The organism is Sphingobium sp. TomMM15 (assembly GCF_055397045.1).
In genome coordinates, this window is the sequence record NZ_AP027314.1 from 440,445 (window position 1) to 555,787 (window position 115,343).

At 62.3% G+C, this 115,343-nt stretch carries 100 protein-coding genes and 1 other RNA gene (2 of these 101 cut by a window edge); 72 read left to right on the forward strand and 29 right to left on the reverse strand.

What is annotated here, in order from left to right:
* The 10 genes from metZ to ACZ51H_RS02430 form a co-directional block, all read left to right on the forward strand.
* Window positions 1-432, forward strand: the 3' end of a protein-coding gene (gene metZ, locus ACZ51H_RS02385; RefSeq protein WP_464802325.1) for an O-succinylhomoserine sulfhydrylase. The gene continues 777 nt to the left of window position 1, outside the view; 432 of the gene's 1,209 nt are visible here — the last part of the coding sequence; its start codon lies beyond the left edge, outside the window; it ends in the stop codon at window positions 430-432.
* Window positions 433-465: 33 nt separating this feature from the next.
* A complete protein-coding gene (gene apaG / locus ACZ51H_RS02390; protein WP_449471576.1) occupies window positions 466-864 on the forward strand; it encodes a Co2+/Mg2+ efflux protein ApaG in 399 nt (132 codons plus the stop codon).
* Window positions 861-1,652, forward strand: coding sequence for a LysR family transcriptional regulator (locus ACZ51H_RS02395; protein WP_464802326.1), 792 nt, complete (start codon window positions 861-863; stop codon window positions 1,650-1,652). The genes apaG and ACZ51H_RS02395 overlap by 4 nt, the downstream gene beginning before the upstream one ends.
* 65 nt (window positions 1,653-1,717) lie before the next feature.
* Entirely contained in the window at window positions 1,718-2,281 is a 564-nt protein-coding gene (locus tag ACZ51H_RS02400) for a tetratricopeptide repeat protein (protein WP_464802327.1), read from the forward strand.
* Window positions 2,282-2,997: 716 nt separating this feature from the next.
* Window positions 2,998-9,693, forward strand: a complete 6,696-nt coding sequence (locus ACZ51H_RS02405; protein WP_464802328.1) for a beta strand repeat-containing protein — start codon at window positions 2,998-3,000, stop codon at window positions 9,691-9,693.
* 59 nt (window positions 9,694-9,752) lie between these two features.
* Complete coding sequence (locus ACZ51H_RS02410; RefSeq protein WP_464802329.1) at window positions 9,753-10,448, forward strand: OmpA family protein; 696 nt, start codon at window positions 9,753-9,755, stop codon at window positions 10,446-10,448.
* A gap of 13 nt (window positions 10,449-10,461) precedes the next feature.
* A complete protein-coding gene (locus ACZ51H_RS02415) occupies window positions 10,462-11,856 on the forward strand; it encodes a TolC family protein (RefSeq protein WP_460987715.1) in 1,395 nt (464 codons plus the stop codon).
* Window positions 11,857-11,909: 53 nt separating this feature from the next.
* A complete protein-coding gene (locus ACZ51H_RS02420; protein WP_464802330.1) occupies window positions 11,910-14,069 on the forward strand; it encodes a type I secretion system permease/ATPase in 2,160 nt (719 codons plus the stop codon).
* Window positions 14,070-14,107: 38 nt separating this feature from the next.
* Entirely contained in the window at window positions 14,108-15,085 is a 978-nt protein-coding gene (locus ACZ51H_RS02425; protein WP_464802331.1) for a cell wall hydrolase, read from the forward strand.
* The gene (locus ACZ51H_RS02430) at window positions 15,082-16,356 is read left to right on the forward strand and encodes an HlyD family type I secretion periplasmic adaptor subunit (protein WP_196225756.1); all 1,275 of its coding nucleotides are present in this window, start codon (window positions 15,082-15,084) and stop codon (window positions 16,354-16,356) included. The genes ACZ51H_RS02425 and ACZ51H_RS02430 overlap by 4 nt, the downstream gene beginning before the upstream one ends.
* A 9-nt stretch (window positions 16,357-16,365) precedes the next feature.
* On the opposite strand, the gene ACZ51H_RS02435 is transcribed toward ACZ51H_RS02430, so the two are convergent.
* The 3 genes from ACZ51H_RS02435 to ACZ51H_RS02445 form a co-directional block, all read right to left on the reverse strand.
* Window positions 16,366-17,394 (reverse strand): transglutaminase-like cysteine peptidase, encoded by a 1,029-nt coding sequence (locus tag ACZ51H_RS02435; RefSeq protein ID WP_464802332.1) that lies wholly within the window; start codon window positions 17,392-17,394, stop codon window positions 16,366-16,368.
* Window positions 17,395-17,509: 115 nt separating this feature from the next.
* Window positions 17,510-19,483 (reverse strand): DNA topoisomerase IV subunit B, encoded by a 1,974-nt coding sequence (gene parE, locus ACZ51H_RS02440; RefSeq protein WP_464794522.1) that lies wholly within the window; start codon window positions 19,481-19,483, stop codon window positions 17,510-17,512.
* 103 nt (window positions 19,484-19,586) lie between these two features.
* Window positions 19,587-20,261: a GcrA family cell cycle regulator gene (locus tag ACZ51H_RS02445; protein WP_464802333.1), complete on the reverse strand. Its 675-nt coding sequence runs from the start codon at window positions 20,259-20,261 to the stop codon at window positions 19,587-19,589.
* A gap of 115 nt (window positions 20,262-20,376) precedes the next feature.
* On the opposite strand from ACZ51H_RS02445, the gene ACZ51H_RS02450 reads away from it, so the two are divergent.
* Complete coding sequence (locus tag ACZ51H_RS02450; RefSeq protein WP_464772065.1) at window positions 20,377-21,225, forward strand: ABC transporter permease; 849 nt, start codon at window positions 20,377-20,379, stop codon at window positions 21,223-21,225.
* A gap of 146 nt (window positions 21,226-21,371) precedes the next feature.
* Here the strand turns inward: ACZ51H_RS02450 and ACZ51H_RS02455 are convergent, their stop codons facing one another.
* Window positions 21,372-22,688 carry a UDP-glucose dehydrogenase family protein gene (locus tag ACZ51H_RS02455; protein WP_464802334.1) on the reverse strand — a complete coding sequence of 439 codons (1,317 nt, stop codon included), beginning with the start codon at window positions 22,686-22,688 and terminating at the stop codon, window positions 21,372-21,374.
* A gap of 160 nt (window positions 22,689-22,848) precedes the next feature.
* Between ACZ51H_RS02455 and wecB the strand changes: the two genes are divergently transcribed.
* The 4 genes from wecB to ACZ51H_RS02475 all read left to right on the forward strand — a co-directional run bounded on the left by wecB (window position 22,849) and on the right by ACZ51H_RS02475 (window position 28,370).
* Window positions 22,849-23,994: a non-hydrolyzing UDP-N-acetylglucosamine 2-epimerase gene (gene wecB / locus ACZ51H_RS02460; RefSeq protein ID WP_464802335.1), complete on the forward strand. Its 1,146-nt coding sequence runs from the start codon at window positions 22,849-22,851 to the stop codon at window positions 23,992-23,994.
* A gap of 136 nt (window positions 23,995-24,130) precedes the next feature.
* Entirely contained in the window at window positions 24,131-25,426 is a 1,296-nt protein-coding gene (gene wecC, locus ACZ51H_RS02465) for a UDP-N-acetyl-D-mannosamine dehydrogenase (RefSeq protein WP_464802336.1), read from the forward strand.
* Between the two features lie 122 nt (window positions 25,427-25,548).
* Complete coding sequence (locus ACZ51H_RS02470; RefSeq protein WP_464802337.1) at window positions 25,549-26,259, forward strand: polysaccharide biosynthesis/export family protein; 711 nt, start codon at window positions 25,549-25,551, stop codon at window positions 26,257-26,259.
* Entirely contained in the window at window positions 26,259-28,370 is a 2,112-nt protein-coding gene (locus tag ACZ51H_RS02475; RefSeq protein ID WP_464802338.1) for a GumC family protein, read from the forward strand. The genes ACZ51H_RS02470 and ACZ51H_RS02475 overlap by 1 nt, the downstream gene beginning before the upstream one ends.
* A 135-nt stretch (window positions 28,371-28,505) precedes the next feature.
* Here the strand turns inward: ACZ51H_RS02475 and ACZ51H_RS02480 are convergent, their stop codons facing one another.
* Window positions 28,506-31,178 (reverse strand): coiled-coil domain-containing protein, encoded by a 2,673-nt coding sequence (locus ACZ51H_RS02480; RefSeq protein WP_464802339.1) that lies wholly within the window; start codon window positions 31,176-31,178, stop codon window positions 28,506-28,508.
* 79 nt (window positions 31,179-31,257) lie between these two features.
* Here ACZ51H_RS02480 and ACZ51H_RS02485 point away from each other — a divergent pair, with 79 nt between their 5' ends.
* The 4 genes from ACZ51H_RS02485 to ACZ51H_RS02500 all read left to right on the forward strand — a co-directional run bounded on the left by ACZ51H_RS02485 (window position 31,258) and on the right by ACZ51H_RS02500 (window position 35,324).
* Window positions 31,258-31,560: an Hpt domain-containing protein gene (locus tag ACZ51H_RS02485; protein ID WP_449471605.1), complete on the forward strand. Its 303-nt coding sequence runs from the start codon at window positions 31,258-31,260 to the stop codon at window positions 31,558-31,560.
* A 78-nt stretch (window positions 31,561-31,638) separates the two neighbouring features.
* Window positions 31,639-32,805 carry a hypothetical protein gene (locus ACZ51H_RS02490; protein WP_464794532.1) on the forward strand — a complete coding sequence of 389 codons (1,167 nt, stop codon included), beginning with the start codon at window positions 31,639-31,641 and terminating at the stop codon, window positions 32,803-32,805.
* A gap of 45 nt (window positions 32,806-32,850) precedes the next feature.
* The gene (locus ACZ51H_RS02495) at window positions 32,851-33,942 is read left to right on the forward strand and encodes a DUF2336 domain-containing protein (RefSeq protein WP_464802340.1); all 1,092 of its coding nucleotides are present in this window, start codon (window positions 32,851-32,853) and stop codon (window positions 33,940-33,942) included.
* Window positions 33,942-35,324 carry a sensor histidine kinase gene (locus tag ACZ51H_RS02500; RefSeq protein WP_464794534.1) on the forward strand — a complete coding sequence of 461 codons (1,383 nt, stop codon included), beginning with the start codon at window positions 33,942-33,944 and terminating at the stop codon, window positions 35,322-35,324. Before ACZ51H_RS02495 ends, ACZ51H_RS02500 begins: the two co-directional genes overlap by 1 nt.
* Before the next feature lie 53 nt (window positions 35,325-35,377).
* Here the strand turns inward: ACZ51H_RS02500 and ACZ51H_RS02505 are convergent, their stop codons facing one another.
* Both ACZ51H_RS02505 and gltX read right to left on the reverse strand, forming a co-directional pair.
* Window positions 35,378-36,664 carry a citrate synthase gene (locus ACZ51H_RS02505; RefSeq protein WP_449471612.1) on the reverse strand — a complete coding sequence of 429 codons (1,287 nt, stop codon included), beginning with the start codon at window positions 36,662-36,664 and terminating at the stop codon, window positions 35,378-35,380.
* A gap of 10 nt (window positions 36,665-36,674) precedes the next feature.
* Window positions 36,675-38,138, reverse strand: a complete 1,464-nt coding sequence (gltX, locus tag ACZ51H_RS02510; protein WP_464802341.1) for a glutamate--tRNA ligase — start codon at window positions 38,136-38,138, stop codon at window positions 36,675-36,677.
* A gap of 36 nt (window positions 38,139-38,174) precedes the next feature.
* Between gltX and ACZ51H_RS02515 the strand changes: the two genes are divergently transcribed.
* The gene (locus ACZ51H_RS02515; RefSeq protein ID WP_464802342.1) at window positions 38,175-40,349 is read left to right on the forward strand and encodes a ComEC/Rec2 family competence protein; all 2,175 of its coding nucleotides are present in this window, start codon (window positions 38,175-38,177) and stop codon (window positions 40,347-40,349) included.
* Here ACZ51H_RS02515 and lexA read toward each other — a convergent pair.
* The gene (gene lexA, locus ACZ51H_RS02520) at window positions 40,310-40,981 is read right to left on the reverse strand and encodes a transcriptional repressor LexA (RefSeq protein ID WP_460987733.1); all 672 of its coding nucleotides are present in this window, start codon (window positions 40,979-40,981) and stop codon (window positions 40,310-40,312) included. The two genes, ACZ51H_RS02515 and lexA, sit on opposite strands and share 40 nt — an antisense overlap.
* A gap of 152 nt (window positions 40,982-41,133) precedes the next feature.
* Between lexA and ACZ51H_RS02525 the strand changes: the two genes are divergently transcribed.
* Window positions 41,134-41,286 (forward strand): hypothetical protein, encoded by a 153-nt coding sequence (locus tag ACZ51H_RS02525; RefSeq protein ID WP_196225777.1) that lies wholly within the window; start codon window positions 41,134-41,136, stop codon window positions 41,284-41,286.
* 54 nt (window positions 41,287-41,340) lie between these two features.
* Here the strand turns inward: ACZ51H_RS02525 and ACZ51H_RS02530 are convergent, their stop codons facing one another.
* From ACZ51H_RS02530 to ACZ51H_RS02550, 5 genes are all read right to left on the reverse strand, one after another.
* On the reverse strand, window positions 41,341-42,519 hold the full coding sequence (locus tag ACZ51H_RS02530) for a molybdopterin molybdotransferase MoeA (RefSeq protein ID WP_464802343.1): 1,179 nt from the start codon (window positions 42,517-42,519) through the stop codon (window positions 41,341-41,343).
* Window positions 42,516-42,986 (reverse strand): cyclic pyranopterin monophosphate synthase MoaC, encoded by a 471-nt coding sequence (gene moaC, locus ACZ51H_RS02535; RefSeq protein ID WP_460987735.1) that lies wholly within the window; start codon window positions 42,984-42,986, stop codon window positions 42,516-42,518. Before moaC ends, ACZ51H_RS02530 begins: the two co-directional genes overlap by 4 nt.
* Window positions 42,983-43,774, reverse strand: coding sequence for an indole-3-glycerol phosphate synthase TrpC (gene trpC / locus ACZ51H_RS02540; protein ID WP_464802344.1), 792 nt, complete (start codon window positions 43,772-43,774; stop codon window positions 42,983-42,985). Before trpC ends, moaC begins: the two co-directional genes overlap by 4 nt.
* A complete protein-coding gene (gene trpD / locus ACZ51H_RS02545; protein ID WP_464802831.1) occupies window positions 43,771-44,763 on the reverse strand; it encodes an anthranilate phosphoribosyltransferase in 993 nt (330 codons plus the stop codon). The genes trpC and trpD overlap by 4 nt, the downstream gene beginning before the upstream one ends.
* A gap of 114 nt (window positions 44,764-44,877) precedes the next feature.
* Complete coding sequence (locus ACZ51H_RS02550; RefSeq protein WP_464802345.1) at window positions 44,878-45,468, reverse strand: anthranilate synthase component II; 591 nt, start codon at window positions 45,466-45,468, stop codon at window positions 44,878-44,880.
* 118 nt (window positions 45,469-45,586) lie between these two features.
* Between ACZ51H_RS02550 and ACZ51H_RS02555 the strand changes: the two genes are divergently transcribed.
* The 7 genes from ACZ51H_RS02555 (at window position 45,587) to ACZ51H_RS02585 (ending at window position 53,817) form a co-directional block, all read left to right on the forward strand.
* Complete coding sequence (locus ACZ51H_RS02555; protein WP_464791903.1) at window positions 45,587-45,988, forward strand: DUF6766 family protein; 402 nt, start codon at window positions 45,587-45,589, stop codon at window positions 45,986-45,988.
* 67 nt (window positions 45,989-46,055) lie between these two features.
* Window positions 46,056-46,568, forward strand: coding sequence for a hemerythrin domain-containing protein (locus ACZ51H_RS02560; RefSeq protein ID WP_464802346.1), 513 nt, complete (start codon window positions 46,056-46,058; stop codon window positions 46,566-46,568).
* 5 nt (window positions 46,569-46,573) lie between these two features.
* Window positions 46,574-46,918, forward strand: a transfer-messenger RNA (tmRNA) gene (gene ssrA, locus ACZ51H_RS02565).
* A 306-nt stretch (window positions 46,919-47,224) separates the two neighbouring features.
* Window positions 47,225-47,608 carry a tetratricopeptide repeat protein gene (locus ACZ51H_RS02570; protein WP_464802347.1) on the forward strand — a complete coding sequence of 128 codons (384 nt, stop codon included), beginning with the start codon at window positions 47,225-47,227 and terminating at the stop codon, window positions 47,606-47,608.
* Between the two features lie 270 nt (window positions 47,609-47,878).
* Window positions 47,879-49,471 carry a hypothetical protein gene (locus ACZ51H_RS02575; protein WP_464802348.1) on the forward strand — a complete coding sequence of 531 codons (1,593 nt, stop codon included), beginning with the start codon at window positions 47,879-47,881 and terminating at the stop codon, window positions 49,469-49,471.
* 90 nt (window positions 49,472-49,561) lie between these two features.
* Complete coding sequence (locus ACZ51H_RS02580; RefSeq protein WP_464802349.1) at window positions 49,562-52,240, forward strand: TonB-dependent receptor domain-containing protein; 2,679 nt, start codon at window positions 49,562-49,564, stop codon at window positions 52,238-52,240.
* A gap of 122 nt (window positions 52,241-52,362) precedes the next feature.
* Window positions 52,363-53,817 (forward strand): CYTH and CHAD domain-containing protein, encoded by a 1,455-nt coding sequence (locus ACZ51H_RS02585; protein ID WP_464802350.1) that lies wholly within the window; start codon window positions 52,363-52,365, stop codon window positions 53,815-53,817.
* A gap of 3 nt (window positions 53,818-53,820) precedes the next feature.
* Here the strand turns inward: ACZ51H_RS02585 and ACZ51H_RS02590 are convergent, their stop codons facing one another.
* Window positions 53,821-54,468: a prolyl hydroxylase family protein gene (locus ACZ51H_RS02590; protein WP_464802351.1), complete on the reverse strand. Its 648-nt coding sequence runs from the start codon at window positions 54,466-54,468 to the stop codon at window positions 53,821-53,823.
* 168 nt (window positions 54,469-54,636) lie between these two features.
* Here ACZ51H_RS02590 and ACZ51H_RS02595 point away from each other — a divergent pair, with 168 nt between their 5' ends.
* The 13 genes from ACZ51H_RS02595 to ACZ51H_RS02655 all read left to right on the forward strand — a co-directional run bounded on the left by ACZ51H_RS02595 (window position 54,637) and on the right by ACZ51H_RS02655 (window position 66,692).
* Window positions 54,637-55,461 (forward strand): type II secretion system protein N, encoded by an 825-nt coding sequence (locus ACZ51H_RS02595; protein ID WP_464802352.1) that lies wholly within the window; start codon window positions 54,637-54,639, stop codon window positions 55,459-55,461.
* Window positions 55,458-57,641, forward strand: coding sequence for a type II secretion system secretin GspD (gene gspD / locus ACZ51H_RS02600; RefSeq protein ID WP_464772083.1), 2,184 nt, complete (start codon window positions 55,458-55,460; stop codon window positions 57,639-57,641). Before ACZ51H_RS02595 ends, gspD begins: the two co-directional genes overlap by 4 nt.
* 52 nt (window positions 57,642-57,693) lie before the next feature.
* Window positions 57,694-59,232, forward strand: a complete 1,539-nt coding sequence (gene gspE / locus ACZ51H_RS02605; protein WP_464772084.1) for a type II secretion system ATPase GspE — start codon at window positions 57,694-57,696, stop codon at window positions 59,230-59,232.
* Window positions 59,225-60,442, forward strand: coding sequence for a type II secretion system inner membrane protein GspF (gene gspF, locus ACZ51H_RS02610; RefSeq protein WP_464802353.1), 1,218 nt, complete (start codon window positions 59,225-59,227; stop codon window positions 60,440-60,442). Before gspE ends, gspF begins: the two co-directional genes overlap by 8 nt.
* A 9-nt stretch (window positions 60,443-60,451) precedes the next feature.
* Window positions 60,452-60,991 (forward strand): type II secretion system major pseudopilin GspG, encoded by a 540-nt coding sequence (gene gspG, locus ACZ51H_RS02615; protein WP_464802354.1) that lies wholly within the window; start codon window positions 60,452-60,454, stop codon window positions 60,989-60,991.
* Window positions 60,992-61,109: 118 nt separating this feature from the next.
* Entirely contained in the window at window positions 61,110-61,517 is a 408-nt protein-coding gene (locus ACZ51H_RS02620; RefSeq protein WP_464802832.1) for a GspH/FimT family pseudopilin, read from the forward strand.
* A gap of 91 nt (window positions 61,518-61,608) precedes the next feature.
* Window positions 61,609-61,935 (forward strand): type II secretion system minor pseudopilin GspI, encoded by a 327-nt coding sequence (gene gspI / locus ACZ51H_RS02625; protein ID WP_464802833.1) that lies wholly within the window; start codon window positions 61,609-61,611, stop codon window positions 61,933-61,935.
* A complete protein-coding gene (gspJ, locus tag ACZ51H_RS02630) occupies window positions 61,932-62,657 on the forward strand; it encodes a type II secretion system minor pseudopilin GspJ (RefSeq protein WP_464802355.1) in 726 nt (241 codons plus the stop codon). Before gspI ends, gspJ begins: the two co-directional genes overlap by 4 nt.
* The gene (gene gspK, locus ACZ51H_RS02635) at window positions 62,650-63,639 is read left to right on the forward strand and encodes a type II secretion system minor pseudopilin GspK (protein WP_464802356.1); all 990 of its coding nucleotides are present in this window, start codon (window positions 62,650-62,652) and stop codon (window positions 63,637-63,639) included. Before gspJ ends, gspK begins: the two co-directional genes overlap by 8 nt.
* Entirely contained in the window at window positions 63,636-64,745 is a 1,110-nt protein-coding gene (gene gspL / locus ACZ51H_RS02640; protein ID WP_460987750.1) for a type II secretion system protein GspL, read from the forward strand. The genes gspK and gspL overlap by 4 nt, the downstream gene beginning before the upstream one ends.
* Window positions 64,742-65,227, forward strand: a complete 486-nt coding sequence (gene gspM / locus ACZ51H_RS02645; RefSeq protein WP_460987751.1) for a type II secretion system protein GspM — start codon at window positions 64,742-64,744, stop codon at window positions 65,225-65,227. Before gspL ends, gspM begins: the two co-directional genes overlap by 4 nt.
* On the forward strand, window positions 65,224-65,946 hold the full coding sequence (gene gspN, locus ACZ51H_RS02650; RefSeq protein WP_449471713.1) for a type II secretion system protein N: 723 nt from the start codon (window positions 65,224-65,226) through the stop codon (window positions 65,944-65,946). The genes gspM and gspN overlap by 4 nt, the downstream gene beginning before the upstream one ends.
* Entirely contained in the window at window positions 65,943-66,692 is a 750-nt protein-coding gene (locus ACZ51H_RS02655; protein WP_464802357.1) for a prepilin peptidase, read from the forward strand. Before gspN ends, ACZ51H_RS02655 begins: the two co-directional genes overlap by 4 nt.
* A 12-nt stretch (window positions 66,693-66,704) precedes the next feature.
* Here ACZ51H_RS02655 and ACZ51H_RS02660 read toward each other — a convergent pair whose 3' ends face one another.
* The 7 genes from ACZ51H_RS02660 to ACZ51H_RS02690 all read right to left on the reverse strand — a co-directional run bounded on the left by ACZ51H_RS02660 (window position 66,705) and on the right by ACZ51H_RS02690 (window position 75,540).
* Complete coding sequence (locus tag ACZ51H_RS02660) at window positions 66,705-67,139, reverse strand: energy transducer TonB (protein WP_464802358.1); 435 nt, start codon at window positions 67,137-67,139, stop codon at window positions 66,705-66,707.
* Window positions 67,140-67,498: 359 nt separating this feature from the next.
* Complete coding sequence (locus ACZ51H_RS02665; protein ID WP_449471718.1) at window positions 67,499-67,789, reverse strand: hypothetical protein; 291 nt, start codon at window positions 67,787-67,789, stop codon at window positions 67,499-67,501.
* Between the two features lie 396 nt (window positions 67,790-68,185).
* Window positions 68,186-69,439, reverse strand: a complete 1,254-nt coding sequence (locus ACZ51H_RS02670) for a cytochrome b/b6 domain-containing protein (RefSeq protein WP_464802359.1) — start codon at window positions 69,437-69,439, stop codon at window positions 68,186-68,188.
* Window positions 69,440-69,511: 72 nt separating this feature from the next.
* On the reverse strand, window positions 69,512-70,846 hold the full coding sequence (locus ACZ51H_RS02675; protein WP_464802360.1) for an MFS transporter: 1,335 nt from the start codon (window positions 70,844-70,846) through the stop codon (window positions 69,512-69,514).
* Between the two features lie 47 nt (window positions 70,847-70,893).
* Entirely contained in the window at window positions 70,894-73,044 is a 2,151-nt protein-coding gene (locus tag ACZ51H_RS02680) for an acetate--CoA ligase family protein (RefSeq protein WP_464802361.1), read from the reverse strand.
* 69 nt (window positions 73,045-73,113) lie between these two features.
* On the reverse strand, window positions 73,114-73,974 hold the full coding sequence (locus ACZ51H_RS02685) for a p-hydroxycinnamoyl CoA hydratase/lyase (protein ID WP_464802362.1): 861 nt from the start codon (window positions 73,972-73,974) through the stop codon (window positions 73,114-73,116).
* Between the two features lie 114 nt (window positions 73,975-74,088).
* Entirely contained in the window at window positions 74,089-75,540 is a 1,452-nt protein-coding gene (locus ACZ51H_RS02690; protein ID WP_464802363.1) for an aldehyde dehydrogenase, read from the reverse strand.
* Between the two features lie 74 nt (window positions 75,541-75,614).
* Here ACZ51H_RS02690 and ACZ51H_RS02695 point away from each other — a divergent pair, with 74 nt between their 5' ends.
* The 4 genes from ACZ51H_RS02695 to ACZ51H_RS02710 all read left to right on the forward strand — a co-directional run bounded on the left by ACZ51H_RS02695 (window position 75,615) and on the right by ACZ51H_RS02710 (window position 80,891).
* Window positions 75,615-76,094 carry a MarR family winged helix-turn-helix transcriptional regulator gene (locus ACZ51H_RS02695; protein ID WP_449471726.1) on the forward strand — a complete coding sequence of 160 codons (480 nt, stop codon included), beginning with the start codon at window positions 75,615-75,617 and terminating at the stop codon, window positions 76,092-76,094.
* 83 nt (window positions 76,095-76,177) lie between these two features.
* Window positions 76,178-77,326 carry a helix-turn-helix transcriptional regulator gene (locus tag ACZ51H_RS02700; RefSeq protein WP_464802364.1) on the forward strand — a complete coding sequence of 383 codons (1,149 nt, stop codon included), beginning with the start codon at window positions 76,178-76,180 and terminating at the stop codon, window positions 77,324-77,326.
* A 136-nt stretch (window positions 77,327-77,462) separates the two neighbouring features.
* On the forward strand, window positions 77,463-78,686 hold the full coding sequence (locus ACZ51H_RS02705) for a serine hydrolase domain-containing protein (protein WP_464802365.1): 1,224 nt from the start codon (window positions 77,463-77,465) through the stop codon (window positions 78,684-78,686).
* A gap of 33 nt (window positions 78,687-78,719) precedes the next feature.
* Window positions 78,720-80,891 (forward strand): TonB-dependent receptor, encoded by a 2,172-nt coding sequence (locus ACZ51H_RS02710; RefSeq protein ID WP_464802366.1) that lies wholly within the window; start codon window positions 78,720-78,722, stop codon window positions 80,889-80,891.
* A gap of 222 nt (window positions 80,892-81,113) precedes the next feature.
* Here ACZ51H_RS02710 and pabB read toward each other — a convergent pair whose 3' ends face one another.
* Complete coding sequence (gene pabB / locus ACZ51H_RS02715; protein ID WP_464802367.1) at window positions 81,114-82,322, reverse strand: aminodeoxychorismate synthase component I; 1,209 nt, start codon at window positions 82,320-82,322, stop codon at window positions 81,114-81,116.
* 310 nt (window positions 82,323-82,632) lie between these two features.
* Between pabB and ACZ51H_RS02720 the strand changes: the two genes are divergently transcribed.
* The 6 genes from ACZ51H_RS02720 (at window position 82,633) to ACZ51H_RS02745 (ending at window position 89,024) form a co-directional block, all read left to right on the forward strand.
* Window positions 82,633-83,565: an AraC family transcriptional regulator gene (locus ACZ51H_RS02720; RefSeq protein WP_464802368.1), complete on the forward strand. Its 933-nt coding sequence runs from the start codon at window positions 82,633-82,635 to the stop codon at window positions 83,563-83,565.
* A gap of 82 nt (window positions 83,566-83,647) precedes the next feature.
* Entirely contained in the window at window positions 83,648-84,406 is a 759-nt protein-coding gene (locus ACZ51H_RS02725) for an SDR family NAD(P)-dependent oxidoreductase (RefSeq protein ID WP_464802369.1), read from the forward strand.
* Window positions 84,407-84,559: 153 nt separating this feature from the next.
* Window positions 84,560-87,157, forward strand: coding sequence for a TonB-dependent receptor (locus ACZ51H_RS02730; RefSeq protein ID WP_464802370.1), 2,598 nt, complete (start codon window positions 84,560-84,562; stop codon window positions 87,155-87,157).
* 35 nt (window positions 87,158-87,192) lie between these two features.
* Window positions 87,193-87,729, forward strand: coding sequence for a 2,4'-dihydroxyacetophenone dioxygenase family protein (locus tag ACZ51H_RS02735; RefSeq protein ID WP_449471741.1), 537 nt, complete (start codon window positions 87,193-87,195; stop codon window positions 87,727-87,729).
* A gap of 103 nt (window positions 87,730-87,832) precedes the next feature.
* Complete coding sequence (locus ACZ51H_RS02740; protein WP_449471742.1) at window positions 87,833-88,237, forward strand: nuclear transport factor 2 family protein; 405 nt, start codon at window positions 87,833-87,835, stop codon at window positions 88,235-88,237.
* 37 nt (window positions 88,238-88,274) lie between these two features.
* A complete protein-coding gene (locus ACZ51H_RS02745) occupies window positions 88,275-89,024 on the forward strand; it encodes an IclR family transcriptional regulator (protein WP_449471744.1) in 750 nt (249 codons plus the stop codon).
* A 190-nt stretch (window positions 89,025-89,214) separates the two neighbouring features.
* Here the strand turns inward: ACZ51H_RS02745 and desA are convergent, their stop codons facing one another.
* Window positions 89,215-90,609, reverse strand: coding sequence for a syringate O-demethylase (gene desA / locus ACZ51H_RS02750; protein ID WP_449471745.1), 1,395 nt, complete (start codon window positions 90,607-90,609; stop codon window positions 89,215-89,217).
* On the reverse strand, window positions 90,606-91,340 hold the full coding sequence (locus ACZ51H_RS02755; protein ID WP_464772105.1) for an alpha/beta fold hydrolase: 735 nt from the start codon (window positions 91,338-91,340) through the stop codon (window positions 90,606-90,608). Before ACZ51H_RS02755 ends, desA begins: the two co-directional genes overlap by 4 nt.
* A 134-nt stretch (window positions 91,341-91,474) precedes the next feature.
* Between ACZ51H_RS02755 and ACZ51H_RS02760 the strand changes: the two genes are divergently transcribed.
* Genes ACZ51H_RS02760 through ACZ51H_RS02775 form a run of 4 tightly spaced genes read left to right on the forward strand, consistent with a single transcriptional unit; the run spans window position 91,475 to window position 94,459 of the window.
* Window positions 91,475-92,353 carry a methylenetetrahydrofolate reductase gene (locus ACZ51H_RS02760; protein WP_464802371.1) on the forward strand — a complete coding sequence of 293 codons (879 nt, stop codon included), beginning with the start codon at window positions 91,475-91,477 and terminating at the stop codon, window positions 92,351-92,353.
* Between the two features lie 25 nt (window positions 92,354-92,378).
* Window positions 92,379-93,239: a formyltetrahydrofolate deformylase gene (purU, locus tag ACZ51H_RS02765; RefSeq protein ID WP_464802372.1), complete on the forward strand. Its 861-nt coding sequence runs from the start codon at window positions 92,379-92,381 to the stop codon at window positions 93,237-93,239.
* Window positions 93,208-94,113 carry a bifunctional 5,10-methylenetetrahydrofolate dehydrogenase/5,10-methenyltetrahydrofolate cyclohydrolase gene (locus ACZ51H_RS02770; RefSeq protein WP_460987769.1) on the forward strand — a complete coding sequence of 302 codons (906 nt, stop codon included), beginning with the start codon at window positions 93,208-93,210 and terminating at the stop codon, window positions 94,111-94,113. The genes purU and ACZ51H_RS02770 overlap by 32 nt, the downstream gene beginning before the upstream one ends.
* The gene (locus ACZ51H_RS02775; RefSeq protein WP_464802373.1) at window positions 94,106-94,459 is read left to right on the forward strand and encodes a dihydroneopterin aldolase; all 354 of its coding nucleotides are present in this window, start codon (window positions 94,106-94,108) and stop codon (window positions 94,457-94,459) included. Before ACZ51H_RS02770 ends, ACZ51H_RS02775 begins: the two co-directional genes overlap by 8 nt.
* A gap of 175 nt (window positions 94,460-94,634) precedes the next feature.
* On the opposite strand, the gene ACZ51H_RS02780 is transcribed toward ACZ51H_RS02775, so the two are convergent.
* Together ACZ51H_RS02780 and ACZ51H_RS02785 are read right to left on the reverse strand one after the other, a co-directional pair.
* Window positions 94,635-96,248, reverse strand: coding sequence for a GNAT family N-acetyltransferase (locus ACZ51H_RS02780; protein WP_464789081.1), 1,614 nt, complete (start codon window positions 96,246-96,248; stop codon window positions 94,635-94,637).
* Between the two features lie 85 nt (window positions 96,249-96,333).
* Window positions 96,334-97,554 (reverse strand): NADP-dependent isocitrate dehydrogenase, encoded by a 1,221-nt coding sequence (locus tag ACZ51H_RS02785; RefSeq protein WP_464802374.1) that lies wholly within the window; start codon window positions 97,552-97,554, stop codon window positions 96,334-96,336.
* A gap of 165 nt (window positions 97,555-97,719) precedes the next feature.
* Here ACZ51H_RS02785 and ACZ51H_RS02790 point away from each other — a divergent pair, with 165 nt between their 5' ends.
* Together ACZ51H_RS02790 and ACZ51H_RS02795 are read left to right on the forward strand one after the other, a co-directional pair.
* Entirely contained in the window at window positions 97,720-98,454 is a 735-nt protein-coding gene (locus ACZ51H_RS02790; RefSeq protein WP_464802375.1) for a phosphatidylserine decarboxylase, read from the forward strand.
* Window positions 98,451-99,230, forward strand: a complete 780-nt coding sequence (locus tag ACZ51H_RS02795) for a CDP-alcohol phosphatidyltransferase family protein (RefSeq protein WP_464802376.1) — start codon at window positions 98,451-98,453, stop codon at window positions 99,228-99,230. The genes ACZ51H_RS02790 and ACZ51H_RS02795 overlap by 4 nt, the downstream gene beginning before the upstream one ends.
* 8 nt (window positions 99,231-99,238) lie before the next feature.
* Here the strand turns inward: ACZ51H_RS02795 and ACZ51H_RS02800 are convergent, their stop codons facing one another.
* Window positions 99,239-99,466 carry a hypothetical protein gene (locus tag ACZ51H_RS02800; RefSeq protein ID WP_464802377.1) on the reverse strand — a complete coding sequence of 76 codons (228 nt, stop codon included), beginning with the start codon at window positions 99,464-99,466 and terminating at the stop codon, window positions 99,239-99,241.
* Between the two features lie 245 nt (window positions 99,467-99,711).
* Between ACZ51H_RS02800 and rpsB the strand changes: the two genes are divergently transcribed.
* The 12 genes from rpsB to rpmE all read left to right on the forward strand — a co-directional run bounded on the left by rpsB (window position 99,712) and on the right by rpmE (window position 111,067).
* The gene (rpsB, locus tag ACZ51H_RS02805) at window positions 99,712-100,470 is read left to right on the forward strand and encodes a 30S ribosomal protein S2 (RefSeq protein WP_464802378.1); all 759 of its coding nucleotides are present in this window, start codon (window positions 99,712-99,714) and stop codon (window positions 100,468-100,470) included.
* A 116-nt stretch (window positions 100,471-100,586) separates the two neighbouring features.
* Entirely contained in the window at window positions 100,587-101,513 is a 927-nt protein-coding gene (tsf, locus tag ACZ51H_RS02810) for a translation elongation factor Ts (RefSeq protein WP_464794579.1), read from the forward strand.
* Window positions 101,514-101,673: 160 nt separating this feature from the next.
* Window positions 101,674-102,399 (forward strand): UMP kinase, encoded by a 726-nt coding sequence (gene pyrH / locus ACZ51H_RS02815; RefSeq protein ID WP_196224070.1) that lies wholly within the window; start codon window positions 101,674-101,676, stop codon window positions 102,397-102,399.
* A 6-nt stretch (window positions 102,400-102,405) separates the two neighbouring features.
* Window positions 102,406-102,963: a ribosome recycling factor gene (gene frr / locus ACZ51H_RS02820; RefSeq protein ID WP_464802379.1), complete on the forward strand. Its 558-nt coding sequence runs from the start codon at window positions 102,406-102,408 to the stop codon at window positions 102,961-102,963.
* Between the two features lie 43 nt (window positions 102,964-103,006).
* Entirely contained in the window at window positions 103,007-103,750 is a 744-nt protein-coding gene (locus ACZ51H_RS02825; protein ID WP_464802380.1) for an isoprenyl transferase, read from the forward strand.
* 3 nt (window positions 103,751-103,753) lie between these two features.
* On the forward strand, window positions 103,754-104,524 hold the full coding sequence (locus ACZ51H_RS02830; protein ID WP_464802381.1) for a phosphatidate cytidylyltransferase: 771 nt from the start codon (window positions 103,754-103,756) through the stop codon (window positions 104,522-104,524).
* Window positions 104,521-105,681, forward strand: a complete 1,161-nt coding sequence (locus ACZ51H_RS02835) for a 1-deoxy-D-xylulose-5-phosphate reductoisomerase (protein ID WP_464802382.1) — start codon at window positions 104,521-104,523, stop codon at window positions 105,679-105,681. The genes ACZ51H_RS02830 and ACZ51H_RS02835 overlap by 4 nt, the downstream gene beginning before the upstream one ends.
* On the forward strand, window positions 105,678-106,811 hold the full coding sequence (gene rseP, locus ACZ51H_RS02840; RefSeq protein ID WP_464802383.1) for an RIP metalloprotease RseP: 1,134 nt from the start codon (window positions 105,678-105,680) through the stop codon (window positions 106,809-106,811). The genes ACZ51H_RS02835 and rseP overlap by 4 nt, the downstream gene beginning before the upstream one ends.
* 93 nt (window positions 106,812-106,904) lie before the next feature.
* Window positions 106,905-109,583 carry an outer membrane protein assembly factor BamA gene (bamA, locus tag ACZ51H_RS02845; protein WP_464802834.1) on the forward strand — a complete coding sequence of 893 codons (2,679 nt, stop codon included), beginning with the start codon at window positions 106,905-106,907 and terminating at the stop codon, window positions 109,581-109,583.
* Window positions 109,583-110,245 (forward strand): OmpH/Skp family outer membrane protein, encoded by a 663-nt coding sequence (locus ACZ51H_RS02850; protein WP_464802384.1) that lies wholly within the window; start codon window positions 109,583-109,585, stop codon window positions 110,243-110,245. The genes bamA and ACZ51H_RS02850 overlap by 1 nt, the downstream gene beginning before the upstream one ends.
* Before the next feature lie 8 nt (window positions 110,246-110,253).
* The gene (gene fabZ, locus ACZ51H_RS02855; protein WP_464779853.1) at window positions 110,254-110,736 is read left to right on the forward strand and encodes a 3-hydroxyacyl-ACP dehydratase FabZ; all 483 of its coding nucleotides are present in this window, start codon (window positions 110,254-110,256) and stop codon (window positions 110,734-110,736) included.
* A 106-nt stretch (window positions 110,737-110,842) separates the two neighbouring features.
* A complete protein-coding gene (gene rpmE / locus ACZ51H_RS02860) occupies window positions 110,843-111,067 on the forward strand; it encodes a 50S ribosomal protein L31 (protein WP_066861944.1) in 225 nt (74 codons plus the stop codon).
* A gap of 195 nt (window positions 111,068-111,262) precedes the next feature.
* Here rpmE and aroB read toward each other — a convergent pair whose 3' ends face one another.
* Both aroB and ACZ51H_RS02870 read right to left on the reverse strand, forming a co-directional pair.
* A complete protein-coding gene (gene aroB / locus ACZ51H_RS02865) occupies window positions 111,263-112,372 on the reverse strand; it encodes a 3-dehydroquinate synthase (RefSeq protein ID WP_464802385.1) in 1,110 nt (369 codons plus the stop codon).
* Complete coding sequence (locus tag ACZ51H_RS02870) at window positions 112,363-112,911, reverse strand: shikimate kinase (RefSeq protein ID WP_464792426.1); 549 nt, start codon at window positions 112,909-112,911, stop codon at window positions 112,363-112,365. The genes aroB and ACZ51H_RS02870 overlap by 10 nt, the downstream gene beginning before the upstream one ends.
* Window positions 112,912-112,993: 82 nt before the next feature.
* On the opposite strand from ACZ51H_RS02870, the gene ACZ51H_RS02875 reads away from it, so the two are divergent.
* The 3 genes in view from ACZ51H_RS02875 to ACZ51H_RS02885 are tightly spaced (at most 4 nt apart) and all read left to right on the forward strand, a layout consistent with a single transcriptional unit that may run on beyond the window.
* Complete coding sequence (locus ACZ51H_RS02875; protein ID WP_464802386.1) at window positions 112,994-113,182, forward strand: hypothetical protein; 189 nt, start codon at window positions 112,994-112,996, stop codon at window positions 113,180-113,182.
* Between the two features lie 4 nt (window positions 113,183-113,186).
* Window positions 113,187-114,998 carry a hypothetical protein gene (locus tag ACZ51H_RS02880; RefSeq protein WP_464802387.1) on the forward strand — a complete coding sequence of 604 codons (1,812 nt, stop codon included), beginning with the start codon at window positions 113,187-113,189 and terminating at the stop codon, window positions 114,996-114,998.
* Window positions 114,999-115,002: 4 nt separating this feature from the next.
* Window positions 115,003-115,343, forward strand: partial view of a tyrosine recombinase gene (locus ACZ51H_RS02885; protein ID WP_464802388.1) — the beginning only. It continues 577 nt past the right edge of the window; only the first 341 of its 918 coding nucleotides appear in the window; it begins with the start codon at window positions 115,003-115,005; its stop codon lies beyond the right edge, outside the window.

A 115,343-nucleotide genomic window follows, 5' to 3' on the forward strand; every position in this document is an offset into this window, starting at 1 on the left:
GTGCTGAAGGGGTTGGAGACGCTGGACCTGCGCATCCGCCGCCAGAGCGAGAACGCCCTTAAGGTAGCGAAGTTTCTGGAGGGCCGGGTGGCGAAGGTCCTTTATCCGGGGCTGGAAAGCCATCCGCAATATGCTCTGGCGGCAAAGCAGATGGAGATGGCAGGACCTATCTTCTCGCTCTATGTCGGTGGCGGACGGAAAGAGGCCCATGGCCTGCTTAACGGGCTGGAGCTGGTCGATATCAGCAATAATATCGGGGACTCCCGGTCGCTGATGACCCATCCCGCTTCGACGACGCATTTCGGCATGGCCGAAGAGGCGCGGCTGGAAGTGGGCATCACCGAGGACATGCTGCGGCTGAATGTCGGCCTTGAAGATGCGGATGATGTGATCGAGGATCTTGATCGCGCTCTGAAGGCGATAGGCCGTTGACGAAAGCAGGGGGAAAGGCGCATTTCTTTTAACGTGAACGCGCTCTTTCCCTTTCATGCGACCACACGTGATATCAACGTGCATGTTGCCGTTACGTTCCTGCCGGAACAGTCAGAGCCTGACCGGGGGCGCTGGTTTTGGGCCTACCATATCCGTATCGAAAATAGCGGGGATCAGCCCGTGCAATTGCTGACGCGCCATTGGGTGATCACCGACGGGCGTGGCGTACAGCATCGGGTGGATGGCGATGGCGTCGTGGGCGAGCAGCCGGTGGTGCAACCGGGGAAAAGCTATGACTATGTTTCGGGTTGCCCCCTCAACACGCCGACGGGGTCGATGCGCGGGCATTATCATATGATCGGCGCCAGCGGGGAGACGTTCGACATCGCTATCCCTCATTTCGCGCTCGTAGCTCCGGCGATTGCCGAATGAAGCGTACGCATTTGCCGTTGAACGGTCTGCGCGTGCTGGATGCGGCTGCGCGGCATTTGTCATTCACCCGGGCGGCCGATGAACTGGCGGTGACCCCGGCAGCCGTGGGTCAGCAGATCCGGGCGCTGGAGGACTTGCTGGGCGTTGTCCTGTTCCGCCGGACGCCGAAAGGTCTGGAACTGACTCCGGAAACCGAAGCGGGCCTTGAAGCCTTGCGCGCGGGCTTTCTGGAGTTTGAAGAAGCGGTGCGAGCGATGCAGGCGGGACAATCCAGTTCTTCGCTGACCATTGCCGCCCCACGCGATGTCACGGCGAAGTGGCTACAACCGAGGCTGGCCAGCTATGCGGCGAACCAGCCCGACCTCAGATTCGCGTTGGTAGCGGCGGACGAGACGCTGGATTTCACGGAGGCTAATCTGGACCTCGCATTGCGGCTGGCCGACGGGCCAGGCGAACATGAAGGGGTGAAGCTGGGCGAGGCGAGTTTCGTTACGATCGAAGCGGCTGGGGGAAGTCCGGCGCATCGCGTCGATTGGCCGGGCTGTCCCACGGCAAGCGAACCGGCGGCGATCCGGGTTGCTGACGCCGGGCTCGCCATCGAAGCCGCGATCAACGGCTTTGGACGAGCAACCGTGCCGCTGCTGCTCGCACAGGCCGATATCGAGGCGGGTAGGGTGCGGCAAGTGGGGGAGCCGGAGGCGTCTACGCTGGCCTATTGGTTGATCGCGCCGCTGCCTCAATGGCGGCAGAAGAAGGTGAAGGCGCTGATCGAGGCGCTTCTCTCCTGAACCGAGGCTTTCGCTTCCGGCCTTTTGCTGGGGCGAGGCCGTCGTGCGCATCGAGGAGTAGGAGGATGACCTTTCGCGGCTTCAACCATAGCGGGCGAGCATGTGCGCTGCTGCTGCTTTGCCTGGCGCCTCCCGCATGGGGGCAAGCACCCTATGTTGCCGATGTTACCGAGGCGCGAGAGAAGCAATGGCGATCATTGGTGGCGGAAGCGCAGACCGCTTACACAGGCGGACGACTGTCTGAAGGCACAGAAGCTGCGCGCAAGGCGTTGGCGCTGGCCGATGAATTGTTCGGACCTGATGATCCGCGCACGCTGATTTCCGCAAATGATCTGGCTCTGTTGCTGGAGGGGATGGGCAGTCATCGCGAGGCCGAACAATTGCTCCGCCGCGTATTCGACAGCTATTTGCGCACGCGGGGCGAAGATGACCCCAATTGCCAGATGGCGCTGGAAAACCTGATCGATTTCTATCTGGCGCGCAAACGGATGGACGCAGCTGGGCCGTTGGTGGGCTATGCATTGGATCTCTTTCGCCGGACAACAGGCACCGCCAGCGAGCGCACGCAGCGTATGGAAAAAATAGCGGCGCAAATGCCCAAGCCCGATCCAGTTATTCCGGTGAACTGACAATCGCGTTTCCGCCTCCATTCGCCGACTATATCGATGATTATAGCCCTTAGGGTGAATTGCTAAACCATCCGCCGCTGCTATCCCCACTCCACCATCGGACGGCGACGTTCATTTCCCCCCAAATGTCTGGTCAGTGCGTGCATTGGCATGAGTTGGGGGAGTGGGCGTTGGCACCGGACATAATTCCGTTGGGTCGCAAAAATGAGCGGGCGGCTGGCCGAAGGGCTGGCCGTCCGCTTATCGTTTCAGAGACGTTCGTGGTTACCAGGAGACCCGACAGTAGCTCCATAGCTTCAGCGATGCTTTCCGAGTCGTTGCCGGGCAGCACTCCGATCATTAGCCTGCATTAAATGCAGGGTATAAGACCAATGATATACTGTATGTGAAATGCCTATATCTCTAGTAATAGAGCATGGGTTATTTTTCGGCCGCTATCGTATTTAAATGGTTAACAAAAGTTGATTTTTGGTGACTCTATTTATCCCCGCCTAATATGATCGCTCATCGGGTCAGAACTATAAGACGATAGCATTAATCCGGGGCGGGGAGGGCCAATAAGGCCTTGCCAACGGAAGATCGCAGACAATGGGCAATAGCTGATCCGCTAATGCCATGAGTCGATGAAGATGGAATTTCTCGATGCATGCGCGTTGAGGAAGCGGTCTTCTGCGCACTTCTTTGAACCGTCCCATGACGACAGGTGGGATGGAAAGATGGATTTCGAGCGCGAATGGAATGTCGATGCCGCCGCTGACCGTCAGCAAGCGCATGACCCGGTGTTGGATGCACTCGCTGCTCGGGTGAAGGGGCACCATATCCAGCCAGGCACAATGCGCACGGTGGCCGCTGGCCCCGACGGCGTTGTCGTCCTTCCTGCCGGAACTGACATCAATCAAATAGAGGTCGATGGCCGCAACCTGGTCGTCACGTTGCCGGACGGCACTCAGATGGTGATCCTGGATGGCGCGGTCGTAATGCCGCACATCGTTGTCGGCGACGTAGAAATCCCTTCGGTCAACCTTGCGGCGCTGTTGATCGGCGAGGAACCGCAGCCCGCTGCTGGTCCGGCTCGCAGTTCTGGCGGCAATTTCCTGGCAGCCGAGGGCGACGTGGGAAATCCTCACGGCCTGGGCGATCTGCTCCCACCGACCGAATTGGCCTTTACGCAGCCCGAAGAGCGGGAAATCCTCCCCATCGCGCCGGATGAAGATCATGTGCCTGAACTGGAGGTTCCCACCTCCGGCCCTGGCACTGTCGTGGACGAGTCCGGCCTGGGAACGGTAAACCGTCCTGGCGGATCTCCTGGTTCGAACGAACCGGCCCCGGTCGAGACGACAGCCGGCACCATCACCTATGTCGCGGTCGATACACCCGCGACGATCAGCATCAACAGCCAGGTCGTCACTGGACCGGGGCAAACGATCACCGGCGCCCACGGCACGCTGACGATCACCAGTGTTGCTCCAGGTACGATCGAATACAGCTATACATTAGCCGACAATACTTCGGGCGATACCGTGACCGATAATTTCACGGTAACGGTTACCGATGCTGACGGGGACAGCGTCACCAAGGCGCTGGTGGTCAACGTCATCGACGATGTGCCTACCGCGCACGATGACCTGGCTCACCAGGGTACAGAGGGTGCGCCGGTCGTCATCAACGCCTTTACCAATGATGTGTTCGGCGCAGATGGGGTCGATATCGACAATAATCCCGCCGTGCGCGTGACGATTGTCAGCGGTCCAGCAGAAGGAGCGGTGGCGTACGACCCCGCGACCGGGCTGTTCACCTTCACTCCGGCGGCTGGGCAGGAAGGCACGGCAACCTTTGTCTACCAGATTCAGGATGGCGATGGCGATACCTCACAGGCGACAGTCACTGTCACCCTGGAGCCCGATTCTACGCCGACCGTTGAGGTTCAGGCTGGATCGGACACGCTGGTCGATGAGTCTGCGCTCAACCCCAATGGTTCCAATGCTGAATCCACGGCGGAGACCGCCGCTGGGACGCTGATCGTCACGACCGGAAACGACACGGTCGGCTCGCTGGTCATCAATAATGTTGATGTGACCAATGGCGGGACCGTCCAGGGCAGCTTCGGCACCCTGACCATCACCGGATCCCCGGCGTCGGGATACAGCTATAGCTATACGTTGGAAACGGCCACGTCGGGCGACAATACGAAGGATAGCTTCGCCGTCACCGTCACCGATAGCGATGGAGACACCGCAGGCACGACGCTGACTATCGACATCGTGGATGACCAGCCACAGGCCATTGATGATGTCGGTAATGTTGTCGTCGAAGACGGCGCCACCAACAGCCTGTCTGGCAATGTGCTGACCAACGACGTGTCTGGCGCGGACACGCCCAAGAGCTTTGTCGCCTGGGGTGCGGACGCAGCGGTGGTGGCGCAGCTCAACAGCTACGGCACGCTGGTGCAGAACAGCGATGGCAGCTGGAGCTATGTTCTGGACAACAGCCGGGCGGCGACACAGGCGCTGGGCAGCGGGTTCAGCCAGGACTTCACGCTCCATTACACGATGCAGGATGCCGATGGCGACCAGTCGCCCGCGACCCTGACGATCACGGTGAAGGGCGCGGACGACAGCGCGACCGTGGTGACGGCCTCGCTGAACGGCCCTGACGCGACCGTCTATGAGGCGGGCCTGCCGAGCGGCACGGCGCATGACGGTAGCCATGTGACCAGCGGCAGCTTCACGGTGTCTGCGACCGACGGGATCGCGAGCATCACGGTGGGGGGCACGAGCTTCACCCTAGCGCAGATGCAGGCGTTCGCCGCGACCAATGGCGTTGTGAACACGGGCGAGGGGACGCTGCTGCTGACCGGCTACAATGCCGGGACGGGGGCTGTGAGCTACAGCTACACGCTGCTCGCGACGATCGACAATGACAGCAAGACGGGCGCGACCCTCACCGAGTTTGACGACAGCGTCACGGTGAGCGTGACCGGCATCAGCGGCACCAGCGGCAGCGACACGCTGATCGTGCGGATCGTCGATGATGCGCCGCATGCGGTCAATGATGCGGGCGGCACGCTGACCGAGGATGTGGCGGGGAGCCTGTCTGGCAATGTGCTGACCAACGATGTGTCTGGCGCGGACACGCCCAAGAGCTTTGTTGCCTGGGGCGCGGACGCAGCGGTGGTGGCGCAGCTCAACAGCTACGGCACGCTGGTGCAGAACAGCGATGGCAGCTGGAGCTATGTGCTGGATAACAGCCGGGCGGCGACGCAGGCGCTGGGCAGCGGGTTCAGCCAGGACTTCACGCTCCATTATACGATGCAGGACGCGGACGGCGACCAGTCGCCCGCGACCCTGACGATCACGGTGAAGGGCGCGGACGACAGCGCGACCGTGGTGACGGCCTCGCTGAACGGCCCTGACGCGACCGTCTATGAGGCGGGCCTGCCGAGCGGCACGGCGCATGACGGTAGCCATGTGACCAGCGGCAGCTTCACGGTGTCTGCGACCGACGGGATCGCGAGCATCACGGTGGGGGGCACGAGCTTCACCCTGGCGCAGATGCAGGCGTTCGGCACGACCAATGGCGTTGTGAACACGGGCGAGGGGACGCTGCTGCTGACCGGCTACAATGCCGGGACGGGGGCTGTGAGCTACAGCTACACGCTGCTCGCGACGATCGACAATGACAGCAAGACGGGCGCGACCCTCACCGAGTTTGACGACAGCGTCACGGTGAGCGTGACCGGCATCAGCGGCACCAGCGGCAGCGACACGCTGATCGTGCGGATCGTCGATGATGCGCCGCATGCGGTCAATGATGCGGGCGGCACGCTGACCGAGGATGTGGCGGGGAGCCTGTCTGGCAATGTGCTGACCAACGATGTGTCTGGCGCGGACACGCCCAAGAGCTTTGTTGCCTGGGGCGCGGACGCAGCGGTGGTGGCGCAGCTCAACAGCTACGGCACGCTGGTGCAGAACAGCGATGGCAGCTGGAGCTATGTGCTGGATAACAGCCGGGCGGCGACGCAGGCGCTGGGCAGCGGGTTCAGCAAGGACTTCACGCTCCATTATACGATGCAGGATGCCGATGGCGACCAGTCGCCCGCGACCCTGACGATCACGGTGAAGGGCGCGGACGACAGCGCGACCGTGGTGACGGCCTCGCTGAACGGCCCTGACGCGACCGTCTATGAGGCGGGCCTGCCGAGCGGCACGGCGCATGACGGCAGCCATGTGACCAGCGGCAGCTTCACGGTGTCTGCGACCGACGGGATCGCGAGCATCACGGTGGGGGGCACGAGCTTCACCCTGGCGCAGATGCAGGCGTTCGGCACGACCAATGGCGTTGTGAACACGGGCGAGGGGACGCTGCTGCTGACCGGCTATAATGCGGCGACCGGAGCGGTAAGCTACAGCTACACGCTGCTGGCGACGATCGACAATGACAGCAAGACGGGCGCGACCCTCACCGAATATGACGACAGCGTCACGGTGAGCGTGACCGGCATCAGCGGCACCAGCGGCAGCGATACGCTGGTCGTGCGGATCGTCGATGACGCGCCGCATGCGGTCAATGATGCGGACAGCGTGACGGAGGGTCTTGGCAACAAAGCGGACGGCAATGTGTTCACCGGGGTTGGCGGCACGGATGCTAACTCGACCGATGGCACGGCGGACACGATCGGCGCGGATGGCGCGGCGCCTGGCGGCGCGGTCACGGGGGCTCGGGTCGGCACGGAAGCCGGAGGCGGTGCGCTGACGGGGGTGAGCGCTGCGGGTACGACGATAAGTGGCACCTATGGCGATCTGCTGATCAAGTCGGATGGCAGCTATACCTATACGCTCAATACCGCGTCGATCCCGGCGGGCGTGACGAGCGAGACCTTCACCTACCAGATCAAGGATGGGGATGGCGACACAGACCTGGCCCAGCTGGTGATCAGCTTGAACCAGGATGGCCGCGTGCCCGATGTGACGGGCGACACGAGCACGGTCTATGAGGATGGCCTGGCCGACGGTTTGCAGCATGGCGCGGCCAGCGAGACCGATACGACTGGCCAGTTCACGGTCAATGCCAATGGCGAGAGCTACACGCTGACGCTCGATGGCGATCTCAACCCAGCGCAGGCGATCACGGCGGTGGGGCAGCAGGTGTTCACGAGCAAGGGCGTGCTGACGATCACCTCGATCTCGGCGCCAGATGTGAACGGCGTCGTGACCTATGGCTACAGCTATACGCTGGATCATGCGTTGACGCACAGCGGTCAGGGCGAGATCAACCCGCTGACCGACACGATCAGCATGACGGTGACCGACGCCACTGGCGACAGCGATGCGACGCCTGGATCCATCGTCGTCTCTATCGTGGATGATGTTCCGACATTGTCTTCCGTTACCGATTTGTCGGTGGCGAATTCCATTCACACCTACAGCGGGAATGACGTCAGCTTCACCTATGGTGCCGATCAGGCGGGCAGCATCACGCTCACCCACCTGACTGACATAGCGGGCATCGTTTACACGGGCGACGGCACCGGAACGTTGACGGCCAGCGTGAACGGCAATCCCTATTTCACGGTATCCGTTGATCAGGCGACAGGCGATTATACGGTGGACGTGCTGACTACACGACCAGTGGTCGATACGCCGCTCAGCTTTAGCAATATTGCGCCTGGCAATTACACGACGGTTACCCTGCCCGGCGGGCAGGTGTTCGACGGCGTTTCTTACGGTAGCGCAACGACGACCGCCCAAGCCTTCACCAACGATGGGTCGACGATCAATCCGTCGGGCAACGGTTTTGGCGTGGCGAACAACCTCATCAATGACAATGAAGGCTTCCTGTTCAGTAATCACGACTCTTCGTCCCTGAGCTTCGACGTTAATTTCCAGCCGAACACATCGACGGTGACGGTGAGCTGGGCGACCTATGCGGGCGGCACGCCGACAGCTGGTGCGTTGCCACTTCAAACCGGGACTTTCCTCGTCACGAAGGATGCTGACGGGATCACCCATGTCGATATCGATCCGACACTCGATTTCGATCACATGGTTGTCCGCTTCGATTACAGCGAGAGCGGCAATCCAGCGGCGCGCGTTGAAAATTTCAGCGTAACGCAGCAGGTCATTCCTGACGATCAGGTGCTGCAGTTCGCAGTCACGGTGAAGGACGCAGATGGCGACATTGTCACCAGCACGACACCCACCACCACGATTGATGTTACGTTCCAAGGCGGAGCGCCGGTTCCGCCGGTCGCGATAGATCTGGACGGCGACGGTCTGGAATTTGTCGATCGTTCGCTGGGTGTCACCCACGATTATGGCAGCGGCACGGTCAGCACGGCCTGGGTCTCGTCCGACGACGGCCTGCTCGCTCATGCGATCGGCGGTTCTTACGACATCGTCTTTGCGGACGATGCACCGGGGGCGAAGAGCGATCTGGAGGGTCTGCGCCTTGCATATGACGGTAATGGCGATGGTGTGTTCGACGCCCATGATGCCGCCTATTCCGAATTCGGCGTCTGGCAGGATTTGAACAGCAACGGTGTGGTCGATGGCGGCGAGTTCAAGTCGCTGGCCGACATGGGCATCGCATCGATCAAGCTGACCTCTGATGGCCAGAGCTATCAGGCGGCGGGCGGCGACGTGACAGTGCTGGGGGAAGCGACCTTCACCCGTACTGACGGCACGACGGGCACTGTCGGTGACGTGGTGTTCGCCACCTCCAAGGATGTCGATCTCGCCAAGACGGAAAGCACCACCAGCGGCTTCAACCAGGCGCTGATAGCGGCGAGCCTGGTGGCGGTGGCCGGTGCTGTCGAGACGTTGGAGCAGGCGCCTGCCCCGGTCGTCGCTCAGGCCGAGACGACGGTGGATACCGCACCGACGGCTACAACCAGCACGGCGTCTGAGCCTGCCAACGAAGGCGACGCAAGCACGTCGGTGTCGAGCGAAAGCCAGGATAGCCATGTTGCGGATCAGCCGGTCGAGCAGACGAGCCACAGCGGCAGCGACGATGCGGCCCCAGATCATTCGAGGCTTTCGGGCGGCGATGATGCACCGGTTCATGCCGCCAATGATGATGGCCAAGCGCAGCCCGCGCTGGACGATCATCAGGGTTTGCTCGCCCAGGCGGTTAATCTCCCGGTCTTCGACGGCAATGCGGCGGCGCTCGTTGCGGCGCATGACGCGGCTCCGAATGCTCAAGCAGCACAGGTGGTAGCCGAAGCTTTGGGCCATGCGGGGACGCCAAACATCGATGCGCTGCTGGCCGCGTTGCCGGGGGGCGAGCATGCGCCAGTGCTGCTCAATTCTGTTGCGGGCGACGCTGCCGATGCAGGCCATCTGATGGCGATGGCGGCCAGTGTCTTCGATGCGGCGATGGTCGCGCATGAAGCGATGGCGGTCGCTCACGGGTGATCGCCATGGTTCGGATTTCTCGCGGGAATATTTGGGGGAGAATGATTATGCGGAACAGGTTGAGAAGCATCGCTTCCTTCGGCCTAGCGGCGGGGATGATGTCGACGGGGGCCTTGGCGGCACCCGCTTCGCCCCTCATGCAGATGGGCAATTCGGAGCTCAAAGGCGCGCTCAAGAGCCGTTATGACACGGCGGTTGCAGCGGCGGGCGACGCAAGCTTACGGGCAGCGCAGGACAGCCGCTGGACCTGGGCCGTGGAGGCCAAGAACCAGTGCGGCATCGCGCTGGGCTTCATGAAATCCGGCACTAAGGATGCGGACAGCATCAATAAGTGCGACGACTTTGTGGCACGCCTTTCGGCGCCGCCACCGCCGCCGGTGCCGACCGCAGCTTCAGCCCCACCCGCGCTGGACTGCACGGCACCGGCGGTGTCCATCTTCTTCGACTGGAACATGGACACGCCGCTGCCCGAGGGCGCGGCGACGATCAACCAGATCACGCAATCGGCCGCCCAGTGCGGTTGGACGCGGTTCGGCGTCACCGGCTACACCGATACGTCGGGCGGCAAGGGCTATAATGACGGCCTGTCGCTGCGCCGGGCGCAGAATGTCGCCGGGCTGATGAGCCAGGGTGGCATCGCGATGGACGCGATGACCGTCAGCGGGCTGGGCGAGACCCAGCTGAAAATCGAAACTGCCGACAATGTGCGCGAACCGATGAACCGTCGGGTCGAAGTCACTGCCAGCACCAATTGAGGGGAGCGCAATCATGACAATCCTGCGCAAGACATGCGGCAGCCTGATGGCGCTGTGCGCCGCGACCATGGCAACGACCGGTTGGGCACAGACCACGGATCTGAAGAGCGCCATTGCGGCCGCGATCGACAGTCATCCGGAAATCAACCAGGCGATCCAGAACAAGGAAGCGATCGAGTTCGAACGCGAACAGGCGAAAGGGCTGTATCTGCCCCGGGTCAGCGTGGAAGGATCGGCTGGCATTCGTCGGTTGGAGAATAACACGCGCCGGACGCTTGGCCTTGGCGACCAGACGCTCTACCCGCTGGAAGCAAGTGTGCTGGCCGAAGAAACGCTGTTCGATTCGGGCTATCGCGGCGCTGAAAAACGGCGTCAGGCCGCGCGGATCGACGGAGCTGCGCTGCGCGTGGGCGAACGGTCACAGTTCGTCGCGCTGAACGTCACGCGGCAGTATCTGGATTATATGCTGCAACAGCGGGTCGTCGCGGCGGCTGAGGACAATATCGCTTTCCATCGCAAGCTGCTCGGCGATCTGGGCGAGGGCGTGTCGAAGGGATCGATCAGCATCGCCGACCAGCAGCAGGCCGAAGAGCGGCTGCAATCCGCGCTGGTCCGCAAGAGCGAAGCTGAGCAGGACCTGACCAACGCAGCGATCAGCTTTCGCACGCTGACCGGTCTTTCGATCGATCAGGTGTCGATGCCCGATGCGGTGACGAGCGCCGTGCCGCCGACGCTGGACGAAGCGATTGCGGGCGCGCGCGCCAACAATCCGCTCATCCGGGAAGCTGAGGCTGACATCCAGGCTGCCCATGCAGTCGTCGACGAGGCGGAGTCCGAGCTTGGACCCAAGGTTGTGCTGGAAGGGCGCGGCCGCATCGGCGAGGATGTGGACGGCTTCCGTGGCAGCACCAATGATGTGCAGGGGCGTGTCGTCCTGCGCTGGCAGCTGTTCGATGGCGGTATCAACCGGGCGAAGGTCCAGGAAATGACCCGCCGGGCCAGCGAGGCGCGCTTCCGGCTCAGCCAGCGTCAGCGCGAGGCGGAAGATGATGTCCGTACTGCCTGGAACCGTTGGGATACCGAAAAGAAGCGGCTGAACGACTTGTCGCGTCAGGGCACGGTGTCTGATTCCCTGCTGGTGTCCTATCGCGAGCAATTCAACGTCGGACGCCGTTCGCTGCTCGACGTGCTGGATACGCAGAATACCCGCTTCAATACGCAGGTGCGGACGGAAACCGCCCGCTTCTCTGAAATCTTCTCGCAATATCAGATCTTGGCGGCGACCAATCAGTTGCTCGACACTCTGGGGATAGCCCAGCCTTCGGGCGCCAATCCCTATGCGCGCAAGAAATATGATGTCCCGGATCTGCCGCCCGCCGAATTGCAGCGGCGGCGCTATCCGGGCTGAGTTTCCATCTTTGGGGTCACCCCGGCTTCGGCCGGGGTGGCGCGGGGTAAACAATGTTGGAACGAAGCACATTAAGTCTGGCCGAATGGCTGGACCATCAGAGTTCGCCCGGTGACGAGCTGACCGAATGCATCGCCCATGTGGCGCGGCATTTCGATCGATCGCCGGGAATCGTGGCTCTACGGGCGGGTCTTGCCGTTGATGAATCCGGGCGTTTGCCCTTTCATCAGGCGGAATCCGCGCTGGATCAGATCGGCCTGCTGAGCGACCATGTCCGCGGGCGGCTGGACAAATGGCGGCCCGCCAACCTGCCAGCCATCCTGCCGCTAAGGGGCGAGCGTTTTCTACTCCTGCTGGACATCAAGCAGGGCGATGCGCTGGTTCAATTGCCGCATGCGAGCGAACCGGTTTGGGCGCGGCTTTCCGACCTGGAATCCTATTTTACCGGCGAAGCGCTGGCGGTCATGGCCGACCACGGCCGCGAACGGGCCGAGGAAAGGCCGTGGGACGAGCGGGCGCGGCAGCATTGGTTCTGGCGCGAAGTCTGGCGGGCGCGTGGCTCCTTTGGCTATGTCATGCTGGCGGCGGGGATCATCAACCTTCTCGCCTTCGCCTTGCCGCTGTTCACGATGAACGTCTATGACCGGATCATTCCGAACAAGGCGGCTTCCAGCCTGTGGGTATTGGGCGCGGGCGTGATGCTGGCCTTTGGGCTGGATTTTGCTTTGCGGCTCGCCCGGGCGCGGCTGGTTGACGAGGCTGGCCGGGAAATTGACGAACGGCTGTCGCAGCGGTTGTTCGAAAAAGTGATGAACGTGCCGCTCGCCAGCCGTGCGGGCAGCACTGGGGCGCTGGCACGGCGCGTTTCGGAATTCGAAAGCGTCCGCGAATTTTTCACGTCGACCACCGTAGTGCTGGTGGTGGATATCAGTTTCCTGTTCGTGTTTGTCGGCATCATCGCGCTGCTGGGCGGATGGCTCGCGGTCGTGCCTGTCGTCATGATCGGCATCATGGCCATAGCGGGCTTTTTCCTTCAGCGCTCCATGGCCAGCCTGTCGCGTGATGCGCAAGCGGACTCGAGCCTGCAAAGCGCCGCGCTGGTGGAAGCGATCGGGGGCATCGAAACGCTCAAAGCATGCCGCGCCGAAGGGCGGATGCTGGAACGGTGGCACCGTTACGCCCGGATGAGTGCATCGACGCAGGAAAAGTTGCGGCGGTTGAGCTCGACCAGCGTGACACTCGCGTCGCTATGCCAACAGGTCACGAGCATCGCATTGGTGATCGGCGGATTTTACATGTTCGCCGCGGGCGAGATCACCATGGGCGCGATCATCGCCATCGTGATGCTGGCTGGCCGGTCATTGGCGCCGGTTGGGCAGTTGGCCTTCGTAATCGTGCGAGCACGGCAGGCGATGACGACTTTGGGCAGCCTCCAGACCCTGATCGATCAGCCGGACGAGCGGCTGGACGGAGCGCGCGGAATCATCCCGAAGGTGCGCAAAGGGGCGATCGTCGCCAAGGGGCTGGAGTTCAGCTATCCGGGCGCCACTCAGCCAAGCCTGAAGGGCATCGACCTGCGCATCGAACCAGGCGAACGGATCGGCATCATCGGGCGCGTGGCGTCGGGCAAATCGACGCTGGGGCGGGTGCTGTGCGGCCTTTATCCTCCGGGCGGCGGCATGCTGACCATCGATGATGTGGATAGCCGCCAATATCATCCGCACGAACTGCGTGCTGCCTTCCGCTATGTTGGGCAGGATGCGGAGCTGTTCAGCGGGTCGGTGCGGGAAAATCTGCTGCTGGGCGCGCGGGACGCCGACGATGAGAAGTTGCTGGACGCGCTGGAGCGTTCCGGGGCCTCGCGCTTCTTTGGACGGGATGCCGCCGGGTTCGACCTTCATATAGGTGAACGCGGCAGTCGCCTGTCGGGCGGGCAGCGGAGCTTCCTGGTGTTGGCGCGGGCGTTGGTGGAGCCGACGAGGCTGCTCTTTCTCGATGAGCCGACCGGGGCGATGGATAATCAGACGGAAAATCTGTTTGTCGATCATCTGGCAAAGGCGCTGGAGCCCGAACAGACGCTGATCGTATCGACGCACCGCCATGCCCTGCTGCGGATCGTGGACCGGCTGATCGTGATCGACCAGGGTGTGGTTCTGGCGGACGGGCCGCGCGATGAGGTTATCGGACAGCTTCAAAAAGGAGCGGTCCAATGATCGGGCGGACATGGAGGTTGCCAGCATCTGAGGCTTGCATGCTCGGCCTCGGGGGCGCGCTTGTTGTAGCCTTGGCGGCGGGAACGGCTGGCTGGCGCGGGAACGACGCTCCCAAGGCTGCGGTCGAAACGAAGATCATGGACGGTGCGCCCGCCATACCCCGTCAGTATCGCGCGCTGGTTGAGATCACAGAGAGCGAAGCCGCGCCCTTGACGATTGGGCAGGAGGCAGAGGCGCAGAATGGCAGGCTCCGGTTTGCGTCCGGAGCCGTTGCCGCAGCATCGCCTTTCCGAGCGCTTCAATCCGCAGGCGAGGACAGGAGCCGCGCGCTGCAATGCCTGACGCAGGCAATCTATTATGAAGCAGCGGCCGAACCGGAAAGTGGACAGCGCGCGGTGGCGCAGGTCGTTCTCAACCGTGTGCGTCATCCCGCGTTCGCCAAGACGGTGTGCGGCGTGGTGTATCAGCGCTTTAACGCGTCAGTGTGCCAGTTTAGTTTCGTATGCGATGGGTCACTTGCGCGGCGGCCTATGGCCGTCCTCTGGAATAGGGCACAGCGGATCGCGGCGGCGGCGCTGGCGGGACAGGTTGAACCGAGCGTTGGCACGGCGACCCATTATCATGCCGATTATGTGTTTCCGGGATGGGCGCCGCATCTCGCGAAGCTGGTGAAAATTGGCGCACACATCTTTTATCGCTGGCCGGGCGCATGGGGTCTGCCGCGTGCTTTTACGGGGCGCTATGCCGGGGGTGAATATATCCCTGCCTTCGATCCATCGCAGATGGTGGCGATGAAGGAGCCGGAGATCGATTATCCTTCGGTGGCGGCACTGCCCGAACGCCGGGCGGCCAATGATGTGGGCGGGCGGATGGACCCGTCCAAGGGATGGAAGCTGTCCATTCCTGATCCTTCGCAAGGGGGCGGCGCTCTCACCAACATGCTGGCCGCGCAGGAAAAGGCGAAGGCGGTGGCGCTCGCTGCCGATGAACATGCAATGCAAGAGGCAAAACCATGATGGGGCGCTGGATCAGCTGGCTGCGGGGGCAGCCGGGCAACAAGCAGGTCATCCTGTATAGCGGTGGAGGCATGCTGGCGTTCCTTTTGTGGGCCAGCCTTGCTCCGGTGGATGAGGTGACGCACGGGCAGGGGCGGGTGATCCCGTCGAGCAAGGCGCAGGTCATCCAGTCCGCCGAGCCGACCACGATCGAGGAGATATTGGTCCGGTCGGGGCAGAAGGTCAGCAAGGGCCAGTTGCTGGTGCGTCTGGACGACGCGATGCTGGCGTCCGAACTGGGGCAGTTGCAGGCGGAGACGCGATCGCTGACGGCGCGGGCGGGACGGCTGGAGAAAGAAGGCACCGGTACGGGCGCCAACTGCGCCACGGGCGGCCCCGAATGTCAGCAGGAGCAGGCGCTGGCCGCAGTCCGCCAATCGGCGCTCCGCAGCAAGCAGGATGGCCTTTCGGCCCAGGTGGAACAGCGCCGCCGCGAACTGGGCGAGGCGCAGGCCACGATCGACAGCCTGGGCGGCAGCGTCCAGCTGGCGCGGCAGCGGGTGGCGATGTTGGAGCCGCTTGCGGCCAAGTCCATTGTCCCGCAGACTGAATTGCTCGACGCCCGGCGTGAACTGGTGGATGCGCAAGGGCGGCTCAACGCGGCGCAGCAGCAGGCGTCGCGTGCATCGGCCGCGATCCGCGAGGCGCAGGCGCAGCTGTCCGAGGCGAATTTTCAATTCAAGCAGGATGCGCTGAACGAACGCAGCCAGTTGGAGGCCAAGATTGCGGTCAATAGCGAGTCCCTGCGCGGTGCGAAGGGCCGAGCACAGCGCGCGGAAATTCGTTCGCCCGTCGATGGCGTGGTCAACGATGTGCAGGTGACGACCATCGGCGGCTTCGTGACTGCCGGTCAAAAGATCATGCAGATCGTCCCCATCGGCGACAAGCTGCTGGTGGAGGCGCGGGTGAAGCCGAACGACATCGCCTTCATCAAGACTGGCGACCGCGCGGTCGTGAAGGTCACCGCCTATGACTTTTCCATCTATGGGGGCCTGAGCGGCACCGTGCAGCAGGTGTCGGCCGACAGCGTCTATGATGAAGCGACGCGGGAGGCCTATTTCACGGTGGTCGTGGAAACCGACCGCGCGTGGTTGGGCACGGGCGCGCACAAGCTGCCTATCACGCCCGGCATGGTGTGCGACGTGGAGATATTGACGGGCCGTAAGTCGGTGTTGGCCTATTTGCTCAAGCCCATTATGAAGGCGCGGTCGGAGGCGTTGCGGGAGAGGTAGTAAGCGTGTTCAGCGGGCGGCGAACTGGACTGGCTGCGGCTTCGTTACGCGATAGCCGTGGGTCCAGCGGCCATAGGCGTTGAAGCTCATGATCGGCCGATAGTCGCTGACCTCTGAAGAAGGCAGCACCCGATCCGTCATATTGTCTAGGACCATCAGGTCGCTGCCTACACGCACTGCCAGCACCGCGTGATCGGCCTGCCTCACTAGATCGCGTGCGATGACGAGGAACATGGCGTGGCGATCGAAGCCAGCCGCTTCCAGAAGCTGCATCTTGGCGATGGCGTAATCTTCGCAATCGCCAGCCCCGCGTTGGAGCGACTGGCTGGCTGAAGCCCAGCTGTCGCGGCCCTGCCGATCGTCAACGAAGCGTAGGCGGCTGTTGACCCAGCCATTTACCATTTCCACCTGCCGTAGCCCGGCGGCGGCGCGCGCCGACCGCAAGAGGCTGGCCGACAGGACCGTAGCCGGAGCGGAGCGGGCAGCGGCGGCCCATTTGTCGTCTAGCGGCGTCCGGCTGACTGCCATCGCCACCGATCCGAAGATGTCCGGCTGTCCCGCGCGCGGCGCTGGAGCAGATGACAGCGGGGTGGGCTTGGGCATGGCGAAGGTGGCGGCGGGCGCTGTGATAAGGTCGCGCATGAAGGTGGGCACGAGGTCGGGTTGCTTATAGCTCAGTGCGGGCTGGCTGAGGGTCAGGCGGATGCCTTGCAGTTCCCATCCGGGCATCCGCGACAGCGTCCGGTCAACGCGGCTGTCGTTGACGATAGCCTGCGGTTCCGAGACTGGCGACGCCCAGTTGAAGGATGACGTGCTGCCCTGCTGCGCGCTGATGGCGGCCAGGCGGCTCATGCCACCTGCGAGCAGGGTGGACGCCAGGCGATCGGCCTGTCCATAGCGTGCGCCCTTCAACGCGGCGCTGGTGATGCTGCCGGTCGGCGGAAGGGTTTGCGCGAGCGCGGTGCCGCTCTGAACCGACAGCAGCAGAGCCGGTACGGCAAGCGGTGTGATGCGAAGGATCTGGGCGAAGCCTGACATGCTTGCCCGTATCGCGCGGAAGATTGAACATCCCGTCGCCCGCAGTGGTTAATGCTGCGGTAGCCACGAAATCTGGAGGGGGCACTGTCGCGCGGCGATGCTTGCCGCGAGAGGGTTAGGCGTCGATTGCTTCTTCGTCCACCGTCGCCGCATTTTCCTGGATAAAGGCGAAGCGGTGGGCGGGGTTGGTTCCCATCAGGCGCTCGACCAGTTCGCGCACTTGCTGGCGATCCTCGATGTCGTCGGGCAGGGTGATGCGGATGAGGCTGCGGGTCTTGGGGTCCATGGTGGTTTCGCGCAGCTGGCCGGGGTTCATTTCACCAAGCCCCTTGAACCGGCTGACTTCGACCTTCTTGCCCTTGAACTCGGTGCGCAGCAATTCTTCGCGATGGGCATCGTCGCGGGCGTAGAGGCTCTTGCCCCCGGCGACGAGGCGATAAAGCGGCGGCTGGGCGAGATAGAGGTGCCCGCGTCGCACCAGTTCCGGCATTTCCTGGAAAAAGAAGGTCATGAGCAGCGTCGCGATATGCGCGCCGTCGACGTCAGCGTCGGTCATGATGACGACGCGCTCATAACGCAGATTGTCGGGATTGCAGTCCTTCCGCGTGCCGCAACCGAACGCCAGGATCATGTCCGCGATTTCCTGGTTCGCCAGAATCTTCGCATTGTTCGCCGATGCGACGTTCAGGATTTTGCCGCGTAGGGGCAGGATCGCCTGCGTCTTGCGGTCGCGCGCTTGTTTGGCCGACCCGCCTGCCGAATCGCCTTCGACCAGGAAGATTTCCGTGCCTTCGGGATCGTCGGTCGAGCAATCGGTGAGCTTGCCAGGCAGGCGCAGCTTGCGGGCGGAGGTCGCGGTCTTGCGCTTGACCTCCTTTTCCGCCTTGCGCTTCAGGCGCTCGTCCATGCGGTCGATGACATAGGCGAGCAGCGCCTTGCCGCGCTCCATATGGTCGGACAGATAATGGTCGAAATGATCGCGCACCGCGTTCTCGACTAGGCGAGCGGCTTCCGGGCTGGTGAGGCGATCCTTGGTCTGGCTCTGGAATTGCGGATCGCGGATGAAGACCGACAGCATGATTTCCGAAGAGGTCACGATGTCGTCTGCGGTAATGTCCTTCGCCTTTTTGTTGCCGATCAGTTCGGCGAAGGCGCGGATACCCTTGACCAGCGCGGCGCGCACCCCGGTTTCGTGCGTGCCGCCGTCGGGCGTAGGGATGGTGTTGCAGTACCAGCTATAGCTGCCGTCCGACCAAAGCGGCCAGGCGATCGCCCATTCGACGCGGCCTGCGGTGTCGGGAAAATCCTGGCTCCCTGAAAAGAAGGCGCTGGTGGCGCATTCACGCGAGCCGATCTGTTCTTTCAGATGATCGGCAAGACCACCGGGGAACTGGAACACGGCTTCGGCTGGCGTATCGTCGCTTATGAGTTCGGGCGCGCATTTCCAGCGGATTTCGACGCCTGCGAACAGATAGGCCTTGGAACGGGCGAGGCGGTAAAGGCGGGCGGGCTTGAATTTCTGCTCGCCGAAAATCTCTTGATCGGGAATGAAGCTGACCGATGTGCCTCGCCGGTTGGGTGCGCCGCCGACTTTCTGAAGGCCGCTGGTGGGCAGGCCCTGCGCGAAGCTCTGGCGGAATAATTCCTTGTTGAGCGCGACTTCCACCACGGTAACGATCGAAAGCGCGTTCACCACGCTGATGCCTACGCCATGAAGGCCGCCGGAGGTCGCATAAGCCTTGTCGGTGAACTTGCCGCCGGAGTGAAGCGTGGTGAGGATCACCTCCAGCGCCGATTTGCCGGGAAATTTAGGGTGCATGCCGACGGGAATGCCGCGGCCATTGTCGGTGATGGTCAGCTTATTGCCGGGTTCCAGCGTGACCTCGATGCGGGTGGCATGCCCCGCGACCGCCTCGTCCATGCTGTTATCGAGCACTTCGCTGGCGAGATGATGAAGCGCGCGCTCGTCCGTACCGCCGATATACATGCCCGGACGGCGGCGAACCGGCTCCAGGCCTTCGAGCACTTCGATGGAGGATGCATCGTAATCGGAGGAGGAAAGCGGCTGGCTCGCAAACAGATCGGACATGCGCACAAGCTATAAGCGGGTCGGCGGCGGGCGCAAGCAGGAGCTATGAAGAAGGGGCCGGTCTCATCGACCGGCCCCTTCAAATTTCAGAGCTGAATGCAGGTCAGCGAACGCGCGGACCGCCGAAAGGCAGGGGCGGAGGCGGACGGCGCGTACCGCGCGGCAGCTGAGCCTGATAGGCGCGGCCGCAATGTTCCACGCAATAAGGGAAGCCGGGGTTCACTGTTTCACCACAGAAGTGGAAGTCCGGTTCGCCCGGATGGCCCATCGGCCACTTGCAGATACGCTCGGTCAGATCGAGCAGCGACGTCTTGCCTGCGATTTCCGGGCTAGGCTTTGCAGGGACCAGGCGGCGGGGAGGGGCAGGCGGGATCGGTGCCTGCTGGTCGCCGGGACCCTGGCGAAGGAAGCCGCCCGGACCAACCGATATGATGCGTGGCTGCGGCGCGGGTGCAGGAGCGTCTGCGGCAGGAGCTGCGGCAGACTGTGCGGGCGCGGGCGCAACCGACGGCGCGGGGCGTGCGGGCGCGCTATGTTGCACGGGCGCGGCAGGTTTGGGCGCTTCGGCCTCAGGTGCAGGCTTGCGGACGGGGGCAGCCTTTTTGGGCGCCTCGTTCGGCTTTACGGGCGAAGGGCGCGATTGCAGGCCAAGGCGGTGCGCCTTGCCGATCACGGCATTTCGGCTGACACCGCCCAGTTCGTCCGCGATCTGGCTGGCGGTCAGGCCTTTTTCCCACATTCCCTTGAGCTGGTCGATACGCTCGTCGGTCCAGGACAATGAATGACTCCTCAAATTCTCTGGCTAGCGCCCTATATGGGACGCGCCTGCACAGGTTAAAGCCCATGCACAACGCCCTTGCGGCACAACAGACCAGCCGATAGTCGATCGAAGCATGAACGAACAGCCCCAATTTTCCGTATCCGCCTCTTCACCTCCTCCTTTTCATGAGCCGGGTGAGCTTGTCATCCGCAACGTCAACTGGGCGGGCACCCGAGCGCTCTACCAGAAAGAGGTTCGCCGCTTCATGAAGGTGCAGCTCCAGACCATCTGGGCGCCTGCCGTCACCACGCTGATGTTCCTCATCATTTTCTCGATCGCGTTGGGCGGGGCGAACCGGCAGGTTCTGGGCGTCCCCTTTGCGGACTTCATCGCGCCGGGGCTGATGATCATGGGCATGATGAACAATGCCTTTGCCAACAGCAGCTTCTCGCTGCTCGCTGGCAAGATGCAGGGTACGCTGATCGACTATCTGATGCCGCCGCTTTCCAATAGCGAGTTGCTGCTGGCTTTGGCAGGCGCGGCGGTGACGCGGGCGTTTTGTGTGGGATTGGCGTTATGGGGCGCGATGGCGCTGTGGCCGGGCGTCCATGTAACACCGGCGCATCCCTGGGCGATCGTCTGGTTTGGGCTGATGGGGGCGGCACTGACAGCGTTTATCGGGGTACTGACATCGATCTGGGCGGAAAAGTTCGATCATGCCGCCGCGATCACCAATTTCGTGATTGGGCCGATGACGCTGCTGTCGGGCACCTTCTATTCCATTGACCGGCTGGCGCCCGTGTTCCGCGCAATCAGCCATGCAAATCCGTTTTTCTACGCGATATCGGGCTTTCGTTATGGCTTCGTCGCGGCGGCGGATGGGGATGTTGTCGTGGGGAGCATCGTGCTGTTGGTGCTCAACGTGGCTCTGGCACTGCTGTGCTATGTGCTGTTGAAGCGTGGATGGAAGCTCAAAGCCTGATTTAGCCTCGGCGTTAATGGATCAGATGAACCCGGCTATCACGGGAATGGTCAGGGTTATGAGGAACAGGCCCCCTGCCGCGATTAGCCAATGATGGAGACGGGGAAAGCCGAGGTCATCCCGGCCCCCCTCCGGCTGAACATTCATCAGATGACGCCCTTGCCGCCCACGCGGGTTAGGGCAAAGCCTGCTGCTTCTGCTTCGCTGCGCGGATAGATGTTGCGCAGGTCAATGAGCAGAGGCTTGTTCATTGAAGCGGCAAGGCGCTTGAGATCGAGCGCGCGGAAAATATCCCATTCCGTGACCAGCACGAGTGCGTCGGCTCCGGTCGCGGCCTCGTAGGCATCTTTCGCCATGGTGACGCCCGACATCATCGGCCGGGCGACATCCATGCCTTCGGGATCATAGGCGACGATCCGTGCGCCCGCATCCTCCAGAGCCTGTACGATGGCGAGGCTGGGCGCATCGCGCATGTCGTCAGTGTTGGGCTTGAAGGTCAGGCCGAGCAGGGCAACGGTCTTGCCGCGCGCTTCGCCGTCCAACGCTTTCACGATCTTGCGGCCCATCGCGCGCTTGCGCAGGTCGTTGACCTGCACCACCGTTTCCACGATGCGGATCGGCGTGTCGTAATCCTGCCCCGTCTTCACCAGCGCGAGCGTGTCCTTCGGGAAGCAGGAGCCGCCATAGCCGGGGCCTGCATGGAGGAATTTGCTGCCGATCCGGTTGTCGAGGCCAATGCCGCGCGACACGTCCTGCACCTCGGCGCCGACAGCTTCGCACAGGTCCGCCATCTCGTTGATGAAGGTGATCTTGGTCGCGAGGAAGGCGTTGGCGGCATATTTGATCAATTCCGCCGTGCGCCGTCCAGTGAACATGACGGGTGCCTGATTGAGGTTCAGCGGCCGGTAGATCTGCGCCATGACGGTCATGGCCCGTTCGTTGCCGGTGGTGCCCACGACGACGCGATCCGGCCGCTTGAAATCGCTGATCGCGGCGCCTTCACGCAGGAATTCCGGGTTGGAGACCACCTGGATATCGAGGTCTGGGCGTACTTCCTGGACGATGCGCTCAACCTCGTCACCCGTGCCAACCGGCACGGTCGATTTGGTGACGATGACCGTCGGGCCGTCCACGGCTTCGGCAATTTCGCGTGCGGCGGCATAGACGTAGCTGAGGTCCGCATGGCCATCGCCGCGGCGTGAGGGCGTACCCACGGCGATGAAGATCGCGTCCGCGCCCTTGACCCCCGCAGCGAGGTCGGTGGTGAAGGTCAGTCGGTCGGCCGCAGCATTGTTGGCGACGAGCTGATCAAGGCCGGGTTCGTAGATCGGCATACGGCCGGACAAGATCGCATCGATCTTGCCAGCGTCCTTGTCGACGCACACGACGTCATGGCCGAAATCGGCGAAACACGCGCCCGAAACCAGGCCGACATATCCCGTGCCGATCATCGTGATCTTCATAAACTACCCGCTGCCTCTTCCGAAAAAATGAAGGATTGACTGCGCCCTAGCATAGGTCATCGCACCTGCGAAAGCGCGCGTCGGAATTACCCCTTGTTCAGGGGATGGTTACGATTTGCTGGCAGGGGGTAGCCTTAAAGGCTCGCATCAGGGGGCAAAGATGAAAGTTGCGGTGGTATTCGGGACCCGCCCCGAAGCGATCAAGCTGTTTCCCGTCATTCACGCGTTGCGCGCGAGGGATCATGTCGACGTGCGCGTGATCGTCACGGCGCAGCATAGAGGGTTGCTGGATCAGGTACTCGACATTGCGGGTATCAAGCCGGACATCGACCTTGACGTGATGACGCCGAACCAGACTCTGGATGGTCTCACGGCGAAGCTGATCGTCGATCTGGGCAAGGCGTTCGATGCGGAGAAGCCGGATCGGATCGTCGTGCATGGTGACACGCTGACGACCATGGTAGCGAGCCTTGCCGCATATTATCGGCAAATTCCGGTCGCGCATGTGGAGGCTGGCTTGCGCAGTGGGGATATTTATCATCCCTGGCCTGAAGAGGTGAATCGGCGCGTCGTCGCTTGCGTGGCCGACATGAACTTTGCGCCCACCGGCGCGGCGGCCGATGCTCTGATGCGGGAAAATCGCGATGCGGCCAGCATTCACATCACCGGCAACACGGTGATCGACGCGCTGCTTGCGACGCGCGAAAGAATTGCGGGCATGCCTGCGCTCGCGGCGGGCCTTGATGAACTGGCGTCGTGCTTTGCAGGAAAGCGCATCATCGCCGTCACCAGCCATCGACGGGAAAATTTCGGTGGAGGCATGGAAGCGATTGCCCGATCCATTGCCGACATCGCGGCTCGTCCGGATGTGGCGGTGATCTTTCCGGTCCATCCCAATCCCAATGTGCGCCCGATCATGGAGGCGGTCCTCGGGAAGCTGTCGAACGTCGCGATGATCGAACCGCTCGATTATCCGCATTTCGTGCGTCTGCTCGACATGTGCCATCTGGTCCTGACCGACAGCGGTGGCGTGCAGGAGGAGGCGCCATCACTTGGCAAGCCGGTGCTGGTGATGCGCGAAACAACCGAGCGACCTGAGGGCGTGGAGGCCGGGACGGCCAAGCTGGTGGGCACCGACCGTGCCCGCATTGTTGGTGAGGTGCTGGCGTTGCTCGACGATGACGAGGCTTATCGGGCGATGGCACGGGCGCATAATCCCTTCGGCGATGGGCGCGCGGCGCAGCGGATCGCGTCGGTCATCGCGTCGGGAAGCATCGAGGCGGAAGGTCTGGAGGAGGCGGCATAGCTTGGCCGCGCCCGTCTACTGATCCTGCGTTCGCCAACAGTTTCCGACCTCATCGTCCGGGGATTGTTCGTTACCGGAATCTTCAGCATTTGCCTTCAAAAACAGCGGCAACTGATAGATTTTCCGGGATTATTGCATGCCTATCGACAAGCAGCAGAAGGTTTCCGTCATCGGGCTGGGTTATATCGGGCTGCCGACTGCGGCCCTTATCGCTCGCGGCGGAGCGCATGTCGTGGGCGTCGATGTCAGCGCTCATGTCGTTGAAACGGTCAATTCGGGCCGAGTGCACATCGAGGAAGTCGATCTTGACGGTCTGGTGCAGGGCGTGGTCGCACGGGGAAATCTAAGAGCCAGCCTGACTGTCGAACCGAGCGACGTTTTCATCATCGCTGTTCCCACGCCGGTAGCGGAAGATCGCGCGCCGGATATCTCCTATGTGCTGAACGCGGCGCGAACCGTTGCTGAGGTACTGAAAGCGGGCGACACGGTAATATTGGAGTCCACCTCACCCGTTGGCACTACCGAGGCGATGCGGGACCTGTTCGCGAAGATTCGCCCGGACCTCAGAATGCCGGGACCGGGCACGGCCGGGGACGTCGCAATCGCTTATTGCCCGGAGCGCGTTCTGCCGGGCCGCATTCTGGTCGAATTGATCGACAATGACCGTTGCATCGGCGGCATAACGCCGCGATGCGCGCGCAAGGCATTGGCCTTTTACCGTCAGTTCGTGCGGGGAGCCTGCATCACGACCAGCGCGCGTGCCGCCGAGATGGTGAAGCTCGTCGAAAACAGCTTCCGCGACGTCAATATCGCCTTCGCCAACGAATTGTCCGTCATTGCAGAAGGCATGGACATTGACGTGTGGGAAGTGATCCGCCTCGCCAACCGTCATCCGCGCGTGAACATCCTTCAACCGGGGCCGGGAGTGGGCGGGCACTGTATCGCAGTGGATCCCTGGTTCATCGTTCACGGCGATCCCGAGAACAGTCGCCTGATCCGCGCCGCGCGCGAGGTGAATGATGCTAAGACCGACCATGTCGTTGCCAAGGTATCGGACCTGATCGACGAGTTTCCGGGCGAGGACGTCGCCTGTCTAGGCCTGGCTTTCAAGGCAAATATCGACGATTTCCGCGAAAGTCCCGCCGTGAAGGTGGCGAGCCGACTTGCCCGCCGTTATGGCCGTCGCGTCAAGTTGGTTGAGCCTTACGCGCAGGCTTTGCCTATGGAGTTTGCCGGCACGGGGGCGGAACTCATCGATCTCGATACGGCCCTGGAACAATGCGGCGTTTTCGTCATTCTGGTTGATCATGATATGTTCAAATCAGTCCCGGTGGACGAGCGCTTCGGCAAGGCGGTTTACGATACGCGCGGCGTATGGCCGGACCAGCCGCGCCGCTTGCCGCACGATCAGCCGGGGCGTATGGCGGGTTGATCGAGAGCCGCTTGGCCCAGAGTGCCTTGGCCGCAGTTGCCATGGCCATTTAGCCTCGCTAACCCCGCCCAAGCGTTTCGCCCCTCGGCGGACTGTTTGAAAGGCGTGGGGAATTTTCACCAATGGGCTGGCCGACCAACAGGAAGCATCGGGCTCTGGCCATCATTCTGGCCTCTGCCTCGCTTGGCGGCTGTGCAACGGTTGAAGGCGCCCCCCGAGAAGCGGCTGCCTATGCGGTGATACCCGCCCCGCAGGCTGTTGGCCTGGACTATCACATCGTTCCTGATGATGTGCTGCGGGTGCAGATATATCATGAACCCGGCCTTTCGCTGGAGGATGCGGCGGTCACGGCGGCGGGTATGGTGCGTCTGCCGTTGATTGGCGATGTGCCGGTCGCAGGCTTGTCCGCTAGCGAGGCCTCAGACGTGATCGCTGGCAAGCTCGGCGAGCGTTATCTGGTTTCCCCTCAAGTTACCGTCTTCGTAAAAAAGGCCGTCGGTCGTCGCATCACTGTGGATGGCGAGGTGGGGCAGCCAGGGCTTTATCCCGTCGAAGGACGCATCGGGTTGCTGCAAGCTGTCGCGTTGTCGAGGGGGCCGAGCCGCCTTGCCAACCTGAAGCAGATCATCGTCGTTCGTCAGGTGGAAGGCGAACGGAAAGCGGCGATGTTCGATTTGAACGCGATCCGCCGGGGCGAGGCGCTGGACCCTGAAATTCTGCCGGGCGATACGATCATAGTTGGGCTATCACGAGCGAAGGCCATCCTGGGCGGGACGTTGCTGGCGCTACCTCTATTGGGGGCGGCCTTTGTGTCTCTCGACGGAGAGCATTGATGGCAGGCCGTACGATCCGCATCGATAACGACCATGCGCCCTTTGGACCGGAGGGACGCAGCGCTCGCATTGTGACGGCGGCCCGCGCTGCCTGGACGGCGATATGGCGTCATCGTATCATCCTCTTGGTCACCATGGCGCTTTGTGTGCTGGCGGGCACCATCTTCATACTTCTTTCGACGCCTGATTACCGCGCTACAGCTTCGGTCGAGGTCGAGGACGTACCCGCAGGCGCGGCGGGAGCAGGAGCAATCCAGCGCCCGGCCGCCCCAGCAGACAATGAAGCGCTGATGCAGACTGAGTTGGAGGTGCTGCGCAGCCGCGCCTTGGCCGAAGATGTGGCTAGCGAGTTGGCGTTGGTCGGCAGCCGAACCTTTTTTGATGGTATGAATGAACGGCGCCCCGAGCGAGGGTCCGGATCGCTCAGCCAGCGGCAGGTCGAAACCGAAGCCGTCATCGGCCTTCTGCGCGACAACCTGGAAGTGGAGTTGCCCGGCAAGAGCCGTGTCATCCGCATCAGCTTCACAAGTGCCGATCCCATATTATCGGCGCGGGTTGCGAACAGTTATGCCGACAGTCTGATCAGAGCGGACCTAAAGCGTGGATTTGAATCTGGCGTTCAGGCGCGACGCTTCCTGTTGGGGGAGCTGGATAGTGCGCGACGGGATATGGAGCGCGCCGAACGGGACCTTGCCGCCTATGCCGCTCAGACCGGGGCGCCTTCAGGCACGTTCGTAGAGGGAGGCGACAGGCCCACCGACTCGAACGGCACGACCGCGACGCGGCTTGCCCAGTTGAATGCCTTTCGCGCTCAGGCGACCGCAGATCGGATCGCGGCGCAGAAGCGTTGGGAAAGCGCCCGCCTTTCCAGTGTCGAGACGCTGCCCGAAGTGCTGAATAACGGCGCGATGCAGCAGCTGATGACGCAACGGGCGCAAGCGCGGGCAGCGGTGGTCGAGGAGCGGCAGTTTCGCAAGGACGCCCATCCGGAAATGCGGGAGGCCCGGGCACGGCTGGCCGCGCTGGACGATCAGGCGACTGTGATGGCGAACAGCATCCGCGCTTCCTTGCACGAGCAGTTTGAAGTTGCCGTACATGGTGAGAAGCAGATCGAGGCTGAGATCGCAGGCGTGGAGCGCCAGGCGCAGGCGGAGCGGGGGCGTGGCGTGCAGATGAGCATCCTGGAGCGCTCGGTCGATACATATCGGCTGCTGCATGACAGCCTGCTTCAGCGTTACCGTGACATGGCATCGCAGGCTGGCTTTCAGGCGGGACGCATACAGCCGTTGGACCGTGCCGCCGTCCCTTCGCGGCCGTCATCTCCGAATATTGGCATCACGATGCTGATGGCTTCACTTGGCGGTCTGTTGCTGGGTTTGCTGATGGTTGCGGGACGCCATGTGTTCGACGATGCCGTGACCTCTGCCGATACGCTGGCGGAGCGTGCCAACATGCCGCTGCTGGGGACGGTTCCGGTTACCGACAAGCCGGCGGCGGAAACCTATGTGCCGATTGCATCCTCGCTGTTGCTTGCATCCTCGGCGGGGTTGCCTGCTTCCATCCTGATCACCAGCGCGCAGGAAGGGGAAGGCAAATCTTCGACGGTCCACGCACTGGCTCTCGCCCTTGCCAAGCTCGATCGCCGAGTGCTGGTGATCGACGCTGACATGCGTCGGCCGCGACAGCATGGCCTGTTCCATGTCACGCCCGAACGCGGCCTCAGCGAAGTCATGACGGGACAGGCCAAGGCGGAGGATGTGATCGTCGGTAGCGATGTCCCTGGGGTATCGCTTCTGCCTAGCGGCGCGATCCCGCCTAATCCCGCTGAACTTCTATCCACGTCCGCTTTGGACGTGCTGCTCGCGGCCGTTCAGGGACGCTATGACACGGTGCTGATCGATGCACCTCCGATCTTGGGTGTCCCGGATACATCGCTACTTGCGTCGAAGGCGGAGGCGACAGTATTGATCGTGGAGTGGGGGCGTAACCATCATGGCGGCCTGAGAGTGGCTGTAGACCGCTTGCGCCGGGCGGGCGGCGCCATCATTGGCGCGGTACTGACCAAGCAACAGGGCCGCGCGTTTGAATATGAGTATCATAGGAACGGGTAGGGGCTGACTGTCTCCGTCGCTCCTCATCGAGTGAGGGGCCGGACTTGCGATGTCAGCTAGGGCGTCACCCTTTTGACGCCCGGCATGGTCCGGTTCCATCCTCGCGATGGCTTCCTCGGTCTTTGTCCGCGAATTTTACTGACGCAGCCGTTCAATCGCCTGGGCAAGTGCGACATAAAGCTTGCCCATGTCGGAGGATAGCACCGCTACCCCAAGCGCATTGCCGTCCCGCGCGGAAAGGATGATCCGCAGCATCGATTCGAAGTCGTGGATGTAGCGGTTCACATGCTCCTGGAACTCGGCATCATTGTCATAGTGCAGGGCGATCTCACGCGATTCCCCTGCATCCAGCAACTTGACCGCCCGGCGGGTGAAAACACCGCGATCGCCTTTCAGATAGGAAGCCCAGGCGGAGTCCGTCACGTCGTTTGACAGAATTTTGGCGACGTCGATCGAGGTGCTGTTGAGCGATTCGATAAGCAGGGCCGATCGGCGCGCAAAATGATCGCGGTCGCGGTCTTCGGCGGCCCGTTCCGCTTCCTCGATACGGGATTGAACGCTCGCACTTGTGTCGGCAATCGTCAGCAACTGCCGCGTAAGGCGATCGGACGCCTGATGCGCAGCGCGAACAGCCTCCTCCGCGACCTGAGCGAGCTTTTCGATCTGGGCTGTTACCTTGTCATCGACTGCCTGCTGGAGCGCGGCCTCGCTCGCTTCCGCTAGAGATTGTGCTGCGTCAGGGATGGCACGGCCTAGTGCCTGACGTGCGCGCTCGGCGGCTTGATCGGCGGTATCCTTGACGCGCAGCAATGCGGTCACGAGCAATGGGCCAGCGCCTTCGGTGATTCGCGTCGCGTCCTGATGAGCGTGATCGAGGGCTGTGCGGAGCTTCTCAACCAGTTCGCGGTTGGCCTCCACCCCGCTTTGCGTGCTTTCCAGCCATTCGGTAAGGCGGCGGCCCTGACCGCGGAGCAGCTCCTCAGCCTCTTGGGTGCGGCCGACCAGCGCTTCGGAAATGGCCTCCAGCCGCTCCATTTCCGGTGCCGCGCTATCAAGCAGTTCGCGGCTCGTGGAAATGCGCGTGTCGAAACGCTGCAATGCGGCGGGGAAGGTTTCGTCCAGCTCTCGGACGCTAGAATCAAGGGCAACAAGTAGGGTTTCCGCACAACTAATCAGCTTTTCCGCCGTAACCCCACCGGCAGCCAGGGCGTCATCGATCCGCTGCGTTTCGACGGTAAGGCGGGAAAGTGCCTCGGTAAGCCGATCGTTGCGCGACAAGGCGCTTTCTTCCAGCGCGGCAAAACGTGACTGCGCGCTTTCGATGGCCTCGCCAAGCGTCGCATGCAGGCCGGACACGAGCGCGCGTTGTCCTTCGACCAGATCGTTGATCTGGTGGAGGCGGCTTTCGACCTCGCTCATGTGATCGGAAATGGCCGAGACGGTTTCGTCGCCGATGCTCTGGATATCGCCGCGTGAGCGCGTCACCAGCGCGTCGAGAGCCTCCGCCTGCCGCGCCAGACCCTCTTCAGTGAAGGTCACGCCTTCCTTCGCGCGGGCGAAGGCGGCTTCAGTGCGTTCACGAAGTTGAGTTTCGATCTGTTCGGAGTCATGTGACAGAGCAGCGAGAGCGTTCTGGCTCGTCGCGGCAATGCCCGCCTGAGCTGTTTCAACGAGCGCACGGAGTGCCTCAGCTTGCGCCGTCAGATCGCGATCGGCCGCCGCCATGCTCTGCTGTGCATGCGCCACAGTCGTTTCAAGGCGCTGCCGCACGTCACCTTCAACCCGGTCAAGGTTTTGCGTGAGCAATTCGATCGTCGCTTCGGCACTATTGGTTATGCCAGCGCGTGCGCGTTCCAGCAGGCTGGCGAGGGTGCTTGCCTGCCGATCCAGTTCAGCTGCTCCTTCCTGCATCGTCAGGCGGGCGCTTTGCGCTGTGGCGTCGATCCGCCCAGCCGCAATGTCGGCCATGCCGTTCACTTCCTCGGTCGCGGAGCGGGTAGCCTCCTGCAACTGGGTGAGCTGGCTCGACAGGCTCTTCGTTGCGGTCAACGTGCGGGCGCGGGCATCGTCGGACAGTTCGCCAAGAGCGTGAAGCCGAGCCTCCAGCGTGTCGATCCGTTCCGCCAGCGCATGGCCGTTATCGATGATCTGCGCTGCCATGCGACTGGCCCGATCCTCCAGTTCCGGCATGGCAGAGATCAGGGCGTCCATGCGCGTAACGAGGACGGCTCCTGCGCGCTCGGCCGCTTCCGCCTTTTCGGTCGTGCTGTGGGCGCGACTGGCGATAAGTTCGGCAGAGGCCTCCATATTGCTGCTGGCGGCCGCGCCATAGCTGTCGAGCAGTTCGGCCTGGTCCTGCATGGCTTCGCGGGCGGTAGCCAGCTGATTGTTAATGCGGCTGAGCCGGGCTTCCAGCTGCTCCGCCTCCGCGTGTAGCGCGCGCGCCGTGTCGAGATAGCGGCGCGACTCGGCTCGGCTGGTGCGAGCGAGCAGCAGATAGCAGACGCCAAGCCCCACGACCGGCAGCAATATGGTCGTGATCAGGCCAGGCCACGCAGCAGGGCCTGCCTGCCATTGGTTCGTCGAGACTGTCGCCCATCCAGCAAAGCCAAGCCACAGCAGAGCTGCGAAGCCGAATATGGCCTGCCTCCGGCGACTGAAAGGATCGCCGTGCTCCTCCGCCTCGACGTCTTCATCGCTGTCATCGACGACCTGCTCCAACAGCAGTGTATCGTCCTTCCGCGACTCGTCAGAAGTCGCGATGCTTTTGTCTCGCCAAAATTCGACGATGGTGCTGCCCCCGGTCATGACCCCATCCTACCATCTTTTCAGCGCAACAAAATGCCCTGTTACCAAAACTTAACGCAAGCCCGATAGCGTTCGGCCCATGTCATACGATCCTGGTGCCCTGAATGCTGCTCTTGCTGCCGCTGTCGGCGAAGATTTCACGCTGATCGCGGACCTTCGTGTGGCCTTCATGGAAAGCGCCGAACGCCAGCTGGACCTCCTCCGCAATGCGCAGTCCGACGCGAACTGGGAAGTCGCATCATGGCGGCTGAAGGGGTTGGCGGCGAGTTTTGGCCTTACGCACCTCATGGCATTGGCTGATGAGGCAGCGGATTGTGCAAGGGGCGATCCCCGCATTCTTCGTCAATTGCGGATGGCGATTGACCGTCTTCAGCAGACCTGAATCGCAGCATGCTTGCGTGATGGCGGCAGCCTTGCGAAAAGGCAGGTTCACACAAGAACGGGTCAGTTCCATCTCAGCATGACTTTTGCGGCCATTCTCAGCGCCAGCCGGGCGTCCAGCGATTCTTCGGCGGCCCTCCGCGCCAGCCTGCATTTTGCGGGGCAGACGCTGGTCGAATATCAGGCGCGCCAAGCTGCCCGGGCGGGGGCAGATCGCATCATGATACTTGTGAGTGTCATAACGCCCGCCCTTTCACAGGCGGTGGACAGGTTGAGTGCCGACGGGATTTCCGTCGCCCTGGTTCGCGATATGGTGTCCATGGTCCGGGACGCGCCGCGTGATGCCGATGTGGTTCTGGTTGCTGACGGGGTCGTCATTGCACAGGGTCATTTCGATGCCATAGCCGAGCGCGAGGGCAACGCCCTTCTGGTCACGGATGACAGTCATGCCAGCGCTCCGCTGGAACGGATCGATGCAGGTCAGCGATGGGCTGGCCTGGCTCGGATCAGTCCAGACCTGCTTTTCGGCACGCTCGACATGATCGGTGATTGGGACCTGTCGCTGACACTTGTTCGCGCGGCGGTGCAAAATGGCGCTCGCCGAATCACTGTTCCGCAGGATGATCTGCTGACGGGGCGCGTAGCGCTGGTCGATGGGCAGGCGCAGGCGGATCTGGTCGCTCAAGCGGTGATGTCCGCCGGTTCGTCGGCGAAGAGAATGCGCGGCTTGGCTGAACATTATATTCTTTGCCCGGCCGCTCGATTGTTCAGTCCCGCCCTGATGCGCACCCAAGTCCCGGCGGCACAAGTGCGCATTGCAGCCATGGCTTTGGGTGCGATTGCCCTAGTGCCGATAGAGTTGCTTTGGCCCGCGACGGGGTTCCTTTTGTTATTGCTGGCATTAGGGCTCGCGGAAATCGCGGATCGGCTGGATGAACTGGCCCTCCGATCGCCACCGGCTGGATGGACCGCATTCGTTGTCCCCTTCTTCGCGGTTGGCGGTGTATCCCTCGCAGGAGGGAGCGTGCTTGCGACATGCCTCGCGCTGCTGCTTGCCATCATTCAATTTGCTGACCGCTGGAACAGGACGGGGGGAGCGAGGGCCTGGATGATCTTCACGCCCGCAAGCGCGGTGATCCTTCTGTTACTGACGACTTCGCTGGGCGCGGCGATGATGGGTTTTCAAGTCGCAATGCTGGCCGCCATAGCATCTGCAGGTGCGATCATCCTGCGCAAACCCGCCTGATATATTTCACGCATAGGGTTTAGTGCATTTTAAGGACGTGCGGCTATGTTGGCCGCCATGAGTGCCTTTTCGTTCCTTACCGGACCAACGGCGGCGGACAGTTGGCCTGCGGCACGCGTCCTGGCCGGCATGTCCGCCGTGCCCGTGGGTCATGCCATTGATCTGGCATTTTTCTTTCCCAATGAAGGGCGGGAACGTCACGATGCGCTGATGGCCGAAACGCGGCGCCATCTGGGCGGCTGCGTCACTGGCATCGAACATGCCCTGCGATTCGCTCTCGACCGGCCAGACGTGACGAGCCTGCTGGCGCAGCAGCCCGAAGCGATTTGCTGGCCGACCATTTGCGCTCAGCCAACATTGCTCGGCCCGGCGTTGCTCTCCCACATGCAGATGCGTGCAGGTGTTACGCTATTGCTGCGGCAATTTGGTCAGCCCGATGATCGATTGGACGAGACGGAAGCAGAGATCATCTTTCCCACCGATGATCCAACCGTGACGGAAGCGCTTGCAGCCCTTGCCATGGCGGAGGGACGTTGGCTGACGCTGGGCGGGGAAGACGAGCCAATGCAGCCGGATATTCCTGCCGAACATTATGCGGAACTCCTATGGACCGCTGCCGCTTGCCTGATGGCTGTCGTTCAGCGGACGTCTCTGCTGGATGCTGGAGAAATCCTTCCTGCGGTCGAAAAAGCTGGGTGGGCCTTATTGGCTGAACATGACGAGAGTCGGAGTCCGATCGCAGCGGCAGACAGGTTGGTGCGCCGCCTGGGCGAACGTGCCGACATGCCCGAATTGCTGGGCGCTGCTCTGGGCCAGCGGCGATTCCTGCTATTTGCGTCCCTCGCGGCTCGGCGATTGCGCATGGATAGCGCGCATGTTGCCGACATATTGGTGATGGGGCCGGTTTCTGAACTGGCAGCGCTGTGCCGATCGTTAGGGGGATCGGATGCCGACTATCGTCATCTGCTGATGGCATTGCGGCCTGTCCGGCCTTCGCTCACGGACGCTGCGATCATCGTGGAGGCGGAGCGGTATCAAGCGTTGACAGAGGCGCAGGCGGACGGTTTGGTGAACGCGTTACGCGCGCCTCGGGCACTGCGTGCGAAAATCGATCATCTGCGGCGGATCACTGTCTGATGAATATGCCGGTGCATCCTGCCATTATCCGCGCGACTGTAGCGGCGAATGGATTGCTGTTAAGCGCGGATGCGCCTTTGCTGGCCTTGCAGCGTGAGGCGGGCTCCGATCTTGGCGCGGTGTTGGCTATCCCTCAACTGGCAGCACTAGCGCGGCTTGCGTCGCGCCTTTCGGTTACCATTTCACGCTCGGTCACAGCGGCGGCCGAGCGCGGCGATATCGACATGTGGGTTCGGGCAAAGCCTGAAGCTGACGGCGTGCAGATATCCGTGATCGAATGGAATGAGCGGCCAGCGACGGCTGCTCCTGTCGACATGATGCGTCGGGAAGCAGACATTGCGGCCGTCTCGGAAGGCTGGACCTGGCAAATCGACACGCAACTGCGGTTCCAGATGGTTTTGGAAGGAGCAGGGCCGGAAAGTGCGTTGCCCCAGCAGCCTCCGATACCCGGTAGTCGTCTGACCAGCTATTTCGAATTGCGGCCGGATGAGGAGGGTGACCTCGCCATTCTGCGCGGATTTGCGCAGCGTCGCGCCTTCCGTGACCAGATCGCGACCTTGATTGCCGAACCTGAGCAATGTTTTCGGCTTTCGGGCTTCCCGATGTTCGATCTGGCGGGGCAGCTCCTGGGTTACCGGGGCAAGGCATTTCCATTGGACCGAGCCATTCTGGCCCCGCATGTGCCGCCTGCGCCCGCCGTTGTCATATATCCTGCAGAGTTCGGGCGGCGCCTGGATCGTTCCCTGCGCCAGCCATTGGGCCGGATCATCGCCAATGCGGATTCGATCAACGCGCAGTTCGATGGGCCGTTGCGCCCGGACTATGCGGGTTATGCTTCCGACATCGCGGCAGCCGGACGTCATCTGATGGCGTTGATCGATGATCTGGCGGACTTGCAGGCGATCGACAGGCTGGACTTCACCGTTGCGACCGAGGATGTGGACCTGGCCGATATTGGGCGACGGGCCGCAGGGCTGTTTGTGGTCAAGGCGATGAGCCGCAAGATCAAGCTTTTCCCACCAGAATCGGAACATAAGACCGTCGCGACGGGAGAATTTCGGCGCGCACTGCAAATCCTGATGAACCTGGTCGGCAACGCCGTGCGCTACGCGCCTGAGGATAGCGAAGTGCGGATAGAGACTGGCGTCGATGACGGACGAGCCTGGATCGCTGTCATGGATCAAGGAGCAGGTGTCCCAGAAGATAGTCGAGAGCGCATCTTCCAAAAGTTCGAACGGCTCGGCCGGAGTGATCCTGGCGGTAGCGGCCTTGGCCTCTACATCTCTCGCCGCCTTGCGCTTGCCATGGGTGGAGACATTCAGATCGGCGATGCCCATGGTGGGGGTGCGCGATTTACGCTGACGCTACCGGCAAGCAGCTAGAATAAAAAACGGCGCCGATTTGGCGCCGTTCCTTTTTTATCGGCCGACCGCGATTAGCGTTGGCTAACCGGGACATAGTCGCGCTCTGCCGGGCCGGTGTAGAGCTGGCGGGGACGGCCAATCTTCTGCGCTGGGTCAGAAATCATTTCATTCCACTGCGCGACCCAGCCAACCGTGCGGGCGAGGGCGAAGAGCACCGTGAACATCTCGGTCGGGAAGCCGATCGCCGACAGGATCACGCCCGAATAGAAGTCCACATTCGGGTAGAGCTTCTTTTCGATGAAGTAAGGATCGTTGAGTGCGATCTGCTCCAGTTCCTTGGCGACGTCAAAGACGGGATCGTTGACGCCCAGCTTTGCCAGGACGTCCTTTGCCGTCTTCTGCATGACGGTCGCGCGCGGATCGTAGTTCTTGTACACGCGATGGCCAAAGCCCATCAGGCGGAACGGATCATCCTTGTTCTTGGCGCGGGCGATATATTCCGGAATGCGGTCCACCGTGCCGATCTCGCGAAGCATGTTGAGCGCGGCTTCGTTCGCGCCGCCATGGGCCGGACCCCAGAGGCAGGCGATGCCAGCGGCGATGCAAGCGAAGGGGTTGGCGCCCGACGAGCCAGCGAGACGGACGGTCGACGTCGATGCGTTCTGCTCATGGTCAGCATGCAGGATGAAGATCTTGTCCATCGCGTCCACGATGACCGGATCGGGCTCATATTCCTCGGCGGGGACCGAGAAGGTCATCCGCAGGAAATTGGCGGTGTAGCTGAGGTCGTTGCGGGGATAGACGAAAGGCTGTCCCACCGAATATTTGTACGCCATGGCCGCGATTGTCGGCATCTTGGCGATCAGGCGGTGGCTCGCGATCTTGCGCTGTTCCGGATCATTGATGTCCGTCGAGTCATGGTAGAATGCGGACAGAGCGCCGACCACGCCGCACATGATGGCCATGGGGTGCGCGTCGCGGCGGAAACCGCGATAGAAGGTGGTGAGCTGCTCGTGCACCATGGTGTGGCGCGTGATCGTGCGAGTGAAATCTTCCAGATCCGCCTTCGAAGGCAGTTCGCCATTCAGCAGGAGGTAGCTGACTTCCATAAAGCTGGATTGTTCTGCCAGCTGATCGATGGGGTAGCCGCGATGCAGCAGGATGCCGGCGTCGCCATCGATATAGGTCAGGCCGGAATCGCAGCTGGCCGTAGAGGTGAAGCCCGGATCATAGGTGAACATGCCGGTGTTGGCGTAGAGCTTGCGAACGTCGATAACCTTGGGGCCGACGGAACCGCTCAGGATACCATAGTCCTTGGTATCGCCGCCGACTGTCAAAGTGGCATTATTGTCCGACATCTCGTTCTCCTTAATTGCCAACAGCGCGCGATGCCTGCCTGGCATCCGCGAGCCGCTCCAAGCTCCTGTCTTTTCCAAGAAGGAAAAGGACATCAAATATCCCCGGCGAAACCGTGCGACCGGTTAGCGCCGCGCGTAGAGGTTGAGCGACTTTGCCCAGCCCCAATCCGACTTCCTCTGCCACGCGGCGGATCGCTTCCTCGATCGCTTCGATCGTCCAGGACGGGACGGAATCAAGAGCGTCGGCGGTCTTCCCAAGCAGCTCGCGCGCCGAGTCGTCTAGCAGAGCAATAGCCTTGTCGTCAAAATCCAGCGGGCCTGCCTTGAACAGGAACTCGGCGCCCTCGGCAATCTCGTTAAGTGTCTTCGCGCGTGGCTTGAGCGAAGGCATGGCTTGCGCGAGAAGCGCCATCGCCTTGGCCGACGGGGTCGTGCCGAGCCGTTGCGCGACGCGTGGCAGGACCAGTTCCGCCAGGCGCTGGTCGTCGGCCTCGCGCAGGTAGAATGCATTGAGATTTTCAAGCTTCTTGATGTCGAAGCGGGAGGGCGATCGGCCGACGCCGCTTATGTCGAAGAGTTCGATTGCGCGATCTCGTGAGATGGTTTCTTCATCGCCATAGCCCCAGCCGAGACGCAGAAGATAATTGAGCACGGCTTCGGGCAGCATGCCCATCTCGTCGCGATAGGCATCGACACCCAGCGCTCCGTGCCGCTTCGATAGCTTTGCGCCGTCCGATCCGTGGATCAAAGGAATATGGGCATAGACTGGCTCTTCCCAGCCCATCGCCTTAATAATGCCGAGCTGGCGAAACGCATTGTTCAGATGATCGTCGCCACGGATCACATGTGTGACGCCCATGTCGTTATCATCGACAACCACGGCGAGCATATAGGTCGGCGTTCCGTCGGAGCGGAGCAGGATCATGTCATCCAGTTCCGCATTCTGCACGACTACCCGGCCCTGGACCGCGTCGTCGATGACCGTTTCGCCTTCGCGCGGCGCCTTGAGCCGGATGACGAACGGGGCATCGGCCGGAGCTTCCGAAGGATCGCGGTCCCGCCAGCGGCCATCATAACGCATCGGCTGCTTTGCGGCGCGCTGCTGTTCGCGCAGTTCAGCCAGTTCTTCGGGGGTCGCGTAGCAGCGATACGCATGGCCAGCGGCGAGCAACTGGTTAGCGACCTCTGCGTGCCGCTGCGATCGCTCAAACTGAAAGACGGCGGGCTCATCACCTGCAAGGCCGAGCCAGTCAAGGCCGTCGAAGATTGCGGCGACAGCGTCCTCTGTCGAACGGGCGCGATCGGTATCTTCGATGCGCAACAGGAACTTGCCGCCATGGTGCCGGGCGAATAACCAGTTGAATAACGCGGTGCGTGCGCCGCCGATGTGAAGAAATCCCGTGGGCGATGGCGCGAAACGGGTTACCACCTGCTTGTTCAAACCCGTTGCACTCACCGCTTTATTCCTCGACATCCGCCTTGCTCATTCATGAACGCGACGCCCCCTAGCATGGCTTTTGAGCCACGACAAACGTCCGTTGCCCCGATAATAGGGCGCAGCGGTCATCAGCTTTTCGCGCGCCTGGAACAGGCATTGGAGGCTGAGCGGGAGCAACTTGCGCTTTGGGTGCCGGTGGGCCTTGGATTGGGCATTGCGGCTTGGTTCTTTCTACCTAACCAGCTGACTTGGTTGTCTTTTTGCTGTTGCGCGATTGCGATTGCGAGTGGCGGATTGATGTTGCCGGAGGGCGGTCGGATACGCCATGCGATCATATTGGGCGGTCTGCTCGCGGCGTCAGGTTGCCTGTTGATATGGGGGAAAGCCCTGGTTGTCGGCACGGCGCCATTGCCGCGTGCGGCATTTGTGGAAGTGACTGGCGAAGTCAGGTCAGCCGATATGGTGCCTGCGCAGCAGATGAGTCGCGTATCGATCCGTCCGATCGACATGTCTGCGCTGCCTTCCTTGATCCGGGTGAACATAGCAGCGGCGGACCTACCCGAAGGGGTTGGCAAAGGTGCCATCATTCGCTTTCGCGCTCGGTTGATGCCTCCTGCCGAAGCGAGCCTGCCCGGCAGCTATGATTTTTCGCGTCGAGCCTATTTTCAGGGGATCGGGGCAACGGGACGCGCGCTTAAGCCCATCGTCGTGCTACGACCATCAACGGAGGCGCCGCCTCTGCGCAATCGTCTTTTCGCGCATATATTGAAGAATGCAAATGGCGACGGAGCGGGGATCGCCGCAGCGCTGGCGACGGGGGATCAGGGCGCGATCAGCGAGGCGGACGCCGACGCGATGCGCCGCAGCGGTCTTGCCCATCTGCTCTCGATCAGCGGGTTGCACGTCACCGCCCTCATCGGCGCGGTCATTTTCCTGCTGATGCGGATCATGGCACTCAGCCGACGTGCGGCGTTGGATTGGCCATTGATGCTGATCGCTGCGGCCGGTGGTGCGCTGGCGGGCCTGGGATATACTTTGCTGACGGGCGCGGAAGTGCCGACGGTTCGATCCTGCGTCGCGGCACTGCTGGTGCTGGGCGGGCTTGCGCTTGGGCGCGAAGCCATCACCTTGCGGCTGATAGCCGCCGGTGCACTGGTGGTTCTGTTGGCATGGCCAGAGGCGCTGGCGGGGCCAAGCTTCCAGATGAGTTTCGCCGCAGTTATCGCTATTGTTGCCTTGGGCGAACATCACCGCTTTCGGGCGTTCGCGGCATCCCGTGACGAGCCAGCGCTTCGGCGACTGGGTCGCCACCTTGCCGTCCTGCTTCTCTCCGGCTTTGCGGTGGAAATGGTTCTGGCGCCGATCGCGTTGTTCCACTTTCACAAGGCCGGGATGATAGGCGCTTTTGCAAACCTTGTGGCTATTCCCCTGACGACCTTTGTCGTCATGCCGTTGGAAGCGTTGGCCCTGCTGCTGGATGTTGCCGGTCTGGGTGCTCCAGCCTGGTGGCTGACCTCCCGCGCGCTCGACGTGCTGTTGCTGATCGCGCATTGGGTGGCGGCAAGTCCTTGGGCGATCGTCACTGCGCCCTCGGTGTCCAACGTGATTTTCGGGATCATCGTGCTGGGCGGCCTTTGGTGCCTGCTGTGGCGAAGCGCTTGGCGGTGGGCGGGAATGGTCCCCGTGACGCTGGGGATGGCCATCATCGTGATGAGTTCGCCTCCCGACATTCTGGTGACCGCGGATGGGCGCCATGTGGCCGTCCGGGGGCAGGACGGCGACATGGCTCTTCTGCGCGAACGGGCCGGAGATTATGTCCGCGATATGATCGCAGAGAGTGCAGGCTATGGAGGTCCACTGGGCGCTCTTGCAGACCTGCCTGAGGCGCGTTGTTCCATGGACCTGTGCATGGTGGCCCTAACCGGAAGAGGGCGCATATGGCAGCTATTGGTGACGAGAAGCGGGGTTATCGTGCCCAAAGACAGCCTGGCACGCGATTGCGCGCGTGCCGACATCGTTATCGCTGACCGCCGCCTGCCGTCATGGTGTCGGCCCCGCTGGCTGAAAGCCGACCGGCGGCTGTTGGCGCATACCGGCGGGCTGGCGATCGATCTTGATGGAGGAACCGTGCGAACCGGCAAAACAGTGGGCGACGCACATCCGTGGGTCGCCCGGCCTTCCTATCTTCCGGCTCGCCGCCGATCCGATCAGTTGTACCGTCGCAGCAGACCAGCCAGCTTTCCTTGAATGCGCACCTGCTGCGAATCGTAGATTTGCGGCTCATAAGCATTGTTGGCCGGATCGAGCCTGACCTTAGGCCCCTGGCGATGATAATATTTCAGTGTCGCCTCACTATCCTCGATCAGTGCGACCACGATTTGCCCCTCGCGCGCGACTTCAGTGCGCTGGATCAGTGCGAAGTCGCCGTCGAGGATGCCCGCATCGATCATCGAATCGCCCGAAACCTCAAGAGCATAATGGTCTCCGGCACCCAATAGCGCCGCAGGAACGGACAGCATATTCTGTCCTTCCATGGCTTCGATCGGAACGCCTGCGGCAATCCGCCCGTGAAGGGGGATGTCTATAACGTCATTGGCTGCGACCGGGGGCTTGGCCGACAGTTGCGGCTTGGGTGTCGCTGCAACCTTGGGTGCGCGATGCATCGCTTCAGGAAGTTTCAAAACCTCCAGCGCGCGCGCCCGGTTCGGCAGGCGGCGGATGAACCCGCGTTCTTCCAGCGCATTAATCAACCGGTGAATCCCGGATTTCGATCGAAGATCGAGCGCTTCCTTCATCTCCTCAAACGAAGGCGAAACCCCGCCTTCCTCGAGCCGAGTTTGAATGAAGCTGAGCAATTCCTGTTGCTTGGGCGTCAGCATGCCGACTTATCCTCCATGGAACGGATGGAGAACGCATAGGAAACGTAAGGAGGCAAGTCAAGCAGGCTTGCGCCAAGCGTAACGAAAGGAACGGACCTGCGTCACAGCCGTTCAATAGCGGCCTTCCCAAAGAGGGTGAATAGGAGAGTAAGATGGCGAACCAGAACGATCAGGACAAACAGCGCCGCCAGCAAGGTGGTGACCGCTCAAGCCAGGGCGGGCGTCAGCAGCAGCAGGAAAATCGCCAGGGTCAAATGGGCGAAAGCCGCAAGGACAAGAGCGATCACAGCAAGCAGCAGCGCTGATCTACGTTCGATTGGATCACGGGGAGGGGCCGCTTTGCGGCCCCTTTCTCATTGTCAGAGCGGCACGATGGTTACTTGGTCGCCTGTGGCAGCGGGGTGGGAATTGGCAGGGCGAAGGATCAGGCAGTCCGCTTGAGCCAATGCTGCGGTGGCGGCGCTGTCTTGCGAGGTGACAGAGACCAAACCAGCGCCGGTAAGGTAGGCGCGAAGATAGTCGTCGCGCTCTCCGGTCGCAGGAAGTGGGGCGGCGAGTTCCGCGATCATTGTACGCGGGAGCGGGCTGGCGGCTCCGGCCATGTGCCGGACGAGCGGCAGCAGGAACAGCGTTGCGGTCACGAAGGCGGATACGGGATTGCCTGGGAGGCCGAGGAATAGGGCGTCGCCCAGCGTTCCCGCCATGAGCGGCTTGCCGGGTCGCATGCGAATCTTCCAGAAATCCAGAGTGCCGCCTGCCGCCTGGAAAGCTGGCCTCACCAAGTCGTGATCGCCGACCGAGGCACCTCCGGTCGAGACGATGATGTCGGCCCCGGCGGCTTCTTTGAGCGATCGGACCATTGCGTCGAGATCGTCGGGAACGATGCCGACGTCGATCACCTCCGCGCCTGCCTGGCCTAGCATGGCCGCAAGCATGGGCGCGTTGGAGGACGGCAAGCGGCCAGAGGGCGTGGGCGCTCCAGGGGGAACGAGTTCATTGCCGGTGGAGATCAGGGCAACGCGCGGACGGGCGCCGACCGGGAGGGTTCCGTGGCCCCCAAGAACGGCGAGAGCAATCTGCGCGGGACCCAATGCGGCACCGGCAGGCAGCAATAGATGATTTGCGCCAAAGTCGCTTGCCGCCGGGCGCGCATTTCGTCCTGTGGGTAATGGAGAGCCGAGGGGATGCACGAGCTGGCCGTCCAGCTGGGCATCTTCCTGGATCAGGACGGTATCGGCGCCTGGCGGAAGTGGTGCGCCGGTAAAGATGCGGCAGCATTCCCCCGGAGCCAAAGCGGAGGGAAGGGAGCCGCCCGCCGTGCTTTCAGCGGTCAGGCGCCAAGGGCCAGGCCATTCTGCCGCACGAATGGCGTAACCGTCCATGGCCGATAGATCTGCCCAAGGCTGATCGCGGAGGGCGAAGATGTCACGTGCGAGCCATCGGCCTGCACAGTTGGAAACCGGGGCGTCCTCTTCCGGCAAGCGGCCGCCCAGCGCAAGCAGGCGCGCCTGAGCTTCCGCAACCGGGAGCAGGCTCATTCGGCCCGCCAGTCGCCCGACTTGCCGCCCGACTTTGCGAGCAACCGGACATTGCCGATGATCATGCCCTTATCGAGCGCCTTTGCCATGTCGTAGATGGTCAGAAGCGTGGCAGAGGTCGCGGTAAGTGCTTCCATCTCAACACCGGTTTGACCCGCGCTTCTGGCGGTAGCGGTCACGGTGACGCCTTCTGTTTCCAGATCGAAGTCGATCGTGACAGAGGTCAGGGCGATGGGATGACAGAGGGGGATGAGGTCGGCGGTCCGCTTTGCCGCCATGATGCCTGCCACGCGCGCTACCGCGAGGACATCGCCTTTCTTTACCAGTCCCTGGGCGATGGCGGCCGCAGCTTTGGCACTCATAGCGATGTGGCCGGTGGCGATGGCTTCACGGGCGGTCACGGCCTTGGCGGAAACATCGACCATATGGGCCGATCCATCCTCATCAAGATGGGTGAGCTTGCTCATTCGCCGGTCAGTAGAGCGTGGGTAGCGGCTTCGACATCGGGCTGGCGCATCAGGCTTTCGCCCACCAGGAAGCAGCGGACGCCATGTTCGGACATGGTGATCAGGTCGGCGTGGCTGCCAAGGCCGCTTTCGGCGACGAAGGTGCAGCCTTCCGGCGCGTGGCCGACCAGTTCATAGGTGCGGGCGAAGTCAACGCTGAAGTCTCGCAGGTCGCGGTTGTTGACGCCGATGAGGCGCGAGCGGAGCTTGAGCGCACGTTCCAGTTCATGGGCATCATGGACTTCGACGAGGGCATCCATGCCAAGGCCAAGCGCGGCATCCTCTATTTCCGCCATCTGATTGTCGTCCAGCGCGGCGGCGATGATGAGGATGGCATCGGCTCCGAGCGAGCGGCTTTCCAGGACCTGCCAGGGATCGACCATGAAATCCTTGCGCAGGACTGGCAACGCGCAGGCGGAACGGGCGGCCATGAGATAATCGTCATGGCCTTGAAAATAGGGTTCGTCCGTGAGGACCGAGAGACAGGCGGCACCAGCGGCGGCGTAGGCCTGAGCATGGGCGGGCGGGTCAAAATTCTCGCGGATAAGACCTTTCGATGGGCTGGCCTTCTTGATTTCCGCGATGAGTCCAAAGCCCGAGCGGGCGGCGCTGTCGAGCGCTTGGCGGAAGCCGCGCGGGGGTGTCTGCTCGGCGGCGCGGGCGTGGAGCGTCGAGACGGTAATGGCGGCCTTGCGGCGGGCCACTTCCTCGCGTTTCGTGTCGCAGATTTCGATCAGCTTGTTCGTCATTTATAGGCAATCCAGCAATTGAGCAGCGCGTTGGCGAGTCCACGGTCGATGGTTTCGGCAGCTTCCTCGACACCCGCGCGCAGATCGGCAACGGCGTCCGCTACGACAAGGGCAGCGGCTGCGTTCAGCAGCACGGCGTCCCGATAGGCGCCCGGCTCACCCTGAAGCAGGGCACGTAGGGCGGCGGCGTTATGAGCGGGGTCACCGCCGCGTATCGCCTCAACCGGGTGCGTGGGAAGCCCAGCGTCGCCAGGGGTGAGGCGGCGCATCGCGACGATGCCTTGCGCGGTGACTTCGGCGACGTCGTTGCCGCCCGCGAGGGAGAGCTCGTCAAGGCCTTCATCCCCCGAGACGATCATGGCGCGATCGACGCCAAGTTCCGCCAGTGCCTCGGCATAGATGGGTACATAGGCGGGGCGGGCGATGCCGACGAGCTGACGGCGCACACCGGCAGGATTGGCGAGCGGACCCATCAGGTTGAAGATGGTGCGCTGGCCGATGGCCTTGCGGATCGGGCCGAAGCGTTTGAGCGCGGGGTGATGCTTCTGCGCGAAGAGGAAGCAGATGCCGAGATCGGCCAGCGTTGCCTCCGCCGTATCGGCGACGCGATCAAGATCGAGGCCGAGCGCTTCGAGCGTGTCGGCGGCCCCGGCCTTGGATGACGCGGCGCGGTTGCCATGCTTGGCGACGGGCACTCCGGCGGCGGCTACCACAAGACTCACTGCTGTCGAGACGTTGAGCGTGTGGTGGCCATCTCCGCCTGTGCCGCAGACATCGATTGCGCCTGCGGGGGCGGCAATGGGGATCATGCGCGCGCGCATGGCGCGGGCGGCGGCGGCGATCTCTGTTGCAGACTCGCCGCGCTGAGCCATGGTGACGAGAAAGGCGGCGATCTCTGCCTCTGGCAGGTTGCCGTCGAACAACAGGTCGAAGGCGGCGGCGGCCTCGGTTGCGCTCAATGGCGCTGCGGGATCGGGCAGGCGGGTCATCGCCTTTGCCTTAATCACGACGCCGCGCCGGAGTCGAGGGGAGGGTGCGGGAAAGTCTTTCGCACATGGCACGGCGAAGCCTTGTGCTTCGTTCGCTCGGCCGCGAAACCGAAATCAGGCGGCTGCGCGCGCCTTTACCGGAATCCCGGCGATCCGCATGAAGTTCGCCAGCATCTCATGCCCGTATTCGGTCGCGATGCTTTCCGGATGGAACTGGACCGAGTGGATCGGAAGGCTTTGATGGCGGAAGCCCATGACTGAGCCGTCCTCACTGGTCGCGTTCACGATGAGGCTCTGCGGAATGTTATCGACGATGAGCGAATGATAGCGGGTCGCGGTGAAGGGCGATGGAATGCCAGCAAAAAGGCCGGTCCCGTCATGAGTGACGGGGGAGGTCTTGCCATGCATCAGGCCGCCCCGAACGACTTGCCCGCCGAAATGCTGGCCGATTGCCTGATGGCCGAGGCATACGCCCAGTAGTGGTGCGCCCGCGTCGGCGGCGGCGGCGACGAGGTCAAGGCTGACGCCCGCCTCATTGGGCGTGCAGGGACCGGGCGAAAGCAGGAAGGCGCTAGCGCCGCTGGAAAGGGCCTGGCCTGCCGAAATGGCGTCGTTGCGGACAACCTCCACCTCTGCGCCCAATTCCATGAGGTAGTGGACCAGGTTCCAGGTGAAGCTGTCATAATTGTCGATGACGAGGATCATGGGATCATGGCTATAGACAGCGAAGCGCGCCGGGCCAATCGGAATCGGCGTTTGTAGCTGGCTGAACCGGCTACATGCTTTTGCGTTGTCCCTCCGGAGTGACATGAGGGAGGATGGTATGAAGCGCTACGCCTATGGTTGGATCACGGCCCTGTTCTTCCTGGTGTCGATCGTGGGTCATTGGGTGTTTGGCTGGTGGGCCTATGTGGACGACGCAAAGACGCACGGGCAGGTGCCTGAACTGGCGGCCTATGCCATCGAGATGGGCCGGGATACGTTCGAGAATTGGCAGTCGGAATTTCTCCAGCTGATCTGGCAAGTCGTAGGCTTGGCCTATTTCCTCTATGTCGGCTCGCCAGCCTCCAAGGAGAATGACGATCGGTTGGAGGTGAAGGTAGACGAGCTGCTGAAAATGGCCGGGGGCAAGGATGCCGAGCGGTTGATCAGCGAAATCGACAGCCGTTATCTGCGCGCCGGTGGTCATGCGAAGCCGCACGGCCATGATCTGGGATATGAATGATAGCGGGACGGAACCCGGAGGCTTGTCAGCCGCTTCTTGACGATATGTGTTCGTGAGGAGGACGGAAATGGCCAAAGCTGAGTTTACCGATGCGATCGCCCTGTTGAAAGCTGATCATCGCAAGGTCGAGGACCTGTTCGAGCAGTTCGAAAAGGCGAAGGCTGCGAACCGGAAGCAGGAAATCGCGCATCAAATCTGCACCGAGCTGAAGATTCACACGATGATCGAGGAGGAGATTTTCTACCCCGCCTTTCGTGGCAAGATTGAGGACGACACGCTCGATGAAGCCTATGTCGAGCATGACGGCGCGAAGGTGCTGGTGAATGATATCGAGGCCGGATCGCCGGACGATGATTTCTACGATGCCAAGGTCAAGGTGCTGTCCGAAGAGATCAAGCATCATGTGAAGGAAGAGGAAAGGCAGTCTGACGGCATGTTCGCCCAGTGCCGCAAGACGGATGTGGATCTGGTCGTGCTGCGTGACAGGATGATGGCGCGCAAGCAGGAGCTGATGGCGCAGGCGAAGGCGAGCGGACTGCCGGTCGCCAAGCCCAAGGCCGTCCATCTGGTCCCGGCCTGACCGAAAAGGTTGATAAATGGGGAGCGCTGCCCCATATGGGTTTTGCCGGGTTCGCCCGGCTATGGTGATAAATCGTGTCGTGTAATAGGCGCAGCGGACCCGGGGGCAGTACCCGGCGGCTCCACCACATATCCCGGCTTGTACGGGGTGTCTGACGGGGCCGAACTAGGATCGACGTGTGTTGAAAGGCGATGTCTTCACCCGGCCTGAGTAAGCCGTAAAAATGTTCAAAACACGTAAGTGCCAACGATAACGAGGCTCTTGCTCTTGCTGCGTAATTGATGGCCTCACGGCCTGACATTACCCAAAAAGAACGCGGTTGAACCCACCGGGCAACAGAAGGGAATTCAGCGGCTTCCGGAGGAGCCGGGCAACAGAATCCTCCGGACCTTCCTTCATTTAAGTGATTTTGGCGGCCGTCCTACGTGGCGGGTGGCGCTTGCTACGGGCTGGCAGGCTGAATCTGTAGCTGCGAATCGGATGTCATGAACCAAGACGGTTCAATTACAGTTTTATGACAGTTAGAAGAAAACTTTATAACATATTGAATTATAGGAAGTAAAAATCCTTTTTTGGGTGCAGTTCGCTGCTTGTTTAGATGTCATCAAGATGAAATAATCCCGGCTATTATAGAAAGTTTTTTCGGGAGAAATTGGATGATAAAGGTAGCGGCGATCGTCGGGCTGATGCTGGCGGGGGGCATGTCGGGCGCGGCCGTGGCTGCATCCGATGAAGTGGTTGTGGTCGGTGTTCCCGATGGGCAATTGGCCGCTCCGGCCTTGGTGGCGAAGGATTATGAAAGAGCCGCCCGCCGCCTTGCGCCTATGTGGCCGGACGGGGCGAACGATCCGGCTCGGTTGATCAACCTTGGCAACGCTTATGCGGGACTGGGGAGGATGAAGGATGCGCGAGAGGCTTATGGCGCGGCCCGCTTCGCGCCGGAGTCGACATTGCTGCTCGCGAATGGCGAAGAAGCATCGTCGCGGGATGTTGCCCGCCGCGCGCTCGGCCGCCTTGAAGCGAGCTACGCCATGCGCTGACTTCGGCGCGTTAAGTCATTGAACAGTGGGGCGTCGTCCGGTGGGACGGCGCCTTTCTTTTTGCGTGGACGGCTTTCGCAATCATCAAAGTGAAACAAGAGTCTCTGAACTGTCATTTTAAAGTCACTCTGCCGTCACGGAAGCAAAATGTCTCTGTCATCTGGCGCGCCTAGCTGCGGCGACTGAGGGCGGCAGGGGGCGTTGTCCGATTCGTGAATCCCCTTCGCTCCGCATCTTAACACAAACCGGCATCGCCGGAGCGGAGACGACATGGTCAAGACTAATCGTATCACTACCATCCTGATGGCGGGTTGCGCCTGCGCTGCTCTGAGCGCTTGCGGCGCGGACGATATCGCTTCGCCGGGCGAGGGGACGATCGTCCTGCCCGCGCCGACGCCTTCGCCGAGTCCGACGCCGACGCCCACTCCTACGCCGGGCAATGTGACCGCTGCGGCCGACTGTCCGACTATCTCGGGTGCGGACCAGCTGACCAACCTTGGCACCATCAGCGACGGCACCAATGCATGGCGCAATTGCGGCTTCCCCGCGCGTTTCAACAGCTCGACCGCGATCGCCAAGACGGCGGGCGTCATCTATTCGCTGCCCGGCCGCGTTGATGTCGGCACCGATCAGGGCGCTGCGAGCACCGGGAGCAACGTCACGCTGACGATCGATCCGGGCGTTGTGGTGTTCGCTGGCACTGGCAGCGCATTCTTGGCCGTCAATCGCGGCAACAAGATCAATGCTGTCGGCACGGCGGCACAGCCCATCGTCTTCACCAGCCGCGAGAATGTCACCGGGTCGGCGACCGATCAGTCGTCGGGCCAGTGGGGTGGCATCGTGTTGCTCGGCCGCGCCAAGATCACCGACTGCGATCAGGCGCCCAATGCGGCTCCGGGCACCACCGCGTGTCAGCGCGACACCGAAGGCACGACCGGCGCGCTCTATGGCGGCGACAATGACGCCGACAATTCGGGCCGCATGAGCTATGTCCAGATTCGTTATTCCGGCTTCGTGCTGGCGAATGGCAAGGAACTTCAGGGTCTGACTCCTTCGGGCGTCGGCACCGGCACGCAGCTTGACCATATCCAGGTCCACAACAGCTCGGACGACGGCATCGAGGCTTTCGGTGGTTCGACCCACATGAAATATCTGGTGCTGACCGGCAATGAAGACGACAATCTGGACACGGATGTCGGCTTCCGCGGCACGGCGCAGTTCGTTATCTCCGTGCAGCGTGCGAACAACAATATCGGCGATACCTTCACCGAGACGGACTCGAATGGTTCGACGACCGGCACCAGCTTCTCCGAAGACGCGCTGCCCCGCCAGTATCTGAAGGTTGCGAACTTCACGCACATCCAGCGGTCGAACACCGGCGATGATGGCGCGACCATGATGCTTCGGGGCGGTGCTGACCTTGCCATGGTGAACGGCATCATCGTCAGTCCTGACCAGAGCTGCCTGCGCATCAACAGCGCCGCCACGGTACGTGACGCTGACGCGGGGCTGCAGGATGCGGGGAAGCCGCGTTACCTGTCGGTCGTGATGCAGTGCAACGCTACCCCGTTCAAGGGCACCGGCGGCGTCGATGCGGCGACGGTCCAGTCGATCTTCTCGACCGATCCGAACAGCAGCTTTGCTTATACGCCGTCGTTGACCAGCCTATTCATCAACGGCGCGACGGAAACGGCCCGCACCGCGATCGACCCCAAGACGATCGACAGCAACTTCACCACCACCAACTATATCGGCGCGGTGAAGGACAGCAACGACACCTGGTATGCGGGCTGGACCTGTAACTCGGTCACGGCGAGCTTCGGCAGCAACAGCACCAACTGTACCGCCATTCCGACCACCTGATCTACCTCACCTGAACAGGGGCGGGGGAGCGTGCATCAGCCGCTTCCCCGCCCTCTTTACAAAGAATTTTCCCAAGGGGGACTCCTAGCCATGTCGAAGCCGCTCAGCTTGGCGCGCATGCTCCTGATTTCGACCGCCCTTTCCGCTCCGGCGGCTATGGCGCAGACCACGACCGATAGCGCGCCGACGTCAGGCGTGCCGAGTGCATCCGAAGAGGCCGATGCGCAGACCGGCAATGTCGACGTTTCCGTTCCCGGATCGGACATCATCGTGACCGGCCGCCGCACCAGCAATGTGTCGCAGGCAGCGCCGCAGGTGGTGACTGTCCTGTCGGCCGCCGACATCAAGCGCACGGGCGAAGGCGACATCGCCGGGTCCCTCCAGCGCGTGACGGGCCTTTCGGTCGTATCGGGCGGCTATGTTTATGTGCGTGGCCTTGGCGACCGCTATTCGCTGGCGTTGCTCAACGGATCGCCTTTGCCGAGTCCGGAACCGCTCAAGCGCGTCGTGCCGCTCGACATCTTCCCGACCAGCGTGATCGCGTCCACGATGGTGCAGAAAAGCTATTCGGCCAACTTCCCTGGCGAGTTTGGCGGCGGCGTCATCAACCTGACGACCAAGGCTATCCCGGTTGAAAGCTATCTTGAGCTGGGAATTGGAAGTTCGGCCAATACCGAAACGTCGGGCAACATGGGCTACACCTATTATGGATCAAAGTCGGACTGGACCGGCTTTGACGATGGTTCGCGCGACGTTCCGCCACTGCTGGCGCAGGCATTCGGTAGCGGCGTGCCCTTCTCCAACATGACGCGCGGTGACCTGCAGGCGATTTCGATGCAGTTCCTGAATGCGAAGACTTCCGTGCTCCAGCGGACCAACAGCCTGCCGTTCAACTTTTCGGGTTCGCTGAACGCCGGAACGGCCATGGATGTGGGTAGTGATGGGCGGTTGGGCGTGCTGTTCACCGCATCCTACAGCAACAAGTGGCGGACACGCTCCTCGCTGCAGCAGGCGTCGATCAATCTGGAGCAGGCGCCGGGCAAGAACGGCGTTCAGGTGTCGACGGATAATGAGGTGACGTTCAACAGCCTGTTCGGGCTGGGCCTGGAACTGGGCGATCAGAAGATCCGCTGGACCAACGTCTATATTCGCGACACGCTGAAGCGCGGTGCCCTGACGCTGGGGCAGAATGACGGCGCGATCGCGGGCGCGGATTATATGAAGCAGAATACCGCCTGGTATGAGCGGCAGCTGATCGACACCCAGATGGTCGGCGAGTTCAAGCTGATGGAGGGCCTGAGCCTCGACCTGCGCGGCGGCTATGCCAATTCGCAGCGGGAAGCACCCTATGAGCGCGAGTTTGAATATGTGCGGACTAATCGCGATCTGGCGGTTGATCCGGTCGGCGACCGTTTCGTCAACGCGCTGAACCGCCAGCGGGGCGATGCGTCGATCACCTTCAGCGACCTTAACGAAGACCTGTGGTCGGCGGGTTGGGATTTGAGCTACAAATTCTCGCCCGATCTGACCGCGACGGTGGGCTATGCGTTCAGCGATACGAAGCGCACGTCTTCGCGCTATGAGCTGCATTTTGACGCGACCAACCTGCCGATCGCCGTGCAGCAGCTGCGGCCCGATTATCTGCTGTCGGATGCGTCGATCCAGTTGTTCGACATGTCGCTGCTGGACTTTTCGGGCAACTATCCGGTCTACGATGCGGCGCTGCGCACGCATGCCGGATATGCGCAGCTGAAGGTGCAGCCTCTAGCGGGCGTGACCGTGGACGCTGGCGTGCGTTATGAGAAGGGCCGCCAGTCGGTGACCGGCGTGGACGTCTATAATACGGGTGTTGAACCGGTGAACGCTATCAACAAGGAATATTGGCTACCCGCCGCGACAATCACGTTCGAAGCGGCCAAGGGTTTGCAGTTCCGCATGAGCGGTTCCAAGACGATCGCACGCCCGCAGTTCCGCGAGCTGATCGCCCAGCCCTACATCGATACCGATTCCAACCGCTTCTATCGCGGCAACCCCTTCCTGCAGGATAGCGAGTTGTGGAACGCAGACCTGCGCGCGGAATGGTATATGGGCCGGGACGAGCGGCTGACGGCAGCCGCGTTCTGGAAGAAGATCGACAATCCGATCGAAACTTACACGACGATCAACGACAAATATGACGTAACCACCAGCTTCGCCAATGCGCCCGAAGCCACGCTTTATGGTGTTGAGTTCGAGGCGCAGAAATATCTGCCGCTCGATAATATGAGCAGCCCGTTCTTTCAGACCCGTCGGATCGTGTTGATCGGCAACTATACCTACACCCAGTCGAAGCTGAAGGTGAGCGCGGGGGATACGACCATTCCCTACAGCTATACCGCTGGCCCGCTGCCCGCCGCGTCCGACTATTTCCAGGATGGGGTGCCGCTGACCGGCCAGTCGGACCATCTCGTGAACCTGCAACTTGGCCTTGAGGACACCGACAAGCTGTCGCAGCAGACGCTGCTGCTGACCTATGCCAGCCCGCGCGTTACGAGCCGTGGTCCCAACCTTCAGCCCGACATCAAGGAAAAGCCGGGCCTGACGTTGGACTTCGTGGCGCGGCAGGGCGTGACCCTGCCGGGCGGGGTGAAGAGCGAGTTCAAGTTTGAGGCGCGGAACATCACCGGTCGCAAGTTCCAGGAATTCCAGGAACTGGGCGGCAACAAGGTGTTCTACAACCGCTACAAGATTGGCACGACCTTTGCGGCTTCGCTGACCGTGGCGCTCTGATTTAACTTTCTCTGATGGGGCTTGGCGGCCGATCTGCTTCGCGCGGATCGGCCGTTTTGCCATCTGTGATTCGCGCGTTTTCCTGCGCCGTGTTAGGGGTTGGCCTGAAGCGGAGGCAGGCGGTGAAGCAGGAAGTCGAGCTGAAACTGGAGCTGTCGCAGCAGGCGGCGGAGGCCTTCGAGCAATTGGCGCTGCTGCCCGCTGAGGGAAGCCGGGCGCAACTTCAGGCCGTCTATTTCGATACGCCCGACAGGCAGTTGGATGCGCGAGGATATACGCTGCGCATCCGCAGATCAGGGGAGGAGCGCGTCCAGACCGTCAAGGCCGGTAGTGAAGATCGGGGCGGAGCGCTGTTCTCACGGGCGGAATGGGAAATGCCGGTCAGGCAGGACGAGCCGGTGATCGACAGCCGCACGCCCATTGTGGGCGTTCTGGGTGATGCCGTGGAGATGATCGAACCCGCGTTCAAGGTCGAGGTCGAGCGGCGCACATGGCAGATTGCCGAGGGTGCGGCGGAGATTGAATTGGTGCTCGACAGGGGATGGGTCCGCGCTGGTGAACGGCAGTCGCCCATCTGTGAAGTCGAACTGGAGCTGAAGACAGGAGAGCCCGCCGCCCTGTTTGCGCTCGGAAAAAAGATCGAGGCGGCAGTGCCGGTGCGGCTGGGCGTCGCGGCAAAGTCTGAACGAGGTTATCGGCTGCTGGCTCCCGCGCCTGCTTGCTTCAAGGCGGAGAGACTGGCGCTGAAGCCTGGTATCAGTGCGCAGGCGGCGTTCGCGGCGATTATTCGTAACTGTGTGCGGCAATACCGCCTGAACGAAGATTTGCTGCTCGACCATTATGATCCACAGGCTGTGCATCAGGCGCGCGTAGCCGTGCGGCGGCTGCGTTCGGCGCTGACGCTGTTCAGATCAATGCTGGCGGCGCAAGACGTGACCCGATTTCAGGATGAGCTTCGCTGGCTGGCGCAGCTGCTGGGAGAGGCGCGTGATCTGGATGTGCTGATCGAACGGATGAAGCCGGGCGAACTGCACGAGCAACTAGCTGCTGTTCGCTCGGTGATCCATGCAAAGGTGATCGATGCGCTGGAATCTGATCAGGCGCGGGGCTTGATGATCGACATCGTGGAATGGCTGACGCTTGGCATGGGCGGGCCGGATGCTGAGGGCCGCAGGTTGCGCGATGAGGCTGCGGAGGCGTTTGCCGCACGCCGTTTGCAGCATTTTCATCGCTGGCAGATGAAGCATGCACGGCATCTGGCGAAGCTGGATGACGCGCACCGTCACGAAGTGCGCAAGAAGGCGAAGAAGCTGCGCTACGCCGCCGAATTTTTCGCGGGTCTGTTTGACGCCAAGAAACAGCGGCGACGGCACGCGCGCTACATTGAGGCGCTGGAGGGGGTGCAGGACGAACTGGGCGCGCTCAATGATCTGGTCAACATGCGCGTCCTGTTGGCGCAGCATGGCCTGCCGGTCGATGCCGATCTGGTGAAGAGTGGCCGGGGCAAGAAGAAGCTGCTGGCGGCGGCTGGCAAAGCCTATGATGAGTTGGCGGATACCAAGCATTTCTGGCGCTGAGGCTCAGGTCCAGGGTTTTTCGCGATACCATTTGGTGATGATGTGTTTGACGCCGCTGCGCACCTTCATGCCGTGGTGCAGGCTGGCCCCATTATAACGGCCGGGTTCAAGGCGATTGTTCCAGGCGAGCAGCTTGCCGCGCTCGGGCTGGACCGTCTTACCGATCTTGACGAAGCGGGTCGCGCCACCTGCGGGGGGCTGGTTCAGATAGACCATCAGCGTCCATGTGCGATTGCCCGAGACGGAGCAGTAGCGGGCGAAGTCGAGGCCAGCAGGATCGAAATAGTCGGTATGCGCCTTGAATTCCTGACCCACGGCGTAACGTTGCCCCTGTATCGGTTCTCCGAAGCATGGATCGATCCCGGCGAAAGCGGCGAGTTTTTCATCTATGGCCCCGATGAAGGGATCGGCGTTGTCGAGATCGCAGGTTTCGCTGGTGCGGAAGCCAGCGTCGCCATTGGCATCGGCGATGGTGGAAGGGCGGCGGCGCGCCTCGATCCGTGTAATCAGGCCATCGCATTCTTCCGCTGTCAGGAAATCGCGCTGGATGAAGAGCGTCAGATCGCGGCTGGGCACGCGCTGGACACGTGGATGGGATGCGATCCAGGCCGGATCGGCATCGGCTGATTTCACAATGGGTTGGTTAGGCATGGACGGCCTTTTAGGGCGAGAAAGCAGCCTTTCTGCTATCGCTCGGCGCTCGAAATGCAAGTGTCATCGCTTGCGGATTGCCGTTGTCATGGATAGGTCACATTTCTGTCATCCGGCAGTAAAAACAATTGCCTAGCAGCGCGGGTATCAAGGGGGATTACCAGGTTCATGCGCGTGGCGTTTCGCAGTAACTTTCAGGACCTTAGCAGCCGCCTCGCGCCGATCGACTGGGCGCGGGTTGCCGAGAAGCTGTTGCTGGGCCTGCTGGCGCTGCAATGTGCAAGGCTGGTTTGGGCCGTGCTGACGCCGGTCGGGAGCTTTGGACCGTGGGAAGGGCGGCAAGCGCAATTTCCGGATTTCGCGGCGCGTCAGACATTATTTTCCAATTTTGACCCCTTTTATCGTGCTGGACCGCAGCAGGCGACGGGCGGTGGGGTCGTGACCTCGCTGGCGCTGACGGTTTACGGCATCCGGTTGAACGAGGGGTCGGGGCTGGGATCGGCTATCATCGCTGGACCCGACGGGGTGCAGAACAGCTTTGCCGTGGGTGATGAGATATTGCCGGGCGTGCTGTTGAAGGGCGTAGCGTTCGATCATGTCACTATCGACCGGGGCGGATCGGAAGAGCAGATATTCCTCGACCAGTCGCAGCCCGCATCTGCGTCGGCCGCGCCGGGAGAGGGGAGTGTCGTAAGCCTTGTGGCTGGGATCGACAATCCGACTGCGGACGGGCTGAAGCGTGATGTCGGCTTTGCGCCGCGCATGCAGAATGGCCGGATCACGGGGCTGATCCTGACCGCCAAGGGGCCGACTTTCCAGAATGCCGGGTTCCAGCCCGGCGATATAGTCACCCAGGTTGATGGGCAGCCGGTCGGTTCGCCTAGCGATCTCCAGGCGCTGCAGGGCAAGATCATGCCCGGCGCGCGCATTTCCCTGACCGTTGAGCGGGGCGCCAGCCTTTCGACGATCAACCTTACTCTGCAAGGCCAATGACCAGAAAATTCCTTCTTTCCGCCGCGACCGCCCTCGCTCTGGCCGCGCCTGTTGGGTCGCCTGTCATGGCACAGCAGACGCTGAATGTGCGCGACGCCGATATTCGCGCCTTCATTCAGGACGCCGCGCGTGTGACGGGGCGGACCTTCATCATAGACAACCGGGTTCAGGGGAAGGTTTCGGTCGTGACAGACCGGCCGCTGTCGCGATCGGAATATTTCGAGATTTTCCTGTCGACGTTGCGGGCGAACGGGCTGGTGGCGGTGCCAGCGCCGGGTGGTGCTTATCGCATTCAGCCTGCCGACGGGGCGGCCGGGCAGCCTAGCGTTGTTGGACGGGGGGCCAATCGCAACCAGTTCGTGACCGAGGTCTTCCGCCTGCGCTCGATCGATGCGGCGAGCGCGCTGGAGACTTTGCGGCCGCTGGTCAGCAAGGACGGTTCGGTGACCGCCAATCGCGCCGGGAACAGCGTGGTCGTTGCCGACTATGCCGACAATATTGGGCGTATTCGCCAGGTGCTTGCGCGAATCGATCGCGATACGGCGGCGACACAGACGGTGATGCTGCGGAATGCGGGCGCGCGGGAAATCGCGACTTCGCTTCAAGCGCTGGTGCAAAGCGGCGGCGAAGGCGCGCAGCGGGCGGCGACTATCGTGCCGATCGACAGCAGCAATTCGGTCGCGATCCGGGGCGATGCCGGGACGGTGACGCGATTGGCGCAGATGGCACGCGATCTTGATCGGCAGGCGGCGAGCGGGACGGAGATCCGTGTCTATTGGCTGGAACATGCGGATGCCGAAAAGCTGTTGCCTGTGTTGCAGCAGTTGGTTGGACAATCGTCCAGCTCTGCCGTGACGTCCTCTGCTCCGGCGTCCAATGGCGCTGCTCCGGTCGCGGCGGCGCCTGCGGTGGTGAACTCGGCCGGTTCTTCGGGTGGTGGCATTTCGACGCGCGGGCCTGCAATCGTTACCCGCTATGAGGGGGCCAATGCGATCATCGTAGCGGCCAATAGCGATGTGCAGCGCATGCTTGGTGAGACCGTCCGGCAACTCGATACGAGGCGGGAGCAGGTCCTGGTCGAGGCGATCATCGTCGAGATCAGCGATGCCGCCGCCAAGAAACTGGGTGTGCAGTTCCTGATCGGCAGCACCAAGACGGGCTTTGCGGCGACCAATTATTCCAACGCTTCTCCCAATTTGCTGACGCTGGCCGGGGCGATTGGCGCGAACGAGTTGGGCAAGACGACCACGACGGTCGTCAACGGCGGCGTGACCACGACGACCACCTCGACCGAGAATAGCAACTTGTCGAACACCTTGCAGCAGGCGGCGGTCGATAGCCTGATGAACGCGACGGGCGGCTTTGGCGGGGTTGCGACGCAGATCGGGCGGAACGGGATTTTCGGGGCGATCATCAACGCGGTCAGGTCCGACACTGACAGCAATATTCTGTCCACGCCTTCGGTGATGACGCTGGACAATCAGAAGGCGTCGATCCTGGTCGGGCAGCAGGTGCCGATCACGACCGGCGAGGCGCTCAGCCAGAATTTCGACAATCAGTTCCGCACTGTCCAGCGGCAGGATGTCGGCATCAAGCTGGAAGTGAAGCCGCAGATCAACACGGGCGGCGCGATCAAGCTGTTCCTGAGGCAGGAAGTGTCGAGCGTCGCCGGGCCGGTGTCTAACAATAATAGCGACCTCATCATCAACAAGCGTGAGATCGAGACGACGGTCACGGTGGATGATGGCGAGATTTTGGCGCTTGGCGGCTTGCTGGACGATAATGAGCGCAAGACGATCGAGCGTATTCCGCTGCTATCGGATATTCCGGGCATCGGCGAGCTTTTCAAGTCGCGCAGCAAGAGCCGGAGCAAGACCAACCTCATGGTCTTCATCCGGCCCACCATCCTGCGGTCGAAGGAGGATGCGCAGCGCCTGACGCAGCAACGCTATGGCTATGTGCGGGACATGCAGTTGGCGCGGAACCCCGATCAGGAACCGAGCATCGACGAGTTGGTGCGCGACTATATGGGCGCGGAACCGCCCGCCGCTGTGACGCAGGCGGGCGATGCGGTGGCGCAGCCAAGTGCTGCCCCGGCGCAAGTGATTGAACCGACGGTGCGGCAATCGAGCGGCGTGGTGCGGCCGGTGGACGGTGCGGCGAATGGAGATCGGCGGTGAACCGTTTTCCCAAGGGAGGGCTTCGACATGCTCAGCCCGAACGGAGGTTAGGGTGAGCGAGTCCCACTCCGATCTCGACGTGCCGCACAGTGCGCCCCGCGCTGTCGACATTCCCTATGTCTTTGCGCGCAAGCATGGCGTCGTCATGCTGCCGCTGGACGGAGACCGGCTCACGATTGCAGTTCGGGAGGGGAGCGATCCGCGGGTATTGCTGGAAGTGCGGCGGCATCTGGCGCGCAGTTTCGATGTGCGGTTTGTTGATGGGCCACAGTTCGATCGGCACCTGTCAGACCATTATGCGATGGAGGGTAGCGCGGCAGCGATGGCGGGTTCGCTGGAAGTCGGCGCGGATGAGCTGGATATTCTTGCCGCCGACATTCCGACTGCCGACGACTTGCTCGACAGCGCCGATGATGCGCCTGCAATCCGGCTGATCAACGGCATCATCGCTGAAGCAGCGCGGCAGGGCGTTTCGGATATTCATATCGAGCCTTATGAAACCGGCCTGATCGTGCGGATGCGGATCGACGGAGTGCTGCGCGAGACTTTGCGGATGCCGCCCCATGTCGCGCCGGTGGTGGTGAGCCGGATCAAGGTGATGGCGCGGCTGGACATTGCCGAGCGGCGCGTGCCGCAGGATGGGCGCATTGGGCTGACGCTGGGCGGCAAGCTGCTGGACGTGCGCGTTTCGACACTGCCGAGCCGGGCGGGTGAGCGGGTGGTGCTGCGTATTCTCGATAAGGAGAATGCGGGCATGAACCTCGACCTACTGGGCATGGCGGGGGCGGCGGATCGGATTTTTCGTGAAGGATTGCACGAACCGAACGGGATTATCTTGGTCACGGGACCGACCGGGTCGGGGAAGACGACTACGCTCTATGCCGGTTTGAGGCAGTTGAACGATGGGACGCGCAATATTCTTACCGTGGAGGACCCGGTCGAATATGCGGTCGAAGGGGTCGGGCAGACTCAGGTCAATGCGAAGGTCGGATTGACCTTTGCCGCCGGGCTGCGCGCGATTTTGCGGCAGGACCCCGATGTGGTGATGGTCGGCGAAATTCGTGATCGGGAGACGGCGGAGATCGCGGTGCAGGCGTCGCTGACGGGTCATCTGGTGCTGTCGACCGTGCATACCAATGATGCGGTGGGCGCGATTACCCGGATGAGGGATATGCGGGTCGAGCCGTTCCTGCTTGCCTCGACCCTGCGCGCCGTTATCGCGCAGCGGCTGGTGCGACGGCTTTGCCAGCATTGCCGGGAGCCGGTGCAGGCGGACAAGTCGGCTAGCGCTTTGCTTGGTTTCGATCCCGGAACGATCATCTATCGGGCGCGAGGGTGCGAGGAGTGCAACGGTAGCGGCTATAAGGGCCGGATCGGGGTGTTCGAGGCGATCCGCGTGGATGACACGATCCGCCGCCTGATCAATGATGGTGGCGATGAATCGCTGATCGCGCGCCATGCTTTCCTGAATGCACCCAATTTGGGGTCAGCGGCGCGGGCGCTGGTGCGGGATGGGCAGACGACGGCGGAAGAGGCCATCCGTGTGTCGCGGCGCGATGCGGCGGAGGTGGAAACCATCGTCGATGGCTGAGTTCGACTATCTGGTCATCGATCCGGCGGGCAAGGAACGCAGCGGCAAGATCAAGGCCGAGACGGTCGATGATGCGCGGGCCAAGCTGGACGCGCGCAAGCTGTTCATCGTGCGGATCGAGCCGGGCGTTGCGGAGAAGGCGGCGAAGCGTGCGGGATTGTCGCTGCGCGCTCCTCGGCTGTCCGCCAAGGAGCTTACGCTTTTTACGCGCCAGCTATCGACGCTGATCCAGGTCAGCCCGCTGGAGGAATCGCTGCGCACCATCGGGAGGCAGAGCGAGCAGGAGCATGTGCGCGCGATCGTCAGCAAGGTGCATTCAGGCGTGCTGGAAGGACGGCGGCTGGCGGACGCGCTGGGAGCCGAGCCGAAGAGCTTTCCGGCGCTCTATCGGGCGATGGTTTCTGCGGGTGAAAGCTCGGGCAGCCTGCCGACGATCATGGAGCGGCTGTCCGACCTGATGGAGCGGCAGGCGGTGATCCGGTCGAAGGTGCTGATCGCCATCGCCTATCCGAGCGTGCTGGCAGCCTTTGCCGTCTGCGTCGTGGCGGCGCTGATGATCTTCGTCGTGCCCAAGGTCGTGGAGCAGTTCGATACGGTGGGACAAGACCTGCCGCTGCTGACACGCATGGTGATGGGGATTTCGGCCTTTCTGGCGGGCTATTGGTGGCTGTTGGTGATCCTGATTGGACTGGGGGCCCTTGGTTTCTGGCGGGCATTGAAGATTGAGACGGTCCGCTATCGGTTCGATGGGCTGTTGCTGCGGTTGCCCTTGCTGGGGCGGTTGATCCGCGACCTTCATGCAGCGCGGATGGCGCGGACGCTGTCCACGATGGTGGCGAGCCGTCTGCCGCTGATGGAAGGCCTGACTTTGACCACGCAGACGGTGCACAATCGGGTGTTGCGGCAGGCTTCCGAGCAGATTGTCGAGGCCATTCGTGGGGGCGGGAGCCTGTCGGCAGCGCTGCGGCGGGCTGGGGTGTTTCCGCCGCTGCTGGTTTATCTGGCGGCGAGCGGCGAGAGCGCGGGGCGGTTGGATACGATGCTGGAGCGGGCGGCGGACTATCTGGAGCGGGAGTTTGACAGCTTTACCTCCGCCGCGCTGGCGATGCTGGAGCCGGTGATCATCATATTGATGGGTGGGATCGTGGCGGTGATCATCTTGTCGATCCTGCTGCCTATCTTGCAATTGCAGAGCCTTACCGGGGCTTGAGGAGTGATTATGTCCAGATTGAAGCCAGACTCCGTTCGCCCTGAGCCTGTCGAAGGGCATTCCTTTACTTCAGAAGAAGGAAAGGGCTTCGACAAGCTCAGCCCGAACGGGGAGGGGTTGGTTCGTCGGCCGATCGAAAATGGCTTCACGCTGGTCGAGTTGATGGTGGTGATCGTCATCATCGGGCTGCTAGCGACGATTGTGGCGATCAACGTCATTCCTGCGACCGATACGGCGCGGGTGGAGAAGGCGAAGGCGGATATTGCGACGATCGAGCAGGCGCTGGAGCAATATCGGCTCGATAATCTGAGCTATCCTTCGCAGATGGATGGGTTGCAGGCGCTGATCAATCCGCCTGCCTCGCTGGCGCAGCCGCAGCGGTATCGCCGGGGCGGTTATATCAAGAAGCTGCCGGATGATCCGTGGGGTCGGGCCTATAATTATGCGGTGCCGGGGCGGAAGGGTGCGTTCGATATCAGTTCGCTGGGCGCGGACGGTCAGCCGGGCGGCGAGAGCGAGAATGCGGATATTTATTCCAGCGAGCTTTGAGGCGCGGTTTATTCCGTTCGTGGGGAGCTTCGGCAAAGCCTGTGCTGAGCCTGTTGGAGGGCTCAGCCTGAACGAGGATAAGCGCCCGATCGCCAATGGCTTTACCCTGATCGAGTTGATGGTCGTGTTGACGATCATCGGCTTCATCTCGGCTGCGGTGGTACTTGCCATGCCCGACCCGCGCGGGCGGGTTGTCGAGGATGCCGATCGCTTTGCCGCGCGCGTTGCTGCCGCGCGCGACGAAGCGGTCGTTACCGCGCGACCGATGGGGGTGTGGGTGTCCGCGTCGGGCTATGGCTTTCAGCGGCGGGATGGGGCGCAATGGGTGCCGTTGGAGGAGAAGCCGTTCGTGACGGCAAACTGGAAGGCGGGGACGCGGGCGCTGGTTGGCAAGGATGGGCGGCAACAGATTGGTTTTGATGGGACCGGGCTGCCGACTGACGCCATGACGGTGACTTTGGCGCGGGAGGCGGAACGGGTTTCCGTGACTGTCGATATGGCTGGGAAGGTCATGGTCGGTGGGTAGGTTTGTGCGAAAGAAGGGAAGGGCTTCGACAGGCTCAGCCCGAACGGGTGTGGGGCGTGGGAACCCTGAGGCGGGCTTTACGCTGTTGGAGATGCTCGTCGCGTTGGCGGTGTTCAGTCTGGCTGCGTTGGCGCTGGTGCGGTTGCAGGGGGTGACGTTGCGGACGGTGGCCGATCTCGACAGCAAGGCGCTGGGGCAGATTGTCGCGCGTAACCTGATGGTGGAGGTGCAGACCGATCCTGCGCCGCCCTCGCTGGGCAGCGAAGAGGGTGATGTCGATAATGGCGGACGGCGCTGGCATTGGGTGCGGACGGTCAAGGCTACTAACGACAAGCGGCTGTTGCAGGTTGATCTGACCGTGAATGGGCAGGTGGGGGCTTCGCCGGTTGTGCTTAGCTTTGTGCGGGTGGTGCAATGATGCGCGCCATAGCCAGCAGGGATTTCAGTCGCGCATCAGGCTGCTCGACCCTTCGACAGGGCTCAGGACAGGCTTCACTCGAAGCGAACGGAGGGCCGGGCGGGCAGGCGGGCTTTACGTTGATAGAGCTGCTCGTCGCTCTGATGATCTTTGCGATGCTGGCGGCGGCGGGCGTGCTCCTGCTGGGGAATAGCGTGTCGGCGCAGGCGCAGGTCAAGGCGCGGCTGGATGACATGGCGGCCGTGCAGCGGACAGGCGGCGCGCTGGCTGCCGATCTTGGGCAGGCGGTGCCGCGTATCAGCCGCACGGAAGCGGGGACGCTGGCGCCTGCATTCTGGTCGCATCGTGAGGGCGAGGCCGTGCCGGTGATGCAGTTCGTGCGGGGGGGCTGGGACAATCTGGGCGATTTGCCTCGGCCTTCCTTGCAGAAGGTGGAATATTGGGTGCGGCAGGGGCGGCTGGAGCGGCGGACCTATGCACAGGTAGATGGTGCGGCGGGCGACGATCCGGCTATGCTGCTGGACCATGTGGATGATGTCGCGCTGCGCTTTCGCGATGCGCAGGGGGAGTGGCGTGGCGAGTGGATACCGACGCAGCCTGACCTGATGCCGCGCGCTGTTGAAATGACGGTGACGCGCACGGGTGAAGCGCCTGTCACCTTGCGCTTTCTGGTCGGGCCGGGGCCTGCGGAGAAGCTGGAAGGGGAGATGGCTGGTGCCTGATCCCGGGAAAAAGGGCGAGCGGGGAGCCGCGTTGCTGACCGTATTGCTGCTGGTCGCGGTGATGGCGGTGGTTGCCTCTACGGCGTTGGAGCGGTTGGCGCTTGCTACGCGGATGACTGGGAATAGTGGCGCGGTGGATCAGGCGCGCGCCTTTGCCGATGCCGGGGCGGAGATGGCGCGGTTGCGGATCGGTGATCTGGTCGCGGCCAATCCGGGCAAGACGACGTTGGCGGGAAACTGGATGGGGACGCCGCAGCCGGTCGCTGTTCCCGGTGGAGTGGCGAGTGCACGGGTGAGTGATGCGGGCAATTGCTTCAACCTCAACAGCGTGGTGGCTGGCGAGAATGAGTCCAATTTGAAGGTGCGCCCGGTCGGCGTGTCGCAATTTCAGGCGCTGTTGCAGGCGCTGGGCATCGATGCGCGGCAGGCGCAGGTGGCGGCAGCGTCGCTGGCCGACTGGATCGACAGCGACAGCGTGCGGCAGCCGGGCGGCGCGGAGGACGAGGTTTATGCGCAGGCGGCGCGGCCCTATCGCACGGCCAATCGCTTCATGGTGGATGCGAGTGAACTGCGAGCCGTTCATGGGGTGACGCCTGTCATTTATGATCTGGCGCGGCCGTGGGTTTGCGCGTTGCCGACGGCGGATTTGTCGCCGATCAACGTCAACACGCTGTTGCCCGATCAGGCAGTGCTGTTCGCGATGCTGTTGCAAGGACAGGTGAGCGTGGCGCAGGCGCGGCAATATCTGGCGCAGCGGCCAGTCGAGGGTTACGGCAGCACGGTGCAATTCTGGGCGCCGTTTGCTGCCCAAGGCATCAATCCGCTTGAGGAAGCGGCCAATCAGGTCAAGTTGACGACAGGATTTTTCGGGGTGGACGTGACGGTGGACGTTGGGGGAACGCAGGTGGTGGAGCGGGCGATGATTGATGCCCGGCAGAGCCCGGCGAGGTTGATCCGCCGTAGCTGGGGAAGCGGCGCGTGAGCGTGCGGGATGGACTGATCGTGGCGCTGCCCGAAGCGGGCGCGCCGCTGTGGATGCGCGTTGTCGATGGCGCTGTGGCGCGGAGCGGCAGGGGGGCAAACTGGCTGGCCGCTTGTGGCTTGACGGCGCTGCCTGCCGATGCGGTGGTGATGCTGGTGCCGCCTGCTTCGATGGTGACTTTGTATTGGGCGGAGTATCCCGAGCTTGCGCCCCGGCAGGGTAGGGCGGCGGCGCGGCTGGCGGCGCTGGCGGGGGGGATCGTGCCTTCCGACCAGCTGTTTGCAGCGGGGGATGAGAATGACGATCCGGCGCGGCCGCATGTCGTTGCGGTCGCGGCGAGGAGTGACATGCAGCATTGGCTGCTCTGGGCGCAGCATCATGGGCTGGACCCGGACATCATCGTGCCTGCGCCGTTATTGTTGCCGGAGCCTGTCGAGGGTTTTGTGCGTGGCGCGCTGGATGGCGAGGCGGTGTTGCGGGGCAAGGACGTTGCTTTTGGCGGCGATCTGGCTTCGGTGCTGGCGGCCGATGCGGCGATTGAGGATGTGCCTGCCGATCTGTTGCAGGCGCGGGCGGTTGAGGCTTTGGAGCGGCCTCCGCTGGACCTGCGGCAGGGGGATTTTGCCAAGCGGGTGCGGCGGGTGGCTGATAAGGCGGTGCTGCGTCGCATCCTGCTGTGGAGCGGGCTGATCCTGCTCATCAGCCTGATGATTTCGTTGACGGTTCTGGTGCGGCAGCATGTGGCGGCGAGCAATCTGGATGCGGAGAGTCTGGCGCTGGCGCGGCAGGTGGTGCCGGGTGCGGGTGACTTGACGCAGGCCGAGGCGGAGATTGAGCGGCAGCTGGCGGAGCGCGGGGCGGGGGCTTATGCCTTTACCGCGCCGGTTGCGGGCTTGCTGAGCGCCTTGCAGGAGGCGCCGGGCGTGTCGATGACGGCGCTGTCGCGCGATCCGGACGGGATGATCCGGGCGACGCTGGCAGCAGCGAAGGTGGATGAGATCAATACGGTGCTGCTGGCGTTGCAGAGCGCGGGCTTCACCATCACGGCGACGCCTTCGCAGGATCCGGGCGGGCGAGCGCTGGCTGATATTACGGTGCGATCATGATGGAATCGGTAAGAACCATGTGGGTCGAGAGATCGCCGCGCGAGCAATGGATGCTGGGCGTGATGTTCGCCCTGCTGGCGGTGGTGGTGCTGTGGCTGGGCGTGGTGGGGCCGCTGGCTTCGGCGCAGCGGTCGGCGCGTGAGGGGCTGCTCGCCGCGACCGATCGCAATGCGGCGATGCGGGCGAAGGTGAAGTTGCTCAAGACATTGCCGCGACGGGTTGCGGCGAGTTCCGGGACGGCGATCGACCAGCTTGTGAGCCAGAGCGCGGGCGAGGCGGGTTTGACGCTGGAGCGGGCGGAGGCGCAGGGCAGCGCGCGGATCGAGATTGCGATGGCGTCTGTGCGGCCGGTGGCGCTGTTTTCCTGGCTTGCGGCGCTGGAGGCGCAGGGCGTGCGCGTGGAGACGATGAGCGCGCGGCCTTCCCCGACGGCGGGTAGCGTTTCGGTGCAGGCGGTGCTTGTGCGGGGGGCTGGGCAATGACGCGGCTGGGCTGGTCGCGGCGGACGCGGGTTGCGATCGTGCTGTTATTGGCGTTCGGGCTTATCCTGTTCATGCCGATGCGGATTGCGCTGGGGCTTTCTGGGCTGGAACGACTGGGCGTCGCCGCGCGGGAGGTGCGAGGGACGCTTTGGAGCGGGCGGATCGATCAGCTGATGCTGGGCACGATGCCGGTCGGGTCGGTGAATGCCGCTTTATCGCCGGTGTCTTTGCTGATGGGGCGGGCGCGGTTCGACATATGGCGGCGGCAGGGCGCGGCGGATGATCTGAGCGGCGCGCTGACCGTGGGTTTTGGGCGCGTGGGCATAGATGATGTGACTGGCACGGTGCCGCTCGGGCGAAGCTTTGCGCCGCTGCCGATCGCGAGTTTGGCGATGGAGGATGTGACCGCTTATTTCTCCGGCGATCGCTGCGGCCATGCCGAGGGTCGGGTGCGGGCGCAGATGGCGGGGCAATTCCCGGGTCTCAACCTGACGCAAGGGCTGTCCGGCGTGGCGAGTTGTGATGGCGAGGCGTTGCTGCTGCCGCTGGTGAGCCAGTCTGGGCTGGAGAAGATCAACCTGCGGATATGGCGGTCGGGACGCTATGTTGCCGAGATGCGGGTGGAGACGGCGGACGCGGCGCTCGGCGATGCGCTGGCGAAGGTTGGCTTTGCGGGGACAAGCGGCGCGCGGGTGCTGAAGGTCGAAGGAACGCTGTGATCGATCCGCTGTGGGCGGGGCTGGGCGCGGTTGCAGGGGCGATCGCGGGCAGCTTTTTGGGAACGCTGATATTGCGTTGGCCCGAGGGTCGCGGCGTCATGCGTGGACGGTCGGCCTGCGATAGCTGCGGGCGAGTGCTAGGCGCGGTCGATCTTGTCCCGATGATAAGTGCGCTGCTGTTGCGAGGCAGGTGTAGGACTTGCGGCGGGAAGATTGCACCGCTGCACGGGCGCATGGAAGCGGGGTGCGCGGTGATCGGGGCGCTCGCCTGCGGTCTGGCGCCAGGGCTGGTGGGGGCTGGATGGGCTTTGCTTGGATGGCTGCTGCTGACATTGGCGATCCTGGATTGGCGGCATTTCTGGTTGCCGGACGCGCTGACGTTGCCGTTGGCATTCCTTGGATTGACACTGGGCCTGTGGGTGACGGATGCGGCGCTGTCCGATCGAGTGATCGGAGCTGCGGCAGGTTATGGCGTTCTGCTGGCGGTGGCGGTCAGCTATCGGATGGCGCGGGGGCGCGAAGGATTGGGCCTGGGCGATGCAAAGCTGATGGGCGGTCTTGGGGCCTGGTTCGGATGGCAGGCGCTGCCGTTCATCCTGCTGATGGCTGCGGGGATTGGTCTGGTGGCGGTGCTGGCAAGTGTCGCGTTGGGCCGCAAGATAACGGCAGCGACGCGGGTGCCGCTCGGCACATGTCTGGCGGTCGCGGCCTTCCCCGGGTGGTGGGTGTCGATGCTGGTTGTCTAGTTGCTGTCGCTTTTAGCGCACACGCCAGCGATAATCCTCTTCCCGCACCTCAGTGACGGCATATCCTTCGGGATCGCTAGCAGGGCGAAAACGGTATCGTTCCATGATGACGCGACACGTCATTGCGTCGATCTCCGGATATCCGCTTCCTTCGATAACTTCGCATCTATCGACCTGTCCTGAAGGACCTATGGCGTATCGCACGCCGATCGTCACGCGGCCCACGCCGCGCAAGGAGCCAGGGAAATCCGAATTGCGAAAGCGGCCGCCGGTTTGGCGCGCCCGCGAGAAACCGCCCCCGTCGCCATCCCCCCGGCCAGTGCCGGTTCCAGTGCCGCCGGATCCGCTGCCAAAGCCGGGGGTAGCTCCAATACCCGCGCCGCCCGCACCGCTCGCCATGGCGGTTGTCGGCGCGGTGGGCAGGGTCGGAGCAGGGGTATGTATCATGGGCGACGGGGCGACAACGATGGGAGGGCGCGGCGGTTGATCTCGCACCTTCTCGGCGCGTGGAGGAGATCCGGACGCAGCGCCGCCTTCGCGTTTGGATTCGCGAGCTTCCTTAGGCTGGGGAGGTTTGGGTTGGTCCGGCATGGCGGGCTTCAGATCGAACAACGCCAAGGGGGTGCTATCTATCGCCGAGCGTAATAGCGAAGGCGCTCGAAGGCCAATTATCAATGCATAGCCGATCACGGCATTCACCAAGAGCGCCGCAATAGCGGGGACGATTCTGTCCCGGCCCTGCCATCGCTGCGCCCAAGATGCTGTCATGTCATTGAATGCCGCGTGCAACGCGCGGCGATATGGCGTCAGCGGTAAACGCGGTTGCCGTTGCGATCGATATAATATTCGCGACCGCGACGGTCACGTTCCCACCGGCGTTGTCCATCGGACGTGGCCGCACCTACGACAGCACCACCCGCAGCGCCGATCGCCGCGCCTTCAGCAACACCAAGCCCGGGCACGATCGCACCTGCTACCGCACCACCGACTGCGCCGATGCCTGCACCCCGCAGTCCATCGCGCGTCGTTTCACGAGAACAGCCGCCAACGCTGGCAGCGGCTGCCAATCCTGCCATCAATAAGAATGTGTTACGCATGGTTCGTCTCCACAATTGCCCAACATCAAACGACAGAGACGCAAGTTAGTTCGATCCATATGTCACAAACGTGCCGAACGGCGCAGAAATTACGAGCGTTCGATGTGTATCTATGAGAGAGTGGTGACCCGTACGGGAGGGGTTGGACTCAATAAAGAATAGCCGCAAAACGGCTTCAGCCTCTCCGCCTGATCCTACTGGCGTCAGCCAGTTAGTCATTCAGGCGGCCGAGATCGACTATATTCGTCGTTCCCAAGCGGCGCAGACGTCATTTGCGGAAAATTATGTCGGCTTGCCCCTAAAAGCGGTGCGACGTGAGAGAAGAATGGCAATTTTTCGTCTTTAGCAAACTGAATGACAAGGCGCTCCTTGTAAATTGTGTCGAAACCCGCATCATCACTGATCCTGCCGGTGCGCGGTCAAGGCGAAGTTTACTGTGACCTTCGCAGCGATCGTTTCATCGGTGGCTGAACCGACATTAAACATGTTCCGGTCGAGATCTGCTCGGCCTTCGGCTCTGGCCGTGTCCCCATCCTGACGCAGCGTGAAGCGTAGCGTGACCGGGCGGCGGCGTCCGTTCAGGTCCAGCGTGCCTCTGGCTTCGTACAGGTCGCCGCCCTTTGGCCGGAAACCTTTGGCGCGGAACACAGCATGCGGATGCGCCGCTATGTCGAAATAATCGGGGCCTCGCAGCGTTTCGTCGCGTTGTGCGTCGCCCGTAACGGCGGAGGCCAGGTCGATCGTCACCAGGATTGCGCTGCCGGGCAAATCGTCTGGACTGTAGCGGATGTCCGATTTCCAGTGAAGGAAGGATCCATCCACCGTCGCGCCGCTCCACATGGCGATAAAGCCGAGCTTTCCTTGCCCCATGACGCGCCACCGTGACAATGGAAGGTGTTGCGAATTGGCCGTGGGCACCGGCGTAGCTTTTGGGGCCGTCGGGGTCGTGGCAGGCCGCTGCGCTGGGGTGGAACCGGGTGAAGGTGGCGCTATCTTGATTGGCGCGGGCGTCCCTTTCTGCTGCGCCACGGCTCTGGTGGGCGTTCCGGTAAGAAAGAATGATGCCGCACCTGCCAATGCGACTGTTCCTAGCGCAACCAGCAGCGCAAGCCCCGGCGCCAAGCCCGGGATCATGCGAGCAAGCAGATCCTCGCGCTTGTAAAATTGATGGCGAATAGCTCCAGCGACATGCAGCACGACCAATCCGGCCAGGACATAAGCCGCCAGGCGATGCGTGTCATAGGCTATTCCATTGAGGCCAAGAGGGATCGGCAGATGCGGCCAGGCAATCGTGCCGAACACCAGCGTCGGCACCCGCAGCTTGCTGGTTGAGACCAGCGCCCAGCCGCTGAGCGGGGCGAGCAGCATGACGGCGTAGAGCAATTGATGCGTCACCTTTGCCGCGAACGCAGATAACCGATCATCCGCCAGTGCCGGGGGACGGGGGTGGGCCAGGCGGATGCCAACCCGCAGAAGGGTGAGCAGCAGGATGACGATCCCGATCGACTTGTGCAGCTGATAGGCGGCAAATTGGCCCAACCCCGGCGCGATGCCGGACAATTGCCAGCCCAGGACGAGTTGAAAGATCAGGGCTGCCGCGATCGACCAGTGCAACGCGATCGCCGTCATGGAATAGCGCTGTGGCGACATGGGCAGTTTTTTCCTTATGGCGATGTCATAGAAGAGCGCGAGCGGCGGTCGGGCAATGAAGGGAACAGCTGTTCATTCGTAAACCTTGGACGAATTGCCGTGCCGTCCTCCAGTCACGAGAAGGGCTAATGCGCATGCCGCGATCAGCGACCCTGATGCCATGGTTAGCGCCACGGCGGGAAGCTTGAAATCGAGAGTGAAAAGGAAACCAGCAAGGATGGGACCTAAAGCAGCTCCTCCACGGCCGAGGCCGATCACTATTCCCGTGCCGCCTGCCCGGACGGCCGTTGGGAAAGATTGCGCAATGATGGCGTAGAGGCCGACGACGGCCGCGTTGGTGAAATATCCCGCCGCCGCAGCTACCAGGGCCAAGCCGAAAAGGCTGGCTTGTCCCTGTCCGAAGACGGTCACCATTGCCATCGACAGTAAAAGGGCGGCGATCACCAATATGCGGACGTCCAGCCGCCAGCTCAGGGCACTGAGCGAAAGCGCGCCCAGCAAGCCGCCTACATTGGCCCATACCAGCACGCCACCAGCGGACGAGGGTGCGTAACCCATGTCCACGACGATCTTGGGCACCCATTTGAGGATGAAGTAAAAGGTCATGATGTGAAAGAAATAGGCGGCCGTCAGCTGCACCGTCGTGCGTGCGAGGCCGGGATTGAACAGTGCGGCAAAGGATGCCTTGGGCGCCGCTGCATTTGAAGCAGGCAAAGCATCCAGTTCATTGTGTCCCATCCGGCCCATCAGCTGATTAATCCGGTCCAGCGCATTGGCCGGGCGTCGTTGAAGGAGGAAGCTGATCGATTCAGGGAGCAGCAGGAACGTCAGCGGCAAGAAGATTGCAGTGACGACTCCTCCCAGCAGGAATATGTCGCGCCATTCACCCGACATCAGCAGCATCGAAGCGGCCGAACCGCCAAGGATCGCGCCGATCGGATAGCCCGCCGCCATGAGGGCAACGGCCAGGCTGCGGGTGCGCGCGTTGGCGAGCTCTGCGACGATGGCGTTGGTGCAAGCCAGCATGCCGCCGATGCCGAGGCCAGTCACAAGCCGTATCATCGACAGGGAGACAACGCTGAATGAAAAGGTCGCAGCCAACATCCCCGTCGCCATCACCACGAGGCAGAGCAGGATGGTGGGCCGACGGCCGATGCGATCAGCCATGCCGCCGAGCAGCACGGACCCCACAGCCATGCCGATCAGTTCCATCGAAAGCACGACGCCCAATGCGGCGCGGTCGATGCCCCACTCCGCGGCAATGCCGGGCGATGCGAAGCTGATCGCCAGAACATCAAAGCCATCAAGCGCGTTCAGCATGATGCACAGCGCTACAGCCGCGATTTGCAGGCGGCCCATGGGCGCTTCATCAAGCGATCGCCTGATGTCCGTTCCGTTCTGCGCCATCCTCACCTCCCCTGAAATGATTATCGATCTGGTTATTGCCTTGTTGGTCAGGCGTCTTCCGGGGCTGTCAGCATGAGGGCGTCGAGGGCGATCGCGCCTTTGCCCTGTGGATAGACGATCACCGGATTAAGATCGATCTCCCGAATTGAAGGTTCGGCGAGAAGGATGCGGCCAAGCCTATGGATAATCCCCGCTGCCGCCTCCACATCCAGCGCGGGCGATCCGCGAAAGCCGCGCAGCAGCGGCGCTTGCTTGAGCTGGTCCAGTTCAGCGGCGATGGCGTCGATCGAGAGGCCGGGGGTGATCAGGCGCACGTCCTGCAGGATTTCCGCCGTGACCCCGCCGAACCCGCACAGGATGACTGGCCCCCAGTCTGGATCGTTCTTTGCGCCGATGATAAGTTCGACGCCGCGCTCGCCCATGGCTTCGAGCAGGACACCGTCGAGCGCGATGGTCGCATCATAGGCGGCGACATCGGCATATAACCGGTCCCAGCCCGCGCGCAGTTCGTCGGCGTTGGAGAGGTTCAACACCACGCCGCCCGCATCGCTCTTGTGGCTTAGACGGGCGGACTGTGCCTTGAGCGCGACCGGATAGCCGACCGCTTGCGCAGCGCGGAGCGCGTCGTCGATGCTGGTGCAGAAGGCGCCCTTCGGGAACGGGATGCCGAGCGGGGCGAGGATCGCCTTGGCGCGATATTCCGGGATGACGCCGCTCTGCCCGGTGAGGCCAGAGGCGGGCAGGGGGGCGGTCGGCGCTTCGCTGAAGTCCCGGCGCGCATGGTCGTTGAGCCGCTTCAGGGCGCGGAAGGCGCGTTCGGTCGAAGGGAAATAGGGGATGCCAAGCGTGCGCAGCTGATCAATATGTTTGGCCGGAACCGGCGCGCCTTCGTCCAGCCCGGCGAAGATGATCGGCTTGTCCGGCCGCAATTCGTCAACGGCGCGCAGGATGGGCGGCAGCTTGATGCCGACGGTCACGGGATCGGTCTGGATGATGCCAGCGACGATGCTGCCGAACCGGTCGTCGGTGAACAGCGCCGCCAGCGTTCGGCGATAGAGGTCGGGATCGACCAACCCCTGCGCGGTCAGGTCGAGCGGGTTGGAGACGGGCACGAAGTCGGGCAGCGCCGCGCGCAGGGCCGGGGCATTGCCGTCATTCACCTGCGGCAGGTCGAGGTCGATTGCTTCGCACAGGTCGAGGGTCAGCGCCTTGAACGCGCCGCTTTCGCCTAGCACCGCGACGCCGCCAGCCGGGATGGTTGGGCAGCGCACGGCGATCTCGGCAATGTCGCCCAGTTCCTCCAGCGTCTCGGCGAGGATGACGCCCGCGCGCTCCACCTTGACGCGCATGACCTGATAGTCGCCTGCCATCGCCCCGGTATGGGTGGCGGCGGATTCACGTGCGGCGGCCGACCGGCCCGGGTGCAGGAGGACGATGGTCTTGCCCAGCGCGCGGGCGCGGCGGGCGGCGGCGAGAAAGCGCTGGGGCTGCCGGAACTGTTCCACGATCATGGCGATGACGCGCGTGGAACTGTCCTCCAGCAGGTAATCGACATAATCTTCGACGCCCGATGCGGCTTCGTTGCCGGTCGAGATCGAGAAGGACAGGCCCAAATCGCGCGAAGCAAGCGTGGTGCATAACACGCAAGCCATCGCCCCGCTTTGCGACACGACGCCTATGCCGGGACGATCGCCCAACGGCTTGGCGTCGGTCTCAACGAAGGTCAGCGGTACGCGTTCGATGAAGTTGGTCATGCCAAGGCAGTTTGGCCCTTCGACGACCATGCCGGTCTCGGCGGCGATGCGGCCGATCTCCCGCTGCTCCGACAGACCTTCCTCACCGCCTTCGGCAAATCCGGCGGAAAAGATGACGGCGGCACCGACATTGCGTGCGGCGAGCGCCTTCACCGTATCGAGCACCGCTATGCGCGGGATGGCGAGGACGGCGGCATCAACGCCATCGGGCAAAGCATCGACCGACGGCAGGCATGGCCGTCCGCCGATTTCGGCGCGCTTGGGATTGATGAGGTGGATGTCGCCTGAAAAGCCGTTGCGCGTCAGGTTGGACAGGACGGATGCGCCCAGCGCACCCGGTTTGTCCGATGCGCCGACGATCGCCACCGATCGCGGGCGCAGCAGCCGGTCGAGCGCATTGCCGGTGCGGGCGGTGACGGGCGGATTGAGGGTGTCGGCCGTCATGGGTCCGTCTCTCCAAAAAACTATTTGGGCGGGCCGACTTTTCGGTCGGTCCCGCCAGTTTACCGCTGTTCAGGCCTGCTGTTTCGACTTGTCATAAGCGCCAAGGCCCGGCTTGTAGCTCTTGTCGTCGATGAACTGCCTGATGCCTTCCTTGCGGCCTTCATTGTCGAAGCTGTTGGCCGCTTCCTGCGCGCGGATCAGATAATCCTCGGCATTGTCATAGGTCATCTCGCGCACCCGGCGGATGGCGTCCTTGGTCGCCTTGAGCGCCACGGGGTTCTTGGTCAGCAGCGTCTGCGCAACCTGCGACACACGGCCCTTCAGTGCGCCAAGCGGCAGCGCTTCGTTGACGAAGCCCCATTCCGCCGCCGTCTTGCCGTCCACATTCTCCCCCATCAGGGCGTGGTACATAGCATTGCGGAAGCTGGTAAGTTCCGTAGCTACCTTGGCCGCGCCGCCGCCGGGCAGGATACCCCAGTTGATTTCGCTGAGGCCGAACTGCGCTTCCTCCGCCGCGAAGGCGAGGTCGCAGGCGAAGAGCGGGCCGTAGCCGCCGCCAAAGCACCAGCCGTTGACCATCGCGATGGTGGGCTTCTGATACCAGCGCAGGCGGCGCCACCAGCCATAGCTTTCCCGCTGCGCGTCGCGCGTGCCCTTCAGACCCTGCGCTTCGGTTTCGCGGAAATATTCCTTTAGGTCCATGCCCGCGCTCCACGCCGTACCCTCGCCAGTCAGGACGAGGACGCCGACATCGTCGCGAAACTCCAGATCATCGAGCACACGCATCATCTGGCGGTTGAGGCGCGGGGACATACAATTGCGCTTGTCCGGGCGGTTGAAACTGACCCAGGCGACGCCGTCCTCCACCGTGAAGGCGACGGTTTCGATTTCGGCCTGCTCGACGCCGTTGGCTTGCAGGAAGTTGGTCATGGTAAAGTCCTTGTTCTGGTCGTCATGCCAGCGGAAGCTGGCATCTCGTGCGGCTGGATCGTGCCTCTCCGCTTGAGATCCCAGCTTCCGCTGGGATGACGAAGGGAGTGAGCGTTAAATCGGATAATGGCCGGGCTGGGTCTCCATCGTGATCCAGCGCAATTCGGTGAAGCTGTCGATCCCGGCTCGGCCGCCGAACTTGCCGTATCCCGACGCCTTGACGCCTCCGAAGGGCATTTGCGCTTCGTCATGGACGGTCGGGCCGTTCACATGGCAGATGCCGGACTGGATTTGCCGAGCGACCCGTAGGCCGCGCGCCGTGTCGCGGGTAAAGACCGATGCGGACAGGCCATATTCGGTATCGTTGGCGAGTTCGATCGCATGCGCTTCATCGCGGGCGCGGATGATGCCGACGACCGGGCCGAAGCTCTCATCACGGAACAGCTTCATCTGCGGCGTGACGCGGTCGATGACATGGGCGGGCATCAAGACGCCATTCGCCTCACCGCCGTTCAGTTGGGTCGCGCCTGCCGTCAACGCATCATCGATGAGCGAACGAACATGGCAAACCGTCTTGTTGTCGACCACCGCGCCGAGCGGCGTCTTGCCCTCACGCGGGTCGCCCACCGCCATGGTGTCGACCTTGGCCTGGAACTTCTCTACAAAGGCTTCGGCGATGGCATCGACCACGATGATCCGCTCGGTCGACATGCAAATCTGGCCTTGGTTCATGAAGGCGCCGAACGCGGCGGCCTTCACCGCTTCGTCAAGATCGGCATCCTCCAGCACGATCAGCGGCGCCTTGCCGCCCAGTTCCAGCACCACAGGCTTCAGATGCTCAGCGCAGCGTTTCGCGATGATCCGGCCGACCGGGGTCGATCCGGTGAAGTTCACGCGGCGCACGGCTGGATGGTCGATCATCGCGCCGACCACATCGGCCGCATCCTGTGGCGCGTTGGTGATCAGGTTGACGATGCCGCCGGTGAAGCCCGCCTCCACAAAGGCCTGGACGATCAGGCCATGGGTGCGCGGACATTGTTCGGATGCCTTGAGCACCACGCTGTTGCCGCAGGCGAGCGGCACGGCGATGGCGCGGGTGGCGAGGATGATCGGCGCGTTCCACGGCGCCATCGACAGCACCACGCCCGCCGGTTCCCGGATCGCCATGGCGATGCAGCCGGGCTTGTCGGACGGGATCACCTCTCCGCCGATCTGGGTGGTGAGGGCGGCCGCTTCGCGCACCATGGAGCTGGATAGCATCAGGTTGAAGCGCGCCCAGCCTTCGGTCGCGCCGATTTCCTCCATCATCGCGTTGATGAAATCGTCCACGCGGGCATCGAGCGCGTCAGCGGCCTTCATCAGCAAGGCGCGGCGGGCATTGGGGCCGGTTTGCGACCAGGCGGGGAATGCGGCCTTGGCGGCATCGACCGCGGCAATGGCGTCTTCGACGCTGGCGGCGGCGGCCCGGGTGGCGACGGCGCCAGTGACCGGGTTCAACCGTTCGAAAGTCGATGCGGCACTGCGCGATTCGCCGCCGATAATCAGGGAAATTTCCGATGCGGACATGTGTCAGGTCCTTTCCTAATGTTATGTTGCATATCAATGTTGATTGTTCTGAGCAATAACATTATGAGGGAGTCATGAGCATGAGTCCTTCAGGCAACAGGCTGATCAATCCCGTCGCTTCGCGGCTGGGATATCGGCTGCGGCGTTCCTCCTCCGCGATGATGGCGACGCTGGGCGCGGGGTTGGAATTGGTCGGGCTGCGGCCGGTGGAAGCGACGATCCTCCTGACGATCGGCGCCAATCCGGGCTGCATCCAAAGCGACATCGGCCGCATGCTGGGGATTAAGCGCGCTAATATGGTGCCGCTGATCACTGGCCTCATCCAAAAGGATCTGGTGCAGAAGTCGCCGGTCGATGGACGTTCCTTCGCCCTGAGCCTGACCGCCGAGGGAGAGGATGTGCGCAGTGAGGCGGACGCGATCATGACCGCGCATGAACGTCGCTACACACGCTTGCTGACGCCCGAATATCAGGATGCGCTGCGCATCGTGCTGGACGTCCTGGAGCAGGAAGAAAATGCCACGCATGAGGAGGGGGAAGCGGCAGTCATCTAGGCCGCGCCATCTCCGCAGTGCGTACGTCATTTGGGAGCCTAACGCCGCAGCAAAAATAATGCGCGGCAAGCAGGGAGGATGCAATGGAGGCTAATTTCAGCGCGCAGATACTGCCCGCCCTTTACGGATGCTGCGACCGTCCAGAAAACTGGAGGCCGCTGCTGGACCAGATTTGTGCTGGCCTTGGCGTTCGCAGCGCGGCGGTGCAGATTTACCGGCAGGAGGGCGGCCATCTGATACAGCGGTGGCAGGAGCGGGATAGCTATTCCCACGCGAACGCCGCCCTGCATGACCGATGGATCAACAATCCAGACAATCCCCGGCTCGCCATCGTCCCGCGCGATCGCCTGGAAGCACAGCTCTCCGTCCGCACCGACACGCAGCGTTTCGATTCCACATCGCCGCAATTGCAGGAGACGCGGCATCGTCTGGCACAGATTGGCCTCAGGGGCGGGTCGGGCCTGCTGTTCGAATTCGAACCCTCGCGCTGGTTCAGCCTGATCCTGCACCGGCAGATTGGCGACACGGTGGAGCGGGACGGCAAGGATGCGGCTTTCCTGTCGGATATCGCGCCGCATCTTCTGACCCTGTCGCGCGTCTCGGCCACCGTGCGGGCGGCGCGTGCCGCGCAAGCCACATTAGCTTCGATCATGGATCGTCTGCGCCCCGGTGTCATTCTCTGCACCGCCAGCGGCGAGGTCCGCTGGCACAATCGCGCGGCGGCCACGATGCTGGCGAACGGGGCGCCGCTGATGCTGGACCATGGCCAACTGCGCGGGGTGTCGGCCGAAAGCCGCCAGCGGCTGGCGCGGCTTCTGTCGTCTCCTTGCGATGACGACATGGTCACGGCGGCATTCGGCGATCTGGACGACAGCATGGTGCAGGTCATTGCACTGCCCAACGGTGCGTTCAAGGCGACGGTGGCGCAGGGATGGGATGATGACCGGGACGGCGTCGCGCTGATCCTGATCGATCCGTCGCAGGCGCCCTTCCTATCGGCCGGGCACGTCACCTCGCTATTTGGCCTGACGCCTGCGGAGGCGCGATTGGCCGTCGCCTTGTCACAGGGCACATCGATCAACGCCTATGCTGATCGCCGTGGCGTGTCGGTCGGCACGGTGCGCATTCAGATGAAGCGCATCCTGGAAAAGACCGACAGTCGCCGTCAGGCGGACCTTGTCGCCAAGCTGTACGGTTCCGTCATCGCTCAGGTGCATGGCAATTTGCACTGAGCGGCGGTTGCGCGGCGTATCCCATTTGGGAGCCGCGATCTTCAAATCATCGGTCCAGAAAAAGCACGAAGCGACCGACAATTATCATTCGTCCAAAACAGAGGATGTGCGTGTGCACAAAGCATCAGGGTATCTTGTGAGTTTCGTTGCTGGCGCCATATGCGCGGCGGCTCAGCCTGTGTCGGCGCAGCAGACGTTGCCGCCCGTGCTGGCCGACGGACAACCATCCACGGTGCCGGTCGCCGTCCAGATCGCCCGCTGGCACATGCTGGATGGCGACATCAATTCCTTGACCTTCCGCAGCATGGACCGGCTGTTCACCACGCGCACCGTCGCCCATGCGGGAACGCCCTGGCGGCTGCCGCGCGCCGACGCGCCGCTGGATGTCAGCTACACTTTCGGCGGCAAGCGTTACACGGCGCAGGATTTCCTCGATCGCACCTACACCAACGCGCTGCTGGTGATGAAGGACGGCAAGATCGTCAGCGAAATCTACCGCAACAACAGCGACGAAAACAGCCGCTTCATCGGCTGGTCCATGACCAAGTCGGTCACGTCGCTGCTGGTCGGCTGTGCGCTGGCGGAAGGGCGGATCAAGTCGCTGGACGATGACATCACCGCTTACCTGCCCCAATTGAAGGGCGGCGGATATGACGGCGTGACCATTCGGCAGATCCTGCAGATGCGGTCTGGCGTCGATTATGAGGAACGCTACGACTTCGCCAATCCCGGCATCGCGGCGCGCAATCATGTCGACGCGCTGGTCAAGAATGTCGCGCGCTTTGCCGATGCCGCGCGGACGGTGAAGCGGCTGCATGCACCGGGCAGCGTGTTCCAGTACAAGACGCTCGACACCGCTGTGCTTGGCTGGTTGATCGAACGGGTCAGCGGCACGACCGTCGCGGGCTATACCGCGCAGAAATTGTGGGAACCGCTGGGCGCGGAGCAGGACGGCTTCTACATCATGGATGGGCAGCCGGGCACCGGCCGCGAATTCAGCGGCGCTGGCTTCAACGCCACGCTGCGCGACTATGGGCGGATCGGCCAGATGATGCTGGACGGCGGCCGCGCCAACGGACGGCAGGTGTTGCCCGCCGACTGGGTCCGCACATCGACGGCGCCGTCCGCGCCAGCCGATGACAAGATGCCAGGCATTCCGACCGGCTATGCGATGCAATGGTGGCTGCTGGACAATAGTGGCGCTTACAGCGCGGTAGGATTGCAAGGCCAATATATCTACGTCGATCCGCGATCCCGCACCGTCGTCGTCAAGATCAGCTATTTCCCGCCGGGCGATGAAAAGCCGACGGCGGAAACCGGCGCTTTCCTGAAGGCCGTGTCGGCCTGGTCTCCGAAATGACCGGAAGAACATCCAAAAAATAGGGAGGGAAGAATGAAACGCATATTGCTGACGGGCTCCACCGCCATCATGACCTTGTGGACGTCATCCGCCTGGGCGCAGGAAGCGGCCCCGCAGGCGGGATCGTCCAACACGCTGGGCGAGATCGTCGTGACGGCCCAGCGCCGGACGGAAAATCTGCAGAAGGTGCCGGTTGCCGCCAGCGCGCTGGACGCCAACGACCTGAAGGCGAATGCCGTCGTTCGCCTCAACGACCTTCAAAATGCAACGCCCGCGCTATCGATTTCCGACGCGGGTATCACGTCGGCGGTCAACATTCGCGGCATCGGCCTTGCCAGCAACTCGCCCAATGTGACCGCAGGTGTCGCCACCTATGTCGACGGGCTGTTCCAGCCGCCGATCGTCCAGGCGAACAGCTTCTACGATCTGGCGAGCGTTGAAGTGTTGCGCGGTCCGCAGGGAACTTTGGTCGGCAGCAACTCGACCGGTGGCGCGATCTTCATCAATTCGCGCAATCCTGATCTGAATGGCGTCAATGGCTATGCCGAAGGCAGCGCTGGCAACCGGGGGAATTTCGGATTGGAAGGCGCGGTGAACGTGCCGCTATCCTCTACTCTCGCGGTGCGCGGTGCGGGATTCTACCGGGGCCATGACAGCTATTTCAACGATGTCGGCCCCTTCAACAACAAGGCGGGCAAGCTGGATGAGAAGGGCGGACGCCTCGGGGTGCTGTGGCAGCCCGGAGACTTCCGCGCGCTGCTCAAGGTCCAGTATAACGACCGCGACATTGGCGGTTATGCCTATCGCCCGATCGAGGGCACGGAATTTGGTTCCTACCGGACCGGCGACATTTACACGCTGAACTACGACACACCGGTGGCGATCCGTGAAAAGGCGTTTATCTCCAGCCTGGAACTGCGGCAGGAATTCGCCAGCGGCATCGTGCTGCGGTCGATCAGCGGTTATCAGAGCAAGAAGATCGAGGGCGTTAACGATGTCGATGCATCGCCTGCGCCAGACGGTGTTGCCGAGGATTATTTCGCCCGCGAACGCCAGTATAGCGAGGAAGTCAACCTGATCTCACCAACCGGCGAAACGCTGGAATGGATTTTGGGCGGCTATTTCCAGCGTAACGAGATCAAGGTGCGCATTAGCCAACTGCAAGGTGGATTTTTCCCAACAGATATCCGGCCTGACAATGTGCGGACGACGCTGGGGATCTTCGCGCAGGGCAGTTACCGCGTGACGCCCGATGTCCAATTGCAGTTAGGCGCCCGCTATTCTCATTACAAAGCGACCGGCGTGGGCAATCTGTTTATTGGTGCAGGTGTCCCGGGATTCCCACCATCTGGCTTACCTGTCGACCTTTCTGGATCACATCAGGACGGCCGCGTGACCGGGAAAGCTGCGATCAACTGGACGATCAACGACGACCATCTGCTCTATGCATTCGTCGCGCGGGGATATAAGCCCGGCGGCTTCAACTCGGTGACCTCCGAGTTTCGTCCAGAAACGGTCTGGAACTATGAAATCGGCTGGAAGGCGAGTCTGTTCGACAAGCATGTCCGCACGCAGATTTCGGCTTTCTATAACGACTATTCCGACTTCCAGTTTGAGGTGATCGAGCCGACAACCGGTTTCAACGGCGTCCAGAATATCTCGCAGGGCAAGATCAAGGGCTTTGAAGCACAGTTGCAGAGCAAGTTCGGCGGCTTCAGTTTCGACGCCAATGTTGCCTATGTTCATTCGAAGTTGGCCGGGCTGACCTTCATCGACACGCGGCTCATTCCGTCAGGGACGCAAGGCCCACAATGTTCGGTGGGTGCGCCAACTCCGGGGTGCTTCGATTACACAAGTGCAATTACCACCACGGATGGCGGTCCCAACCTTTATTCGCCGAAGTGGACCTATGGCGGCACGGCGGCCTATGAGTTCCAGCTGGGCGATGACGTGACGCTGACGCCGCGCGTCAGCTATTCCTATGTTGGGCCGCGCTTCACCTATCTCGCTTACTCGCCGGTGTCCGACCGGATCGGGGGATATGGGTTGTTGTCCGGCCTTGTCACCTTGCGCACCGGCCAGTTCCATATCGAGGCCTATGGCACCAACCTGACCGGCAAGCACTATGTCAGCGGCCAGTTTGGTCTCAATGAATTTTACGGTGCGCCGCGCGAATATGGTATTCGCGCAGGCTTCACCTTCTGAAGTTGAGGGAAACCCGCCGCCATCGGGTGGCGGGTTTCAGGATTGGTGCTTTGGAGCTTGTTCGATCCGGCCAGATTGAACAAGCTCCACTTACTCCGGCAGCATCGCTGCAAGCAAATCCTAGAGCATGATCCGATCAGACTGGATCGGATCATGCTCCATTTGTCTTTTGTTTCCGTATTTTCCGAGCCAGCAGATGATGCCATCTGCTTCGAAAATGCTCTAGTCAAGAAATCGTGCCTTGGTCAGGCATTCCTCCCATTCCGCGAGGGGATCGGAGTCAGCGACGATGCCGGACCCGAGGTCGATCGTCAGCCGCCGTTCTGCCGGTGAGACGGTCAGGGTACGGATCGCAACGTTGAAACGCGCGTCACCGTCCGGGCTGAAATGGCCGATTGATCCTGTGTAGATGCCGCGTGGCCTGTCTTCCAGCTGTGCAATCACTTGCGCCGCACGGATCTTGGGCGCTCCAGTGATTGAGCCGCAGGGGAACAGGGCGGCGAGGATGTCGAAAGCGTCCACATCCTCGCGGCGGCGCGCCGTCACGGCAGAGACCATCTGGTGGACCGTCGGATAGGTTTCGACCGAGAAAAGCTGAGGCACCTTCACCGATCCAGGCTCCGCCACCCGAGACAGGTCATTGCGCATCAGATCGACGATCATCAGATTTTCGGCACGTTGTTTGGGATCAGCGGCGAGCGACTGTGCAACGGCAGCGTCCGCTACGGGATCGGCATGTCGCTCCGCCGTACCCTTCATCGGACGACAGGCGATGTCGCGCCCAGTCACCGTGAAGAACAACTCCGGCGAGAAGGAGAAGATGAGGGCTGCGCCAGTGGATATGATCGCGCCATAGGGGGCGCGCTGGCGCTGCCGCAGCCGGGTGTAGAGCGCCAGCGGATCACCGTCGAAGTCCATCCCGGCGCGAAAGGTGAGGTTGGCCTGATACAGATCGCCTGCACGAATGAGTTCGAGCAGGTCCTCGATCCGCCCCATATGCTGCCCTTTCGCGCTGGCGGGCGTCAGTGGCCCCATGCGGAACGCCGCATCGTTGGGGAGCAGGTTCGCGAACATTTGTGACGGCAGCACCAATGGGGTCCTGAATATCCCGAACCAGAGGAGCGGCCCGCAGGAGGGGGTAACCGGCATGGCGGGATCGAAGGCGGCGGCGGCATCATAGCTGACAAACCCGGCGGCGTGTGCGCCTTGTCTCGTAGCTGCGCGCACCGCTTCCAGTGCAGGTACGACTTCCGAGAGCGTCGCAGCCTCGATCACTTGCATCGGATGGGTGAAGAGCGTGACGTCGCCGTTGGGCGAGGATGCGTCGTCTAAAAGCACATAGGGTTGATCGAAGGCCGACAGGAAACCCAAGGCCTTCACACCACATTCTGGTCGGGCCGATTGCGGCGGCACAGTAAGAAGATGGTTCATTGCACGCTCCACCTCGCACGCGCCGAGAAATCTTCGGCCTCCGAACGAGCTTTAGGTCTGCTGTGGCCCCACATCGCGCCGTGGCGATCATTCGAACTGATCCGCAGATATTCATTTTTTCTAAGTCTTGGTCTGAAGATATATTCCACGGGAGGGAATGAAACGGAGATAAAATAAGATTTATCAGTCTCTTGACGATGATTATGGCCCCATCACCTGCAACGAGCCGGATGAAGGTCAAGAGGATGACGACCGCCACTATTTCCTTTTCATAATTTATGTGAAACTGTTCCAGTCAGGAGAGCGGTGGATGATCGAGCAATTCTCGACGCAGGACGTCGCCAGGCGTGATCGCTTGGCTTACTGGAACAGGATCGCCTCTGGCCGGTCCGCCGGGCTGATGATCGACAGTTCCAACCACGAATTTCTCGGGCAGCTTGGTTGTTGGACGCTGGGCGACCTCACCATTTTCAAGGCACGGGCAGAATCTTCGGTCGTGTCGCGCAGCGCGCGACACCATGGGGAAGAGCGGCTGCTGGTGCATCTCCAGACCCTTGGTCTCAGCGAGCAGCGCCAATCCGGCCGCGAATGCGTCCTGCGGCCCGGCGACCTTTCCATCTGCACCACCGCAGCGCCGATGCGGATCGAGGTTGCATCCCATGAAATGATGGTGGTCGATGTCGCCCGCCATGAACTGGAACAGCGGGTGCCGCAGCTGGACCTCCATATCGGCAGTCCGACGCCCGGCAATTCGCCGACCGTCCACAGTTTTCACCAACTCGCTCTTGCCCTGTGGCGAGAGGCGGAGAGCCGCGCCGCGCCGCCTGATCCAAGTTGGGCCGAGGGCGCCGAAACGCTGATGCTGGACCTGCTGGGCCTTGCCTTGCGCAGCGCTGTGCGCGGCGGCCCCAATGTCGATGGCCGGGGACTGGCGCGGGTCAAGGCGATCGTGGAGGCACGGCTGGGCGACCCGAATCTCGACACGGAATCCATCGCGCGCGAAGTTGGCATATCGCCCCGAACGATCCAGACCTGGTTCGCGGCTGAAAGCACGACGCTGCGCGCCTATATATTGGACCGGCGGCTGGAACGGGCGTTGGAAATGCTTGCGGCCGACCGGGCGGCGAACATCACCGCGATCGCCCTTGAACTCGGCTTCAACGACCCTGCTTATTTCGCGCGCTGCTTCCGCAAGCGGCACGGCTATTCACCTCGCGAAGGGCGCCAGATCGCGCGCGCCTGACCAGCGGTAATTTCCAAAGATCGTCCATCGGCCGCTCCGATCGCAGGAGCGCGCCTATCATCAGCATGCAGGAGTGACGCAGATGACCAACGGATTGCTTGCCGGGAAAACGGGCTTTGTCACTGGCGCTGCCAGCGGCATCGGGCGCGGCATCGCGAAGGTGCTGGCGGCGGAAGGGGCGCATGTCGTGTTGAGCGACCTCACCTCCTCTGCGGCAGAAGGCGCGCAAGCGGTTGCGGAGATCGAAGCGGCGGGCGGCACCGCGCGCTTTATGGCGGCCGATGTTACCAGCGCGGCCGATATCGACGCGCTGATTGCGCAGACGCGCGCGATCGATGGGCGTATCGACTTCGCCGTCAACAATGCGGGCATCGGCCTTAAATCCATGCTGGCGGACAGCAGCGATGATCTGTGGGACAAGGTGAACGATGTGAACCTCAAAAGCTGCTTCCGCATCATGCGCGGCGCTCTGACCGTTATGCGGGAGCAGGGTGGCGGCAGCATCGTCAACGTCTCATCCATCGCGGGAGCGGTGGGCCTCCGCGAAGCAGGCGTCTATGCGGCGACTAAGCATGCGATCCTTGGTCTGACGCGAACGGCGGCGGGGGAGAATGGCGACGTCAATGTGCGCGTTAATGCCATCCTGCCCAACGCGATCCGCTCCAAGCTGCTCGAGGGCACTTCGCCCGAGTTCCTGGAAGCGCTGCTTGCGCCCCAGGCGATCAAGCGGCTGGGCGAGCCGGAGGAGTGCGGGCACCTTACGGCCTTCCTGCTGTCGGACAGGGCGGCCTTCATCACCGGCGCGTGCATCCCGATCGATGGCGGTTATCTGGCAAACTGACCAAGGCAGAAATTCGCATTCGTGAAAATTCGCGGAAATGAATCAAATTGCGCTGGAGTCCTGATCGGCAGCGCTCCAGTGCAAGCGGGAGAGGCGGGTTTCTGTCATTTCGATGGGGAGCGCGAAAAGCGTCCATTGCCGAGGGGAGGAACCATGATCAAGATGATAGCCGCATTGCCCGTTGCGTCGGTGCTGGCCATAGCGGCCGGGACTTTGACACCGGGGTACGCCCAGGAAGTGACGCCCGCACCCGCTGGCACCACCGCCACGCCCGATCCAGTGCCTGCCGCTGAGGAAGTGCCCCAGACCGGTGGCGTCCAGGACATCGTCGTCACGGCCCAGCGTCGTTCGGAAAATGTGCAGAAGGTGCCGATCGCGATTACCGCCTTCACCAACGATGCATTGCAGGAGCGCGCGGTGCAGAGCGTGGCGTCGCTTTCGGGCCTGGCCCCCAATGTGACATTCGATGCGGGTACGCCCTTTTCCGGGTCGTCATCGGTGCTGGCAGCCTATGTCCGCGGCATCGGATCGAACGACTTCGCGTTCAACATCGATCCGGGCGTCGGCGTCTATCTGGACGGCGTCTATTTGGCACGTTCGGTCGGCGCGAACCAGGAACTGGGCGACGTCGAGCGGATCGAAGTGCTTAAAGGTCCGCAGGGCACGCTGTTCGGCCGCAACACCATCGGCGGCGCGATTTCCATTGTCACCCATGATCCGGGTGACAAGTTCCGCTTCATCGGCGATGCGACGGTGGGCAGCTACAGGCTGTTCCAGGCGCGCGGCACGGCGGACATTCCGATCAGCGACACGCTGGCGAGCTCGGTGTCCTTTTCCGTCAAGACGCGCAACGGCTATTTCAAGCGCAAGCCTTTCCCGGGCGCGCAGCCGGGCACCTATCAGGTCGAACCGGCGACCGCCTATTCCGCGTCCGGTTATGAAAATGCCGGGATCGGCCGTGAGGGCGGCGAAGATGCCTGGAGCCTGCGCACCAAGCTGCGCTGGGAACCGAGCGATGCCGTGCGCGTGTCGTTGACCGGGGACTATAGCAACAGCAAGCAGGAACAGCTCCCCAACACGCTGCTGGCGACCACACCCAATGTCGCGGGCGGCGCGTTCGATGTGTTCGCGGGCAGCTATAACTGCGCCATTGCGGGCCAATCGACCGGGTGCGGCAACGGCCCGCCGTCTTTCGTCTATGCCTTTCGGCGTGCCGGGCGCACCGGCTTGTTTGACCTGCCCGCGATCTTCGGCGTCAATGCCGACGCCAATCCCGACAACAACCGCCTACCTTACGACAATCGCTTTGTGACGGGCGACAAGGACAGCAGCTACGCAACGGGATCCAACTTCTCGCGCATGCAATCCTACGGCGCCGCAGGAACGATCGAATATGATCTGTCCGACAGCCTGACGCTGAAATCCATTACGGCTTATCGCGAACTGCACTGGAAGGCGGGGCTGGATAATGACGGGTCGCCGCTCAACATGCTTCAGATCAGTTTCGAGATGAATCAGAAGCAGTTCAGCCAGGAGTTCCAGATGCTAGGCAACGCGCTGGACGAACGGCTGAAGTATGTTCTTGGCGCTTATTATTTCGAAGAGTCGGGTAACCTTCATGAATATGTGACCTTCGCCGAAGGGTTGCTGTCTATCGACGGCAACAACCTTCTGAGCACCAAGAATGGCGCTGTGTTCGGGCAGTTGGACTTTAAGCCGATCGACCTGGTCGGCATCACGGTCGGCGCGCGCTATACCAAGGAAAAGAAGTCGTTCGAAGGGTTTCAGACCGATCTCAACGGCCTGACCTACAAGATCCTGAACGGCTTTGGCGTCCCGCCCTGCGCATCGCTGACCCCGATCAGCGACGATTGCCGGATCGCGGCAGGCTTCCCCAACGCCAACGCCCCGCTGCAGCTTTATCCCGGTGGCGTGAACCGCAAGACCTTCGACAATTTCTCGCCCAAGATCGGCGTCCAGCTTTATCCCAGCGACGACCTTATGGCCTATGCTTCCTGGTCGAAAGGGTACAAGACCGGCGGTTGGACGACGCGCCTATCGAACCCGCTCCCCGATGCTCCGAACTTTGACGAGGAAAAGGCGACGACTTGGGAAATCGGGCTCAAGTCGAAGCTGTTCGACCGGCGTCTGCAGCTAAACTTCGCGGCCTTCACCACCAACTATAAGGGCATCCAGCTGAACTTCCAGCAGGGCGTGTCCCCCACCATCCAGAACGCCGGTGACGCCCGCATCAAGGGGTTCGAGGCCGAAGCGGTCTTCGCGCCCATCCGCGCCTTCGCCCTGACGACATCGCTCGGCTATATCGACGCCAAATATACCTCGGTACTGCCGGGCGCGGTTGTCGCGCCCAGCGTGATCCAGGGCGGTGTGTTCGTGGGTGCCGAACTGCCCAAGACGCCGCATTGGAAGGTCAATGTCAGCCCGCGCGTCGAGCTGGATGTGGGCAGCAGCGGCGCGAAGCTCATAATGTTGGCCGACTGGACCTACACGTCGCGGATGCGCAACGACACCGAAGGGACCTTCCTGCTCAACCGCAAGGCTTCGAACGTCGTCAATGCCAACGTCACGCTGCGCCTGCCTGACGACCGCTACAGCGTCACGGTGGGCGGCACTAACGTCTTCAACGAACGTTTCCTGACCACGGGTCAGGCGCAGATCGCCGGGGGGCAATTCTACGGCACCTATAATCGTCCGGCCGAATGGTATGCCAGGCTGGGCGTGAAGTTCTGATCAACCCCACATAACGGAAACAGGATCGCATCATCATGTCCACTGTAATGACCGCCCCCCCATCGACCGCCTTCAAGATCGTCGATGTGCCCGAAAACCTGTCTCATGTGATTGAGGCGCATGGCGTCAAGGGCAGCTTCATCGGGCCGTCGGAGGCGGAAAGTCCTTGGGTGCCGTTCGGTCCCAACGCCGCCATTCGTCACCTCGCGTTCGACGTCCGCCAGAACATCTATTGCAATGTGCTCTGGTTGAAAGGACCGGGCGTCGTCGGCACGCACAAGCATCGCGGGCGGCTAGTCATGATGTGCCTGGAAGGCAGCCTGCGCTATCTGGAGCATGATTGGGTCGCAGGCCCAGGCGACTTCTTCTTGGAAGTGCCCGGCGAACGGCACACACTGGTCAGCGAGCATCCCCAGGGTGGCAAACTGTGGGGATGGATGCAGGGGCCGATCGAATTCTACGACGAGGATGGCAAGTTCGTGGAGACGGCCGATGTATGGTGGTTCATCAACCATTATGAGAGCTACTGCCGGGAAAACAACTTGCCCATCAACCCGCAACTCTACCTCTGAGCGGGGGCGTCCGCCGGGAGGAGCAGCCCGCCTCCCGGCGGATGGATTGCAAAATGACCAAGAGCAGGCCCCTGCCACGTAACGCCGCAGCGCCGAAGACCTCATGAGCTTCCCAACCCCTGACCAGCGCCGCGCAATCGAGTGGGATTGTACCCGTCTCGTCCACCATTATGCCAATCTCAACGATGCGGCGAAATGGGAAGCCGCAGCCCATTTGTTCACGGATGATGGCCGGTTATCCCGGCCAACCGCGCCCGATCAGCCGATTGTTGGCCGCGAAGCTATATTGGCCGCCTTCCTCGCCCGCCCGCCGCGTACCACCCGCCATGTCTGCGCCAATGTCGTCATCGACGTTCTCAGCACAGATGAGGCCACAGGCGAAAGCGCTATGCTGTTATTCGTCGGCCCAGGCACGCCGTTGGTGGGATCATTCAAGGACAGGTTCATCCGCACCACTGGAGGATGGCGTTTCCTGGAACGCAGCGGATCGCTCATCTTTTCGGCATGAGGCTATTCCATTTCATTCCTGATGCTAAAGTCGGGCCATGAACGAACAGACGCTATCGCCCACCGTCAAATCCGCCATGCGCACGATCGACATCATCGAATATGTCGTGTCGTGCCGCCGCCCACTAGTGGCGCAGGAGATCGCGCAGGCTCTGTCGATCCCTGTCAGCAGCCTGTCCTACCTGCTCGCGACGCTGACGGAGCGCGGCTATCTGCAACGCGAAGGTCGCCGCTACAGCGCCGGGCCGGGGTTGGCCCGGTTACAGGGGCCGACGCCTGCCTTCTCGCTCGCCGAACGGGCCGCGCCGCTGGTGCGGTCGCTCCGCGTCCAGCTGAACGAGACCAGCTCCTTCTTCGTGCGCAAGGGGTGGGAGATGGAAGCGCTGATCACCGAAACCAGCGACCATGCGCTGCGCTATGCCGTGCAGACCGGCCGTCGCACGCCGCTCCACTGTTTTTCGGCGGGCAAGGCCTTGCTGGCGGCGATGCCGGACGAAGAGTTCGAACGCTATCTGGAGGAAAGCCGTCGCGAGGCGCTGACTCCCACGACGATCACGGACGCGGATGCCCTGCGGCAGGAGATCAGGCTGGTGCGGCAGACGGGCGTGGCGCGCACGCGGGAAGAAAGCACGCCCGGCATTTACGGCTTGGCCTATGTGGCGCGCGCGGATGGGGAAGTGGCCGGGGCGTTCAGCGTCGCCGTGCCGGTAGTGCGGTTCGATGAGGAACTCGACCGGCGCGTGGTGTCCGCGCTGACACGGACGGCGGCTTTGTTCGATATTGCCTGAAGTATGCTGCTGATCCCGGCGCCGTTCGCGCTCAGGGCAAACGGGTGAAGGATATACGCCGTGCTCCTGCGAAGGCAGGAGCCCAGGTCCAAGCGCCGAATTAGGCTCTTGCCTTTGCAGGAGCACAGCAGCACTGCCTCCAAAAAATCCGGCGGGATGCCGGGAGAAAAACACCCCGCCGGTTGGATGATCAGGCGGTCTTGCGGGTCCGCCATCCATCCGCATAGCTGTCACGCGCGACTTCGGAATAGGGCGCGGGGCTGACAGTGGCGTGAATTTCGACCTGGATGTGCGGCTCGACGGTCGGCTTGCTGGTACCGCCATCGGGTTCGCCCCACAGCAGCGTCACCTTCGTGCCGGGCTCGGCATATTCGGCGTCCAACATCGCCAGCGTCAGCATGCGGCCTTCATTGGCGCTGTAGCCGACCCAGGTGGACAGGCCGACCTGCTTGCCATCGACCAGCACCGAGTCATAGGGGTGCATCGAATAGACCGCCGAGGGGAATTCGAAATATTTCGCGCGGTCGCCCTTCTGGAAAGCGGAGCTGATGACGCGGGCGACGTCTTGGCTGTCGAGCGCCAGCGTCACCTTCTTGCGATGCGGTCCGGCCGCGATCTTCTCCAGCGCTTCGCGGCCGATAAAATCATGATCGAACTTCACGAACAGACCATAACCGAGATCCCAGGGGGTCAGATAATAGCCATCGATGCTGTCGGGGACATAGCTGCCGCCGATCGACGCCTTGGCTTCGTAGGAGTTGGCGGTCAGCCATTCGCGATAGGGCTTGAGCGCTTCGCCGCTGTAGACGGCAGGCAGGGGGGAGGGGATCCAGCCCGATTCGAGCGTGTTGGACGAATAGGTGCGGCCGCCCACCAGCGTCAGGCCGAAGGGTTCGCCCGCCTTGATCAGCGCCTGGCGCACGGTTTCGCGCTCGGCCCAGGGACCGAACAGCTCATAGCCCGGCTGACCCGCCATGCCGTGGCGGAGCGCGCGCACCTTGCAACCGGCGATGTCGAGCGTGGTCATATGGAAGAATTTGAGGTCGGGCGGGGTCTGGCCCATTGCCGCCTCAAGCGTCTGCATCGCGTTCGGCCCTTGCAGCTGATAGCGGTAAGACTTGCGGTTTTCCGGGTCAGGGCGGACGGCGGTGCGCTCGTCGCGTTCGACGGTGACGTTCCACTTGCCGGTCTGGGCATGATATTCCACCCACTCGATGGCGGGGGCACGGCCGACCAGGTTGAAGCGGTTTTCTTCAAGGTAGAAGAGGATCACGTCGCCGATGACGTAGCCGTCGGGCGTGACCGGCACCCACTGTTTGGCGCGATCGGGAATGAAGCCCTTGAAGCTGTTGATGCCGAGATGGTTCAGCATCGCGAAGGCGTCGGGCCCACTGACTTCCAGATCGACCATGTGATAGGACTGATTGAACAGCACGGCCTTCTGCGCCCATGCGGTCTGTTCGTTGCGCCAGTTGGAATATTCCGCGGGAACGCCCGGATAGGCGTTGGGGCCGGTCTGCTGGTTGCGCAGGAAGTGAACGAGGTCACCCTTGCCTTCGACCAGATTTTGCAGGCTTTCAGTCATTCATCGTCTCCCATCATGGTATTGGAGCCGACGGGCATGTCCAGCCAGTCGGCTATGGCTTCGTTAAGGGCATCAGGCGCCTCGGCGGGCAGCATGTGGCCCGCCCCGGCGATGATCTTGAGGTGCGCACCGGGGATGCGCGCAGCTATGGCGCGGTGCTGTTCGGGCGGGCTCCATTCATCAGCGTCGCCCACCGCGACCAGCGTCGGACAGGCGATGTTCGGCAGCAGCGATTCGACCTGCGGGCGGCCGAGAAGGGCGGTGATCTGCGACGCATAGGTTTCGATCCCGGCCTGTGTCGCCATTAGGTGCAGCGGCGCGATCAACTCTTGATCGGCGCGGCGGGCAGGGGCGACCATGGGGGGAAGCCAGCGGTCCACCAGTGCGGCCATGCCCTCCGCCCGGGCGAGCGCCAGCAGGGTGTGGCGCTTCTCTGCCTCTCCTTCACGGACGGTGTGTGTGCCGGTGCTAATCAGAGCGAGCTTTTCCACGCGCTCAGGGGCAAGCCGCACAACCTCTAGTGCGACCCGTGCGCCCATAGAATGGCCGAGCAGCGCCATCTTCTCGGGGCCAGAGGCGATCACGCGCTGCGCCATCTCCGCGATGCTGTCACACGCGCCAAAGCCATCGATTGCGAAGGCGTCGGGGAAACGCTTCAGCTGCGCGCCAAACATGCGGGAGTCGCAGAGAAGGCCGGGCAGAAGGACAAGATTTGCGGTGGAAGCGGACACGATGAAATCGCCTTAATTCGTATTCGTGAAATTTCCTATATACGAATTAAAGGAAAGGCGCTAGAGAAGAAATGGCAAAAAGATCGAGTGGCCGACGCTGCTCGGCAAAGCCCAAACACTTCAGGAGAGCGGTCATGGCGGGCGCGGCGACGATCCACCCGAACTGGGAACAGCATATCCCCAAGCGGATCACGGATGGCTATTCGATCGAGATGACGGCCAAGGATTGCGACGCCCTGGGTTCCGCCGCGTCGATGCTGGCGCCGGAAACGCCGATCGCCATAACTTTCCTGCCGGGCGAGACGATCGATGCGCGGATCGACGCGGCGAAGCTGGTCCGTGACCTTGGCTTTGAACCCATGTCGCATCTGTCGGCGCGGCGGATCGGGTCCTTTGAGGAGCTGGAACAGACGGTGCGCCGGTCGGCCGAGGAAGCAGGCGTGCGCCGCATGTTCCTGGTGGCGGGCGATCCTCCCGTTCCTGCGGGGCCGTTCGAGGATGCGCTTTCGTTGCTTCGCACCGGCCTATTCGAAACGCATGGCGTGAAGGCGATCGGTATTGCGGGGCATCCGGAAGGACATCCGGTGATGGACGAAGAGGCCCGGTGGAGCGCGCTTCTGGCGAAGTGCGCGGAGGTGTCGGATCGCGGCATGGCCCCGCTGATCGTCACCCAGTTCGGGTTCGATGCGGCGCCGGTGCTCGACTGGCTGATCGAACTGCGGCGGCGGGGCATCGATGCGCCTGTGCGGATCGGTGTGCCGGGGCCGGCGGGGATCAAGACGCTGCTGCGTTTTGCTGCCCATTGCGGCGTGGGCGCGTCCGCTTCGGTGCTTGCCAAATACGGGATTTCCCTGTCGCGCCTGCTGGGCGCGGCTGGGCCAGACCGGCTGGTGGGCGACATCGCCGCTGGCCTGCATTCCGGCCATGGTCCGGTGCGGCTGCACTTCTATCCGTTCGGCGGCTTGGCGCGGACGGCGGAGTGGATCGGGCAGCACCGGTCGAACCAGAATTAACGCACATCATCCATAGGGGGATCGATTGACCCAGACCTGCATCCTGACCTTGTCCTGCGCCGACCGGCCGGGCTTGGTCGCCACCGTCGCCGCCTTCCTCGCCTCGCATGGTGGGAATATCCTTGAAGCCCAGCAGTTCGACGATCGCGAAAGCGGCCTGTTCTTCATGCGGGTGGTGGTCGACCTGACTGCGCCGTGGAACGACATCGATAAGCTGAGCGCTGCCTTTCGACCGGTGGCCGACGATCATGGCATGGAATGGAGCCTGCGCGATGCGGCGGAGCGGCGGAGGGTGCTCCTGCTGGTGTCGAAGTTCGACCATTGCCTGGGCGACCTGCTTTATCGCCACCGCATCGGCGAATTGCCGATGGATGTGGTCGGCATTGTGTCCAACCATCCGATGGCCGCGCTGAACACCACGATGATCGGCGATATTCCCTATCATCACCTGCCCGTCACCAAGGACACGAAGGCGCGGCAGGAAGCGCAGATCAAGGCGGTGGTCGAGGAAACCGGCGCGGAACTGATCGTGCTGGCCCGCTACATGCAGATATTGTCGGACGATCTGGCCGCTTATTTGTCTGGCCGCTGCATTAACATTCACCACAGCTTCCTGCCCGGCTTCAAAGGCGCCAAGCCTTATCATCAGGCGCATGCGCGCGGCGTCAAGATGATCGGCGCGACCGCGCATTATGTCACCGCCGACCTCGATGAAGGGCCGATCATCCATCAGGATGTCGAGCGGATCAGCCATGCCGACAGCCCCGACGACCTCGTTCGTAAGGGCCGCGACATCGAACGGCGCGTGCTGGCGACGGCGGTTGAATATCATCTGGAAGACAGGGTTCTGGTCAATGACAGCCGCACAGTCGTTTTCCGCAACTGATCCGCGCGTGGCCCTGACCATCGACGGCAAGGCGCTCGCCCGCACAATCGGCGCGGAGACGGCACGCCAAGCGGCGGAGCTGCATGCGCGCACCGGGGTACTGCCGACGCTCGCCGTCGTGCTGGTGGGCGATGATCCGGCAAGCCAGGTCTATGTCCGCCGCAAGGTCAAGGAGACGAAGGCAGCGGGCATGCGGTCGATCGAGCATCGGCTGGACACTTCCATCGCGCAAGCCGAGTTGCTGTCGCTGATCGCGTCGCTTAATGCCGACCCGGGCGTTCATGGCATATTGGTGCAGTTGCCTCTCCCCCGGCAGATCGACGCGACGCGGGTGCTGGACGCGATCGATCCGGCCAAAGATGTGGATGGGTTTCACCCCGTCAACGTCGGGCGGCTGTCGACCGGGATTGGTGGGCTGGTGCCGTGCACGCCGCTCGGCTGCATGCGCCTGCTCGACACGGTGGTGGATGACTATCGCGGCCTCAACGCCGTAGTCATCGGCAAGTCGAACATCGTCGGCAAGCCTGTCGCCATGCTGCTGCTGGAACGCGAATGCACGGTGACCGTCACGCATATCGCAACCAAGGGCCTGGCCGACATCGTGCGCACTGCCGATATCGTCGTTGCCGCCGCCGGCAGTCCGCGCCTCGTGCGAGGAGATTGGGTGAAGCCGGGCGCGATCGTGATCGATGTCGGCATCACCCGCGTGATGAACGAGGATGGGAAGGAAAAGCTGGTGGGCGATTGTGCCTTTGACGAACTCGGTCATGCTGGAGCGGTGACGCCAGTGCCGGGCGGGGTGGGGCCGATGACCATCGCCTGCCTGCTTGCCAACACGGTGCAGGCTGCCAAGCGGGCAGCGGCTCTTGGTTGAGTCCTGCTCCACGACGCGGGTCGCCGTGCGCGACCTGCCACTGATGGCGGACATCGGCATCAATCCCGACGAGATCGGCACGTTCCAGCCGCTGGTGGTCAGCATCACGCTGCTGGTCGATCCGGTGACGGAGGACATGTTGGGGGCGACGATCGACTATCGCCGCGTCCACGAACTGGCGCGGATGCTGGCAGAAAAACGCATCGGGCTGATCGAGACGTTTGGCGCGGAACTGGCGCGATCCTGCCTCGCCTTCGACCATGTGCGGCAGGCCGAGGTGGTGATCGACAAGCCCCGCGCGCTGCCTTCGGGGATGGCGTCGGTCACGATATCGATGTCGAAGTGAGGCGCTGATAGGCATGAGACGATCATGCCTTGAAACAGCTCATATTCTCCCCGTTCGGGCTGAGCTTGTCGAAGCCCCTTTCTTGTTCTTAAGGGCAGGAAAGCCCAAAACCATCCCTTCGAGACATCCCTTTGCATGAGGTAGGGAGCGAAAAGGTAGCCAAGCTTCGATCCTCTCACCCACCACCAGGCGCATTGTGGCCGCCAGCGGGCACCGGGCCGCCGCTGGGGGCATGGGCATGATCGGGGCTGCTGTCCCAGTCGATATGATAAAGGTCGAACCGGCGATCGCGGAGGTTGCGCACCGTGCCTTCCGCTCGCGCCCAGCTGAGGTCGGCTAGGTTGACGTCGGCCATGGTCAGCGTTTCGACATTCTCGGTGGACTCCGCCGCTATGCCATCCCGGGCGAAGGGTAGGTCGCAGGGTGTCAGGATGGCGCTTTGCGCATATTGGATGTCCATGTTGTCGACGTTGGGCAGATTGCCGACATTGCCGGACATGACGACATAGCATTGGTTTTCGATCGCCCGCGCCTGCGCGCAGTAGCGCACCCGCATATAGCCGAGGCGCGAGTCGGTGCAGAAGGGAACGAAGATGATGCGCGCGCCCTGATCCACGAGGCGGCGGGCTAGCTCCGGAAATTCGCTGTCATAGCAGATGAGGACGCCGATCGGGCCGCAATCGGTCTGGATCACGTCTAGCGAATCGCCGCCCTTGATGTTCCACCAGAAAGCTTCGTTGGGGGTCGGGTGGATTTTTTCCTGCGTATGCACCGATCCATCGCGCAGGGCGACATAGGCGATGTTCTGGATATCGCCATCGTCTGCGCGCGTCGGGTGAGAGCCGCCTATGATGTTGATATTATATTCCAGCGCCATGCGCGTCAGTTCCTTCGTCAGACGCGGTGTGTAGCCGGTGAGCTTGTCGATCGCTTCCAGTGGAGACAGTTTCTTGGTTTCGAAGGAGAGCAGGGGGAGGGTGAACAGTTCCGGAAAGACGATGAAGTCGGAACGATAATCTGCTGCAACATCAACGAAATATTCGATGTTGCGAATAAATTCATCGAAGTCGGCAACGGCGCGGGCCTGAAGCTGGCAGGTGGCTAGGCGAACGCTCTCAACGCCGCGCGGCACCCGCATTTCGGGCGCTTCGTCGGGATCGACATAGGGGTTGCGCCAGACAAGATGCGCGGCGTGGCCGTCCGACTGCTTGTCTTCGGGCAGATAGTTTTCGAGGACGCCGAGCGGTTCGAACTGGTTCTTGAGCTGGAAGCTGATGACCTGGTCGCGCAGCCTGCCCTGGACCACCTTGTCGAGGTAATCGGCGGGGCCATCGACCCGGCGTTTCGCGCGAGCATAGCCGGGCATGCGGCCCGCGATAACGATGCCGTGCAGGTCCAACTCTTCGGCCAGTTCCTTGCGTTCGTCATAGAGCCGCTGGCCGATACGCAGCCCGCGCAGCTTTGGATCGACCGCCATTTCATAGCCGTAGAGCCATTCACCAGCCGCACTGTGCCGGGTGCCAAAGCCGTTGGCGGTGATTTCTTCCCAATCATGGAAGGAAAAGGCCATCGACCGGCTGACGCGCATGGTCGCGCAATAGCCGACGATTTTGTTGTCGTAGAGGGCGACGAAGCAGCCGTTCGGGAAATTGTTGATCTGGCCGCGCAGGGTTGCGAGCGAATAGTTGGCCATGCCGGGATAGACGCGCGCGATCAGCCTTTGGATTCCGCGAACGTCGGCGGGCACCGCGGTGCGGACCTCCAGCCGTTTGCGTGTTGCTGTCGTCATCGCCGATCTCCCGCCATGGAAAAGGCGGCGCCGTTGGACGGCACCGCCTTATTCCGTTTCCGTACTGAATGCCTAAAAGGCTGGATCAGTTCCAATTGCCCATGGCGGTTTCGAGGTTCGCGCGGATCGCCTCGAAGAACTGCTCGGTGGTCATCCATGCCTGATCCGGACCGATCAGCAAGGCAAGATCCTTGGTCATCGCGCCGCTTTCCACGGTTTCGATGCAGACCCGTTCCAGCGTTTCGGCGAACTTCGTGACTTCCGGGGTATCGTCGAACTTGCCGCGATAGGCCAGACCCTGCGTCCAGGCGAAGATCGACGCGATCGGGTTGGTCGACGTCTGCTTGCCCTGCTGGTGCTGGCGATAGTGGCGGGTGACGGTGCCGTGCGCGGCTTCCGCTTCGACGGTCTTGCCATCGGGCGAGAGGAGGACGGAGGTCATGAGGCCCAGCGAGCCGAAGCCCTGCGCGACGGTGTCGGACTGCACGTCGCCGTCATAATTCTTGCACGCCCACACGAACTTGCCGCTCCACTTCAGGGCAGAGGCGACCATGTCGTCGATCAGGCGGTGTTCGTAGACGATGCCCTGCGCCTTGAACTGATCGGCAAATTCCTTGTCGAACACTTCCTGGAACAGGTCCTTGAAGCGGCCGTCATAAGCCTTGAGGATGGTGTTCTTGGTCGACAGATACAGCGGCCATCCGCGATCGAGCGCATAATTCATGCTGGCGCGAGCGAAGTCGCGGATCGAATCGTCGAGGTTGTACATGCCCATGGCGACGCCCGGGCTGGGGAAGTTGAAGACGTCCTTCTCGATCTTCTCGCCATTCGCGCCGTCCCAGACCATGCGCAGCTTGCCGGGGCCGGGGACCAGGAAGTCGGTGGCGCGATACTGGTCGCCGAACGCGTGACGGCCGATGACGATGGGGTCGGTCCAGCCGGGAACGAGGCGGGGCACGTTCTTGATGACGATCGGTTCGCGGAACACGACGCCGCCCAGGATGTTGCGGATGGTGCCATTGGGCGACTTCCACATTTCCTTGAGGCCGAATTCCTCGACGCGCGCTTCGTCCGGGGTGATGGTGGCGCACTTCACGCCGACCCCATATTGCTTGACGGCATTGGCGCAATCGACGGTGATCTGGTCGTTGGTTTCGTCGCGCTTTTCGACGCTCAGGTCATAATATTTGAGGTCGATGTCGAGATAGGGGAGAATGAGGCGTTCACGGATCCACTGCCAGATGATCCGCGTCATTTCGTCGCCGTCGATCTCCACGACAGGGTTTTTGACCTTGATCTTCGCCATGCGCCTCTTCGCCTTCTTTGTTTGGATGCAATTGCGACACGCCCTAGGGAAAGCGGCGGCAATGTTCAACTCCGCATTGGCGGTCACGGGACGTCAGACTTGCCGTGCGTTCAGTGCAGGATCGGCCGTTGTCACTGCAAGTGACTGTCCCTAAAGACAGGTGCCATGGAAAATGACGAAATCACCGTCGCCTTGGGCGGCAATGTGAAGTGGCGCTTCCCTTCGGTGCATCCGGAGGGGATGAAATTCGGCCTGATTGCTGCGGCGATTACGGCAGTGCTGTTCCTGGTAGGCTGGACGATACCCGGCTGGCTGATGGTGATGGTGACGATCTGGGTGTTCGCCTTCTTTCGTGACCCGGTGCGCGCCGTGCCGCAGGATGAGAGGGCGATCGTGGCGCCAGCCGACGGCCTGGTGACGCTGATCCAGCGCGTGCCGCCGCCGCGTGAGATGGCTGGAGCGGATGGCCTGGGCGATCAGCCGATGATCCGCGTGTCGATCTTCATGAGCGTGTTCGACGTCCATATTAACCGCACGCCGATCGGCGGGACGGTAAAGTCGGTCGTCTATATTTCGGGCAAGTTCCTGAACGCCGACCTCGACAAGGCGAGTGAGGATAATGAGCGCCAGCACATATTGGTGGAGCGGCATGACGGCGTGCGCGTCGGCTTCACCCAGATTGCAGGGCTGGTGGCGCGGCGGATCGTGCCGTTCGTGAAGCCGGGCGACATGATCGCGGCGGGGCAGCGGATCGGGCTCATCCGCTTTGGCAGCCGCGTGGACGTATACCTTCCCGCTGGAACGGCGCCGCGCGTGGTGCTGGGGCAAAGGACCGTTGCTGGCGAGACCATCCTAGGCCAGATTGGCGACATGCGGGTCATTTCGGGTATCCAGCAATGAGGCAGCGGCGCGCTATCCCGCGTGGGCTTCGCCGGGGCATCACGCTGCGGATGGTCGCGCCCAATGCCGTCACTGCAATGGCGCTATGCTTCGGCCTGACGGGCGTGCGCTATGGCATTTCCGGAGAGTGGGAGAGGGCAGTTCTGTCCATCCTGATCGCGGGCGTGCTGGACGGGCTCGACGGTCGCATCGCTCGGCTGCTGCGTGGGGAAAGCCGATTCGGCGCGGAGTTGGATTCGCTTTCCGACTCCATCGCCTTTGGTGTTGCGCCAGCACTGATCCTGTACCTCTGGTCACTGCACGCCATGCCGAAGTTCGGCTGGATATTCGCGCTGGCGCATGCGCTATCGTGCGCGCTGCGGCTTGCGCGTTTCAACGCCAATATCGACGCCGACATACAGCCGCATAAATCGGCCGGGTTCTTGACGGGCGTGCCAGCGCCTGCGGGAGCGGGGCTGGCGTTCGTGCCACTTTATCTGTGGCTGGTGACAGGGCAGGAGGTCTTCCGGGCGTGGTATGTGGTTGCGCCGTGGACGGCCTTTATCGCCTTTCTAATGATTTCCAGCATTGCGACCTACACTTGGTCGGCGCTGCGGCTCCGTAAGAGGATCAGACTTGAGGCGATCGCCGTCGCTGGCTTGCTCGCCGCGTTGCTGATCACCGATCCTTGGCTGACGCTGCTATTCCTGTGCGCCATATATCTCGTGACGATCCCGTTTGGGATGATGTCCTACGCTAAAGTCCGGCGGCAACAAGTGACCGCCACGGGAACGTGACGACCGGATCAGGCGGCGAAAGCGTGCGGCCGTGTTGCAGTGGGAGCAAGCGGACGGCTTGGCGCGGCACGGCGGCGGCTGATCCGTAGGCGATATACTGGCGGCTCATGAGGGATGGGCTCAAACAACAGGGCGGCTACCATCTTTTCATGATAGAGCGCGAACATCCCGACTATCACGCTGGCGGCGAGTAGAAAGGCCGCGAAGAAAACCGTAGCTGCAACAATGGTGAACATAAGACCGCTCACTCTTCCTGTGCTGAGAACCGTAGGTCCTGATTGAAGTCCAAACCGGCCGAATGTCCGATTTGTTCCCATGTTCCCTATATGTTCCACTTTGTAGGCGTCGTCAAGCCCTTGCATCGCGCGGGGCGCCGCGCTAAGGGGCGCGCCATTCCACATGGGAATCGCACATATCCGGTGCTGACGGCGTGACGCCCCAGTTCCTGATTCCCAGAGGTTAAACCGGAAGGAGAACTATTATGGCGGCACCTGTCGTCACCATGCACCAATTGATCGAGGCTGGCGCCCACTTCGGCCACCAGACCCACCGTTGGAACCCGCGCATGAAGCCGTACATCTTCGGCGAGCGCAACGGCATCCACATCCTTGACCTGTCGCAGACCGTGCCGCTGTTCGGCCGCGCGCTGGACTTCGTGTCGGCGACCGTCGCCGGCGGCGGCAAGGTGCTGTTCGTCGGCACCAAGCGCCAGGCGCAGGACCCGATCGCTGAAGCCGCCCGCAAGTCGGGCCAGCACTTCGTCAACCACCGCTGGCTGGGCGGCATGCTCACCAACTGGAAGACCATTTCGGGTTCGATCAAGCGTCTGAAGACCCTTGAAGAGAAGCTGTCGGGTGACACCCACGGCTTCACCAAGAAGGAAGTCCTTCAGATGACCCGCGAGCGCGAGAAGCTCGAACTGTCGCTGGGTGGCATCCGCGACATGAACGGCATCCCTGATGTCATGTTCGTGATCGACGCCAACAAGGAAGAGTTGGCGATCAAGGAAGCCAACACGCTGGGCATTCCTGTCGTCGCGATCCTCGATTCGAACGTCTCGCCCGACGGTATCGCTTTCCCGGTTCCGGCGAACGATGACGCCAGCCGTGCGATCCGCCTCTACTGCGACGCCATCGCCGCCGCAGCCACCAAGGGCAACCGTGGTGCGCAGCAGGCTTCGGGCGTTGACCTTGGTGCTCTGGACGAGCCCGAAGTTGAAGAGGTCGCCGCTCAGGCCTGATCCCGCGGTCTTCGAACTGCAAGATTAAGAGGCTAGGGCGCGCTCCACCGGAACGCGCCCTAGTGCTTATTCGAACCCCGTTTATTTGAACCCCATCGAAATTTAGGAGCCGAAACATGGCCGAGATTACCGCTGCTGCCGTCAAGGAACTGCGCGACCGTTCGGGCGCGGGCATGATGGACTGCAAAAAGGCGCTCGCTGAAGCCAATGGCGACATGGAAGCCGCCGTCGATTGGCTGCGCGCCAAGGGCCTAGCCGCCGCGCAGAAGAAGTCGAGCCGCACCGCTGCCGAAGGCCTGGTCGGCGTTGCCGTCGCTGGCACCAAGGGCGTTGCCGTCGAAGTGAACAGCGAAACTGACTTCGTAGCGAAGAACGACCAGTTCCAGGACTTCGTCCGCACCGTGGCTCAGGTTGCCCTGAACAGCGGCGCGACCGACGCCGAAGCGCTGTCGTCGCAGGCTCACCCGGCTGGTGGCACGATCTCCGAAAAGCTGGTGTCGAACATCGCCACCATCGGTGAGAACCAGACCCTGCGCCGCATTGGTCAGCTGGAAGTAAGCCAGGGCGTTGTTGTTCCCTACGTTCACAACGCCGCTGCGCCGGGCCTCGGCAAGATCGGCGTGCTGGTCGCGCTGGAGGGCGATGCGCCTGCTGACGTGCTGGAGCCGCTCGGCAAGCAGATCGCGATGCACATCGCTGCCGCTTTCCCGCTGGCGCTGTCGGCTGCTGACATCGATCCGGCTCTGCTGGAGCGTGAACGCGCCATCGCCGCTGAAAAGGCTGCCGAATCGGGCAAGCCCGCCGAGATCGTCGCGAAGATGGTTGATGGTTCGGTCGCCAAGTACGCCAAGGAAAATGCGCTGCTCAGCCAGCTGTTCGTGATGGACAACAAGACGCCGATCGCTGACGTTGTCGCCAAGGCGGCGAAGGATGCAGGCGCTTCGATCACGCTGAAGAACTATGTCCGTTTCCAGCTCGGCGAAGGCATCGAGAAGGAAACGAGCGACTTCGCTGCTGAAGTCGCTGCGGCTGCGGGCGTTTGATCCCGGCCTAACCTGATAAGGCGTTCGGTTCGGGCGGCGCTCGGGAGCAACGCTTCTCGACAAGCTGGGCGAAGACGCTAAGGACTTCACAGAATGGCGCGCGCTGCCTAAGGTGCGCGCCATTCCTTTGTCTGCTCCAATTGATGGAATTTTACCCCGCATGACTCGTCCGCCGTTCAAGCGCATCTTGCTGAAACTCTCGGGCGAAGTGCTGATGGGGCAGGGGCAATTCGGCATCGAGCCGGAAACCGTGAACCGTGTCGCATCCGAAATCGCTGCGGCGAAGGATGCGGGCTTTGAAATCTGCGTCGTTGTCGGCGGCGGCAACATCTTTCGTGGCCTGGCGGGAGCCGCCAAGGGATTCGACCGCACGAGCGCGGATTATATGGGCATGCTCGCCACCGTGATGAACGCGTTGGCGGTGCAGAATGCGCTGGAAAAGATCGGTTACGATACGCGCGTTCAATCGGCCATTCCGATGGCGACCGTGTGCGAGCCCTATATTCGGCGCAAGGCCGTGCGGCACATGGAAAAGGGCCGGATCGTCATCTTCGCGGCGGGGACGGGCAGTCCCTTCTTCACCACCGATACGACCGCGGCACTGCGCGCGGCGGAGATGAACTGCGACGCGCTGTTCAAGGGCACCAGCGTGGACGGCATTTATAATGCCGACCCCAAGAAGGTAGCCGACGCTGCGCGTTATGATGAGATCAGCTTCGACAAGGTGCTGAACGACAATTTGAAGGTCATGGACGCGAGCGCCATTGCTCTCTGCCGCGAAAACAATATCCCCATCGTCGTCTTCAACATCCGCGAAACCGGCAATCTGACAAAGGTGCTGGCCGGGGACGGAGTTGCGACGATCGTGCAAAATCAGGAGCGTTGAAATACCATGGCTCAATATGACAAGGCCGACCTCGAACGCCGCATGCACGGCGCCGTCGAATCGCTGAAAGGTGATCTGGCGGGTCTGCGTACCGGCCGGGCCAATATCCAGTTGCTCGATCCGGTCACGGTCGAAGTGTATGGCGCACATATGCCGCTAAACCAGGTTGCAACCGTCTCCGCTCCCGAACCGCGCATGTTGTCGGTGCAGGTGTGGGACAAGAGCAATGTCGGTCCCTGCGACAAGGCGATCCGCTCAGCGGGCCTTGGCCTTAATCCGATCATGGACGGCCAGACGCTGCGCCTGCCGATCCCCGACCTGACCGAGGAACGGCGCAAGGAACTGGCCAAGCTCGCCAGCAAATATGCCGAGGGCGCCCGCGTCGCTGTCCGCAACGTTCGCCGCGATGGCATGGACCATCTCAAGGCCAACGAAAAGAAGGGCGAAATCAGCGAGGACGAACGCAAGCGGTTGGAGACAGAGGTGCAGAAGCTGACGGACAGCACCATCGCGGATATCGACGCGGTCACAGCGGCCAAGGAGAAGGAAATTCTCGGCCAGTAAGCCGGGACGCTCCCTCCGTGTTCATCGCTCGCGCGCAACTTTGATGGCCAGCCAAGCCAAATCCGACTTCGCTCATGACGGCGCGTCCGGTCATGGTGCGCGCCATGTCGCCATTATCATGGATGGTAATGGCCGCTGGGCGAAGAAGCGGTTCCTGCCGCGTATCGCAGGGCATCGGGCTGGCGTCGAAGCTGTCCGCAGGGTTGCTCGGGCCGCGCGAGACCTTGGGCTGGAATGTTTGACGCTCTACGCTTTCTCATCGGAGAATTGGAAGCGGCCGGCAAATGAAGTGGCCGACCTTATGGGGCTGCTGCGGCGCTTCATCGAGTCGGACCTTGACGAATTTCACGCCAATGGCGTGCGGTTGCGGGTGATCGGCAACTATCAGGCGCTTGATCCGTCTCTCGTCGACCTAATCGAGCGTGCAGTGGCGCGAACCGCGTCCAACAATGGACCGATCATCGCGATCGCCCTTAATTATGGCGCGCAGGACGAAATGGTGCGAGCAGTCCAGACTATCGCGCAACGGGTGCGGGCTGGCGAAATCGATCCCGGAGCCGTTCGGTTGGAAGATGTTGAAGCCGGGCTGGACACGGCCGATCTGCCGCCGCTCGACCTGCTGATCCGGACGTCGGGAGAGCAGCGGCTGAGCAATTTCATGCTGTGGCAGGCGGCGTATGCCGAGCTATATTTTACCGATATGCTCTGGCCCGATTTCGATGCGAGGGCGCTTGCCGAGGCGCTTGACGCCTTCCGTTTGAGGGACCGCCGCTTCGGCGGGCTTTGACCGATGTCCAGTGAGCTTCGCACCCGCGCGGTCGTTGGACTGCTGCTTATAGCCCTGGCTTCCGCAGCCCTTTATTTCGGGGGCTTTTTCTTCTGGTTGCTGCTCGTCGTCGCTGGTGTGCTGATGCAGGGGGAGTGGGCAGACCTTACGGGCGCTTCGCCTGAGCATCGGCGGCTTTCGATGTTTGCGGTGTCGGTGCCGCTGGCGCTCCTCTGTCCGCTGGCGGCGGGCCTGTCTTGGACAGCCTTCACGCTTGCGGTCGCCGCTTTCTTCTTTGTGATTTTGGTCACGCGATCGGTTCGGCTGTCGCTGGGGATTTTCTACGTTTTCGTGCCGGTGATGGCGCTTATCTTTCTGCGTCAGCAGCAGCCGGGCGGGCTTCTGCTCGCCTTCTGGACATTGTCGCTGGTGTGGGCGACCGACATTGGCGCTTATTTCGCGGGGCGTTCGATCGGCGGGCCGAAGCTGGCGCCAAGGGTAAGCCCGTCCAAGACCTGGGCGGGGCTGGGCGGGGGCGTGTTGGCGGCGTTGATCCTGGGTTTCGTCCTGCATCGTTTCGCAGGGTTGCCGATCCAGCTTGCCGCTGCGAGCGGGCTGCTGGCGGTGGCGGCGCAGCTGGGCGACCTGCTGGAAAGCGCGATGAAGCGCCGTGCGGGTGTCAAGGACAGCGGAAGCCTGCTGCCGGGCCATGGCGGCGTGATGGACCGTTTGGACGGGGTCGTTGCGGCGGCGCCGCTCGCTGCTGCCCTCTATCTTTTGCTGGTGTTCCCATGACGCGCAAGGTTTCCATCTTTGGTGCGACAGGGTCTGTCGGCATGTCGACACTCGATCTGATCGAGCGCGATCGCGATGCGTTTGAAGTGGTGGCACTGACCGCGCATAGCGACGTTGACGGGCTGGCCACGGTGGCGCGCCGGTGTAATGCCCAAATGGCTGTGATAGGCGACCCCGCGCGCTACGATGCGTTAAAGGCGGCGTTGCAGGGGTCTGGTATCAGGGTCGCAGCGGGCGAAGCTGCTCTGATCGAGGCGGCAGAGGCGGGGGCGGACTGGACCATGGCCGCGATCGTCGGTTGTGCGGGCCTGCGCCCTACAATGGCGGCGTTGAAGGCGGGCGGCACGGTTGCCCTTGCCAACAAGGAGTCGCTTGTATCGGCGGGTGCGCTGATGATGGACGCGGCGGAGCATTCGGGCGCTACACTGCTGCCGGTCGATAGCGAGCATAATGCTATTTTCCAGTGCCTTGCCGGAAGTCGTTTGGACGATGTGGCAAGGATCATCCTGACGGCGAGTGGCGGCCCGTTTCGCACGCGCAGCCGGGAAGAGATGCGTCACATAACGCCAGCGCAGGCCGTGGCGCACCCCAATTGGTCGATGGGCGCGAAGATCAGCGTTGATAGCGCCACGATGATGAACAAGGGCCTGGAACTGATCGAGGCGGCGCATCTGTTCCCCGTGGGGCTGGAGCGCATCGAGATCTTGGTTCATCCTCAATCGATCATCCATTCGATGGTCGAATATCGGGATCGGTCGACCCTGGCGCAGCTGGGATCGCCGGACATGCGCATACCCATCGCCAGCGCGCTTGCATGGCCCAATCGGATGGAAACGCCTTGTCAGCCTCTCAACCTTGCACAGGCAGGACGGCTTGATTTTGAGGCACCCGACGACGTCCGCTTCCCCGCCCTTCGTCTGGCGCGGCAGGCGGCGGAGCAGGGTGGGCTGGCGCCTGCGATCCTGAATGCCGCCAATGAAGTGGCGGTGGCGGCCTTCCTGAATAAGGCCATCGGCTTCCTTGATATCGCCATGATTGTGGAGGACGTTCTGAACCGCTATAGCGCGCCAGTGCCAAGCGGGATCGACGATGTGCTGGAAGCAGATGCACAGGCGCGACGCATGGCGGGCCAAGTGATGGAAAGATTGACGGCTTGATCCAAAATCCCGGGTTCCTGTTGACGGTCCTCGCCTTTGTAGCGGTCATCGGGCCGCTCGTTTTCGTGCATGAACTCGGCCATTATCTGGTGGGCCGCTGGTGTGGCGTGAAGGCGGAAGCCTTTTCGATCGGCTTTGGCCCGGAGATTGCCGCATGGGTGGACCGGCGCGGAACGCGCTGGCGCATCGGCGCTTTGCCGCTAGGTGGATATGTCCGCTTCAAGGGCGACATGAACGCCGCCAGCCAGACAGACCCCGCATGGTTGCAGCTTCCCGCGAGCGAGCGCGCCGAAAGCTTTCCGGCCAAGCCGCTGTGGCAAAGGGCGGCAATCGTCGCGGCAGGCCCATTCATCAATTTCCTGTTCGCCATCCTGATCCTGTCCACATTCGCCTTCGCTTATGGCGAGAGCCGAACCCCGGCGGTCGTGGGGAAGGTGCAGCCAGCCAGCGCAGCGGCGGCGGCGGGTATCCAGCCCGGAGATCGTATCCTGTCGCTCAATGGGCGAGAGATGGCGACCTTCGATGACCTTCGCCTTTATGCGCAGATCCGTCCCGGTGAACCGGTGACGATCCTGCTCGAGCGGGCGGGCAAGACGGTCGAGAAGCAGGGCAGCGTCGGCGCCGTTCAGGAGCGTGACGGCTTCGGCAACAGTTTCAAGGTCGGGCGGCTGGGCATCGCTCCTGGACAGCCGGTGATAGAGCCGGTGGAGCTTTGGCGTGCGCCTGCCGTCGCTCTCAAGCAAACGGGCCAGATCATCCGTACGATGGTCGAGACGCTGGGGCAGATATTGGGCGGTGGCCGGTCGTATAAGGAACTGGGCGGACCACTCAAGATCGCGGAGGTTTCGGGTCAGGCCGCGACTTTGGGGATCGAAAGTTTCGTATTCTTCATGGCCCTCATTTCGATTAATTTGGGGTTCATCAACCTGTTGCCAATTCCCATGCTGGATGGCGGACATCTGCTGTTTTACGGGGTGGAGGCTATTCAGCGCAGGCCCGTCAGTCCGCGTGTGCAGGATTGGGCGTATCGTTCGGGTCTGGCGGTGCTCCTGGCCATGATGATGCTGGTGACTTTCAACGATTTATCTTCTTTCGGGCTCTGGGAACGCCTGTCCGGCTTGATCGGCTAAGCCGTATCGGGCAGGGAGGCGCGATTTAGCGCCGTGTTTCCCGGCGTGAACGAACATATGCTTTTTTGTAAAAGGGTAGAGCGGGTGACAGCGATGATGAGCAGCAAGAGACAGCGCCCGGTTGTCGCGGCCCTTCTGGCAACGACGATGATCGGCGGTTTGTCCGCGGTTCCCGTGCTGGCGCAGGACGCGCCGCAACCCGCCGCGCCCGCGCCTGTCCCCGCCGTCGCACCGGCTGCGGGAACCATCCGTAGCATCAGCGTGGTGGGCCAGCAGCGTCTCGAACCCGATACGGTGCTGTCTTACACCAAGCTGCGCATAGGCCAGCCCTTTACGCAGGAGTCGCTCGATCAGGCGCTGCGCGACCTGTATGAAACCGAGCTGTTCGCCGACGTCCAGATCCGCAACGACAATGGTGCGCTGACGCTGGAGGTGAAGGAAAATCCGGTCATCAACCGCATCGTGCTGGAAGGCAACAAGCGGCTGAAAGAAGACAAGATCCGTCCTGAGATCAAGCTCGCACCTCGCCAGATCTACACCCGGTCGAAGGTTCGCGCCGACGTCGCCCGCATCATCGAACTCTATCGTCGTCAGGGCCGCTTTGCCGCGACGGTCGAGCCCAAGATGGTGCAGCTCGACCAGAACCGCGTCGACATTGTCTTCGAGATTTCCGAAGGGCCTAAGTCCAAGGTCCGCCAGATCAACATCATCGGGAACGAGAAGTTCAGCGACGGCGACCTGCGTAGCCAGATGGTGACGAAACAGTCGCGCTGGTTCCGCGTCTTCTCCTCGGGCACCAGCTACGATCCCGATCGCCTCGCCTATGATCAGCAGAAGCTGCGTCAATATTATCTGACCGAAGGCTATGCCGATTTCCGCGTGATCTCAGCCGTGGCGGAACTGACGCCGGACAAGCAGGACTTCATCATCACTTATGTGGTTGAGGAAGGGAAGCGCTATAAGTTCGGCGACGTGAAGGTAGAATCCGACATTCGCGACCTGTCGAGTGCGTCGCTTACCAAGACGCTGCCGATGGAAAAGGGCGATTGGTACAACGCCAAGCAGGTCGAGGATACTGTCGACACGCTGAGCGAGACGGCGGGCCTGTTCGGCTATGCCTTCGCCGACGTTCAGCCGGATTTCAACCGCGACAAGGACAGCCTGACGATGGGGATTAATTTCCGCATCGCCAATGCGCCGCGCGTCTATGTCGAGCGGGTGGACATCAACGGCAACACGCTGACCCAGGACAAGGTGGTCCGCCGCGAATTCCGTCTGGCGGAAGGTGACGCGTTCAACAGCTTCCTCGTCAAGCGTTCGAAGGACCGCATCAACTCGCTCGGCTTCTTCCAGGAAAAGCTGGACATCGAACAGAAGCCCGGCTCGGCGCCTGATCGCATCGTTCTGGAAACCAACGTCCAGGAAAAATCGACGGGCGAACTGTCGCTATCGGCGGGCTTCTCCTCGCTTGAGCGCTTCATCGTCTCGGCATCGATCACGCAGCGCAATTTCCGTGGCAAGGGTCAGGAATTGCGTACCAGCGTCAATTATTCCAGCTATTCGAAGTCGGTCGAAGTGGGCTTCACCGAGCCCTATTTCATGGACAAAAATATCGCGCTGGGTGGGGACATCTATCGGCGTGATCTGAACAGCTTCCGATACACGGGTAACGGAAATGATCGCGATACGACATATAAGCAGACGACGACGGGCTTCCAAATTCGCGCGGGCGTGCCGATCACCGAATATATGTCGCTGGCGCTGCGCTACAGCCTTAATCTGGATGATGTGAGTCTGGACAAGGCCACCTATTACACCAATGGCGTGTGTGATCCGATTTTGGCTGGTCGTTACCTGTGCGACGCGATCGGCAAGCGGACAACATCGTCGCTCGGCTACTCGCTGATCTTTGATAATCGAGACAACCGCATCCGACCCACGCGAGGAAATAACCTTGTGCTGAATCAGGATTTTGCGGGGCTTGGTGGAAGCGTGAGGTATATCCGCACCAGACTTAACGGTTCTAAATTCTGGCCGTTGGGTGGTGGCTTCATTTTCTCGCTCTCGGCGGAAGGGGGCTATATCCACTCGCTCGAAGGTGATCGTCGGGATGCTAGCGGAGCTTTGGTTGACCCGGTTCGTTTGACGGATCGGTTCTTCCTCGGAAATCCGCAAATTCGTGGTTTTGATATCCGTGGCATTGGTCCTCGCGTGAAGCGATTCTATCTGCGGGGGCAGACCGACGCGAATGGAAATCCAGTCCGAGATGCGAATGGCAATCAGATCTTCGATCGCGATCCCAGCAACAATAACGTTAGAGACGACGCGCTGGGTGGAAGGATTTACTATCTCGCTAGGGCGGAGGTGGAAATTCCGCTGGGATCTGGTGCTCGTGAAATGGGATTGCGCCCCTCTGTGTTCGTGGACGCGGGTGCCGTCGGGGGGCTGCGTGACCCGGTCACAGCTCCGTTTGCTGGCTATTGTCAGGTAACCCCCAACACAGGCACAACTGGGACAGCGAGTACCGTTCGCGCTCCATCGCTCGGGAAATGCGACCCAGCGCCGACAGGATTTGCCGCTGCCTATGTCGATGGCACCGGATTTGAAGAAGTTTATCTCGGCGACACGCTCAAGCCGCGTGTTTCCGTGGGCTTTGGCGTCAACTGGAATTCGCCGTTTGGGCCGTTCCGCATCGACATTGCCAAGGCCCTGCTCAAGGAACCAGGGGACGACACTCAGCTCATCAGCTTTAACGTAGGGACTCAATTCTAATGAATAAGATGCTCAAGGCCGCGGCGCTTGCTCTTGCGCCCATGACTGCCATCGCGCTGACCAGCGTGCCTGCCGCAGCCCAGTCGAAGGTTGGGATCGCTGTTGCAGACCTGCAGCGTGCGGTAGCGACCAGCTCGGCCTACACCACGGCTCGCTCACAGATTCAGACGACCTACAAGGCGCAGATCGACAGCTTCACCGCTCGCAAGAATGCGATCGACGCTGACCTGAAGGCCAAGGGCACCGCACTTGAAGCGGCGATGAAGGCTGCGGGCAACAAGCCCACGCCTGCGATCCAGACCCAGTATGAAGCCTATCAGAAGGCCGGGCAGAGCGGTCAGGCCGAGTTGCAGCGCCTGGGCCAGCCGATCGCGCTCGCCAACGCCTATGTCGAAGAGCAGATTTCGGCAAAGCTGTCGGACGCGCTCAAGTCGGCGATGACGAAGGCGAAGGTCGACCTGATCCTGGCGCCCGACGCCACCGTGTCCTACCAGCCGACCGTCGACATCACGCAACAGGTCGTGACCGAACTCAACGCGCTGGTGCCGAGCGTCGGCATCGTGCCGCCCGCTGGTTGGCAACCCGGCGGCGCTCGTGGTCAGGCGCCGACGCCTGCCGCCGCGGCTCCCGCCAACCCGTCGCAGCAGCCGACCTCACGCTGATCGCAGCGATGACGGGGGAAGTTGAAGCGGCCACCGCCGCCGTGGGTGCCATCGATATTCGTGGCATCATGGCGGCGCTGCCGCACCGCTATCCGATGCTGCTCGTCGACCGCGTGGCCTCTCTCGTGGTGCGAGAGAGGATTCACGCGGTCAAAGCCGTGTCGATCAACGAATCATTCTTCCAGGGGCATTTCCCTGGCCGACCAATCATGCCGGGCGTGTTGATCGTCGAGGCGATGGCGCAGGCTGCGGGCGTGCTGACGGTTGAAACGCTCGATCTGCGAGGATCGGGCAAGCTCGTTTATTTCATGAGCATCGACGGGGCGAAGTTCCGCAATCCGGTGGAGCCGGGTTGCCTGCTGGACCTTCATGTCGAATTGCTTCAGATTCGTGGCCGCGTCTGCAAGTTCGTGGGCAAGGCTACGGTCGATGGCAAGCTGTGCGCCGAGGCGAACTTCGTCGCGATGATCGCCGATCCGCCGGAGGACTGAAGGCCGGGAGGGGTTGCGTTCGCGCGTGATCCCATGTAACCGCGCGCCTTCGCAAGAATTCGCATCCATGGCCGGTCGGAAACCGGCCCATTGACGGAGCAGACTCATGAAGGCCAATACCCACCCCGATTACCACCTGATCACCGTTCAGATGACCGACGGCACCACCTTCCAGACCCGTTCGACTTGGGGCAAGGAAGGCGACACGCTGGCGCTCGACATCGACCCCAAGTCTCACCCGGCTTGGACGGGCGGCAACCGCCAGCTGGACACCGGCGGCCAGGTGGCGCGCTTCAACAAGCGCTTTGGCGGTCTGACGCTGAAGAAATAATCGGTTCCTTCTTGGAACGAATGGGAAGGGCGCCTCATGGGCGCCCTTTTTGTTGTGCGGCGGTATTCCGAGACGTCCGCTAGGGGTTAGGGGAAGGTGCGAACGGAGCGAGCTTTTGGGTTCGCCTTAAAAGAAGCTACCCTGCGCTAGCCCACCCCCCGGCCCCTCCCGCTTGCGGGAGGGGAGCAGTTAGCCTCAGGCTGCCGCCCGGTCCTCGTCGAGGAACACGGCCACATCATCCAGCGCCACATCCTTTGACAGGAATGTCTTTCCAATCCCCCGCGCCAGCAGGAAGGGGAGCGTTCCCGCCGCCATCTTCTTGTCATGCAGCATGTGGGCGACCAAAGCGGCGCCATCGGCCTTAACATGGGCGCTAGCAAGATCATGCGGCAGGCCAACGGACTTCAGATGTGCCGTCACCCGATCCGCATCCTCCATCGTGCATATACCCAGCCGCACAGAATAGCGGAAAGCGAGCGCCATGCCCGCCGCCACGCCTTCACCATGCAGCAGCAGATCGGAAAAGCCCGTATCCGCCTCCAGCGCATGCCCAAAAGTATGGCCAAGGTTCAGCAGTGCGCGGCGACCGGATGTCTCTCGTTCGTCATCCGCCACGATAGCGGCCTTCGCTCGAACGCTTCGTTCGATTGCGAATTCGCGTGCGTCGCGATCGCCCGCGACTAGTTTCTGCCCTTCGGCTTCACACCATGCGAAGAAATCCGGGTCGTCTATCAGCCCATATTTCACAACCTCGGCATAGCCCGCGCGGGTCTCGCGCGCGGGCAGGCTGTCGAGCGTCGATGGGTCGATGAGGACAAGGCTGGGTTGATAGAAGCTGCCAATCAGGTTCTTCCCCGCGCTCGCGTTGATCGCGGTTTTGCCGCCCACGGAGCTATCCACCTGGGCGAGCAGCGTCGTTGGCACCTGGATGAAGTGGCAGCCGCGCTTCAGGATGGACGCGGCGAACCCGACGAGATCACCGATCACCCCGCCGCCAAGCGCCACGACATGATCGCCACGTTCCACTTCCATGGCCAGCAATTGGTCGAGCAATTGCTCAAGATGTCGCCAGCTTTTCGTCTGCTCGCCTGCGGGCAGGATGATAGGTTCGACGGCGATACCGGCGCCGCGCAGGCTGGTTTCGAGCCGGGGCAGTTGCGCCTTTGCGACATTGGCGTCCGTCACGACGATCAGTCGGCCGCCGCGGGCATAGGGCGCAAGATGATCGACCGCCCGGTCCAGCGCGCCTTGTTCGATCACGATATCGTAACTGCGCGCATCCAGCGCGACGCGAACTATTGCCATGCGGCCAGTTTCTCCAGGATGCGCTCGACCGCCACTTCGTGCGGGGCGGCGATGCTCTTCACATGAATGGGCGCGAGCGCGTAGACAGGATTGCGCACCGCCGCCAGTTCGGTCAGCACGACGCGAGGATCCTTGCCCTTCAAGAGCGGACGTCCTTCCCGCCGCGACACCCGATCGACCAAAGTGTCGATGTCGGCGTCGAGCCATATCGCAGTCCCCTGATCGAGGATAAGCGCGCGTGTCTCTTCCTGCATGAACGCGCCGCCGCCTGTTGCGATCACCTTTGGCTCGTCGTCCAGCAGCCGGGCGATCACCCGGCGTTCGCCATCGCGAAAATATCCTTCGCCATAACGTTCGAACATTTCCGAAATCGTCATGCCAGCGGCCTTTTCGATCTCTTCGTCCGCATCCACGAAGGTAAGGCCAAGCCGCGCCGCCAACCGGCGCCCCACCGTCGATTTGCCGACGCCCATCATCCCGATCAGGACGATGGAACCGCGCTTTGACTGCGGAGGCACGGATTTGCTGTTTCGCTGCATTGCGGAGGGGGCTATACATCCCCCCGTCGCAGAGGCAAATCGCAACTTTCCTCAACTTCACGGCTCGGCCGCACAAGGATTCATGAGAAGCAATCGTTCCTTCAACACCTTCGAGAGCGGTTCGCGTCGTCGCGGCACGCGCTTGCCCATCATTCCCATCGTCCTGATCGTCCTGGTGATCGGTCTGGTCGCGCTGCTCTGGTCGCGCGGCGGAGAACGGCCGCAGCAGCGAGTGGAAAAGGCCATTCCCGCCGAAAAGCTGGGCAAATAAAGGCATGCGTCAAGGCCGGTTGAATGCGAAATGGGCGCTTGGAACGCTTGCGCTCGCTCTCACGCTGCCGGTGATTGCGCAGGAGTCGCCTGAATCGCTCCTGCCCCCCGGCTTTGGAGAGGCGCCCGAGACGCCGCCAGCCTCCGGATTGCAAACGCCGCGTCCGGCAAGTCCTGCTGCTTCCGTGCCGATGATTCAGCCCTTGCCGTCCGGCAGCGCTATGGCTCCTGCCGACAATGCGGTGGGAAATGGTCCAGAGGAAGCGCTGTCAGAAGAAGAGCTGGCGGCGCAAAAGCAGAAATATGACCTTCCTGAAGGCGCGCATCGGTCGCTGGATCGAATTGGGCCGCTGACGCCGGAACGGCGTGGCATGGCGCCTGATGCCTTCGGCGTGCAGTCCGGGCAATTTCTCGCCACGCTGATGAAGGAAACACGGGCGCCGATCACGTCGCGTTGGGCCTCTATTCTGCTGCGGCGCGCGCTACTTTCGGCAACCGACACGCCTCGTGATATCGACGGCGCTGACTGGGTTGCGGAGCGGGCCTGGTTGCTGCTGCGCATGGGTGAGGCTGATAGCGCGCGGCTGCTGGTGCAGAGCGTCGATTCGGACAAGTTCACGCCACGCCTCTATGCGGTGGCGATGCAGACTTATCTGGCCACGGCGGATCCGGCTGGCCTGTGCCCTCTGTCGGCTGGCGCGCTGCGTTACAGCAAGGAGCCGGGGTGGGACATGACGCGGGCGATCTGCCCGGCATTGTCGGGCGATCAGGGGTCGGCGAGCGCAGCGCTCAATCAGGCCCAGCGGCGCGGCGTGGTGCGCGGCATAGATTACCGGCTTGCGGAAAAAGTCGTGGGCACCGGCTTTGACGCGCGGCGATCGGTGAAGATCGAATGGGATGGGGTCGACGGGCTGACGGCATGGCGCTTTGGCCTGGCAACCGCGCTCAATGTGGAAATTCCCGAACCGCTATATGCCACCGCCGGGCGCCACGTCCGCGCGTGGGAAGCGCGCGCGCCTGCGCTTAGCGCGGTTCGTCGCCTGCCAGGCAGCGAGGCGGCGGCTCGGCTTGGCGTGTTTTCAAGCCAGGCTTTGGTAGGATTTTACAGCCAGCTTGGCGCTGACGGCGATGCGTCGCCCGAAATTGCCGACCGGATCGACGCGCTGCGCACCGCCTATCGCGGTGGATCGCCCAAAGAGCGGGTCCAGGCGATGCAGATGCTTTGGCGGGACAATGGCAGGCCCGATTATGTCGGCCTGATCGCCACGGCCAAAGCCGCTGCCGCTTTGCCAGTCGCCAACATCGATGCGCGAGAGGCCGCCAACCTGATCGCGGCCATGCTGACCGCAGGTTATGATCGCAGCGCGGCGCGCTGGAGCGGGGTGGCTCGTCAGGCGGAGGGGGATGGCGCTGGCGACCTTTGGGCGTTGCTGGCGGTCGGCGCGCCCAGTTCAGTTGTCGATATCAGCGAAGGCCGGATTTCTTCCTTCGCGGACGAAGCTGGCGCGGAAAAAGGCCAGATGCTGATTGCTGCGCTGGCGGGCCTTGCTCGCATCAATTCGCAAGCAAGCGCTTCATTGGCAAAAGATAAGGGGCTCAACCTGGCGGTGAACAGCCGGTGGGCGAGGGCGATCCATCAGGCGGCGGCGAGGGGGGAGAAAGCCACCGTCGCCCTGCTCGCGGCAGTGGGCATGCAAACGGCAGAGTGGAATCGTCTGCCGCCCGCCCATCTCTATCATATCGTCGCTGCTCTGCATCAGGTCGGGCTTGATCCCGAAGCGCGGATGATCGCGGCGGAGGCGATTACGCGGATTTAATCCCATGGGAGAAGATGGCGCGCTGATCGGTCGTTTTCTGGAGATGATGGCGGCTGAACGGGGGGCGTCGCGCAACACCCTGCTGGCCTACCGCGCCGACCTGGAAGGCGCAGCGGCGATTTTGGGTGGCCTCTCGATCGCGACAAAGGAAACCGTAGGGGGGTTGGCCACAGCCTGGGCAGAGCTGGCGGCTTCGTCCGTTGCGCGCAAAGTCTCGGCACTGCGCGCATTTTACGGCTTTCTGGAAGAAGAGGGGCTGCGGGCCGACAATCCTTCCACGGCGCTACCACGCCCCGCGACGCGCAGGTCCCTGCCGAAGATATTGTCCGCGCAGGAAGTCGAATC

Bases quoted from the DNA above. Each gene is read 5' to 3' on its own strand.
- ACZ51H_RS02395 (WP_464802326.1), top strand. From the start codon at position 861: ATGAAGCGTACGCATTTGCCGTTGAACGGTCTGCGCGTGCTGGATGCG.
- ACZ51H_RS02400 (WP_464802327.1), top strand. From the start codon at position 1,718: ATGACCTTTCGCGGCTTCAACCATAGCGGGCGAGCATGTGCGCTGCTG.
- ACZ51H_RS02405 (WP_464802328.1), top strand. From the start codon at position 2,998: ATGGATTTCGAGCGCGAATGGAATGTCGATGCCGCCGCTGACCGTCAG.
- ACZ51H_RS02415 (WP_460987715.1), top strand. From the start codon at position 10,462: ATGACAATCCTGCGCAAGACATGCGGCAGCCTGATGGCGCTGTGCGCC.
- ACZ51H_RS02420 (WP_464802330.1), top strand. From the start codon at position 11,910: ATGTTGGAACGAAGCACATTAAGTCTGGCCGAATGGCTGGACCATCAG.
- ACZ51H_RS02425 (WP_464802331.1), top strand. From the start codon at position 14,108: ATGCTCGGCCTCGGGGGCGCGCTTGTTGTAGCCTTGGCGGCGGGAACG.
- ACZ51H_RS02430 (WP_196225756.1), top strand. From the start codon at position 15,082: ATGATGGGGCGCTGGATCAGCTGGCTGCGGGGGCAGCCGGGCAACAAG.
- ACZ51H_RS02435 (WP_464802332.1), bottom strand. From the start codon at position 17,394: ATGTCAGGCTTCGCCCAGATCCTTCGCATCACACCGCTTGCCGTACCG.
- parE (WP_464794522.1), bottom strand. From the start codon at position 19,483: ATGTCCGATCTGTTTGCGAGCCAGCCGCTTTCCTCCTCCGATTACGAT.
- ACZ51H_RS02450 (WP_464772065.1), top strand. From the start codon at position 20,377: ATGAACGAACAGCCCCAATTTTCCGTATCCGCCTCTTCACCTCCTCCT.
- ACZ51H_RS02455 (WP_464802334.1), bottom strand. From the start codon at position 22,688: ATGAAGATCACGATGATCGGCACGGGATATGTCGGCCTGGTTTCGGGC.
- wecB (WP_464802335.1), top strand. From the start codon at position 22,849: ATGAAAGTTGCGGTGGTATTCGGGACCCGCCCCGAAGCGATCAAGCTG.
- wecC (WP_464802336.1), top strand. From the start codon at position 24,131: ATGCCTATCGACAAGCAGCAGAAGGTTTCCGTCATCGGGCTGGGTTAT.
- ACZ51H_RS02470 (WP_464802337.1), top strand. From the start codon at position 25,549: ATGGGCTGGCCGACCAACAGGAAGCATCGGGCTCTGGCCATCATTCTG.
- ACZ51H_RS02475 (WP_464802338.1), top strand. From the start codon at position 26,259: ATGGCAGGCCGTACGATCCGCATCGATAACGACCATGCGCCCTTTGGA.
- ACZ51H_RS02480 (WP_464802339.1), bottom strand. From the start codon at position 31,178: ATGACCGGGGGCAGCACCATCGTCGAATTTTGGCGAGACAAAAGCATC.
- ACZ51H_RS02485 (WP_449471605.1), top strand. From the start codon at position 31,258: ATGTCATACGATCCTGGTGCCCTGAATGCTGCTCTTGCTGCCGCTGTC.
- ACZ51H_RS02490 (WP_464794532.1), top strand. From the start codon at position 31,639: ATGACTTTTGCGGCCATTCTCAGCGCCAGCCGGGCGTCCAGCGATTCT.
- ACZ51H_RS02495 (WP_464802340.1), top strand. From the start codon at position 32,851: ATGTTGGCCGCCATGAGTGCCTTTTCGTTCCTTACCGGACCAACGGCG.
- ACZ51H_RS02500 (WP_464794534.1), top strand. From the start codon at position 33,942: ATGAATATGCCGGTGCATCCTGCCATTATCCGCGCGACTGTAGCGGCG.
- ACZ51H_RS02505 (WP_449471612.1), bottom strand. From the start codon at position 36,664: ATGTCGGACAATAATGCCACTTTGACAGTCGGCGGCGATACCAAGGAC.
- gltX (WP_464802341.1), bottom strand. From the start codon at position 38,138: ATGTCGAGGAATAAAGCGGTGAGTGCAACGGGTTTGAACAAGCAGGTG.
- ACZ51H_RS02515 (WP_464802342.1), top strand. From the start codon at position 38,175: ATGGCTTTTGAGCCACGACAAACGTCCGTTGCCCCGATAATAGGGCGC.
- lexA (WP_460987733.1), bottom strand. From the start codon at position 40,981: ATGCTGACGCCCAAGCAACAGGAATTGCTCAGCTTCATTCAAACTCGG.
- ACZ51H_RS02525 (WP_196225777.1), top strand. From the start codon at position 41,134: ATGGCGAACCAGAACGATCAGGACAAACAGCGCCGCCAGCAAGGTGGT.
- ACZ51H_RS02530 (WP_464802343.1), bottom strand. From the start codon at position 42,519: ATGAGCCTGCTCCCGGTTGCGGAAGCTCAGGCGCGCCTGCTTGCGCTG.
- moaC (WP_460987735.1), bottom strand. From the start codon at position 42,986: ATGAGCAAGCTCACCCATCTTGATGAGGATGGATCGGCCCATATGGTC.
- trpC (WP_464802344.1), bottom strand. From the start codon at position 43,774: ATGACGAACAAGCTGATCGAAATCTGCGACACGAAACGCGAGGAAGTG.
- trpD (WP_464802831.1), bottom strand. From the start codon at position 44,763: ATGACCCGCCTGCCCGATCCCGCAGCGCCATTGAGCGCAACCGAGGCC.
- ACZ51H_RS02550 (WP_464802345.1), bottom strand. From the start codon at position 45,468: ATGATCCTCGTCATCGACAATTATGACAGCTTCACCTGGAACCTGGTC.
- ACZ51H_RS02555 (WP_464791903.1), top strand. From the start codon at position 45,587: ATGAAGCGCTACGCCTATGGTTGGATCACGGCCCTGTTCTTCCTGGTG.
- ACZ51H_RS02560 (WP_464802346.1), top strand. From the start codon at position 46,056: ATGGCCAAAGCTGAGTTTACCGATGCGATCGCCCTGTTGAAAGCTGAT.
- ACZ51H_RS02570 (WP_464802347.1), top strand. From the start codon at position 47,225: ATGATAAAGGTAGCGGCGATCGTCGGGCTGATGCTGGCGGGGGGCATG.
- ACZ51H_RS02575 (WP_464802348.1), top strand. From the start codon at position 47,879: ATGGTCAAGACTAATCGTATCACTACCATCCTGATGGCGGGTTGCGCC.
- ACZ51H_RS02580 (WP_464802349.1), top strand. From the start codon at position 49,562: ATGTCGAAGCCGCTCAGCTTGGCGCGCATGCTCCTGATTTCGACCGCC.
- ACZ51H_RS02590 (WP_464802351.1), bottom strand. From the start codon at position 54,468: ATGCCTAACCAACCCATTGTGAAATCAGCCGATGCCGATCCGGCCTGG.
- ACZ51H_RS02595 (WP_464802352.1), top strand. From the start codon at position 54,637: ATGCGCGTGGCGTTTCGCAGTAACTTTCAGGACCTTAGCAGCCGCCTC.
- gspD (WP_464772083.1), top strand. From the start codon at position 55,458: ATGACCAGAAAATTCCTTCTTTCCGCCGCGACCGCCCTCGCTCTGGCC.
- gspF (WP_464802353.1), top strand. From the start codon at position 59,225: ATGGCTGAGTTCGACTATCTGGTCATCGATCCGGCGGGCAAGGAACGC.
- gspG (WP_464802354.1), top strand. From the start codon at position 60,452: ATGTCCAGATTGAAGCCAGACTCCGTTCGCCCTGAGCCTGTCGAAGGG.
- ACZ51H_RS02620 (WP_464802832.1), top strand. From the start codon at position 61,110: ATGGTCGTGTTGACGATCATCGGCTTCATCTCGGCTGCGGTGGTACTT.
- gspI (WP_464802833.1), top strand. From the start codon at position 61,609: ATGCTCGTCGCGTTGGCGGTGTTCAGTCTGGCTGCGTTGGCGCTGGTG.
- gspJ (WP_464802355.1), top strand. From the start codon at position 61,932: ATGATGCGCGCCATAGCCAGCAGGGATTTCAGTCGCGCATCAGGCTGC.
- gspM (WP_460987751.1), top strand. From the start codon at position 64,742: ATGATGGAATCGGTAAGAACCATGTGGGTCGAGAGATCGCCGCGCGAG.
- gspN (WP_449471713.1), top strand. From the start codon at position 65,224: ATGACGCGGCTGGGCTGGTCGCGGCGGACGCGGGTTGCGATCGTGCTG.
- ACZ51H_RS02660 (WP_464802358.1), bottom strand. From the start codon at position 67,139: ATGATACATACCCCTGCTCCGACCCTGCCCACCGCGCCGACAACCGCC.
- ACZ51H_RS02665 (WP_449471718.1), bottom strand. From the start codon at position 67,789: ATGCGTAACACATTCTTATTGATGGCAGGATTGGCAGCCGCTGCCAGC.
- ACZ51H_RS02670 (WP_464802359.1), bottom strand. From the start codon at position 69,439: ATGTCGCCACAGCGCTATTCCATGACGGCGATCGCGTTGCACTGGTCG.
- ACZ51H_RS02675 (WP_464802360.1), bottom strand. From the start codon at position 70,846: ATGGCGCAGAACGGAACGGACATCAGGCGATCGCTTGATGAAGCGCCC.
- ACZ51H_RS02680 (WP_464802361.1), bottom strand. From the start codon at position 73,044: ATGACGGCCGACACCCTCAATCCGCCCGTCACCGCCCGCACCGGCAAT.
- ACZ51H_RS02685 (WP_464802362.1), bottom strand. From the start codon at position 73,974: ATGACCAACTTCCTGCAAGCCAACGGCGTCGAGCAGGCCGAAATCGAA.
- ACZ51H_RS02690 (WP_464802363.1), bottom strand. From the start codon at position 75,540: ATGTCCGCATCGGAAATTTCCCTGATTATCGGCGGCGAATCGCGCAGT.
- ACZ51H_RS02695 (WP_449471726.1), top strand. From the start codon at position 75,615: ATGAGCATGAGTCCTTCAGGCAACAGGCTGATCAATCCCGTCGCTTCG.
- ACZ51H_RS02700 (WP_464802364.1), top strand. From the start codon at position 76,178: ATGGAGGCTAATTTCAGCGCGCAGATACTGCCCGCCCTTTACGGATGC.
- ACZ51H_RS02710 (WP_464802366.1), top strand. From the start codon at position 78,720: ATGAAACGCATATTGCTGACGGGCTCCACCGCCATCATGACCTTGTGG.
- pabB (WP_464802367.1), bottom strand. From the start codon at position 82,322: ATGAACCATCTTCTTACTGTGCCGCCGCAATCGGCCCGACCAGAATGT.
- ACZ51H_RS02720 (WP_464802368.1), top strand. From the start codon at position 82,633: ATGATCGAGCAATTCTCGACGCAGGACGTCGCCAGGCGTGATCGCTTG.
- ACZ51H_RS02725 (WP_464802369.1), top strand. From the start codon at position 83,648: ATGACCAACGGATTGCTTGCCGGGAAAACGGGCTTTGTCACTGGCGCT.
- ACZ51H_RS02730 (WP_464802370.1), top strand. From the start codon at position 84,560: ATGATCAAGATGATAGCCGCATTGCCCGTTGCGTCGGTGCTGGCCATA.
- ACZ51H_RS02735 (WP_449471741.1), top strand. From the start codon at position 87,193: ATGTCCACTGTAATGACCGCCCCCCCATCGACCGCCTTCAAGATCGTC.
- ACZ51H_RS02740 (WP_449471742.1), top strand. From the start codon at position 87,833: ATGAGCTTCCCAACCCCTGACCAGCGCCGCGCAATCGAGTGGGATTGT.
- ACZ51H_RS02745 (WP_449471744.1), top strand. From the start codon at position 88,275: ATGAACGAACAGACGCTATCGCCCACCGTCAAATCCGCCATGCGCACG.
- desA (WP_449471745.1), bottom strand. From the start codon at position 90,609: ATGACTGAAAGCCTGCAAAATCTGGTCGAAGGCAAGGGTGACCTCGTT.
- ACZ51H_RS02760 (WP_464802371.1), top strand. From the start codon at position 91,475: ATGGCGGGCGCGGCGACGATCCACCCGAACTGGGAACAGCATATCCCC.
- ACZ51H_RS02770 (WP_460987769.1), top strand. From the start codon at position 93,208: ATGACAGCCGCACAGTCGTTTTCCGCAACTGATCCGCGCGTGGCCCTG.
- ACZ51H_RS02780 (WP_464789081.1), bottom strand. From the start codon at position 96,248: ATGACGACAGCAACACGCAAACGGCTGGAGGTCCGCACCGCGGTGCCC.
- ACZ51H_RS02785 (WP_464802374.1), bottom strand. From the start codon at position 97,554: ATGGCGAAGATCAAGGTCAAAAACCCTGTCGTGGAGATCGACGGCGAC.
- ACZ51H_RS02790 (WP_464802375.1), top strand. From the start codon at position 97,720: ATGGAAAATGACGAAATCACCGTCGCCTTGGGCGGCAATGTGAAGTGG.
- ACZ51H_RS02795 (WP_464802376.1), top strand. From the start codon at position 98,451: ATGAGGCAGCGGCGCGCTATCCCGCGTGGGCTTCGCCGGGGCATCACG.
- ACZ51H_RS02800 (WP_464802377.1), bottom strand. From the start codon at position 99,466: ATGTTCACCATTGTTGCAGCTACGGTTTTCTTCGCGGCCTTTCTACTC.
- rpsB (WP_464802378.1), top strand. From the start codon at position 99,712: ATGGCGGCACCTGTCGTCACCATGCACCAATTGATCGAGGCTGGCGCC.
- tsf (WP_464794579.1), top strand. From the start codon at position 100,587: ATGGCCGAGATTACCGCTGCTGCCGTCAAGGAACTGCGCGACCGTTCG.
- pyrH (WP_196224070.1), top strand. From the start codon at position 101,674: ATGACTCGTCCGCCGTTCAAGCGCATCTTGCTGAAACTCTCGGGCGAA.
- frr (WP_464802379.1), top strand. From the start codon at position 102,406: ATGGCTCAATATGACAAGGCCGACCTCGAACGCCGCATGCACGGCGCC.
- ACZ51H_RS02825 (WP_464802380.1), top strand. From the start codon at position 103,007: ATGGCCAGCCAAGCCAAATCCGACTTCGCTCATGACGGCGCGTCCGGT.
- ACZ51H_RS02830 (WP_464802381.1), top strand. From the start codon at position 103,754: ATGTCCAGTGAGCTTCGCACCCGCGCGGTCGTTGGACTGCTGCTTATA.
- ACZ51H_RS02835 (WP_464802382.1), top strand. From the start codon at position 104,521: ATGACGCGCAAGGTTTCCATCTTTGGTGCGACAGGGTCTGTCGGCATG.
- bamA (WP_464802834.1), top strand. From the start codon at position 106,905: ATGATGAGCAGCAAGAGACAGCGCCCGGTTGTCGCGGCCCTTCTGGCA.
- ACZ51H_RS02850 (WP_464802384.1), top strand. From the start codon at position 109,583: ATGAATAAGATGCTCAAGGCCGCGGCGCTTGCTCTTGCGCCCATGACT.
- fabZ (WP_464779853.1), top strand. From the start codon at position 110,254: ATGACGGGGGAAGTTGAAGCGGCCACCGCCGCCGTGGGTGCCATCGAT.
- rpmE (WP_066861944.1), top strand. From the start codon at position 110,843: ATGAAGGCCAATACCCACCCCGATTACCACCTGATCACCGTTCAGATG.
- aroB (WP_464802385.1), bottom strand. From the start codon at position 112,372: ATGGCAATAGTTCGCGTCGCGCTGGATGCGCGCAGTTACGATATCGTG.
- ACZ51H_RS02870 (WP_464792426.1), bottom strand. From the start codon at position 112,911: ATGCAGCGAAACAGCAAATCCGTGCCTCCGCAGTCAAAGCGCGGTTCC.
- ACZ51H_RS02875 (WP_464802386.1), top strand. From the start codon at position 112,994: ATGAGAAGCAATCGTTCCTTCAACACCTTCGAGAGCGGTTCGCGTCGT.
- ACZ51H_RS02880 (WP_464802387.1), top strand. From the start codon at position 113,187: ATGCGTCAAGGCCGGTTGAATGCGAAATGGGCGCTTGGAACGCTTGCG.